Annotated in this window: 103 protein-coding genes and 6 pseudogenes (1 of these 109 only partly in view); 58 read left to right on the top strand and 51 right to left on the bottom strand. The window is 65.8% G+C overall.

The features are described 5' to 3' along the window. Positions 1-207, top strand: the end of a protein-coding gene (locus B4U45_RS04185; RefSeq protein WP_306770971.1) for a serine/threonine-protein kinase. Its footprint begins 1968 nt before the window's first position; only the last 207 of its 2175 coding nucleotides appear in the window; its start codon lies off the left edge, out of view; the stop codon is at positions 205-207. Positions 208-254: 47 nt separating this feature from the next. On the opposite strand, the gene B4U45_RS04180 is transcribed toward B4U45_RS04185, so the two are convergent. Then, entirely contained in the window at positions 255-896 is a 642-nt protein-coding gene (locus B4U45_RS04180) for a TetR/AcrR family transcriptional regulator (protein ID WP_241780147.1), read from the bottom strand. 98 nt (positions 897-994) lie between these two features. After that, complete coding sequence (locus B4U45_RS04175; protein ID WP_075545500.1) at positions 995-2218, bottom strand: alkane 1-monooxygenase; 1224 nt, start codon at positions 2216-2218, stop codon at positions 995-997. A 310-nt stretch (positions 2219-2528) separates the two neighbouring features. Between B4U45_RS04175 and glgX the strand changes: the two genes are divergently transcribed. After that, entirely contained in the window at positions 2529-4715 is a 2187-nt protein-coding gene (glgX, locus tag B4U45_RS04170) for a glycogen debranching protein GlgX (RefSeq protein ID WP_075545501.1), read from the top strand. Between the two features lie 160 nt (positions 4716-4875). After that, positions 4876-5654, top strand: a pseudogene (locus B4U45_RS04165) (SDR family oxidoreductase). Positions 5655-5754: 100 nt separating this feature from the next. Here the strand turns inward: B4U45_RS04165 and B4U45_RS04160 are convergent. Genes B4U45_RS04160 through B4U45_RS04150 form a run of 3 tightly spaced genes read right to left on the bottom strand, consistent with a single transcriptional unit; the run spans position 5755 to position 8695 of the window. After that, entirely contained in the window at positions 5755-6783 is a 1029-nt protein-coding gene (locus tag B4U45_RS04160) for an acyl-CoA dehydrogenase family protein (RefSeq protein ID WP_075545442.1), read from the bottom strand. Then, entirely contained in the window at positions 6780-7919 is a 1140-nt protein-coding gene (locus B4U45_RS04155; RefSeq protein ID WP_075545502.1) for an acyl-CoA dehydrogenase family protein, read from the bottom strand. The genes B4U45_RS04160 and B4U45_RS04155 overlap by 4 nt, the downstream gene beginning before the upstream one ends. Then, on the bottom strand, positions 7919-8695 hold the full coding sequence (locus B4U45_RS04150; protein WP_075545443.1) for a crotonase/enoyl-CoA hydratase family protein: 777 nt from the start codon (positions 8693-8695) through the stop codon (positions 7919-7921). Before B4U45_RS04150 ends, B4U45_RS04155 begins: the two co-directional genes overlap by 1 nt. Before the next feature lie 111 nt (positions 8696-8806). On the opposite strand from B4U45_RS04150, the gene B4U45_RS04145 reads away from it, so the two are divergent. Continuing rightward, complete coding sequence (locus B4U45_RS04145; protein WP_075545444.1) at positions 8807-9625, top strand: SDR family NAD(P)-dependent oxidoreductase; 819 nt, start codon at positions 8807-8809, stop codon at positions 9623-9625. 5 nt (positions 9626-9630) lie between these two features. On the opposite strand, the gene B4U45_RS04140 is transcribed toward B4U45_RS04145, so the two are convergent. Further along, positions 9631-9948, bottom strand: a complete 318-nt coding sequence (locus tag B4U45_RS04140) for a hypothetical protein (protein ID WP_240316454.1) — start codon at positions 9946-9948, stop codon at positions 9631-9633. Positions 9949-9967: 19 nt separating this feature from the next. Here B4U45_RS04140 and B4U45_RS04135 point away from each other — a divergent pair, with 19 nt between their 5' ends. The 9 genes from B4U45_RS04135 (at position 9968) to B4U45_RS04095 (ending at position 19139) form a co-directional block, all read left to right on the top strand. Beyond that, entirely contained in the window at positions 9968-10195 is a 228-nt protein-coding gene (locus B4U45_RS04135; RefSeq protein WP_162877233.1) for a hypothetical protein, read from the top strand. Between the two features lie 222 nt (positions 10196-10417). After that, positions 10418-12799, top strand: a complete 2382-nt coding sequence (locus B4U45_RS04130; protein ID WP_083153455.1) for a heavy metal translocating P-type ATPase — start codon at positions 10418-10420, stop codon at positions 12797-12799. A gap of 150 nt (positions 12800-12949) precedes the next feature. After that, on the top strand, positions 12950-13951 hold the full coding sequence (locus B4U45_RS04125) for an Acg family FMN-binding oxidoreductase (protein WP_083153457.1): 1002 nt from the start codon (positions 12950-12952) through the stop codon (positions 13949-13951). Positions 13952-13994: 43 nt separating this feature from the next. After that, complete coding sequence (locus B4U45_RS04120; RefSeq protein WP_075545447.1) at positions 13995-14576, top strand: Rv1733c family protein; 582 nt, start codon at positions 13995-13997, stop codon at positions 14574-14576. A gap of 73 nt (positions 14577-14649) precedes the next feature. After that, positions 14650-15771, top strand: coding sequence for a 4Fe-4S dicluster domain-containing protein (locus B4U45_RS04115; RefSeq protein WP_075545504.1), 1122 nt, complete (start codon positions 14650-14652; stop codon positions 15769-15771). After that, positions 15764-16627 (top strand): FAD/NAD(P)-binding protein, encoded by an 864-nt coding sequence (locus B4U45_RS04110; protein WP_075545448.1) that lies wholly within the window; start codon positions 15764-15766, stop codon positions 16625-16627. The genes B4U45_RS04115 and B4U45_RS04110 overlap by 8 nt, the downstream gene beginning before the upstream one ends. Then, entirely contained in the window at positions 16628-17395 is a 768-nt protein-coding gene (locus tag B4U45_RS04105) for an NADH-quinone oxidoreductase subunit B family protein (RefSeq protein ID WP_075545449.1), read from the top strand. It abuts the gene before it with no gap. Further along, positions 17392-18684: a Ni/Fe hydrogenase subunit alpha gene (locus B4U45_RS04100; protein ID WP_075545450.1), complete on the top strand. Its 1293-nt coding sequence runs from the start codon at positions 17392-17394 to the stop codon at positions 18682-18684. Before B4U45_RS04105 ends, B4U45_RS04100 begins: the two co-directional genes overlap by 4 nt. Continuing rightward, positions 18681-19139 carry a hydrogenase maturation protease gene (locus B4U45_RS04095; RefSeq protein WP_075545451.1) on the top strand — a complete coding sequence of 153 codons (459 nt, stop codon included), beginning with the start codon at positions 18681-18683 and terminating at the stop codon, positions 19137-19139. The genes B4U45_RS04100 and B4U45_RS04095 overlap by 4 nt, the downstream gene beginning before the upstream one ends. 215 nt (positions 19140-19354) lie before the next feature. On the opposite strand, the gene B4U45_RS04090 is transcribed toward B4U45_RS04095, so the two are convergent. From B4U45_RS04090 to B4U45_RS04080, 3 genes are all read right to left on the bottom strand, one after another. Then, positions 19355-20074 carry a hypothetical protein gene (locus tag B4U45_RS04090; RefSeq protein ID WP_142995494.1) on the bottom strand — a complete coding sequence of 240 codons (720 nt, stop codon included), beginning with the start codon at positions 20072-20074 and terminating at the stop codon, positions 19355-19357. 416 nt (positions 20075-20490) lie between these two features. Next, positions 20491-21579 carry a glycoside hydrolase family 19 protein gene (locus B4U45_RS04085; protein WP_075545453.1) on the bottom strand — a complete coding sequence of 363 codons (1089 nt, stop codon included), beginning with the start codon at positions 21577-21579 and terminating at the stop codon, positions 20491-20493. Continuing rightward, complete coding sequence (locus B4U45_RS04080) at positions 21579-21812, bottom strand: RNA 2'-phosphotransferase (protein ID WP_131808248.1); 234 nt, start codon at positions 21810-21812, stop codon at positions 21579-21581. The genes B4U45_RS04085 and B4U45_RS04080 overlap by 1 nt, the downstream gene beginning before the upstream one ends. A 513-nt stretch (positions 21813-22325) precedes the next feature. Here B4U45_RS04080 and B4U45_RS04075 point away from each other — a divergent pair. Further along, a complete protein-coding gene (locus B4U45_RS04075) occupies positions 22326-22490 on the top strand; it encodes a hypothetical protein (protein ID WP_158006296.1) in 165 nt (54 codons plus the stop codon). A gap of 130 nt (positions 22491-22620) precedes the next feature. On the opposite strand, the gene B4U45_RS04070 is transcribed toward B4U45_RS04075, so the two are convergent. Further along, entirely contained in the window at positions 22621-23052 is a 432-nt protein-coding gene (locus B4U45_RS04070; protein ID WP_075545454.1) for a pyridoxamine 5'-phosphate oxidase family protein, read from the bottom strand. 525 nt (positions 23053-23577) lie between these two features. Here B4U45_RS04070 and B4U45_RS04065 point away from each other — a divergent pair. Both B4U45_RS04065 and B4U45_RS04060 read left to right on the top strand, forming a co-directional pair. Further along, a complete protein-coding gene (locus B4U45_RS04065) occupies positions 23578-24441 on the top strand; it encodes an ABC-2 transporter permease (protein ID WP_075545455.1) in 864 nt (287 codons plus the stop codon). A 222-nt stretch (positions 24442-24663) separates the two neighbouring features. After that, complete coding sequence (locus tag B4U45_RS04060) at positions 24664-26028, top strand: WS/DGAT/MGAT family O-acyltransferase (RefSeq protein ID WP_075545456.1); 1365 nt, start codon at positions 24664-24666, stop codon at positions 26026-26028. A 225-nt stretch (positions 26029-26253) separates the two neighbouring features. Here the strand turns inward: B4U45_RS04060 and B4U45_RS04055 are convergent, their stop codons facing one another. The 5 genes from B4U45_RS04055 to acsA are packed head-to-tail and all read right to left on the bottom strand — an operon-like array spanning position 26254 to position 31513. Then, the gene (locus B4U45_RS04055; protein ID WP_075545457.1) at positions 26254-26511 is read right to left on the bottom strand and encodes an acyl carrier protein; all 258 of its coding nucleotides are present in this window, start codon (positions 26509-26511) and stop codon (positions 26254-26256) included. A gap of 7 nt (positions 26512-26518) precedes the next feature. Then, on the bottom strand, positions 26519-27730 hold the full coding sequence (locus tag B4U45_RS04050; protein ID WP_075545458.1) for a dihydrolipoamide acetyltransferase family protein: 1212 nt from the start codon (positions 27728-27730) through the stop codon (positions 26519-26521). Further along, positions 27727-28704 carry an alpha-ketoacid dehydrogenase subunit beta gene (locus tag B4U45_RS04045; RefSeq protein ID WP_075545459.1) on the bottom strand — a complete coding sequence of 326 codons (978 nt, stop codon included), beginning with the start codon at positions 28702-28704 and terminating at the stop codon, positions 27727-27729. Before B4U45_RS04045 ends, B4U45_RS04050 begins: the two co-directional genes overlap by 4 nt. Beyond that, positions 28701-29708, bottom strand: a complete 1008-nt coding sequence (gene pdhA, locus B4U45_RS04040) for a pyruvate dehydrogenase (acetyl-transferring) E1 component subunit alpha (protein ID WP_075545460.1) — start codon at positions 29706-29708, stop codon at positions 28701-28703. Before pdhA ends, B4U45_RS04045 begins: the two co-directional genes overlap by 4 nt. After that, positions 29705-31513: an acetate--CoA ligase gene (gene acsA / locus B4U45_RS04035; RefSeq protein ID WP_075545461.1), complete on the bottom strand. Its 1809-nt coding sequence runs from the start codon at positions 31511-31513 to the stop codon at positions 29705-29707. Before acsA ends, pdhA begins: the two co-directional genes overlap by 4 nt. Before the next feature lie 269 nt (positions 31514-31782). On the opposite strand from acsA, the gene B4U45_RS04030 reads away from it, so the two are divergent. The 8 genes from B4U45_RS04030 (at position 31783) to B4U45_RS03995 (ending at position 40531) form a co-directional block, all read left to right on the top strand. Beyond that, positions 31783-32763 carry an Acg family FMN-binding oxidoreductase gene (locus B4U45_RS04030; RefSeq protein WP_075545462.1) on the top strand — a complete coding sequence of 327 codons (981 nt, stop codon included), beginning with the start codon at positions 31783-31785 and terminating at the stop codon, positions 32761-32763. A gap of 157 nt (positions 32764-32920) precedes the next feature. After that, positions 32921-33235: a hypothetical protein gene (locus B4U45_RS04025; protein WP_240316453.1), complete on the top strand. Its 315-nt coding sequence runs from the start codon at positions 32921-32923 to the stop codon at positions 33233-33235. 52 nt (positions 33236-33287) lie between these two features. After that, positions 33288-33719, top strand: a complete 432-nt coding sequence (locus tag B4U45_RS04020; protein WP_075545463.1) for an Hsp20/alpha crystallin family protein — start codon at positions 33288-33290, stop codon at positions 33717-33719. A 16-nt stretch (positions 33720-33735) separates the two neighbouring features. Continuing rightward, positions 33736-35778 (top strand): erythromycin esterase family protein, encoded by a 2043-nt coding sequence (locus tag B4U45_RS04015; RefSeq protein ID WP_075545464.1) that lies wholly within the window; start codon positions 33736-33738, stop codon positions 35776-35778. A 27-nt stretch (positions 35779-35805) separates the two neighbouring features. Next, on the top strand, positions 35806-36807 hold the full coding sequence (locus B4U45_RS04010; RefSeq protein ID WP_075545465.1) for a 1-phosphofructokinase family hexose kinase: 1002 nt from the start codon (positions 35806-35808) through the stop codon (positions 36805-36807). Positions 36808-36948: 141 nt separating this feature from the next. Next, on the top strand, positions 36949-37719 hold the full coding sequence (locus B4U45_RS04005) for a universal stress protein (protein ID WP_075545466.1): 771 nt from the start codon (positions 36949-36951) through the stop codon (positions 37717-37719). 270 nt (positions 37720-37989) lie between these two features. After that, entirely contained in the window at positions 37990-38646 is a 657-nt protein-coding gene (locus B4U45_RS04000; protein WP_075545467.1) for a response regulator, read from the top strand. A gap of 235 nt (positions 38647-38881) precedes the next feature. Further along, positions 38882-40531: a sensor histidine kinase gene (locus B4U45_RS03995; RefSeq protein ID WP_176357503.1), complete on the top strand. Its 1650-nt coding sequence runs from the start codon at positions 38882-38884 to the stop codon at positions 40529-40531. Positions 40532-40594: 63 nt separating this feature from the next. On the opposite strand, the gene B4U45_RS03990 is transcribed toward B4U45_RS03995, so the two are convergent. Beyond that, positions 40595-41404: a universal stress protein gene (locus tag B4U45_RS03990; RefSeq protein ID WP_075545468.1), complete on the bottom strand. Its 810-nt coding sequence runs from the start codon at positions 41402-41404 to the stop codon at positions 40595-40597. Positions 41405-41661: 257 nt separating this feature from the next. Here B4U45_RS03990 and B4U45_RS03985 point away from each other — a divergent pair, with 257 nt between their 5' ends. From B4U45_RS03985 to B4U45_RS03955, 8 genes and pseudogenes are all read left to right on the top strand, one after another. Beyond that, positions 41662-42564: a universal stress protein gene (locus B4U45_RS03985; protein ID WP_075545469.1), complete on the top strand. Its 903-nt coding sequence runs from the start codon at positions 41662-41664 to the stop codon at positions 42562-42564. A 62-nt stretch (positions 42565-42626) separates the two neighbouring features. Further along, positions 42627-44144: a bifunctional aminoglycoside phosphotransferase/ATP-binding protein gene (locus B4U45_RS03980; RefSeq protein WP_241780149.1), complete on the top strand. Its 1518-nt coding sequence runs from the start codon at positions 42627-42629 to the stop codon at positions 44142-44144. A 135-nt stretch (positions 44145-44279) separates the two neighbouring features. Beyond that, positions 44280-45278 (top strand): Acg family FMN-binding oxidoreductase, encoded by a 999-nt coding sequence (locus B4U45_RS03975; protein ID WP_075545508.1) that lies wholly within the window; start codon positions 44280-44282, stop codon positions 45276-45278. A gap of 29 nt (positions 45279-45307) precedes the next feature. Further along, a complete protein-coding gene (locus B4U45_RS03970) occupies positions 45308-46408 on the top strand; it encodes a 3-oxoacyl-ACP synthase III family protein (RefSeq protein ID WP_075545470.1) in 1101 nt (366 codons plus the stop codon). Continuing rightward, a complete protein-coding gene (locus tag B4U45_RS03965) occupies positions 46392-47285 on the top strand; it encodes a 3-oxoacyl-[acyl-carrier-protein] synthase III C-terminal domain-containing protein (RefSeq protein ID WP_075545471.1) in 894 nt (297 codons plus the stop codon). Before B4U45_RS03970 ends, B4U45_RS03965 begins: the two co-directional genes overlap by 17 nt. A 41-nt stretch (positions 47286-47326) precedes the next feature. Next, positions 47327-47464, top strand: a pseudogene (locus B4U45_RS30280) (zinc-ribbon domain-containing protein); the annotation flags it as partial. Positions 47465-47466: 2 nt separating this feature from the next. Next, positions 47467-48033: an adenylate/guanylate cyclase domain-containing protein gene (locus tag B4U45_RS03960; RefSeq protein ID WP_371687239.1), complete on the top strand. Its 567-nt coding sequence runs from the start codon at positions 47467-47469 to the stop codon at positions 48031-48033. A gap of 48 nt (positions 48034-48081) precedes the next feature. Further along, the gene (locus B4U45_RS03955; RefSeq protein ID WP_075545473.1) at positions 48082-48642 is read left to right on the top strand and encodes a hypothetical protein; all 561 of its coding nucleotides are present in this window, start codon (positions 48082-48084) and stop codon (positions 48640-48642) included. Here the strand turns inward: B4U45_RS03955 and B4U45_RS03950 are convergent. Beyond that, complete coding sequence (locus B4U45_RS03950; protein WP_371687238.1) at positions 48626-49048, bottom strand: DoxX family protein; 423 nt, start codon at positions 49046-49048, stop codon at positions 48626-48628. The genes B4U45_RS03955 and B4U45_RS03950 overlap by 17 nt on opposite strands. Continuing rightward, the gene (locus tag B4U45_RS03945; protein ID WP_075545475.1) at positions 49045-49950 is read right to left on the bottom strand and encodes a haloalkane dehalogenase; all 906 of its coding nucleotides are present in this window, start codon (positions 49948-49950) and stop codon (positions 49045-49047) included. Before B4U45_RS03945 ends, B4U45_RS03950 begins: the two co-directional genes overlap by 4 nt. Before the next feature lie 220 nt (positions 49951-50170). Here B4U45_RS03945 and B4U45_RS03940 point away from each other — a divergent pair, with 220 nt between their 5' ends. From B4U45_RS03940 to B4U45_RS03925, 4 genes are all read left to right on the top strand, one after another. Further along, positions 50171-50605 carry an SRPBCC family protein gene (locus tag B4U45_RS03940; RefSeq protein WP_075545476.1) on the top strand — a complete coding sequence of 145 codons (435 nt, stop codon included), beginning with the start codon at positions 50171-50173 and terminating at the stop codon, positions 50603-50605. 57 nt (positions 50606-50662) lie between these two features. Next, a complete protein-coding gene (locus B4U45_RS03935) occupies positions 50663-51454 on the top strand; it encodes an SDR family NAD(P)-dependent oxidoreductase (RefSeq protein ID WP_075545477.1) in 792 nt (263 codons plus the stop codon). Between the two features lie 20 nt (positions 51455-51474). After that, entirely contained in the window at positions 51475-52659 is a 1185-nt protein-coding gene (locus tag B4U45_RS03930) for an acyl-CoA dehydrogenase family protein (RefSeq protein WP_219859324.1), read from the top strand. Between the two features lie 114 nt (positions 52660-52773). Continuing rightward, the gene (locus B4U45_RS03925; RefSeq protein WP_219859323.1) at positions 52774-53550 is read left to right on the top strand and encodes a 3'(2'),5'-bisphosphate nucleotidase CysQ; all 777 of its coding nucleotides are present in this window, start codon (positions 52774-52776) and stop codon (positions 53548-53550) included. 92 nt (positions 53551-53642) lie between these two features. Here B4U45_RS03925 and B4U45_RS03920 read toward each other — a convergent pair whose 3' ends face one another. Further along, entirely contained in the window at positions 53643-54515 is an 873-nt protein-coding gene (locus B4U45_RS03920; protein WP_122526483.1) for a DUF3159 domain-containing protein, read from the bottom strand. A 95-nt stretch (positions 54516-54610) separates the two neighbouring features. On the opposite strand from B4U45_RS03920, the gene B4U45_RS03915 reads away from it, so the two are divergent. Together B4U45_RS03915 and B4U45_RS03910 are read left to right on the top strand one after the other, a co-directional pair. Continuing rightward, positions 54611-55141 carry a PadR family transcriptional regulator gene (locus B4U45_RS03915; RefSeq protein ID WP_075545481.1) on the top strand — a complete coding sequence of 177 codons (531 nt, stop codon included), beginning with the start codon at positions 54611-54613 and terminating at the stop codon, positions 55139-55141. Positions 55142-55431: 290 nt separating this feature from the next. Continuing rightward, positions 55432-56787: pseudogene (locus B4U45_RS03910) on the top strand (HNH endonuclease signature motif containing protein). Between the two features lie 20 nt (positions 56788-56807). Here the strand turns inward: B4U45_RS03910 and B4U45_RS03905 are convergent. The 3 genes from B4U45_RS03905 to B4U45_RS03895 all read right to left on the bottom strand — a co-directional run bounded on the left by B4U45_RS03905 (position 56808) and on the right by B4U45_RS03895 (position 60460). Beyond that, the gene (locus B4U45_RS03905; RefSeq protein ID WP_075545509.1) at positions 56808-57950 is read right to left on the bottom strand and encodes a MalY/PatB family protein; all 1143 of its coding nucleotides are present in this window, start codon (positions 57948-57950) and stop codon (positions 56808-56810) included. A gap of 178 nt (positions 57951-58128) precedes the next feature. Then, on the bottom strand, positions 58129-59115 hold the full coding sequence (locus tag B4U45_RS03900) for an alpha/beta fold hydrolase (protein ID WP_075545482.1): 987 nt from the start codon (positions 59113-59115) through the stop codon (positions 58129-58131). A 22-nt stretch (positions 59116-59137) separates the two neighbouring features. Continuing rightward, positions 59138-60460 (bottom strand): M23 family metallopeptidase, encoded by a 1323-nt coding sequence (locus tag B4U45_RS03895; RefSeq protein WP_075545483.1) that lies wholly within the window; start codon positions 60458-60460, stop codon positions 59138-59140. Between the two features lie 96 nt (positions 60461-60556). On the opposite strand from B4U45_RS03895, the gene B4U45_RS03890 reads away from it, so the two are divergent. The 3 genes from B4U45_RS03890 to B4U45_RS03880 all read left to right on the top strand — a co-directional run bounded on the left by B4U45_RS03890 (position 60557) and on the right by B4U45_RS03880 (position 62765). Further along, the gene (locus B4U45_RS03890) at positions 60557-60964 is read left to right on the top strand and encodes a hypothetical protein (RefSeq protein ID WP_244899344.1); all 408 of its coding nucleotides are present in this window, start codon (positions 60557-60559) and stop codon (positions 60962-60964) included. 35 nt (positions 60965-60999) lie between these two features. Continuing rightward, a complete protein-coding gene (locus B4U45_RS03885) occupies positions 61000-61554 on the top strand; it encodes a hypothetical protein (protein ID WP_241780148.1) in 555 nt (184 codons plus the stop codon). Between the two features lie 197 nt (positions 61555-61751). After that, positions 61752-62765, top strand: coding sequence for a 5'-methylthioadenosine/S-adenosylhomocysteine nucleosidase family protein (locus B4U45_RS03880; protein ID WP_240316447.1), 1014 nt, complete (start codon positions 61752-61754; stop codon positions 62763-62765). A 9-nt stretch (positions 62766-62774) separates the two neighbouring features. Here B4U45_RS03880 and B4U45_RS03875 read toward each other — a convergent pair whose 3' ends face one another. Then, complete coding sequence (locus B4U45_RS03875) at positions 62775-63629, bottom strand: sulfurtransferase (RefSeq protein ID WP_075545485.1); 855 nt, start codon at positions 63627-63629, stop codon at positions 62775-62777. 260 nt (positions 63630-63889) lie between these two features. Here B4U45_RS03875 and B4U45_RS03870 point away from each other — a divergent pair, with 260 nt between their 5' ends. After that, on the top strand, positions 63890-64228 hold the full coding sequence (locus B4U45_RS03870; protein WP_075545512.1) for a hypothetical protein: 339 nt from the start codon (positions 63890-63892) through the stop codon (positions 64226-64228). A gap of 269 nt (positions 64229-64497) precedes the next feature. Continuing rightward, positions 64498-65565 (top strand): annotated as a pseudogene (locus B4U45_RS03865) (alpha/beta hydrolase fold domain-containing protein); the annotation flags it as partial. Positions 65566-66137: 572 nt separating this feature from the next. Here B4U45_RS03865 and B4U45_RS03860 read toward each other — a convergent pair. Continuing rightward, complete coding sequence (locus B4U45_RS03860) at positions 66138-67061, bottom strand: TIGR03619 family F420-dependent LLM class oxidoreductase (RefSeq protein ID WP_083153490.1); 924 nt, start codon at positions 67059-67061, stop codon at positions 66138-66140. A 59-nt stretch (positions 67062-67120) separates the two neighbouring features. Here B4U45_RS03860 and B4U45_RS03855 point away from each other — a divergent pair, with 59 nt between their 5' ends. After that, on the top strand, positions 67121-67669 hold the full coding sequence (locus B4U45_RS03855) for a TetR/AcrR family transcriptional regulator (protein ID WP_075545487.1): 549 nt from the start codon (positions 67121-67123) through the stop codon (positions 67667-67669). After that, a complete protein-coding gene (locus B4U45_RS03850; RefSeq protein WP_075545488.1) occupies positions 67666-68928 on the top strand; it encodes a cytochrome P450 in 1263 nt (420 codons plus the stop codon). Before B4U45_RS03855 ends, B4U45_RS03850 begins: the two co-directional genes overlap by 4 nt. Positions 68929-68977: 49 nt before the next feature. On the opposite strand, the gene B4U45_RS03845 is transcribed toward B4U45_RS03850, so the two are convergent. Then, positions 68978-70570: a Na+/H+ antiporter gene (locus tag B4U45_RS03845; RefSeq protein WP_075545489.1), complete on the bottom strand. Its 1593-nt coding sequence runs from the start codon at positions 70568-70570 to the stop codon at positions 68978-68980. Positions 70571-70621: 51 nt separating this feature from the next. Continuing rightward, positions 70622-71722, bottom strand: a complete 1101-nt coding sequence (locus B4U45_RS03840) for a DUF5685 family protein (RefSeq protein WP_219859322.1) — start codon at positions 71720-71722, stop codon at positions 70622-70624. Between the two features lie 183 nt (positions 71723-71905). Here B4U45_RS03840 and B4U45_RS03835 point away from each other — a divergent pair, with 183 nt between their 5' ends. After that, the gene (locus B4U45_RS03835; RefSeq protein ID WP_075545513.1) at positions 71906-72346 is read left to right on the top strand and encodes a protease inhibitor I42 family protein; all 441 of its coding nucleotides are present in this window, start codon (positions 71906-71908) and stop codon (positions 72344-72346) included. Positions 72347-72382: 36 nt separating this feature from the next. On the opposite strand, the gene B4U45_RS03830 is transcribed toward B4U45_RS03835, so the two are convergent. The 3 genes from B4U45_RS03830 to B4U45_RS03820 all read right to left on the bottom strand — a co-directional run bounded on the left by B4U45_RS03830 (position 72383) and on the right by B4U45_RS03820 (position 75116). Beyond that, the gene (locus tag B4U45_RS03830) at positions 72383-73219 is read right to left on the bottom strand and encodes a hypothetical protein (RefSeq protein WP_183155018.1); all 837 of its coding nucleotides are present in this window, start codon (positions 73217-73219) and stop codon (positions 72383-72385) included. Next, positions 73216-74523 (bottom strand): ISL3 family transposase, encoded by a 1308-nt coding sequence (locus tag B4U45_RS03825; protein WP_099225836.1) that lies wholly within the window; start codon positions 74521-74523, stop codon positions 73216-73218. Before B4U45_RS03825 ends, B4U45_RS03830 begins: the two co-directional genes overlap by 4 nt. Positions 74524-74609: 86 nt before the next feature. Next, on the bottom strand, positions 74610-75116 hold the full coding sequence (locus B4U45_RS03820) for a hypothetical protein (protein ID WP_131808322.1): 507 nt from the start codon (positions 75114-75116) through the stop codon (positions 74610-74612). Positions 75117-75299: 183 nt separating this feature from the next. Between B4U45_RS03820 and B4U45_RS03815 the strand changes: the two genes are divergently transcribed. After that, positions 75300-75992, top strand: coding sequence for a mycothiol-dependent nitroreductase Rv2466c family protein (locus B4U45_RS03815; protein ID WP_075547999.1), 693 nt, complete (start codon positions 75300-75302; stop codon positions 75990-75992). Positions 75993-76001: 9 nt separating this feature from the next. Here B4U45_RS03815 and B4U45_RS03810 read toward each other — a convergent pair whose 3' ends face one another. The 3 genes from B4U45_RS03810 to B4U45_RS03800 are packed head-to-tail and all read right to left on the bottom strand — an operon-like array spanning position 76002 to position 79467. Continuing rightward, a complete protein-coding gene (locus B4U45_RS03810; RefSeq protein WP_075548000.1) occupies positions 76002-77150 on the bottom strand; it encodes an acyl-CoA dehydrogenase family protein in 1149 nt (382 codons plus the stop codon). 53 nt (positions 77151-77203) lie between these two features. Continuing rightward, entirely contained in the window at positions 77204-78208 is a 1005-nt protein-coding gene (locus tag B4U45_RS03805; RefSeq protein WP_075548001.1) for a tocopherol cyclase family protein, read from the bottom strand. Beyond that, on the bottom strand, positions 78205-79467 hold the full coding sequence (locus tag B4U45_RS03800; protein ID WP_075548002.1) for an alpha/beta hydrolase: 1263 nt from the start codon (positions 79465-79467) through the stop codon (positions 78205-78207). Before B4U45_RS03800 ends, B4U45_RS03805 begins: the two co-directional genes overlap by 4 nt. A gap of 164 nt (positions 79468-79631) precedes the next feature. Here B4U45_RS03800 and B4U45_RS03795 point away from each other — a divergent pair, with 164 nt between their 5' ends. Continuing rightward, positions 79632-80450 (top strand): 1-acyl-sn-glycerol-3-phosphate acyltransferase, encoded by an 819-nt coding sequence (locus B4U45_RS03795; RefSeq protein WP_075548003.1) that lies wholly within the window; start codon positions 79632-79634, stop codon positions 80448-80450. Between the two features lie 50 nt (positions 80451-80500). Here the strand turns inward: B4U45_RS03795 and B4U45_RS03790 are convergent, their stop codons facing one another. From B4U45_RS03790 to B4U45_RS03780, 3 genes are all read right to left on the bottom strand, one after another. Continuing rightward, the gene (locus B4U45_RS03790) at positions 80501-81721 is read right to left on the bottom strand and encodes an alpha/beta hydrolase family protein (protein ID WP_075548004.1); all 1221 of its coding nucleotides are present in this window, start codon (positions 81719-81721) and stop codon (positions 80501-80503) included. 111 nt (positions 81722-81832) lie between these two features. Further along, a complete protein-coding gene (gene fdxA, locus B4U45_RS03785; protein ID WP_075548031.1) occupies positions 81833-82159 on the bottom strand; it encodes a ferredoxin in 327 nt (108 codons plus the stop codon). 2 nt (positions 82160-82161) lie between these two features. Continuing rightward, the gene (locus tag B4U45_RS03780) at positions 82162-83538 is read right to left on the bottom strand and encodes an FAD-dependent oxidoreductase (RefSeq protein WP_240316445.1); all 1377 of its coding nucleotides are present in this window, start codon (positions 83536-83538) and stop codon (positions 82162-82164) included. Positions 83539-83638: 100 nt separating this feature from the next. Here B4U45_RS03780 and B4U45_RS03775 point away from each other — a divergent pair, with 100 nt between their 5' ends. Next, positions 83639-84571 (top strand): LysR family transcriptional regulator, encoded by a 933-nt coding sequence (locus B4U45_RS03775; RefSeq protein ID WP_075548006.1) that lies wholly within the window; start codon positions 83639-83641, stop codon positions 84569-84571. Positions 84572-84579: 8 nt separating this feature from the next. Here B4U45_RS03775 and B4U45_RS03770 read toward each other — a convergent pair whose 3' ends face one another. Genes B4U45_RS03770 through B4U45_RS03760 form a run of 3 tightly spaced genes read right to left on the bottom strand, consistent with a single transcriptional unit; the run spans position 84580 to position 87722 of the window. Further along, a complete protein-coding gene (locus B4U45_RS03770) occupies positions 84580-85296 on the bottom strand; it encodes a sirohydrochlorin chelatase (RefSeq protein ID WP_075548007.1) in 717 nt (238 codons plus the stop codon). After that, positions 85293-86021: a phosphoadenylyl-sulfate reductase gene (locus B4U45_RS03765; RefSeq protein ID WP_075548008.1), complete on the bottom strand. Its 729-nt coding sequence runs from the start codon at positions 86019-86021 to the stop codon at positions 85293-85295. Before B4U45_RS03765 ends, B4U45_RS03770 begins: the two co-directional genes overlap by 4 nt. Positions 86022-86051: 30 nt before the next feature. After that, entirely contained in the window at positions 86052-87722 is a 1671-nt protein-coding gene (locus B4U45_RS03760) for a nitrite/sulfite reductase (protein ID WP_075548009.1), read from the bottom strand. A gap of 460 nt (positions 87723-88182) precedes the next feature. On the opposite strand from B4U45_RS03760, the gene B4U45_RS03755 reads away from it, so the two are divergent. Beyond that, positions 88183-89160 (top strand): SCO6745 family protein, encoded by a 978-nt coding sequence (locus tag B4U45_RS03755; RefSeq protein WP_371687236.1) that lies wholly within the window; start codon positions 88183-88185, stop codon positions 89158-89160. A 468-nt stretch (positions 89161-89628) separates the two neighbouring features. On the opposite strand, the gene B4U45_RS28885 is transcribed toward B4U45_RS03755, so the two are convergent. Then, the gene (locus B4U45_RS28885) at positions 89629-89895 is read right to left on the bottom strand and encodes a WXG100 family type VII secretion target (protein ID WP_258174413.1); all 267 of its coding nucleotides are present in this window, start codon (positions 89893-89895) and stop codon (positions 89629-89631) included. 226 nt (positions 89896-90121) lie between these two features. Here B4U45_RS28885 and B4U45_RS03745 point away from each other — a divergent pair. From B4U45_RS03745 to B4U45_RS03740, 3 genes and pseudogenes are all read left to right on the top strand, one after another. Then, positions 90122-90536, top strand: a pseudogene (locus B4U45_RS03745) (hypothetical protein). Between the two features lie 53 nt (positions 90537-90589). After that, positions 90590-90820, top strand: a complete 231-nt coding sequence (locus tag B4U45_RS30275) for a FitA-like ribbon-helix-helix domain-containing protein (RefSeq protein ID WP_075510669.1) — start codon at positions 90590-90592, stop codon at positions 90818-90820. Continuing rightward, positions 90789-91214: a type II toxin-antitoxin system VapC family toxin gene (locus B4U45_RS03740; RefSeq protein WP_158006362.1), complete on the top strand. Its 426-nt coding sequence runs from the start codon at positions 90789-90791 to the stop codon at positions 91212-91214. Before B4U45_RS30275 ends, B4U45_RS03740 begins: the two co-directional genes overlap by 32 nt. A gap of 622 nt (positions 91215-91836) precedes the next feature. On the opposite strand, the gene B4U45_RS03735 is transcribed toward B4U45_RS03740, so the two are convergent. From B4U45_RS03735 to B4U45_RS03725, 3 genes are all read right to left on the bottom strand, one after another. Then, the gene (locus tag B4U45_RS03735; protein ID WP_075548011.1) at positions 91837-92268 is read right to left on the bottom strand and encodes a MaoC family dehydratase; all 432 of its coding nucleotides are present in this window, start codon (positions 92266-92268) and stop codon (positions 91837-91839) included. A gap of 70 nt (positions 92269-92338) precedes the next feature. Beyond that, positions 92339-92707, bottom strand: coding sequence for an OsmC family protein (locus B4U45_RS03730; protein WP_075548012.1), 369 nt, complete (start codon positions 92705-92707; stop codon positions 92339-92341). 340 nt (positions 92708-93047) lie between these two features. Further along, positions 93048-93629 (bottom strand): TetR/AcrR family transcriptional regulator, encoded by a 582-nt coding sequence (locus tag B4U45_RS03725; RefSeq protein WP_075548013.1) that lies wholly within the window; start codon positions 93627-93629, stop codon positions 93048-93050. An 83-nt stretch (positions 93630-93712) separates the two neighbouring features. On the opposite strand from B4U45_RS03725, the gene B4U45_RS03720 reads away from it, so the two are divergent. Both B4U45_RS03720 and B4U45_RS03715 read left to right on the top strand, forming a co-directional pair. After that, positions 93713-94114, top strand: coding sequence for a nitroreductase family deazaflavin-dependent oxidoreductase (locus tag B4U45_RS03720; protein ID WP_075548014.1), 402 nt, complete (start codon positions 93713-93715; stop codon positions 94112-94114). A gap of 45 nt (positions 94115-94159) precedes the next feature. After that, complete coding sequence (locus B4U45_RS03715; protein WP_075548015.1) at positions 94160-94819, top strand: carboxymuconolactone decarboxylase family protein; 660 nt, start codon at positions 94160-94162, stop codon at positions 94817-94819. 118 nt (positions 94820-94937) lie between these two features. Here the strand turns inward: B4U45_RS03715 and B4U45_RS03710 are convergent, their stop codons facing one another. Then, a complete protein-coding gene (locus B4U45_RS03710; RefSeq protein WP_075548016.1) occupies positions 94938-95591 on the bottom strand; it encodes a class I SAM-dependent methyltransferase in 654 nt (217 codons plus the stop codon). A gap of 257 nt (positions 95592-95848) precedes the next feature. Between B4U45_RS03710 and B4U45_RS03705 the strand changes: the two genes are divergently transcribed. Continuing rightward, positions 95849-97456, top strand: a complete 1608-nt coding sequence (locus B4U45_RS03705; protein ID WP_075548017.1) for a WS/DGAT domain-containing protein — start codon at positions 95849-95851, stop codon at positions 97454-97456. A gap of 18 nt (positions 97457-97474) precedes the next feature. On the opposite strand, the gene B4U45_RS03700 is transcribed toward B4U45_RS03705, so the two are convergent. From B4U45_RS03700 to B4U45_RS03690, 3 genes are all read right to left on the bottom strand, one after another. Then, complete coding sequence (locus B4U45_RS03700; protein ID WP_075548018.1) at positions 97475-98467, bottom strand: NAD-dependent epimerase/dehydratase family protein; 993 nt, start codon at positions 98465-98467, stop codon at positions 97475-97477. 719 nt (positions 98468-99186) lie between these two features. Then, positions 99187-100908: an aldehyde dehydrogenase family protein gene (locus B4U45_RS03695; protein WP_075548019.1), complete on the bottom strand. Its 1722-nt coding sequence runs from the start codon at positions 100906-100908 to the stop codon at positions 99187-99189. 189 nt (positions 100909-101097) lie between these two features. Then, a complete protein-coding gene (locus B4U45_RS03690) occupies positions 101098-104958 on the bottom strand; it encodes an NAD(P)-dependent oxidoreductase (protein WP_075548020.1) in 3861 nt (1286 codons plus the stop codon). Positions 104959-105407: 449 nt separating this feature from the next. Here B4U45_RS03690 and B4U45_RS03685 point away from each other — a divergent pair, with 449 nt between their 5' ends. Further along, entirely contained in the window at positions 105408-106118 is a 711-nt protein-coding gene (locus B4U45_RS03685; RefSeq protein WP_075548021.1) for a hypothetical protein, read from the top strand. A gap of 147 nt (positions 106119-106265) precedes the next feature. Here B4U45_RS03685 and B4U45_RS30270 read toward each other — a convergent pair whose 3' ends face one another. The 5 genes and pseudogenes from B4U45_RS30270 to B4U45_RS03660 form a co-directional block, all read right to left on the bottom strand. Further along, positions 106266-106370, bottom strand: coding sequence for an excalibur calcium-binding domain-containing protein (locus B4U45_RS30270; RefSeq protein ID WP_225722907.1), 105 nt, complete (start codon positions 106368-106370; stop codon positions 106266-106268). A 591-nt stretch (positions 106371-106961) separates the two neighbouring features. Continuing rightward, the gene (locus B4U45_RS03675; RefSeq protein WP_122526481.1) at positions 106962-108815 is read right to left on the bottom strand and encodes an AMP-dependent synthetase/ligase; all 1854 of its coding nucleotides are present in this window, start codon (positions 108813-108815) and stop codon (positions 106962-106964) included. 165 nt (positions 108816-108980) lie between these two features. Next, positions 108981-110201, bottom strand: coding sequence for a threonine ammonia-lyase (gene ilvA, locus B4U45_RS03670; RefSeq protein ID WP_089025261.1), 1221 nt, complete (start codon positions 110199-110201; stop codon positions 108981-108983). Positions 110202-110419: 218 nt separating this feature from the next. Continuing rightward, positions 110420-112502: pseudogene (locus B4U45_RS03665) on the bottom strand (GH92 family glycosyl hydrolase); the annotation flags it as partial. Between the two features lie 72 nt (positions 112503-112574). After that, entirely contained in the window at positions 112575-113960 is a 1386-nt protein-coding gene (locus B4U45_RS03660) for an FAD-binding oxidoreductase (RefSeq protein ID WP_075548023.1), read from the bottom strand. Positions 113961-114228: 268 nt separating this feature from the next. On the opposite strand from B4U45_RS03660, the gene B4U45_RS03655 reads away from it, so the two are divergent. Further along, positions 114229-114504: hypothetical protein (locus B4U45_RS03655; protein ID WP_219859321.1), on the top strand; the 276-nt coding region annotated here is incomplete at its 3' end.

Here is a 114504-nt window from a genome sequence, read left to right as displayed (position 1 = left end):
ACGATTGTCACCCCAGGCGGTTCGGGGGTGGTGCACTGGAACGGAACCAGCTACCAGGGAACGTTGCACGTTTCGTGCGGTTCACTGGCGTTCGTGGGCACGCCCACCGTGGTCGTCAAGGGGATCGTGCAGGAATTAGCAGTCAATATCGTCGCCACCGGATGCCATCCGGTAACAAGCCGGTTGATGATCCGCGTCGGAGATTGAACGGGTAACGCCTGCCTGACAACGTGTTTCGGTCCCGGGTGCAATGGTCAATGCCGGTCGGTTTCAGACATGCGCTGGCCACCGATCGCTTCGACGAACGGCGTGAGCAGGCGCGCCATGCCCCGCGCGGCTTCGTCGGCGTCGGCCGGGGGCAGCGCGAGAAAGCTCAGGGCGGCCCGGACCACGGCCTGGCCCATCACCGTCGCGTCGTATTCGTCGGCGTTGACCCAGCTGTGCTGGAAGGTCTGCGACAGCTGGCCCGAGGCATGGTCGACCAGGAACTGGCTCTCGACCGTGATCAATCGGAGAATGTCGTTGGGTGCGTCTTCGGTTCGCAATACTTGGACAAGGGGATCATGGTCGACGCGGTCGAAGAAGTCGCGAAAGACCGTCCGCATGGCGCCGTAGCCGTCGCCGTGGTGTTCGTCTATAGCCGTTCGCATTCCGGTGACGATGGTGTCCGTCAGCCGAAGGGCATAGCTACGCGCCAGGCCGCGTCGTGACTGGAACTCGTTGTAGATGGTTCCCCTGCTGACGCCGGCCGCCGATGCCACGTCGGCCATCGTGATCGACGACCACTTCCGTTGGAGCAGTAGGCCGTGCAGCGCGTCGAGCACCCCGTTGTGCATCAGGCTCAACGCGGTGCTCTGATACGGGTTGCGGTTTCGCGATGGCTCGGTCTCGACCATGAGGCTGAGATTAGTGCGCATCGACCGTGCTTTGGGCGTCGTGCCCGCGGGGCCGGGTTCGGTACCCGCGGGCCGAGCCCGCGCATGGACGGCGGCCATCACCGGATTCCGTAGCGGGCCAGGACTTTGTCACGCTTGCGCGGATCGATGTTCACCTTGGTGATGTCACCGCCGTAGTGCTCGATTACGCGGTGGTCCATCACCTTTCGCCACAGCGGTGGGAGGTAGGTCAGGGTGATCAGGGTGGCGTACCCGCTGGGCAGGTTGGGGGCGCCGGCCATGCTGCGCAGCGTCTGATAGCGGCGCAGGGGATTGGCGTGATGATCGCTGTGCCGCTGCAGGTGGTAGAGGAAGATGTTGGTGACGATGTGGTCGGAGTTCCAGCTGTGCACCGGCGCGCACCGTTCGTAGCGCCCGGAAGCGGTTCGTTGCCGTAGCAGACCGTAGTGTTCGAGGTAGTTGACCGATTCCAGCAGCGACGCGCCGTAGAACGCCTGGATGATCAGGAACGGCAGCACCTGCCACCCGAATACGGCGGTCAGCCCGCCGAACAGGACGATCGACATGACCCAGGCGTTGAGCACGTCGTTGCGCAGGCTCCAGCTGGGCTGGTTGATCCGCTGCATGCGGGTCTTTTCCAGTTCCCAGGCCGACTTCAGTGAGCCGAACATGCTGCGCGGCAAGAACATCCAGAAGCTTTCCGCGAATCGCGCGCTGGCCGGGTCCTCCGGGGTGGCCACCCGCACGTGATGGCCGCGGTTGTGCTCGATGTAGAAGTGTCCGTACACCGTCTGGGCGAGGGTGATCTTGGACAGCCATCGCTCGAGGTTCTCGCGCTTGTGCCCCAACTCGTGGGCGGTGTTGATGCCCACCCCGCCGACGACGCCGATGGTCAGCGTCAGGCCGATCTTGGAGATCAGGCCGAGGCCGCCGCTGATGCCGAGCCAGCTCAGGTCGTCGGCCGTCCACAGGTAGCACGCCAGCACCAGGCTGACCATCTGGAACGGAATGAACGCGTAGGTGCAGTAGCGGTAGTACTTGTCGTTCTCGAGTCGCTCCATCACCTCGTCGGGCGGGTTTTGGCCATCGGGGCCGAAGAACAGGTCCAGGATGGGCAACAGGACGTAGAGCAGCAGTGGCCCTACCCACCACAACACCGGAGTGGCGGCGTTCCAGCCGAGTTTGCCGAATGCCCAGGCAACCGCGACGCTCACCGGCAACGCCGTGGGCAGGACGAGTCCCACCAGCCACAGGTGTCGCTTACGGTCTCGCCATCGTTCGACCGGAGACGCTATTACTGCTCCCATTGCGGTGGTCCCCATGATGTTTCCCTTCTGGACTAGGTCGCCGCCGGGGCGGCGGGTCTGGACTAGGTCGCCACCGGGGCGGTGGGTCGACCTGATGAACATATCAGAGAATTTGTGCAATGGGTAGATAAATCTCTAGATTTGTTCAACCTCGGTGACCGCCGACTACGGGCGCCGCAGTGCGCGCCGCCAGCCGAGTCAGCTCGGTGCTCCGCGAAATCGCTTCCCCCGCAAGGCGTTTCGTATCCGGCTGACGTCGACCGAAGCCGACGGGGATAACCTGGGCCGGGTTTGGCCGCGGCACCGACGGGGTATCAACTGCGCCATGACCAGCGCTCCCGTCGTCGCCCCCACGCCCACTCTCGAGGTTTGGCCCGGCCGGGCCTACCCGCTGGGCGCGACGTACGACGGCGCCGGCACGAATTTCGCGCTGTTCAGCGAGGTCGCCCAGCGGGTCGAGCTGTGCCTGTTCGACGCCGACGGCACCGAGACCCGGATCACCCTGCCCGAGGTCGACGCCTTTGTCTGGCACGCCTACCTGCCGACCATCGAACCCGGCCAGCGCTATGGGTATCGGGTCCACGGTCCCTACAACCCCCGCGCCGGGCACCGGTGCAATCCGAGTAAGTTGCTGCTGGACCCGTATTCGAAGGCCATCGACGGCATTTTCGACTGGAACCAGTCGCTGTTCGGTTACACCTTCGGCGACCCGGAGAGCCGCAATGAGGACGACTCGGCGGCCAGTATGCCCAAAGCCGTGGTGATCAACCCCTACTTCGACTGGGGCACCGACCGCCCGCCGAATCACCACTACGCCGACACCGTCATCTACGAGGCTCACGTCAAAGGCCTGACGCAAACGCACCCGGACATCCCGGAGCACCTACGCGGCACCTACGCCGCGGTGGCCCACCCGGCGATCGTCGAGCACCTCACCAGCATCGGTGTCACCGCGATCGAGCTGATGCCGGTGCACCACTTCGCCAACGACTCCACCCTGGTCGAGAAGGGGCTCTCGAATTACTGGGGCTACAACACCATTTCGTTCTTTGCGCCCGACCCGAAGTATTCCAGCGCCACGTCGGCAGGTGGGCAGGTGCAGGAGTTCAAGGCGATGGTGCGCACCCTGCACGAGGCGGGCATCGAGGTGATCCTCGATGTGGTCTACAACCACACCGCCGAGGGCAACCACCTGGGCCCGACGCTGTCGATGCGCGGAATCGACAACGCCGCCTACTACCGGCTGGTCGACGACGACAAGCGCTACTACCTCGACCACACCGGCACCGGCAACAGCCTCAACGTCGGTCATCCGCACTCGCTGCAGCTGATCATGGATTCGTTGCGCTACTGGGTGACCGAGATGCACGTCGACGGCTTCCGGTTCGACCTGGCCGCGACGCTGGCCCGGGAGTTCTACGAAGTCGACCGGCTGGCAACGTTTTTCGAACTCGTCCAACAGGATCCGACGGTGAGCCAGGTCAAACTCATCGCCGAGCCCTGGGATGTCGGACCCGGCGGCTACCAGGTGGGCAATTTCCCGCCGCAGTGGACGGAGTGGAACGGAAAATTCCGCGACACCGTCCGCGACTTTTGGCGCGGTGAGCCCGCCACCCTCGACGAGTTCGCTTACCGACTGTCCGGATCTGCCGATCTCTACGAGCACACCGCGCGCCGGCCGGTGGCCTCGATCAACTTCGTCACCGCCCACGACGGGTTCACGCTGCGCGACCTGGTCTCCTACAACGACAAGCACAACGAGGCCAACGGCGAGGACAACAACGACGGCGAGAGCTACAACCGCTCGTGGAACTGCGGCGTGGAGGGACCGACCGACGATCCCGGCGTCAACGAGCTGCGAAGCCGCCAGCAGCGCAACTTCCTCACCACCTTGCTGCTGTCCCAGGGCGTGCCGATGATCTGCCACGGCGACGAACTCGGACGCACCCAGAACGGGAACAACAACGGCTACTGCCAGGACAACGAAATCACCTGGGTCAATTGGGCCGAGGCCGACACCGGCCTGCTGGATTTCACCCGCGCGGTGTCGGCGCTGCGGGCCAACCATCCGGTATTTCGCAGGCGCCGGTTTTTTTCCGGCAAGCCGGTGGGCCGTCGCGGCGAGGACGGTGTGCCCGACATCGCCTGGTTCGCCGCCGACGGATCGGAGATGACCGAGGAGGACTGGGGCGCGAGCTACGCGAAATCCATCGCGGTGTTCCTCAACGGCCACGGCATCCCCGACCGCGACCTACGGGGTCAGCGGGTGCTCGACGACTCGTTCGTCCTGTGCTTCAACGCCCACCACGAGCCGATCGAATTCACCTTGCCACCAGCCAAATTCGGCGAGAGGTGGCGCACGGTGATCTACACCGGTGCCCGGCGGCTGGCGCCCTGCGACGAATTGCCCGCCGCGGCAACGCTCACCGTCGATGCGCGCAGCGCGGTGGTGCTGCAAGCCGCGAACGAATTGCCGAGCCAGTCCGCTGTCGCCGGCATTGCCGGGCAGTAGCGTTTCGGATCGGCTGCCCGACCAGCCGTCTCGCCGAGCCTGTAATTTCGCAGGCCCGTACTCGCACTTTGTCTGCAATAACACAGTTTCGGCGACCCGATACGCTGTGGCTTTGGCGGGACTCGTCGCACATGGTCAACGCTTGGGGTAGGAGGCGGCTATGTCGAAAACGGTGGTCATCGGCGCCTCGATTCGAGCGGCCTGGGGCGCTGTATCGGCATCGGACTTGCGCAGCGCGGCGACGACGTCGCGCTGCTCGCGCGGCGGCTCGAGCGAACCCAGGCCGCTGCCAACGAAGCCGGCCCCGGTGCCATTGCCCTGGAATGCGACGTCACCGACGAGGCGTCGTGCCGATCGGCTATCGCCGCGGCCGCCGAGGCGCTCGGCGGCATCGACAACCTCGTCTACGCCCCGGCCATCAGTCCACTGGTCCGCCTGGTCGATACCGATGCCGACACCTGGCGGCAAGTCTTCGACACCAACGTCATTGGTGCGGCGGTGGCGACCGCGGCAGCGGTGCCACACTTGGCCGCCGCCTCGGGCAAGGCGGTCTACTTGTCATCCGACACGGGTGGTTACACACCGCCGTGGCCCGGGCTCGGCGCGTACGGGGTCAGCAAGGCGGCTCTTCAACGGCTCGTCGAGGCATGGCGAGCCGAGCACCCCGGTATCGGGTTCACCTGCCTCATCGTGGGCGAGTGCGCCGGCGGCGAGGGCGATGCACGGACCGGAATGAACATCGGCTGGGACGGCGATCTTGCCAGGAAGGCCTATCCATTGTGGCTGTCCGCCGGCACTATGCCGGGCAAGTTAATGCCGGTCGAGGATCTGGTCAATGTGGTGCACACCATCCTGCGCACCGACGCCGCAACGTCGATGCCGATCGTGGTCGCCAGGGGGGCATCGGCTGCCGGCGGACCGGTTCTCGACGCCGGTTAGGGGGAGCCGGCCTGACGCGCAGCGTGAGCGTAACGCCAGAGCGATATCGAGCAGCGCGATTTTTCGCCGTGGCGTTACGCCCGGCGAAAAGCGCCTGGCGTCACCCGGTTATCAGGCTCCAGAGGCCGGCCGACCCCGCTTTCAGTGCCGCGCGGGTGACCTGCTCGTCCCAGTAGTGGACCGAACCGAACTCCGAGCGCCACGCCAGTGCCGCGCGGGTGTACTCGTGCAGGCGGTGTTCGTGCGTGGTACCCATCGCGCCATGGACCTGGTGAGCATTGCGCACCACGACCGAGCAGGCCTGACCCGCACACGAACGCGCAACGGCGACAAGGAAATCCAGGTTCGGCGCGGACCACTCGCTGCGAACCGCGGCGGTGAGCGCGGACTTCGTCGCGGCCCGGGCGAGGGCGGCCTCGGCGGCGATGTCGGCGATCAGGTGCTGGATCGCCTGAAATTTCGACAGCGGCCGGCCGAACTGGACCCGTGAAGTCGCATGCTCGATGGACAGCTGCACAATCCGGTCCAGTGCCGCACACACCTGGATCGCCCGCACCAGCGCAGACCTGCGCGACAGCGTCGCCACCACCGGCATGGCAACCGGAACCCCGCGCAGCACGGCGGGATCCGCCGATACCGTGTCGCGCGGTTCACCGATCAGGTTGGTACCAGCGGTGATAACGAGCGATTCTGCCGCAACGTCGGCCAGCTGGTATCCGGAGCCGGTGTGCCAGACCACCACGATCCGGTCTGCGCCGCTGGCCCAGGGCACGTCTTCGGCAATGCCCCGGTCGTCGAGCAGACACACCGTCCGCACCGCGCTGTCGGCGGGCATCCGGTTGGCCTGCAGCAGCCAGCACGCCAACAAATCGTGCTCGGCCAACGGAATTCGCACCGCATGGCGAACCGCCGCGGCAAGCAGCTCGGCCGCTTCGTACCAGCCGGCACCGCTGCCGCCGGACTCTTCGGACCCAGTGAGCCGCACCAGGCCGAGATCATCGAGGCGTCCCCACAGTGCCGCGTCACGCGCCACGCCCCCAGGATGGGTTTCGCGATAACCCGCGAAGACGGCGTCCATCATCTCGGCCAGGGCGGGGTCGACCGGGCCGGTTGGATCGACGGTCGTCATCGCAGCCCCAGCCCCCGCGCGATGACACCCCGCAACACCTCGTTGGTGCCGCCGCGCAGCGTGAACCCCGGACGCTGGTCGATCGCCCGCGACACCAGATCGGCGTAGTGCGAATCACCGCCTGCGTGGCGGTCGGCGAAGTCGGCGATGTCGCCTTCGGCGGTGGTGCCGAGCACCTTGACCACCGCCGCGGCGACGTCGGCCCGTTCATGGCGTTGCAGCGCACCCGCCACCGCGGCCGACATCTGATGCAGCCCGGCAACCCGCGCCACCAGCCGCCCCAGATTGACATCATACGAAAGCCGTTGCAGGGCCATGTTTTCGGCGGCCGAAGCCAGCAGTACGAAGGTCGACAGGAAGCGTTCGGGCCCGCTGCGCTCGAAACTCAGCTCCGATGTCACCTGCTGCCAACCGTCGCCGATTTCGCCGAACACCATGCCGTCGGGCACGAACGCTTTGTCGAGGATGACCTCGTTGAAATGGTGGTCGCCGTTCATCGAGATGATAGGACGGATCTCGACGCCGGCCGAGCGCAGATCGACGATGAACTGACTGAGCCCGGCGTGGCGATCGGCTCGATCCACCGGTGCGGTGCGGGCGAGCACGATGAATGCGTGTGCGCGATGGGCGCCCGACGTCCAGACCTTGGTGCCCGACAGCGACCAGCCGCCGGCGACGCGCTCGGCCCGGGTGCGCACACTGGCCAGGTCGGAGCCGGAATCGGGTTCGCTCATGCCGATGCCGAAAAAGCACTCGCCACGCACAATCCGCGGCAGGAAATGCGACTTCTGTTGATCGGTACCGTATTTGAGCAGCGACGGCACGATTTGGCGGTCCGCGACCCAATGCGCGGCCACCGGAGCACCGGCTGCCAGCAGTTCTTCGGTGACGACGAACCGCTCCACAAATGAGCGTCCGTGGCCGCCGTATTCGACGGGCACGGTCATGCCCAGCCAGCCGCGTGCCGCCAGCGCCGCGGTGAACTGCTCGTCCCACTGCGTCAGCCAGGCATCGACGGACGGGGTGAATGCTCCGGCGTCCAATTGCTCGGCGAGAAACGCGCGAACCTCGGCCCGCAACGCGTCGGTGCCCGAGGGGTCGACGACGGCGGGCGGCACCAACCTGGGCGGTGCCATCAACGGGTCTTCCACTTGGCGATGCGGTGCTGGTGCTCGGGGTCGCGATGGGCCAGCGGTTGCATAGCCGCGGCCATCCCCAGCGTCGACTCCAGGGATCCGGTCCGTGACTCCTGCAGCAGCCGCTTGGCCATCCGCAATGCGTGGGCGGGGTTGTTGCTGATGCGGTCGGCCAGCGCCTGTGCTTCGGCCAGCAGTTCCTCGTGTGGTACCACGCGGCTCACCATGCCCCACTGCAGGGCGGTCGGGGCGTCCACCCGGTCGCCGGTGAACGTCATCTCTGCGGCGCGTTCGTAGCCGACGATCCGCTGCAGAAACCAGGTGCCGCCGTCGCCGGGGATCAGCCCGAGCTGCACGAAGCTCTCGGCGAACCAGGCGCGTTCCGACGCGACCCGAACGTCGCACATCATCGCCAGGTCGCAGCCGGCGCCGATGGCCGGCCCGTTGATCGCGCCGATCAACGGAACCTCGAGCCGGGTCAAAGCCCGCGGGATCCGCTGGATCCCGTCGATATAGGCGTGCCGCTGATCGATCGCGTCCAGCCCGAACATCCCGTCGCGGTCGGCCATCTCCTTGACGTTGCCGCCGGCGGAGAAGATCTTGCCGGTTCCGGTCAAAATGACCGCGCAGAGGCTGGTGTCGGCGTTAGCGTCGTCGACGGCGGTTTCGAATGCGGCGATGAAATCCTTGCCGGTGATCGCGTTGCCGACATCGGGCAGGTTGATCGTCCAGACCCGGGTCGGTCCGTTGCTGGCGATGTCCAAGACGGTGCTCATGACGGAAACTGTAAGGACTCGGTCTTGCGCTAACCCGATCGCGGTGCCCGAATAGAACTGGTGGCTTTCGCCGATGCCACGTGGTGCTGGCTTCAGCGCGGAGGAGGAACCATGCCCGACGTCGCGAAGTACGGCCCGTGGGCGGTGATCGCCGGTGGTTCGGAGGGCGTAGGCGCGGAATTCGCCACGCAGTTGGCCGGTGCCGGGCTGAACCTGGTGCTGATCGCGCGCAAGCCGGGACCGCTGGCCGACACCGCGGACAGGTGCCGGGAGATCGGTGTGCAGGTGCATACGATTGCCGTGGATCTTCTTGATACTGAATCGATTTGGCGGATCAGCGCGGAAACGGCCGACCTGGAGGTCGGCCTGCTGATCTACAACGCCGGCGCCAACACCTGCCGGCAGAAGTTCCTCGACGCCGATCTGACCGACATCGCTCGAGTCGTCGACCTCAACGTGACCCGGATGCTCGAACTGGTACATCACTTCGGCCGGCCGATGCGCGCCCGCCGTCGCGGCGGCATCCTGCTGATCGGTTCGAGCGCAGCGACATACGGCTCGATGCGGCAGTCGGTGTATGCCGGCGTCAAGGCGTTCAGTCGGCTGTTCGCCGAGAGCCTGTGGCTGGAGCTGCGCGACTGCGGGGTTGACGTTCTCGAGTTGGTGCTGGGGGTGACCCGCACGCCGGCCATGGAGCGAGCCGGCCTGAACTTCGACGTGCCCGGGATCTCGGTGGCCGAACCCGCCGACGCAGCGCGCGAGGGTTTGCAGAACTTGGCATCCGGCCCGGTGTTCATCACCGGAGACAACGCCGCCGCGGTGCACCGCGGCAGTGGACCCGATCGTGCCGCGATAGTCCTCGGCGGGCACCGGCTGATGCAGAAACTCATCGGCGCCTCGCGGCGCGATGTGTCAGGAGAACGACACTGAGATCGTCAGCTGCCCGGCCCGATGACGAAGCACCGGCCGGCGCTGCTGTCGAAAAACACCTCTGCGACCGCAGATTGGTTGATGGTCGCAAACTCGAAGCGGTGTACTTGTTGCCCCGCTTCGATATCGGCTTCCTGGGACTCGATGGTGCCGTCCTTCTTGCGCACTACCGCGGTCACTTTGTCGGGCTTTGCCATGTTCTGCGGCTCATGGAAATACCACACCTCGATGCCGGCCCCGGACGACGTCGCCTGCCAGCCGTCGGAATAGAAACACGCGGGATTGCCCTCGGCGTCCGGCGGCGGCGGTGGACAGATCGACAACCCCACACACGGTGCGGTGGTGGTGGGAGCTGACGGTGACGCAGTGGTACCGGGTTGGCTGGTGCTCGCAGTGGTCGTGTTGACCGTCGTCGAGGTGGAACTCGAAGCCGACGGGCGTGGCGCCGGCTTTTGCGGCGACCCGCATGCCACGATCCCCGGCCAACTGAGCGCGAAGACGACGACCAGCAACCTGACTATCGGCATCGGATTCCTTCGGTGCTCGTCCCGCGGCCGGGTATACGGCTAGACCTATCGGCGCGTGATTGTACGCAGCACCCGGCTCGTGAATCACGAAATGCGTCGACGTCGGCCCGGCCAGGCCCGGAGTCCAAGGACCCGGGGGAGCTGGGCATTACGGCCCTAGCAGGGCCAACGTCGAGCTGGTGAACTCGATTGCGGATTCGTTGCGCTGTATCGGGCCCGGCTGTGGTGGACGTCGAAAGTATCGGCAAGCGATAGGATTTTCGAGGTGGTTGGCGATACCGCAACTTCGGGCGACCGGTGGCTATCGCGAGTTCGCCGATTGATCGAACCGGCACTGGTGGTGTCGACCGTAGGTCTATTGGCCGCCGGCGGGATCGCCTGGTTGCTTGGCGAGCGCCGCCTGGCCGACGGCTGTTGGATCGCGGGTACCGCACTGGCCGTCGTGCCGGCCTCGGTCTGGGTCATGGCCGCGTTGCGCCGGGGCCGCATCGGCGTCGACGTCATCGCGGTGTTGTCACTGATCGGCACCCTGCTGGTGGGCGAATACGTGGCCGGCGCATTGATCGCGGTGATGCTGGCAAGTGGTCGTGCCCTCGATGCGGCCGCCGAACGCCGCGCGTCGCGCGACCTGCGGTCGCTGCTCGAGCGTGCGCCGCGGTTTGCAAGGCGACGTGCCGGCACCCAGGTCAGTCTTGTCCCGTTGGCGGACGTGGTCGTCGACGACATTGTCGTTGTCGGCCCGGGTGAGGTGGTCCCCGTGGACGGGCGCATCGTCGACGTGGTAGCCGTCCTTGACGAGTCCGCGCTGACCGGCGAGCCGCTGCAGGTGGAACGTGCGGTCGGCGAACCGGTCCGCAGCGGTGTGGTCAACGCCGGCAGCGCTTTTGAGCTGCGCGCCACCAAAACCGCCGACCAGAGCACCTACGCCGGCATTGTCCGAATGGCGCAGCAGGCGGGTGCGGAGACCGCACCGATCGTGCGGTTGGCCGACCGCTACGCGGCATGGTTCCTGCCGCTGTCGCTGCTGCTGGCCGCGGCTGCCTGGCTGGCGAGCGGGTCGGCCGTCCGCGCCGTGGCGGTTCTGGTGGTGGCAACCCCGTGTCCGCTGCTGCTGGCCGCGCCGGTGGCGATCGTCTCCGGGCTGTCTCGGGCGTCCCGGGCCGGGGTGGTGATCCGCAGCGGAGTCGCGTTGGAAAACCTCGGGCACGCAACGACTTTGGTGATGGATAAGACCGGCACGCTGACGATGGGGCGTCCTGTTGTGGTCGACGTGGTGGCTGCCCCCGGCCGGGACGCCACCGAGACGCTGCGGCTGGCCGCCTCGGTGGACCAGCTTTCCCCGCACGTCCTGGCCGAGGCCATCGTCACCGAAGCGCTCAGCCGGGGTCTGCGCTTGTCGCTCCCGGCTGAAGTCGCCGAAGAGCCGGGCCGCGGTGTCACCGCCAACATCGACGGGCATCGGATCACGGTCGGCAAGTCGGCCGCCGACGCCCTGACCGGCGCCTGGGTGCGAGCCGCGATCAACCGGGCCCGGTTGGACAGCGCGGCGATCGCCTGGGTCTGCGTCGACGGCGACCCGGCCGGGGCGGTGTTACTGCGCGACCCATTGCGCCGGCACGCGCCGCGCACCGTGCGCCGATTGCGCGAGGCCGGGCTGAACCGGCTGATCCTGCTCACCGGCGACCGGGCCGAACCGACGCGGGAGGTCGCCACGATTCTGGGCCTGGACGAGGTCTACGCCGACCAGAGCCCGGCCGACAAGTTCGCCGCGGTGCGCGCCGAATCCGAACGCGCGGTGACGGTGATGGTCGGTGACGGCGTCAACGACGCCCCCGCGCTGGCGGCGGCCACCGTCGGGGTGGCGATGGGCGCCCGGGGAGCCACCGCGTCCTCGGAGGCCGCCGACATCGTGTTGACCACCGATCGGCTCGATCGGCTGGCCGATGCGATGGACATCGCGCGCTGGTCGCGGCGGATCGCGGTGCAGAGCGCGGTCGTCGGCATGAGCCTGTCGCTGCTGGCCATGGCGATCGCGGCGCTGGGCTGGCTGCCGCCTGCGGCCGGTGCATTGTTGCAAGAGGGTATCGATATCGCGGTGATCGGCAACGCGCTTCGGGCGTTACGCGGTAACCCAGACACCGAGTTGCGCTTGGCCGCGGGTACCGAGCAGTTGCTGCACCGCTTCGCGGACGAACACGACCAGCTGCGTGACACCATCGGGCTGCTGCGCACCGCCGCCGATCGGGTGGCTGCCGGGCCTGATGCCGCGGCGCTGGCGTCGTTGACCGCGGCGCATACCCTGCTGACCGAGCGGATCCTGCCGCACGAACAGGCGGAGGAGGCCCAGCTTTACCCGGCGCTGGCGCGTCCGCTGGGCAGCGGTGAAGCCACCGCCACCATGAGCCGCACCCATGCCGAAATCCAGCGGCTATCCGATCGGATCGCGACCCACCTGGCGCTGGCGCAGTCGGCCGGGGCAATTCGGCATGACCAAGTCGACGACCTGCTGGCCTGCCTGTACGGCCTGTATGCGCTGTTGCGGTTGCACTTTGTGCAGGAAGAGGAAAGCTACTTCACCCTCGCCGAAGACGACGCCGCGACCGGGCCGCCGCCGCGGCCCGCCAGCGCGCAAGCACCCAACTCCTGAATCCCTTCGCCGGCGTGGCGCCGAGAGGACGTTCGCCGATTCGGCAATGGCACAAAGTCCTTCGCTGCAAGGACGCCGTGCCCTCGTCCCGCCGATGTGATTGCGCAATCGTTGATACGACGACTCCGCCGACCGAAAGGAGTAACGACCATGACTGCGCATTTTCCGGATGCCGGCACAGTCCGCACGGTCCTGACGCTGGCCTCTCGGGCGCCGTCTGTGCACAACACGCAGCCGTGGCGGTGGCGGGTGGGGGAAGCGTCCCTGCATCTCTACGCCGACACCGGCCTGCAGTTGCCCACCACCGACCCGGAAGGGCGTGACCTGATCCTGAGTTGCGGTGCGGCACTGAACCACTGCATCATCGCCCTGGCCGCGACGGGTTGGCAAGCCAAAGTGTGTAGGGTGCCCAATCCTGCGGACCCGAGTCATCTTGCCTCCATCGAAGTGTCTCGTCAGAACGCCGATCAGTTGGACATCATGCTGGCCGCGGCGATACCGCGGCGGCGAACCGATCGGCGGCACTACAGTTTCTGGCCGGTGCCGGTCAGCGACATAGCGTTGATGGCTGCGCGAGCGGCCCGCAATGGGGTGACGCTACATCAGGTCGACGCCATGGACAAGCTGAATGCCGTTGTGGCGAAATCGGTTTGGGACCACGCATCCGATGCCGACTATCTCGCCGAGCTTACCGCGTGGAGTGGCCGGCACGCCTCGGCGGTCGGTGTTCCCGCCCGCAATACGCCCATACCCGACCCTGCGGCGCCGATACCCAGCCGGCGTTTCGCCGGCCCGGAGCTGGCCATGCCGCCGGATGTCTCGCCCGCCGACGACAATGCGGTGATGCTGGCATTGGGAACGCGCACCGACGATCGGCTGGCTCAGCTACGCGCCGGTGAGGCAACCAGCGTCGTGCTGTTGACCGCGACGGCGATGGGCCTGGCCAGCTGCCCGGTCACCGAACCGCTGGAAATCGCCGAAACACGTGCGGCGGTTCGTGCCGATGTCTTCGGCGATAGCCAGTATCCGCAGATGCTGCTGCGGGTGGGCTGGGCGCCCATCAATGCCGACCCATTGCCGTCGACGCCGCGACGTGACCTCTCCGAGATCGTCGAGTGGATTGCCGACGGCGAGAAATCCGTCACTGAATAGCCGTCCGATTCCCAAGGCCCGCAAGAAGTTTCAGGAAGTTGCGATGGAGACGTTCACCATAGACCCGCGCTGTTGGCGGCTCGCCCGCTTGGTCGGTCGCAATCCGCTGCTTCGGCGCACCGACCGTCTGGAAGCCCTGCTGCTGCTGGTCGTGCTGGTCGCGTCGCTTTTGCTGATACCTGCCGCCGCTATCGTAGGCGCTGAGGTCCTCGACGCCCGGGACCACCAATACGCCGCGCAGGCACAGGTACGGCACCCGGTGACGGCCACGGTCACCGGTGCCACCCACGACCCGAACTCCGAAGGCATTGTCGTACACGTGCGCTGGGCGGCGGCGGCCGGCGAGCGCACCGGCTCGTTCCGGCACAGTGCTCCGCTCAATGTGGGGCAGCGCGTCGAAATCTGGGTGGACCGGGACGGCAACCTGGTCCGGCCACCGACACCGAGGTGGCATGCGGGCGTGGACGCGGTCGTCACCTCGGTGCTGATCGTGCTGACCTGCGGGGCCGCGATGTCATTAGTGGTCGGCTCGGTCCGCTCCCGGCTCGACCGGGCACGCGATGCCGCATGGGAGCGCGACCTCAGTTGCCTGCAGGACGACGGTGGCCGGAGGAATCGGTATTGAACACCTGTGCCGGGACAAGATTCAGATGCCGCAGCATTCGCCAGCGTTTGTGAAATAGGCTGATGACGTGTCGATGACCAGACATGGGGAAGACTCCAAGGCTGTATTGCTGGACACCGTCGGGTTGCACCGCCTGGTCGAGGTGCTGATCCAGCGGGGCTATCGTGTCATTGGTCCGACGTTGCGCGACAACGCGATTGTGCTCGCCGAACTCGACTCGGCCGACGATCTTCCGCGTGGTTGGGGCGTCGACGTGGCGCCGGGGCACTATCGGGTGCGCCGGCGCGACGACGACGCGGCGTTCGGGCATTCGGCCGGGCCGCAGTCGTGGAAACAGTTCCTGCACCCGCCGCGGCAGCGGTTGTGGGCTGGCACCCGGGACGGGTTCGGCGCCACCGAATCCGAGGATGTTCCGCGGTATGCCTTCCTCGGCGTGCGCGGCTGCGATCTGGCCGCGATCGCGACGCTCGACCGGGTGCTGGGTAGTGCGGCATACGCCGACAGCACCTTCGTCGGCCGCCGGCGTCAGGCTTTCGTGGTCGCGGTGAATTGCACCGAACCGGGCGGGCTGTGTTTCTGCGCCTCGATGGGCACCGGACCGGCAGTCGGACCCGGTTACGACTTGGCGTTGACCGAGCGCGTCGGCGCCGAGGGGATGACCTACCTGGTGGACGTCGGTAGCCAAGACGGCGCCGACGTGCTCGCGGCGCTGCCGCACCGGCCGGCTGGCGGCGACGAAATCGATTGCGCGCGCGCCGATGTCGAGGCCGCATCGCATCGGATGGGACGGCAGATGCCGGACACTGATCTACGTGAGCTACTTGTCCGGTCACGCGAGTCGCCGCAGTGGGAAGAGGTGGCCAGTCGCTGCCTTACCTGCGGCAATTGCACGATGGTGTGCCCGACCTGCTATTGCACCAGCACCGAAGACGTCACCGACCTGACCGGTGAGCACGCCGAACGCTGGCAGCATTGGGCGTCCTGCTACGAATTCGACTTCACCTATGTCCACGGCGGCGGCAGTGTGCGCCGGTCCGGCGCGTCGCGGTACCGGCACTGGCTCACCCACAAGCTGGGTACTTGGCATGACCAGTTCGACATGTCGGGCTGCGTCGGCTGTGGGCGTTGCATTGCCTGGTGCCCCACCGGCATCGACATCACCGAGGAAATGAACAAGATGGCCCGCGATGACTGAGGGAGGCGTCCCGGTGACCAGCGCCTTGCCGCCGTCCGCGATGGCGCCGGTCCCGTATCGGGTACGCAGCCGGGTGGTGGAAAGCCCGGATGCGGCGACGTTGTGTCTGGAGCCGCTCGATGCGGTACTTCCCGCGCCGCAACCCGGTGAATTCATGATGCTCTACGCATTCGGCGTCGGCGAAGCGGCGATATCCATCAGCGGGGATCCCACCGTCACCGACGGCTCGATTACCCACACCATCCGCGCGGTCGGGGCGGTCAGCCGCGCCCTGCACGGTGCCAGGCCGGGCAGCCTGATCGGGGTGCGCGGGCCGTTCGGCACCACCTGGGGACTCGACGAGGCGGCCGGACGGGATTTGGTGATGGTGGCCGGCGGGGTGGGACTGTGCCCGCTGCGTCCGGCAATCCTTGGCGCGTTGGCGAACCGCACCCGCTACGGCAGGCTGATGCTGGTCGTGGGGGCCCGCTCCAAGACCGACTTTCTGTTCGCCGCACAACTGGAAAAGTGGGCGGAGGACCCGCACATCGAACTCCACCTGACCGTCGACGTGCCCGTCCAGGACTGGCGCGGTGAAGTCGGTCTGGTGACCGAACCGCTGCGCCGGCTCACGCTGCGGCCCGACCGCACCACCGCGTTCCTGTGCGGGCCCGAGCCCATGCTCCGGTTCGGGGCAGACGCCCTGCTCGCCAAAGGCGTTGCGGCGCGAGATATTCGGGTATCGCTGGAGCGGAACATGCAGTGCGGTGTCGGTTGGTGCGGCCACTGCCAGCTGGGCCCATTACTGGTGTGCCGGGACGGACCGGTCGTCGGGTACGACGTCGCCGGCCCGCTACTACGGGTCAAGGAGCTGTAGATGAGTCCCAGTCTGGCGGTGTGGAAATTTGCCTCGTGTGACGGTTGCCAGCTGACCCTGCTCGACTGCGAGGACGAGCTGCTCACTCTTGCCGACCAGGTGCGGATCGCCACGTTCGCCGAGGCCTCCAGCGCGATGGTCGGCGGGCCGTACGACATATCACTGGTCGAGGGATCCGTCACCACCCACCACGACGAGCAGCGCATCCGCGAGATCCGGGACCAGTCGAAGATACTGGTCACCATCGGCGCGTGCGCGACCGCCGGCGGGGTGCAAGCGCTACGCAACTTCGCCGACGTCGGCGAGTTCACCTCGCTGGTCTATGCGAATCCGGAATACATTGACACCTTGGCGACTTCGACGCCCGCGGCCGCACACGTCAAGGTCGACTACCAGCTGCACGGCTGTCCGATCGACCGCGGACAGCTGCTGGACACCCTGGCCGCGCTGCTGGTCGGGCGCAAACCGCGGCTGCCGGCCAAGACGGTGTGCACCGAATGCAAACTGCGTGGTACGACGTGTATCGTTGTCGCCGAAGGCATTCCGTGCCTGGGGCCGGTCACCCATGCCGGCTGCGGCGCCTTGTGTCCCAGCCATCATCGTGGCTGCTACGGCTGCTTCGGTCCGTCCGCGGCACCGCAAACCGCCACGCTGATACCGCTGCTGCGCCGCGACGGGATGTCCGACGGGGATGTCGACCGGGTGTTTTCGACGTTCAACGTCACCGCGTTCGCCGCTGAACGAGCCGATGCGCGGAGCGACCGATGACCCCGCAAGACCGGACGCTCAGCGTCGGCACCCTGACCCGCGTCGAAGGGGAAGGGGCGCTGCATGTCACGCTGAAGGACGGCGCGCTGGACAGCGTGCAGCTCAACATCTACGAGCCGCCAAGGTTTTTCGAAGCATTCCTGCGGGGGCGGGCTTACACCGAGCCACCGGACCTGACCGCGCGGATCTGCGGCATCTGCCCGGTCGCCTATCAGGTCAGTGCCTGCAACGCGATCGAACAGGCCTGCGGAGTCGAGATGGATCCCGAGCTCGTGGCGCTGCGCCGGCTGTTGTACTGCGGCGAATGGATCCACAGCCACGTCCTGCATGTCTACCTGCTGCACGCGCCGGACTTCCTCGGCTGTCCAGACGTGATCGCCCTGGCCCGCGACCAGCGTGCGGCGGTCGAGCGCGGGCTGCGGCTGAAGAAGGCCGGCAACAAGCTGATGGACTTCCTCGGCGGACGGTCGATACATCCCATCAACGTGCGTCTGGGCGGGTTCTACTCGGTGCCCCACCGGTCGCAGTTGGCGCCGCTGGCCGAGCTGTTGCGCCGGGCGCTCGACGACGCGTTGGCGACGGTGGAGTGGGTGTCCGGGTTCGACTTTCCCGACCTCGAGCTCGACCACGAGATGCTGGCGTTGAGCCAGCCGGGTCAGTATGCGATCGAGAACGGCGCCATCGCGCGCAGCGCCGGCCCGTCGTTCCCGGTGGCCGAGTTCACCGGCCACGTGCACGAGTCGCAGGTGCCGCATTCGACCGCGCTGCATGCCACCCTTGACGGTGGCCGCTACCTGACTGGGCCGATGGCGCGGTATTGCCTCAATTCGTCGGCGCTGTCGCCGGTCGCCGCCGAGGCCGCCGCAGCCGCTGGACTGTCGAGTGAATGCCGAAATCCTTTCCGCAGCATTGTTATTCGTGCCGTCGAGGTGGTCTACGCACTCGAGGAGGCGCTGCGCATCATTGACGGATACCAGCGGCCGTCACGCCCATTCGTGGAGGTGCCGGTCCGTGCGGGCGTCGGTCACGGCGTCAGTGAGGCGCCCCGCGGCCTGCTGTACCACCGATACGAAATCGACGACGCCGGGCTGATTTTGGCGGCGACGATCATCCCGCCCACTTCTCAGAACCAGGCGGCCATCGAGGACGACCTGGCTCGCGTGGTTTCGGCGAACCTCGCGCTCGATGATGCCGAGTTGACCACCCTGTGCGAGAAGGTGATCCGCAACTACGACCCGTGCATCTCCTGCTCCGCGCATTTCCTGACGCTGACGGTGCAACGCGGATGACCGCGGGCCCGGTTGTCGTCGTCGGGCTGGGCAATCGCTACCGCCGCGACGACGGCGTGGGCGTTGTCGCCGCCGCCGCACTCGACGAACTGGGGTTGCCCGATATCCGGGTGGTGACCGACATTGTGGAGCCCATGGGCCTGCTGGAGGCGTGGTCGGGTGCTGGGCTAGCCATCGTGATCGATGCCGCCGTCGCCACGCCGCCCCTGCCGGGCCGGGTAACCCGTTGTGCGCTCAGCGATCTGGTGTCACCCGAGGCCATCAGTTCGCATCGCGTCGACGTCGCCGCCGCATACGCATTGGGGCAGGCCCTTGACCGGGTGCCTGACGCGCTGGTGGTGGTCTCCGTCGAAGCGGCCGATACCGGCCCCGGCGTCGGTTTGACACCGCAGGTGGCAGCCGCGGTGCCGGCGGTGGTGCGCATGGCTGTCGATGAAATCGATCGAGCGCGCTGAGCCGTTATGCGGCTGACAACTGCTGCTGAGAAGGAAACCTTCGGCAAATACCAATCGCACGGGGGATCCAAAGCAGATTCCCCTCGAGATCTCACCGTTGTCAATAATCCCCTCACAATGGAGCAGATGCCGGACGAATTTCCGGTGACACTCCCATAACGATGCAACCGTGGCCGGGCTTTGGTTGTTGAAAGTCGGGGTTCCCCTCCCACGGATTAGACATGAGGAGGCTGAGCGCCAATGTGTGCGATGTCACTAACCTGAGCGTGGATCATGGTCCGCTTTCCGTTGATCTCGATGACGAGTGTTCCAGATGCTTGGGGCTGCGCGGATTGTTCAGGGATAATGATTGCGCGCTCATGCGGCGACAGGTTGAGGATTTCCAGTGCCCGATCCGGGCTCTGCTGAACCAAGTGGTCTCCAGCTAATTGCCAGACGGTCTGCGGAACGGTGGTGCTCATATCGGAGCAGTTCCAACTGGAATAGCTCAGCGTGGCGGGCCCGCCTGCCGGCCACCACATTTTGGAGATTTGAGATCCGACTGCTTCGCTTGGTGGCTGGTTGAGTTCTATGGTCTGTTGCGACCGATCGGCCAGCTTGACCAGCGTGACCGCCCCCTGGCCACACGCGTTGCTCGATCGTCGGTAAAGGCCGAAGGCGTAGTTGTCGCCGTCCGGGCTGACAGCGCCGACTGACACCGGAGTGTTGGTATCAGCTTTACTTAATGGGACGGTCGAACCCGACCGGATTGCGAAAAGAGTATCGGGGCCGCCGAAGGGAGAGGGCTCTGATTCCACCCGCGCGAGAATCACCGTGCCGTTGCGGGCGGCAACCAGCATGGGGTCGCGCGGTATCAAAGAGTTGGCTAAAGGAGGTAGGTCGACAATCTGGCGTACGGTGGCGCCGTGCGACGGCTTCGTGAGATCTAGCTGCATGACTTGTTGATGCCCATCAAGCCACACAATCGTGCTGCCACCACCGGTGCCAAGTCGTTGGGCGGTCGGTATTGGCACTGTATTGACTCGACGATTCTGAACGTCAATCGTGGTTAGTGTGGCGGGTGATGAGCGAGCGAATATGAAATGCCCATCGTCAGTGATCAGTGGCGTGCCAGAAGGTTCGGTATACGTTCCACTGGCCTTGGCGATAACCGTGGTTCCTTGGATTAGACCCATCTCATCCGCAGCTCGGTAGGCTACGAGGCTCTCCCGCGTTGTATTCGAATCATCGGCCGGAGGTTTCGTCTGTCCCTGGCAGCCGGCAAGCAGCGCCGCACAAATTTGAATGGTTGCGGCTATTCGACATGATGTCCGAAGCATGCGATCAATTACCTTGCTCTGTCGCCTCAATATTAATGTGCTCCAAGAACTCTCAATGCTGTAGCGTAATACTGGTCTCGGTCGGCTTTATTGGTTAGGCCGCCGTTAATTGCGCGAGTGATGTCATCAAAGCTGGCGGGACCGCCATCGGCGAGGGTATTGAGGTTGTGGGTGGTCCAATACCACTGCGCAATACGAAAGCCGATGTCGGGGCGTGCAGCCAGGTCTGGGTTATTGGCCAAATCAACGCCAAGCGCCTGTCCGGCTCGGGTGTAATTCGAGCGACCAGTGATCTGAATTGGGCCTCTTCCTTTGAATCGGGGTCCGTCACCCAGCTGGATATTACCGAGGTCAGTTCGGCCTTCGTATGCCGAGCCATCCGCGAACTCTTCGAACCACTTTAGCTCGCCACTCTCATGCGCAAGTTGAGCAAGGAATGCGGCACGGCGCAGTGGCGTGTTTATTTGCCCTTCCGCCATCGCTTTGTTCAACATGGGCAGATATTGCGCGGTCTTTTCCGGCGATAGCGTTGGCATTATCTGGCGCAACTGTTCGGCCGTAACGCCCTCGGGCGAACTGTCAACTGCAGGAGAAGGTGTCGGCTGTCGAGTTTGGTCGAGCGGGGCCTCGCCAACCGCCGCCCGCAGGGCGGTGGCCAGTTCGTGGTCGGCGGCGTGGGCGCGCATCCTGACTTCGCCGAGGTCTGCCTGAAGTAGCTGTAAGGTGGTGATGAATTGCAGGTCGTGTCCGCGCCCGATGCCGGTGTTGCCGATGTCGATCTGCCAGTCAGGGGTGATGGTCCAGTGGTTCGCCCGGGCAAGCTCATCGACCTTATTGAGCATGGATTTGCATTGTCGGATGTCTTCCTCGGCGCGCTGCACCACGGCACCCACCCGCGCAGATTCTTGCCCATCGGCTTCAATGTCGGTGCGATTCTTGTCTAGGCTGGAATGAAATGCCTCTCCGCCTTCGCCGTGCCACTGCGAAAGTATGTCCTTAACTTCTTGGAGGTTGGCTCCCAGGCGCTGCAACGTTGTGGCCCGGTCGGTTGCGACCTTGAACACCTGCTGGATAGCCGACAAATCCCAGCGCCTGACGTCGTCAGGGGTCAGCGGCTCCATCAAGCACCCGGTGCTCTCACAACCGACGTCATTGCCTGGACCGATGCGTCCTCGTTTTCGAGGTAGCCGGCCACCCCTGCTCCCATGCCCATGCCAAGCTCCGTCCCTGACCACAGGTGATCGCGGTGTCGGATCCACCAACGGGTCGAAACCTCGTTCAGCGCTCGTTGTGAGGCGCCTATCCAGCCCGGTGTCGCTTCGGCCAGGTTGTTGTCATGGTCGAAAAATTCCACAGCGGCCTCCTCGAAGGCGCTGAGCACCTGCTTCGACCCATGGTGAAGTGTGACCGGATCAACCCTAATCTCCTGCGGCGCCATGCCGATTCTCTATTAGTGTCCGTTGACGTGCGCGGCACAGCATAACTTGCCCCATGCTGGTGGGTGTAGCAAGCGGTAAGCATCACGAGAAATGCCCGCGAAACACCCTCTGTGTATCACGTAGAGATGATTACGAAAGGGTGATGCTCGCCCGGGCGTGAGAAGTGGGTTTTCGAAGTTGTCTTGTGGCGAGATCACTGCGAAGTTCGCCACGGCGTACATGAAGGCGTCCAAGACGGACAAGGAAAATCCTGGACCAGGCGGTGGGGGTCACCGGCTGGTCGAAGGACAATGCGCGGCACCGGTTGACGTCCGCAGCCCCGCCCCGGAGCGCGGGTCGACAGGTCGCGAAACAGCTTCGCTAGTCTATGCGCCGTTCCGGCGTCCGGACGCTCTCAACGTGGGGTTGACGAGCGGCTCAGCATTGACATGCCTGCCACCGCGAAAGAGCTTGATGCGCTGCGGCTTTCGTTGGGATTCGCGCCGCTTCCGGAAATCTTCGACGGCACACGCAGGGGTCTGCCGCACCGCATCGCCTATCGGCTGATCCACTTATTGGACCCACTGATCAAGCCGGAATCTCTTTGCAGCTAACTACGTATGTTTCATGTGCTGAGCGGGCGACGCCACGCAGTGTCGTGCACCCACCACCTCCCCGGCGCGCCGGTGGTGCTGGTCGCTGGAACTCATGCCCCGCGCAGCGCGCGACGGCATGGTGCCGAGCTCACTGAACCGGCTCTGAGGGGCTCGGTCGATCGAACCGGAAACGACGGCCGGTCACCAGGTCGGGAAGTATCCGCACATAGTGCTTTTTCTCGGTTGCGATCCAGGTCAAGAGCTGGGCGCGGTCGGCCTCCTCGATCTCCTCGTCGCTACGAAGTGAGCGTGCCCTGCCCTGGATGATCACGCTCCAGCCCTCGACGGCAGTGTGATCGTCGACTTCGAACAGCACCTGGTTGTTCATCGCGGCGCTGACCAGCTTGGTGCCTTCCGCGGTGCGGAACAGGATGGTGCGGCGCTGGACAGCGAAGTTCACCGGGAAGATCTGCGGACGTCCGTCCACGCTGGTGACCAGCCGCCCCAAGGTCACGCTTTTCAGCAGTTCCCAGCATTCGCTCACGGGGAGGATGGTGATCACTTCTCCGGTTCCCGACATCAGCCAACCCCTCTCATCTGATACCTCACAGGCATGATGCTATTGGAGTCGGTTACTTTTCCGCGCCCGCCGGCCTCCCCGGTACTAGGACTGGGCGTGGCAGACGCGACGCCCGGGGCAGTTCAATCCACGGCAGCCCTGTACGGAATTGCGCTGATTCGCGGTAAATCACCAACTCGATAGCCCTGGCAGGGCGCGGCGGGCTGCTGCCTGTACATATGACTCGTAAACAATACTATCCTATAGCACCATGGACACGCTCTTCCCCATTAGATGTCCCGGCCCGAGAGCCCTCGACCATGAAACCAAGGTCAAACCGGAACGGTTCATCACCGACGGCGCCGCCAAACGGCGGATGTATCGGCAGCATCACCGGCGGCAAGATGCGCCGCGGAAGGATCTCGATCCGCATGTCGCAGCGCTCGGATCACAGTCGCCGCAACAAGTCAACGCCGCTCTGAGACTCCGGTTGCCGGATCCCGGCGAGCCCTGCAGGGCGCACCATCTCACGAAGTGGGCTCTGCGATGAGTTCCCGCGTTATCGATCCGCCCCGGCACGCAACCTGGTGGAGGCTGAGTACGAATGTGAAGACGCCACGCCTGCTGACGCTTCGCCAAGGGTGGGTGCTCTTTGGCCGCTTTATCTCGCCGAGTCTGAGCGTCGGAGAGAAACTCACCACGGTCGGGGCGCCGGTGGTGTTCATGGTGGGCTTTTACCTACCGTTCGCTAAACCGTGGAACCAGTTCGTCGGCGGCTCAGGAGTAGCCAGCAGCATCGGGCAATACATCACGCCGTTGGTCGCATTGCAAGCCATCGCTTTTGCGGCAATCGGGACGGGTTTCCGAGCGGCCACCGATGCCTTGCGAGGCATCAATCGACGGTTCGCCACTATGCCAATTGCCCCGTTGACACCGGTGCTTGCTCGCGTGTCCGTCGCTCTATACCGATGCTGCTGGGGACTGTCGGTATCGCTGATTAGTGGTTACGTGGTCGGGTTCCGGTTTCATCGCGGACCGCTTTATATCGTTGGCTTTTGCGTATTGGTGCTCGTCATCGGGGTTGTGCTGGCGCTAGCCGCTGATTTGCTGGGCACCGCTACCAAGAACCCCGACGCGATGGTGCCTCTCCTGTCCCTGCCGATCTTGATCTTCGGACTGTTGTCAGTCGGTCTCATGCCAATCCGGCTGTTTCCTCGATGGATTCACCCGTTCGTGCGTAATCAACCCATCTCTCAGTTTGTCGAGGCGTTGCGCGCTCTGGCGGGCGATACCACTAAGAAAGTCTTACCGGTGACATGGTCGGTCATGGCGCCGACGTTGGCGTGGATTCTTGGCTGTCTGGTGGTTTTGGTGCCGATCGGCGTCATTGTCTTATCCAGACGGCGATGATCGCGATGGCGACCCAGCTATTCTCTTGGCCCGGCATTGGACGGGCAATGAGTGGTGTTATTGCGTCGAGGGCAGCGTCATGTTACCGATGGGTTCAGGCCACGTCGGCGCCATTCATGGAGTGGTGCCATGCCGGCGCGCTGGGCATCGACCGAAAGATTTTGGGTACTGGAAAGGGTCGTTTACTTGCGAGGCCTTCTGGTTTGTCAGCGAGGTTCGACATTGAAATGGCTTAACGGTACCGATGCGCTCATGCTCTATAGTGAGACCCCCAACGTCCATCTCCACACGCTCAAAGTCGCGATCATAAAATTGGACGAGGACTGTCGAAATTTCGATATCGAGGCGTTTCGCAGGGCGATCCGCAATCGTCTCTACAAGCTTGAGCCGTTGTGCTACCAGCTGGTCAACGTACCGTTCAAGTTGCACCACCCGATGTGGCGCGAGCACTGCGATGTCGACCTCGACTACCACATCCGGCCTTGGCACCTGCCCAGCCCAGCTGGTCGGCGCGAGCTACACGAGGCGATCGGAGAAATCGCCGGTGCCCCCCTTGACCGCCGACGTCCACTGTGGGAAATGTACGTCCTCAGCGGCATGTCCGACGGCCGCATCGCGGTGGTCGCCAAGATCCACCATGCACTTGTCGACGGAGTGGGCGCCGCGAACCTGCTTGCCCGCAGCATGGACCTGCAGCCCGGACCGGTTGCCGGCCAGTATCTGCCCGACCCCGCTCCCCGGAAGTGGCAGCTGATGAAGTTGGCGTGCGCGGACCACCTGCATCAGGCCGGTCGACTTCCTGGCACAATCCGCCAGACAGCGCAGAGTCTGGCCCGGACGCGCCGCAGCTCGCGCAGGCTTTTGGTGGCGCCACCGCGGACCTTCATCAACCACCTCCTGGCCCGCCCGGAGCGCAGGTTCGCCAGCGTCAGCCTGGCATTGGCCGACGTCAAACGGACCGCCCGGCATCTCGGGGTTACCATCAACGACCTGGTGTTAGCGATGTCGGCCGGTGCACTACGCTCTTTGCTCTTGCGCTACGACGGAAAGGCCGACCCGCTACTGGCGCTCATTCCGGTGAGCTGGAATTTATCCGCGGATCGGATTTCTGGGAATTGCGCTGACGCGTTATCCATTGTGCTGCCCGTTGACCTTCACAACGCCTTGGAGCGGGTGCAACGCTGCCACGAAAACGCCATTTTGAGTAAGGAGCGGCACCGGCTGAGGGGGCCCGGGCTCCTCAGCCGCTGGTTGGACTGTGCGTTGCCCGTGGCCGTGGAATCTGGTCTACGGTTGGCGTCCAGCCGCAAAGCGGTAGCCAAAATGCCCAATGTGACTATCGCCAATGTTCATGGGGCCTTCCAGCGGTATGGCCGGGTTGGCGGCGCGGTGGTCACCGAAATATATTCAGTGGGGCATTTGCCGCCGTGGAGCGGGCTCAACGTGACCGTGTGGAGTTATGTCGATCAGCTCAATATCGCGGTACTAACCGACGGTGCAACTGTTGACGACCCACATGAGGTGACGGCGGCCATGGACGCAGAGTTCACCGAAATCTGCCGGAATGCGGGCCTTGGGAGCCGTTGATGGTGGCTTCACCATTATCGCGAGCCATTTTCGTACGCCATTGTGGTGCCGATCCGATCAGCCGCTGAGCTGACTCCAGACGACACCGGCCAACGTCGAGGCCGACGACCCATCCGTCTGGTGTGACCGCATCCAAGACCAAGCCTGACGGCTGCCGGCGACACGACGGCGGACGTGTGGATCGGTTCGGCGGGCCTTGGTACTGCGCGGCCGGGCCACCACCATTCAAGCCGTTGTGGCCGCGTGCTTGTCGACGTAGTTCACCACGTCGGTGAGGGTGCGAAGAGACGCGTAGTCCGACTCGGGAATGTCGACGTGCATCCGTTTGTGGATCCCGAGAAGGAAGTTCAGCCAGTCCATGGAATCGAGGTCGACTTGATCGCGCAGCAGCACGTCGTCGCGGATGTCGTCGGCGTCGACTTCCGGCGCGATAGTGGTCAATACGGACAGCACCGCGTCACGGGTGTTCTGTTGGGTCGTCATGTGTGCATCACTTTTCCAAGAGGTCGGGCTGCTGCAGGAATTCATTGATGGCGCTCAGGAACAGGGCGCCGCGGTGGCCGTCGCTGGCCCGGTGGTCGGCGGCGAGGGTGCCCTGCACGGTGGTGACGACGCGAATGCCGCCGTCGATGACGCAGACCCGCTGGCTCGGCTTACCGAAGCCGACGATGGCGACCTGCGGTGGGTAGATCACCCCGAAGACCGTGTCGACGCCCTGGTCTCCGAGGTTGGTCACCGTGATGGTCGGGTCCGACATCTCCGAGCTCCGCAACGAAAAGGAACGTGCCCGCGCCACCAGATCGGTGAGGTCGCCCATCAACTCGTCGAGCTTCTTGTCGGGAACGTCATGGATGGCCGGCGCGACCAGCCCACCGCCGCGCAGCGAAATCCCCACGCCGACATGAACACCCGTCGCCGGCTCGAACCCGTCGTCGCGCCAGAAACCGTTGAACTCGCCGTACCGTTGGGCCGCGAGGCCAACAGCCTTCAACAGCAAAACGGCCGGCAGCACTCGCTCGGTGATGGATCGCTGGGCGTTTCGCGCGGTCAGCCAGGTCAGCGACTTTTCCATGATGATTTCGTCGGCAAGGTAATAGTGCGGAATCTCGCGCTTGGACCGGCTCATCGCCGCCGCAATGGATTTCCGCATCAGCGCGGCGCGGTCGGCCGCCGTCGGCTTGGTGGGAACCTTGGCGGCCGGCTTTTCGGCCGGTTTGGCCGCCGCCGCGTGCTCGACGTCGTTGATGGTGACCGCCCCTTGGGGACCGGTGCCGGTGACGGCGTCGAGCTCGACGTGCAGTGATTGGGCCAGGCGGCGGGCGGCGGGGGAGACCCAGCGGCGATGCGGCGGCGGCCCCGGCGGGGTCACCGGCGCCACCCCGGCGCCCGACGGTACCGACACCGGCGCCGGCGCGGCTGCGATCGACGGCCCGGCCCGCTTGCGCGGTTGTTTGGTCGGTCGCTCACCCGGTTCCAGCAACGTGGCCAACGGGGTTCCCACTTCGACGGTTTCGCCCACCGGCACCAGCAACTCGTTGACGGTCCCCTCCTGCCAGCACTCGATTTCCACTGCTGCCTTGGTGGTTTCGATGATCGCCACGATCTGTCCGCGGGTCACCTTGTCGCCGGGTTTGACCAGCCATTCATTCAGGGTGCCCTCGTCCATGTCGGAGCCGAGTGCGGGCATGGCGAACTCGATCATGATTGGTCACCGAACATGTCGTGCACCGCGGCGACGATCTTGGCGGGCTGCGGCAGCGCTGCCTCTTCCAAGTGCTTGGCATAGGGAATGGGAACTTCCGCGCTGCACACCCGGGCAACCGGTGCATCGAGGTCGTAGAACGCCCCCTCCACGATTTGCGCCGAGATTTCTCCGGCCAGGCTGCCGCTGCGCCAGGCTTCGTCGATCACCACCGCGCGATGCGTCTTGCGCACCGATTCCAGGATGGTGTCGGTGTCCAGCGGTCGCAGCACCCGCAGATCGATGACCTCGCAGTCGATTCCGGCCAGCGACAATTCGTTCGCCGCGTCGAGCGCCTTGGGGAGGCAGCCGCCGTAGGCGATCAGCGTCACGTCGGCGCCGTTGCGGCGCACCGCCGCCCGACAGATATCGGTCGGCTTGAGCACATCGACATCTGCCGAAGTGTTGTAGAGCTGGACGTGCTCGAAAATGATCACCGGGTCGGGGTCGGCCAAGGCGGGGGCGAGCATGCCGTAGGCGTCCTCGATGGTTGCCGGAGCCACCACCTTGATGCCCGGAATGTGGGCGTACCAAGGCTCGAGGCTGTGTGAGTGTTGCGCGGCGAGCTGACGTCCGGCCCCGGTCGCCATCCGGACGACGATCGGCACCGAGAACTGCCCACCGGACATGTGTCGCAGCGCCGCAGCGGTATTGACGATCTGGTCCAGCGCCAGCAGGCTGAAGTTCACCGTCATGACTTCGACTATCGGGCGTAATCCGTTGAGGGCCGCACCGATCCCGATACCGACGAAACCCAGCTCGGACAGTGGGGTGTCACGTACCCGCTCCGGGCCGAATTCCTCCAGCAGGCCCTTGGAGGCGGCGTACGTTCCGCCGTAGCGTCCGACGTCCTCACCCATCAGCACGACATGCGGGTCGTTGCTCAGGGCGTCGCGAATGCCGTCGTGAACCGCGGTTCGATAGCTGGTCTTCATCGTGTTGGCTCCCAAGTCGATTCGTCGGTTGCGGTGCCGTCTCCGACCGGCGTCAGCACATCCCGCGCGAGGTCGGCCGGGTCTTCCCAGGTCCCGGCTTCGGCGTAGGCCACCGCGGCCTCGATCTCGCCGGCGGCCGCATCTTCGATCTCCCGGACGTCGTCGTCGGTGATGGTGCCGTTGTCCAGGCACTGTTGGGTGAACAGCCGGATCGGGTCACGCTCGCGCCACCTCTGGACTTCGGCCTTGTCCCGGTACAGTTCCGGGTCGAACATCGAATGCGCGCGGAACCGGTAGGTACGGAACTCGATGAAGAACGGGCCACCGGTGTTGCGGACGTGGTCGACACCCCGTTGGGTGGCGTTGAGGCACGCCTCGACGTCCATCCCGTCCGCGGCCAGCGTCGGAACCCGGTACGACGCCGCCTTGACGGTGAGGTCGGTCTGCGATTGCGCCCGGTCCAACGCGGTTCCCATGGCGTAAAGGTTGTTCTCGCACAAGAACAACACCGGCAGATTCCACAGGGCCGCCATGTTCAACGACTCGTGAAAGGCGCCCTCGGCGACCGCGCCGTCGCCGAAGTAGCAGGCGGTGACCCGGTTGCGCTTGAGCATCGCGTCGGCGAGCGCGACACCCACCGCCAGCGGCAGGCCGCCGGCCACGATCGCGTTGCCACCGTAGAACCGCCTGGACTTGTCGAACAGGTGCATCGACCCGCCGCGGCCGCGCGAGCAGCCCTCCTGCTTGCCGAACATCTCGGCCATGATCGAGGTCATCGGGATGCCGCGCAGCAGCGCATGCGCGTGCTCGCGGTAGGTGGCCACCACCGCGTCGTCCTCAGCCAGGGCGCGCAGCGAGCCGGCGGCCACGGCCTCCTCGCCGACGTAGAGGTGCAGGAATCCCCGAATCTTGGCTGCGCTGTAGAGCTCTGCGCACTTTTCTTCCATCCGACGCACCCGGACCATATCGGCCAGGAGTTCCTGCGCCAGCTTCGTATCGGTCACTGCGACACCTCCTGCGGCTCCTGGGGCCGTTGAGCGGTCAAGTTCTCCACGGTGGACGTATCGCCTTCGGGCAGCCCGAGTTCGCGAGCCTTCAGCAGCCGCCGCATGATCTTGCCGCTGCTAGTGTGCGGCAACGAATCGACGAACTGAATCTCCTTGGGCGCCACGGCAGCTCCAAGCCGCTTGCGGGCATGGCCTAGCAACTGCAGCCGCAGGTCGTCGTCGCCGACGAAACCGTCCTTGAGGGTGACAAAGGCTTTGATCACTGCCCCGACGGTCGGATCCGGCTTGCCGATGACGGCCGCCTCGGCCACCGCCGGATGATCGGTCAGCGCGCTTTCCACCTCGAACGGCCCGATCAGGTGGCCGGCGGATTTGATCACGTCGTCTTTGCGGCCGACGAACCAGAAGTAGCCGTCGGCATCCTTTTTGGCCAGATCGCCGGTGAGATAAAGCCCGTCGCTGAAGCACTTTCGATAGCGATCCTCGGCGTGCAGATAACCGCGGAACATCGATGGCCAGCCCGGCTTGAGGGCCAACTCACCCTCCACGTCGGGCTCCTCGATCACCGACGTGCTGCCGTCGTCGTTCTGGCGCACGATATAGGCGTCCACGCCGGGCAACGGCCGGCCCATCGAGCCGGGCTTGATGTCGAACGCCGGGGTGTTGGCGATCATGATCCCGCCGGTCTCGGTCTGCCACCAGTTGTCGTGAATTGGCAAGCCCAGCACACGTTTTCCCCACCAGACCGCCTCGGGATTGAGTGGTTCGCCCACGCTGGCGATGAAACGCAGCTGCGGGAACCGGTATTGCGCAGGCAGTTCGGGCCCCGCCTTGATCAACATCCGAATCCCGGTCGGTGCGGTGTACCAGACCGACACACTTTGGTCCTGCAGGATCCGGTACCACCGTTCGGCGTCGAACTCCGCTTCGTCGACGACGGAAGTCACCCCGTGCAGCAGGGGGCTGATGATGCCGTACGACGTTCCGGTAACCCACCCGGGATCGGCTGTGCACCAATAGATGTCGTCGGGATGCAGATCGAGTGCGTACCGGCCGGTGACATAGTGCATCGCGACGGCGCCGTGGACGTGGATGGCGCCCTTGGGGGTGCCGGTGGTACCGCTGGTGAAGTGCAGCAGCGCCGGGTCCTCGGCGGTGGTGGGTTCGACCGGCGTGTTCTCCTCGGCTGCGTTCATCCAGTCCCAGAAGTTGAGCGTTCCCGGTAGCTGTTCGCCCGTTTTGTCGTCGTCCACGACGAGCACGTGTCGTACCGAGGTCAGCCGGTCGCGGATCTTGGCGATCTTGCGCTGGTAGATCGCCTTCGTGGTGACCAGTACGTCGGCCTCCCCGATGGCGACTCGGGTGGCGATGGGCTCCGGCCCGAAAGCCGAGAACAACGGCGAAACGATGCTGCCGTTGCGAAGCGCGCCCAGCATGGTGATGTAGAGCTCGGGGACGCGGCCCATGATCGTGAACACCCGGTTGCCCTTATTCATGCCGAGCGCGCGTAACACTCCGGTGAACCGCGCCGCGAGCCGGATCAGCTCCGCGTAGCTCACATCCCGCGTGGAGATCGCGCCGTCCCAGCTCTTGTCGGTGACGAATCGCAGTGCGGTGTGTGTCGCGGTCGGGCCGGCGGCGTGTCTGTCCAGGGCGGCGTAGCCGATGTTGCATCTGCCCTCGCCCATGCCCTCGCACAGCGCCGGCACATCCGACCAGCGAAACTGGGCACGGGCCCGTTCGTAGTCGGTGAGATTGGGCGCGACGCGGTAGTCGTGGGGCGTTTTGTGAATGACATCCATCAATCGTCCTAACGATTCGACACGGCTCAAGCCCAGCGCGAAGCCGGCCTCTGCATCGTTTTCATCGTTTTCCCGGGGCCGGCTACCCGATAGAGAAGAAAGTCATCAAGTCCTACTGCCGGTTGTCCTTGGACTCGAACTCCGCGGGCAGGAAAGGGCGGTGACGGCCCTTCAAGGCCCAATGCCCGCCGTGCCGGGGACCAAGGACTCTGGCGTCGGCTCCCAGCCTCGACGAAAGTCGAAGTCAGATCACAAGGCAGGTGAATGCGATGACCCAAGCGACGGTCGACACCGAGGTAATCACCAAGGCCGTGGAGTTGGCGTGCCATGCTCCCTCACTGCACAACAGCCAGCCGTGGCGGTGGTTGGCGGGCAGCACGGCCGTCGATTTGTTCCTCGATCCGCACCGATTGGTGACCTCGGCAGACAGTTCGGGTCGCGAAGCGGTGATCAGTTGCGGTGCGTTGCTCGATCACTTTCAGGTCGCCATGGCCGCCGCCGGGTGGAACGCGGCCGTCGACCTTTTTCCCAACCCCAATGATCTGGACCACCTGGCCTCGATCGACTTCGCCTCGATGGACTATGTCACCCAACCCCGGCGTGACCGGGCCGAGGCGATATTGCGTCGTCGAACCGACCGGCGTCCGTTCCGGGCGCCCAGCGACTGGGCGTCAGTGGAATCCGTGCTGCGCAGTTCCTTCGAAAACGACGGGATCGAGCTGGCGGTATTGACCGACGAGGCGCGGCCCCGGCTCGCCGAGGCGTCGCGGCTCACCGAGGCGCTGCGCCGCTACGACGACTCGTACCATCATGAATTGGCTTGGTGGACAGCGCCTTCCAGGGAATCGGAAGGGATACCCGAAAGCGCGCTGGCGTCCGGATCGGCGGCTCGGGCGGTGGCTGTGAATCGCCGGTTTCCCGCTGACTGGCACAGCGAGCGCAGTTCGGCCAGCAGGGCCGATCAAGCCAGAATCGTGGTGCTGTCGACGCCCGGCGACACGCGCGCCGACGCCCTCGATTGCGGTCGGGCGCTGTCGGCCGTATTGCTGGAGTGCACCCTTGCCGGATTGGCGACCTGTCCGGTCACCCATCTCACCGAGATCGCAGCCAGTCGCGCCATCGTCGGCGATCTCACCAGCAGCCCGGCGGTACCTCAGGTGTTGATCCGGGTCGGTGTGGCCCCTGCCGGCGAGGTTCCGCCGCCCACACCGCGGCGACCGTTGCGCGACGTGCTGGAGTTTCGCCGCTGAATCATGGCGATGGCCCGGCAGGTCAGTCCGCACCGGTTACCGATCACAGGTGACTTCCGGCCCTATGCCCCGGCCGCAAAGCACCGAATCATTGGGCCAACCCGGCGAATCGACGAAAGCCGCGTGCACGCACAAAGAAAATACAAAGGATATTGGTATGGGTTCTCCGCTGGGAAACGCTCCGCTATTGACAGATTCCGATCTCGATGCGCTGGCGGTGCAGTTCCTCAACTCGGCATATGCCGACCACAACAAATATTCCGAGTGGCCGCTGGATCGGCGGATCGAGGGTTTTCTGCTTCGCCGGGGACTTGTCCGTCTCGCCGAAGACGGCGACGCATATGACCTGATCCTGGACCGCGTCATGGCCTACCTGGGGGCAGCGCACCGCCGAGGTCCCGGCACCGGCGGCAGAGCGGACGAACGGCCCCGCCGGCCCGGGACTTCGGTCCCTATCGGCGGCCCGGATTGACTGGTCGGATAGAAATCGCCACCACGACGAGTCGAAAACAAAGGAGATAATCATGACTTCTTTCTCCGTGCAGCGCCGGCCCAGGTCACTGTTCCCGGACTTTTCCGAACTGCTCGCCGGCTTTCCGTCGTTTGCCGGCCCGCGTTTGGCCGCCGAAAGCCGGCTGATGCCGCTCGAGGACGAATTGAAGGACGGCCGCTATGAGGTGCGCGCCGAAATCCCGGGTGTCGACCCGGCAACGGACATCGACATCACCGTGCACGACGGGCGGCTGACCATCAAGGCCGAACGAACCGAGAAGAAAGAATTCGACGGCCGGTCGGAATTCTCCTACGGCTCATTCGTTCGGACCGTCGCGTTGCCGGCCGGCGCCGACGAAGACACCATTGAGGCCAGCTACGACAAAGGCATCCTCACCGTCTCCGTTGCCGTGTCAGACGCCAAGCCCGCCGAGCGCCGGATTCCGATCCAGCGCGCGAACTGACTGAGCGCCAACCGCCATGACCAGCTCAGCAAAGACCACCCGGCACGCGCCGCGGCGGGTATTCCGCGATCGCGGGGAGGCCGGCCGGGTGCTGGCAAGTCTGTTGAGTGCCTACCGCGACCACGGGGACGTGATCGTGCTGGGCCTGGCGCGGGGCGGCATACCCGTCGCCTGGGAGGTGGCGGCGGCGCTGCACGCTCCGCTGGACGCCTTCATCGTCCGTAAGCTCGGCGTTCCCGGCCACGAAGAGTTTGCCCTGGGCGCACTGGCAAGCGGTGGCCGTGTCGTCGTCAACGACGATGTGGTGCGGGGGTTGCGGATCACGCCGCAGCAACTGCGCGACATCGCCGAGCGCGAAGGCCGCGAGTTGGTCCGCCGCGAGGCCATTTATCGCGCGGGCCGCCCGCCGCTCGACGTCGCCGGCAAGACGGTGATCCTGGTCGACGATGGGTTGGCCACCGGCGCAAGCATGTTCGCGGCGGTGCAGGCGCTGCGCGAAGCCGAGCCCGAGCAGATCGTGATTGCGGTGCCGGCCGCCCCGGAATCCACCTGCCGGGAGTTCGCCGGCATCGTCGACGACGTCGTGTGCGCCTCCATGCCCACCCCGTTTCTGGCGGTCGGTGAGTCATTCTGGGACTTTCGCCAGGTCACCGACGAGGAGGTCCGCCGACTGTTGGCCACCCCGACCTCGGGCATCTCGGTGATCAAACCCGCGGCGCCGACAGCCGCCGAAGTGATCAACAGCGTGGCCATCGACGCTCCCGGCGGGGTGCCACCATCCGAAACGCTGGAAGAGCTGATCGGCGACGCCCGGATCGTGTTGATCGGCGAAAGCTCGCACGGCACCCACGAGTTCTACGCGGCCCGGGCCGCCATCACGAAATGGCTGATCGAGGAGAAGGGCTTCTGCGCCGTTGCCGCGGAGGCGGACTGGCCCGACGCCTACCGGGTGAATCGGTATGTGCGCGGTCTGGGCGAGGACCGCAGCGCCGCAGCAGCGTTGAGCGGCTTCGAGCGCTTTCCGGCCTGGATGTGGCGCAACGTCGTGGTCCGCGACTTTGTCGACTGGCTGCGCGCGCGCAACCAGCGGCACCAATCGAATGGTCGACGGCAAGCCGGTTTCTACGGCCTGGACCTGTACAGCCTGCACCGTTCGACGCACGAAGTGATCCGCTTCCTCGACAAGGTGGACCCCACCGCGGCGGCTCGGGCACGCGCCCGTTACGCCTGCTTTGACCACACCTCCGCCGACGACGGTCAGGCTTACGGGTACGCGGCGGCATTCGGCGCCGGCCCGTCGTGCGAACGTCAAGCCATCGAGCAATTGGTCGATCTGCAGCGCCACCTGCTCAGCTATGCGCGCCGGGACGGGCTGCTCGCCGAAGACGAAGCGTTCTACGCCAAACAGAATGCGCAGACGGTACGCAACGCGGAGGTGTACTACCGCGCGATGTTCAGCGGGCGGGTCACCTCATGGAATTTGCGCGATCAGCACATGGCCCAGACCCTGGACGCGCTGCTGAAACACCTCGACCGCCACGACGATGTCCCGCCGGCCCGGATCGTGGTGTGGGCACACAATTCTCACGTCGGGGACGCCCGGGCCACCGAAGTATGGGCCGACGGGCAGCTCACCCTCGGTCAACTTGTTCGGCAGCGATACGGTGACGAGTCGCGTCTGATCGGGCTGTGCACCTACTCCGGCACGGTGACCGCTGCCAGCGAATGGGGCGGCATCGCCGAACGCAAGGTGGTCCGACCCGCACTCAACGGAAGCGTCGAGCAACTACTTCACGAGACCGGGCGCAATGCCTTCCTGGTGTCACCGCAGATAACCCCGGAAGCCGCGGACCCGCTCAGCGTCGTGCGGCTGGGACGTGCCATCGGGGTGATCTACCTGCCTGCAACCGAACGGCAAAGCCACTACTTCCACGTCCGCCCCGCCGATCAGTTCGACGCGATGATCCACATCGACAAGACCCGTGCGCTCGAACCTCTCGAGACCACCAGTTTGTGGATCGCCGGCGAGACACCGGAAACCTACCCGAGTGGCCTGTAGCCGCCGGTCCGAGCCGAGTCAACGGACATGACGAAGGCGGCCGAGCCGGCCCAGCCAGTGGCAACCGGACCGCGAATCGTCACGTTGACCATGAATCCGGCGCTCGACATCACCACCAGCGTCGACGTCGTCCGGCCGACCGAGAAACTGCGCTGTTCGGCAACCCGTTACGACCCGGGCGGCGGCGGGATCAACGTCGCCCGGATCGCGCAGGTCCTCGGCGGGTCGGTGTTTGCGGTGTTTCCCGCGGGCGGGTCGCATGGTGGGCTTCTGGTGCGGCTGCTCAGCGACGAGAGGTTGCCCTGTGCGCACATCCCGATCGCCGCGTCGACGCGGGAAAGCTTCACCGTCAACGAGATCACCACCGGCCGGCAGTACCGGTTCGTGCTTCCGGGACCCCAACTGACATCGGCGGACCAGCAGCGATGTCTTCAGGAATTGCGGTTTGCCGCGCGTTCCGCCGAATTCGTGGTGGCTAGCGGCAGTCTGCCGCCGGGGGTACCCGCTGATTACTACCAGCGGGTTGCCGATGTCTGCCGTCAGCTCGATGCCAGGTTCGTGCTGGACACCTCCGGTGGCGGCCTGCGGCACATCTGTCACGGAGTCTTCCTGCTTAAGGCAAGCGTGCGAGAACTCCAGGAGTGCGCCGGTCGGGAGCTGGTCACCGAGTCCGCGCAATTGGGTGCAGCCCGTGAGCTGATCGACCGCGGTCTTGCGCAAGCCGTGGTGGTGTCGCTGGGATCGCACGGCGCGCTGCTGACCACACGCGACACCAGTGAGCGGTTTTCGGCGGTTCCGATGGGACACGGAAGCGGCGTCGGGGCTGGCGACGCCATGGTTGCCGCGATCACGGTGGGCCTATGCCGCGGCTGGTCGCTGGCCGAGGCGGTTCGGTTGGGGATTGCGGCGGGCGCGGCAATGCTGCTGACACCGGGTACGGCGGCCTGTGAGCGGGCGGATGTGGAGAGGTTGTTCGAGCAGGTTGGCCAACCTTCGGAAGTCAGCGACGCGGCCGCCGGCGCGATGTGATCGTGAGTGTTCGACGTGGAATTCTCGGCGGAAATCGCCCGGGACGAACGGCATACCAAGCTAAGGCCGAACGGCCCCTGCCCACAGAGCCGATTCCGCAATAGCCTGATAGTGAGCGGGTCGAAATAGTCAGGAGCCGACATGTCGCAGCCGGACCCGAAGTCGGTGGTCGTGGCCGTCAACGGCTCACCAGCCGCGGTCAACGCCGCCAAGTGGGCGATCGCAGAGGCAAGGGGCCGGCAGCTGCCGCTTCGCCTGGTTTATGTCATTCCCGCCCATGATGCGCCGGGCGGGTCGGCGCAGAACTGCGAGTGGGAGCTCGAACGCGCCGAGCGGGCGCTGTACCAGGCGGACGGGGCCATCCAGGGCGAAGGCCGACCGGTCGAGACCGAAACCGCTATCCTGTCCGGCGATCCGGCGCAGGTGTTGATCGGTGAATCCCGCGGCGCCGCCTTGATCTGCGTCGGCACCGCGCGTCGGGGCAGGGCTGCCGACGGCTTGCTGGGCCCGACCGCCGCGGCGTTGGTGACGGGCGCACACTGCCCGGTCGCGATAGTCCGGACCAATCCTGACGGCTCGCCCACCAAGCTGGGTGTGATCGCCGTCGTCCTCAACGACGAAGCCGACAACGACGAAGTCGTGCACCAGGCGATGGAAGAGGGGCGGCGCCGGCACGCCACGGTGCGCCAGATAGATCGCCGGCTCAACAGCTGGGTCCGCCGCTATCCGGACGTGCCCGTCCAGATCGTTGCCGCGGGCACCGGCGCGAAGGCCGCCGAGCGCCACGGCAGCTCGATCGACCTGGCCGTTGTCGGCGAGACCGACGCCGAACAGCTCCCGGAACTGGCTACTCCCAATTGCCATCCGATTCTGGGTTATCCCGATTGCTCGATCCTGGTAGTGCGGCACTGAAATCCGATCGGGTGCCCGCCGCGCCCCGAATTTCCTTCTGTGCCAACCGGTTTGTCGCTTGCCCCGGGAAGTGGACACCCGTCGGCCACGTCGTCTTCGGCGGCGGCAGGTAGCGCTGCGACACCGGGGTTACGGTTACGCGCCGATCGGTCCGGGTCGGCGCAAAGCACACGAACCAGATGCCAACCGACATCGCCGTCCAATATCGGCAATAGTGGCAAAAGTGGGGAATAGTTGGAAAATAGTGCGGTCAGGGTGAAAGGACTCGCAATGGTTAAGGTTTTCTTGGTCGATGACCATGAAGTAGTCCGTCGCGGACTGACCGATCTGCTCGCTTCCGACCCTGACCTCGAGATCGTCGGCGAAGCGGGTTCCGTCTCCGAAGCGATGGCGAAGATCCCGGCGTTGAAGCCGGATGTCGCCGTGCTCGACGTGCGCCTGCCCGACGGCAACGGCATCGAATTGTGTCGTGACCTGCTGTCGGATCAGCCCGAATTGCGGTGTCTGATGCTGACGTCGTTCACCTCCGATGAAGCGATGCTGGAGGCGATCCTGGCCGGCGCCAGCGGCTTCGTCGTCAAAGACATCAAGGGTATGGAGCTGGCCCGGGCGATCAAAGACGTCGGAGCCGGCAAATCGCTGCTGGACAACCGGGCGGCTGCAGCGCTGATGGCAAAGCTGCGGGGCGGGGCGGAGCATCACGACCCGTTGTCCGGATTGACCGAGCAGGAGCGCACGCTGCTCGGGCATCTCAGCGAGGGATTGACCAACCGGCAGATCGCCGCCCGGATGTTTCTGGCCGAGAAAACAGTGAAGAACTACGTGTCGCGCCTGCTGGCCAAACTCGGCATGGAGCGGCGAACCCAGGCAGCGGTGTTCGCCTCGAGGCTGGGTCAAGGGTCGGCGCCGCCAGCGCCCGGCAACTGACGCGTCCTGCCGACACCCAGCCGCAATCATTTGCCGGTCACCGCCGGCGAACCGCGGGCTCACAGATCAATGGCCGCCCGACCGCGTTTTGGTTAAGCTGGTCAGCGACATCCGAGTGTCGCCCGTATTGCGCCGGCTGTCGTAAGCCGGGGGCGTGGAAGGTTTCAGTCAGGTGGCCAGTGACCACAGCGGCTCACCATTTGCGGGGTTGGGTCAGCCTGGACTAGTGGACAGGATGCACGCGCAGCTCGACGAGTTGCTGGCGGCCCGCGACCAAATGGCGCAATTGCTGCAGGTGATCGTCGAGATCGGCTCGGATCTCGACCTCGACGGAACGCTGCGGCGGATCGTCTCCGCGGCCAGGGAATTGACCGCCGCCCCCTACGGCGCCCTGGCCGTCCGCGATCCCGAAGGAACGTTGCTCTCGTTTATCCACGAGGGGATAGACGCCGAGACAGCGCGACGGATCGGGCATCTGCCGGTCGGCAAGGGAGTGCTGGGTGTCTCGCTCGTCGAAACGCCGGCGTTGCGCCTGGATGACCTGACCGCGCACCCGGCCGCCTGCGGGTTCCCCGAGCACCATCCCCCGATGCGGGCGTTTCTCGGCGTGCCGATCATGATCCGCGGAACGGTGTTCGGCCACCTCTACCTCACCCATGTCGGCCCCGGGCGGGTCTTCTCCGAATCCGACGAGTTCGCGGCTCGCGCGCTGGCGTTCGCGGCCGGGGTCGCCATCGACAACGCGCAGGTTCTCGAGCGCGAGCGCACGGCGGTGAAGTGGATGGAGGCCAGCCGCGAGATCACGACCGCACTGTTGACCAGCGCCGAGCCGCAGCGGCGTCCGTTGCGGTTGATCGCGGAAAAGGCATGCGCACTCACCGATGCCGAACAGGCGATTGTGCTGATACCGCTCGATGTCGACCAGCCGCCCGAGGAGATCGACACGCTGGTTGTTTCCGCCGCGGTGGGGCGGAATGCCACTGAGGTCGTCGGCCAGCGGGTTCCGGTGGACGGCTCGACCACCGGCACCGTTTTCCGGTCCGGCCAGCCGCTGATCACCGAGGCGTTCAACCACAGGATTCCCGCGTTCACCGACGTCGCACAGCGCTCCGCGATTCTGATGCCGCTTCGCGCCCACGACCACGTCGCCGGGGTGATCGCCATTGCCCGCGGCGCCGACAAGCCGCCCTTCGACGCCAGTTATGTGGATTTGGTGCGCGATTTCGCCACCCACGCCACGATCGCACTGATGCTCGCGTCCGGCCGTGAGGATGCGCGCCAGCTGACCATCCTGGCCGAACGCGAGCGCATCGCTCACGACCTGCACGACCACGTCATCCAGCGGCTGTTCGCAACCGGGATGGATCTACAGGGCACCCTTGCCCGGGCGCGGTCACCGGAAGTGATCGGCCGGCTCGGCCGCACGCTTGATGATCTGCAGACCATCATCGAGGAGATCCGCACCGCCATTTTCCAGCTGAAGGCTCCGCTGGAGCGCGACGGTGGCTTCCGGCACCGCATTCAGGCGGTGGTCGCCGACCTGACCGAGCATCGCGACATCGTCACTACCGTGCACATCGACGGCCCGATGGCCGTCGTCGGCGGCGAACTGGCCGACCACGCCGAAGCGGTCACCACCGAGGCCGTCAGCAACGCCCTGCGCCACTCGGGCGCTACCCAGCTGACCATCGAGGTCGGCGTCGCCGACATGTTCAGCCTTGACATCGTCGACAACGGGTGTGGCCTGCCCGCCGACATTTCGCGCCGCAGCGGTCTGGCCAACATGAAGCACCGGGCCGAACAACTCGGCGGCAGCTGCGAGGTCAGCAGTGCACCCGACGGCGGCACCCGGGTCCACTGGACGGCTCCGCTGGGCGATTGCTGACGACGGCTGGTCGGCGGGTGGCGTTGTCACCGGCGCGGTCGGCCTGCCGCGGTGGCGGGGCCGTCAGTTCGGCACCACGAGCACCGAATGCCCATCGCGGCGTGGCACGTGGAATGTCACCGGGCCGACCATCCGCGCGACGTCGCCGGCATCGTCGCTGCCCACCACCGCCAATTGGATCGGTTCCTCGGTCCTGCCGAGAAATTCGGCGACCCCATGCCGAGCGGCTGCCGGTTGGACGTGCAGGTCGCGATACTGACCGACCCAGCGGTCGAGCCGACGATTCAGTTGCTCGTAGCGAATCTCACCCAGACCCCAGCGCCAGACGCCCATCGCCAGAATCGGCGCCCCGCGAAGGCGCGCCTCCCGGAAGCCTTGTTCGAGCACCGCGTCGTTGGCCGGCGAATCCTCGACGACAACAGCGATCCACGCCGAATCCGGCCCGACGTCGTTATGTCCGGTGCGGATGACCGCGATCGGGCACCGGGCCTTTCGCGCCACCGCCTCGGCGGTCGAGCCCAGCAGCTTGCGAGCGACCCGTCCTATCCCCACCGACCCCACGCAAACCATTGCCGCCGAACGCGATTCGTCGATCAGGGTGCCGCCGGGTGATCCGTATACGATCTCGGTCTCGACTTTGACGGCCTCGTCCATGGCGTGCAGCGCGGACGCGGCGCCGTGGAGGGCCATTTCGGCATATTCGACGTCCAGACTGTCGTCGCCGGCGGGCGCATCGGCGCCGCGGGGGATCGCATGGATCAACCGGAGCGGGATGTCGCGGCTGATCGCCTCGGTAATTGCCCACTTGGCGGCGTTGATCGCGGCGTCCGACCCGTCGATGCCCACAACTATTCGTGATTGCGGATGATTCATCGCATCCTCCCGATCAGACGGCCCGCCCGCAGAGACCCCGAACCCGTCACTTCGCGAGGTTATTGCGCATCGCCGGTTGGTGGCAGGGTCGTTTGACCCCGGCTCGCGAGGCTGTTGGTCCCCAATGGGTCCTCTCTGGGTCCGTCGGTGTGCCAGATGGCGCGGCGAAGGTCTCACGGCCACCCGGTTGGGGACTTAAGCCTCACGACCGACGACGCTCGCGGGCATTAGCGTTTTGATGGCTGAGGGAGAAGGGAATGTCTGCAACCATGAAACGTCTTGGCATCGTCGTCGGCGTCGACGGATCGGCCGCGTCGAATGCGGCGGTGTCGTGGGCAGCACAGGACGCCACGTTGCGCCATCTGCCACTGACCTTGGTGCACATGGTGAATGCGGCCGTGCCGATGTGGCCCGAGATGCCGATGTCGATGGGCATGGCCGCGTGGCAGGAAGAAGACGGCCACCAGGTCCTAGAACAGGCGATCAAGATCGCTGAGCAGGCCGTGCAGGCCCATCGGGAGATCACCATCCACACCGAGCTGAGATGGTCGCCGCCGGTGCCCACGCTGGTAGAACTGTCCGCCGAAGCAGATTTGGCGGTGGTGGGCAGCTACGGGCGTGGAGCGGTCGCCCGGGCGGTCCTGGGCTCGGTCGGTTCGGCGCTGCTGCGCCGCGCGACCTGTCCGGTCGCGGTCATCCGTGAGGCGGACCCGGCCGCCGCTCCCGCGCATCGTGCTCAGCTGCAGCAAGCGCCGGTCGTGCTAGGAATCGATGGCTCGCCGGTCTCGGAGTTGGCGACGGCCATAGCCTTCGACGAGGCGTCGCGCCGCGGTGTGGAGTTGAAGGCGGTGCACGCCTGGAGCGATCTGGAAGTGGTTGACCTGCCGGGTTTGGACTGGGCGACCGTCAAGTCGGAAGCGGAGCAGACCGTGGCCGAACGCCTGGCCGGCTGGCAGGAGCGGTATCCCGACGTCACGGTCCATCGGCTCGTCGTGTGCGACCGTCCGGCCCGCGAGCTGATCGACCAAGCGCAAACCGCCCAACTCGTCGTGCTGGGCAGCCACGGACGAGGGGGATTCACCGGCATGCTGCTGGGTTCGGTCAGCAATGCGGTGGTTCACTCGGTTCGGACACCGGTGATCGTGGCTCGTCGGTCCTGAGCGGTCCTGGCCACAGCGCCGAGGTGTCCGTAGCAATCGGAACGAGCGCATGGGAGGCCGTGATCAACGCCGACAGAGGTACTGCTGATGCAGCGACGACCGCTGGGGTGCCCTACGTCGATGTGCACGAAACCCACACCGGCGTCGTGGTGCTCGCCGGCGACCGGGCCTACAAGGCGAAGAAGCCGGTGTTGACCGACTTCCTGGATTTCCGGACACCTGAGCAACGCGAACGCGCGTGCCTGCGCGAAGTCGAGCTGAACAGCCGGTTGTCGCCCGACAGTTATCTCGGCATCGCACATCTCTCCGACCCCGCCGGAGGACCGGCCGAACCGGTCGTGGTGATGCGGCGCTACCGCGACAGCGACCGGTTGGCGTGGCTGGCCGAGCACGGCGGGTCCGAGACGTCGGTTCGGGAGCTACTGGACACCATCGCCGCAGTGCTGGCCCGCTTTCACGAGCATGCCGAGCGAAGTCCACTGATCGACGCCCAGGGCGAGGCCGGCGCGATCGATCGACGCTGGACTGATAACCTGACCGAACTTCACCGCTATGCGGGTACGGTGTTCTCCGACGAGTCGATCGGGCGGATCGAGCAGCTGGTTGCCGAATTCGTCTGCGGCCGTGACGTTCTGTTCAACCGACGGATCGAGGAAGGCTGCATTGTCGACGGCCACGGCGATCTGCTTGCCGACGACATCTTCTGCGTCGCCGACGGACCGGCCCTGCTCGATTGCCTCGAGTTCGACGACCAACTTCGCTACGTCGACCGTATCGACGATGCAGCCTTCCTGGCCATGGATCTGGAGTTCTTGGGCCGCAACGACCTTGGCGAATACTTTCTCGAACGCTACCTGGCCCATTCCGGCGATACCGCGCCGAAGCCGCTGCATGACTTCTACATTGCCTATCGCGCGGTAGTGCGGGCCAAGGTCGACTGCGTCCGGCTGTCGCAGGGCAACTCGGCGTCCGCCGCCGACGCCGCCCGGCACCTGGCCATAGCGACCCGGCATCTGCGCCACGGCGCGGTTCGGCTGGCGCTTGTCGGCGGCAACCCGGGCACCGGAAAATCCACGGTGGCCCGGGCGCTGGCGGAACGCGTTGGGGCTCAGGTTATCTCCACCGACGACGTGCGCCGGCAGCTGCGTGAGTGGGGCGCCATCGCCGGAGAGTCCGGCGTGTTGGATGCCGGGCTGTACAGCCCGCGAAACGTCACCGCCGTCTACGGGGTAGCCCTGCGCCGAGCGCGTCTGAGCCTGGCGAACGGGCGGCCGGTGATCCTCGACGGGACCTGGCGCGATCCGCAGCTGCGCGCCCAAGCGCATCGCCTTGCCGCCGAAGCACATTCGCCGCTGGTGGAACTGCTGTGTACGGCGCCGGTCGACACGGCGGCCGACCGGGTCAGGACCCGGCAACCGGGCAATTCCGATGCGACGCCGCAGATCGCGGCGACCCTGGCCGCTCGGCACAACGGCTGGGACACCGCGCACCTGGTCGACACCTCTCGGCCGCTCGAGTTCTCGGTGCGGGAAGCCCACGATGTGTGGCTCAGTGCCACCGGCGCAGGCGCGCCGCAGTAACGCCGCGGTCGTCGTCGCAATCCGCTCCCGGCGGCAACGAGCCGAGCCCAAGGCCCCTCTCGTCGAGGACCAACGGCCCTGTCCGCGCGCGGCGCAAGTTCATAGCGTTGACCTCACAGGCGAAAGGTGATGCTCATGACGGCGGCGGCGGTACCCGATGTACCCGGTGCGGTGGTGATCCGCGAAGCGGTGATGCTGGCCTGTCATGCCCCGTCGTTGCACAACAGCCAGCCATGGCGATGGATTGCGGAGGCTCCCACATTGCAGCTGTGGGCCGACACCAGCCGGTCGATGCCGGCTACCGACCACACCGGCCGGGAACTGTTGTTGAGCTGTGGCGCGGTGCTGGATCACCTGCGTGTCGCCATGTCGGTTGCCGGCTGGGACACGACCACCGAACGGTTTCCCGACCCGGCAAGCCAGGACCGGCTGGCGACACTGCGATTTCGTCGCGCCGAAACCATCACGGCAGAGCAGCAGCGCCGGGTGCAGGCAATCCTGCGGCGCCGCACCGACCGATTGCCGTTCGACCCGCCCGCCCGGTGGACGGCCGCGGAGTCCGTGCTGCGCCGCGTGGTCGCACCCTATGACGTCCTACTGGATGTGGTGGCCGACGAGCAGCGTCCGGCCCTGGCCGAGGCGTCCCGGCTCACCGAGACGTTGCGCCGTTATGACACCACCTACCTATCCGAATTGCGTTGGTGGACATCGCCGTTCACAACAGACCCGAGTCATGCGCCGGAAGGCGCCCTGGTGTCCACCGCGGAAGCGTCCCGGGTCGACATCGCGCGGGCGTTTCCGCCTGCCGGCGGCGGGCGCCGTCGCCCAGGCATCGATCATGACCAGTCCAAGATCGTGGTGTTGTCCACCGACAGCGATGACCCGTTGGACGTGTTGCGCTGCGGCGAGGCGATGTCGGCCGTGCTGCTCGAATGCACCATGGCGGGCATGGCCACGTGCACGCTGACGCATATGACCGAAATCGCGATGAGTCGCAACATCATCGCCCAGATCACCGGTACCGCGGGCCGGCCGCAGTTGCTCATCCGACTCGGCCGATCACCGGCCAACGACCAGCACGTGGAGCGCACCGCGCGGCGGCCCGTGACGGAAGTACTCGAATTTCGGCGTTGACCTGCGCCAGCGGGAAGGAGGTTCAGCCCATGACGCGGCACTGGCTGGTAATGGAGACGGCGAACGGACCGCAGGCGCCGTTCGTCACTCGGGTAGTCGCCGCCGGCCGGCATCTGCCCCAAACCCATCTCACCACAGACGAATTGATGTCGACCACTCGTCATCACACCCACATCGACCTGGAACGGCTGACCGGAATCCACGAGCGCCGGGTCTCGGTGGGTGATGAGGATTCCTACTCGCTGGCCACCTCCGCGGCGCTGAACGCTCTGGCGGTCGCGCGGCAGGACCCGGCGGCGCTGGACGTGGTGATCAACTGCAGCATCACCAAGTTCCGCGGCGGCCTGACCCAATGGCTGGAGCCGACTATGAGCAGCGCCATTGCCCGCGCCATCGGGGCGCGCCGGGCGATGACGTTCGACATATCCAACGCGTGTGCCGGAATGCTCACCGGTGTAACGATTTTGAACAACTGGATCCGCCAGGGCGTGGTCGAGCGCGGACTGGTCGTCAGTGGCGAGTACATCTCACAGCTCAGCCATAACGCGGCGCGTCATATCCGCAACATCCTCAGCAAAGAGTTGGCCTCATTGACCCTCGGCGACGCCGGCGCGGCCCTGCTGCTGGAGCGGGCACCCGTCGGCTCGGCGGGAATCGCCCTGGCCGGGTTCACCACCGTCGCCGACTACAGCCGGCTGTGTCTGGCCTACCCGCGGGGACACGACCCGGGCGCGCGGATGTTCACCAACGCCCGCGCCATCCATCAGGCCGCAATGGCAAACACGCCGCTGCTGTTACAGGAAGTCCTTGATACGGCAGGCATTTCAATTCATGACATCGACCACGTGATCACTCATCAGACCTCGGCGCGGGCAATCCGCAAGGGTATGGCCCGAATGTCGCAGTCGTTCGGCGACAAGCCCCGCCATGACGCGGTGATCACCGTGGACCGGTACGGCAACACGGCGTCGACCACCCACACGGTGGCTCTCGTCGAGGAACTCGAGGCCGGACACGTCGCGCCCGGGGAACGGATCGCGCTGATCGCTCTGGCTTCGGGGCTCGAAATTGGGATCGTCTTACTGACCCTGGATGAGGACATGGTGAGCCGGTATGGGCACAGTCATTGATCGAGTCGACCTCACACACCCGGGCCTGCTGCATCGGCATAGCGCGCTGCACCTGGCCGTCGCCGCGGCCAAGGATTGCCTGCAGCGAGCGGGATGCGAGCCCGGTGAGCTGGATCTCGTGGTCAACGCGGGGATTTATCGTGACCGGAATCTGGGCGAACCCGCGCTGGCAGCGCTGATCCAGGACGACATCGGGGCCAACCCCGAGGATCCGCATGCCGGTGGTCACGGCACGTTCTCGTTCGACATTGCCAACGGCGCCTGCGGCGTGTTGACCGCGTTGCAGATCGTCGATGGTTTTCTGCGGACCCACAGCATCAACCGCGCGCTGATCGTGGCCAGCGACGCCGATCCGGGACACGGGATGAGCGAGCACTTTCCCTTCTCGGCCGCCGGAGCCGCGTTGTTGTGCGGCTGGACCAACGAGGATTACGGTCTGAGCCGCGTCTCGTGGGCGAACCTGGACGACGGGGCAACCGACGAGACATTCCGTGCCACCGTCGGTTTCGCCGACGCCCGCAATGTTCTTCGGTTCAGCGAGTCGGCCGACATCGACGATCAGTTCGCCGCCGCCGCAGCCCAGGCGGTGGCGGCCTGCCTGACCGCGCATTCCGTGCGCCTTTCGGCCATCGACATGATCGTCGCCGCCCCGGCACGGCAGGGGTTCCGTGCGGCGCTGGGCAACCGGCTCGGGGTGCCGGCCGACCTGATTCGCGTGGCGGATGACGAGCACATGCATACGGCGGCGCTGGCCGCAGCCCTCGAGGGGCAGGTGCAGAGCCTGCCCGCGGGCACCCAGGTGCTGTTCGTCGCCGCGGGTGCCGGCGTCACGGCCGGCGCGGCGCTCTATCGTCAGCCGCCCCGCGTCGTCGGGTGAATCTGTAGACCCGACGTCTCGGGCAGTGTCACGATACCGAGGTGGACGTCAGTCGAACCGTCGCAGCGGACGCGTCCTGCCGATCGTGTGGCAGCGCGGTGGCCGCCACCGCGAAGTTCTGCAGCGAATGCGGTGAGCCACTGACCCGCAGCGCCCGGTCGGCGGAGTACGCATCATGGCGGTGTTCGGGGCGCCGGCCGCACTCGAAGATCACGCGCTGCGGGCGTGTCTGGCGGCGGTGGCCATTCAGCGCGAAATCCAGCCGTTTGCCGGCGATATCGAACGCGATGACGGGGTGGCTTTGCGGTTGCGGGTCGGGCTCAATGCGGGCCAGGTGATTGCCGGTGAAATCAATTCCGGCCCAGCGGGTTACACAGCAATCGGCGAACCGGTGGTGATGGCGCAGCGGATGGAATCCGCCGCCCCGCCCGGCGGTGTGATGATCAGCGAATCGACCGGACGCCTGCTCGAAAATGCCGCTGTCCTAGGGGATTACGAGCTGGGGCAGATCAAGGGCACTGACGTGCCGGTGCCGGCGCACCGGCTGCTGGCCGTGGGCGGGGTGCTACGCAAAACTAGAGGCCGGCGAGGTCCGGGAGGTCTGACGCATGGCGCAGCGAGCCGTCGATCTGGCCGCCGGAGATCCGACGAAAGGCGGTCTCATCTTCGGTTCACGGCTGGCAATGGCAACGGGCCTCAAGGGTTTTGCCGGAATCTGCCTGGGAATGGCGGGCTGGCAAGCCAATAGCGACGCGGCCATCGCGATGGCGGCCCGATCGATCCCACGATCCACGTCATGAACATCATGTGGAAACACGTCGTGGCAATTCCGTTCGGCGCCTTGGCTGCCGACACGACCGCCTTGGCTCACACCGCCGAGGCACTACGTATTGCCGAGCAGACCCGCGACGAACTGGTTCTGGGGTTCGCCCGACTTGCACACGGCTTGATGCAAATCCACCATGGCGGCGCCCACCACGACGACGGCCTCGCGCTGCCGGTCATGGCGCGGCAGTCAGCGGCGAGACAGCGTTTCGTCAGCTTGGCGATCGCCGTCATCGAGCCCGAGATCGCCAGACACAAAGTGCGACAAGGAGATCTCGACGGTGCCATCGAACTGGCCCGTTCGGCCGTCGACGACAGCTTCGCCCCTGGTGAGATGATATGGCACTGGCTGGCCGTCACCGTTATGCCCTGGCGCGCGGCGACGCGGCCGGTCATGACGAATTCATGGCGCGTCTTCGCGCCAGGGCCGAAGCGCTGGGCTTTGAACCTCTGGCTACCGCAAGCACTTCGGTTCATTCCTGAAGCGCCGGCTGACACGGCCGCTGGTGTGGGAGTTAACTGGTGCGGCTGACTTTGAGTGCCGTGGTGATCATCGGAAGCTGCAATGGCAGCCGCGCCAGCGCGATGATCCGCATCGGCCAGGGCTTGTCCCACCACAGCCGGACCATGTTGAGATTGCCCGGAAAGACCGCCACGAAAAGCCCCGCGGCCGCCAGCGCGGCCAATCGCCGGGTGCGTCGCGGCAGCAACAGCGCCCCGATGACCAACTCGGCGACACCCGATACGTAGGTGTAGAGCCGCGGGTTTCCGGGCAGTTCCGCGGGGATGATGTCGTCGAAAGGTTTGGGCGCCACGAAGTGGATGGTGCACACGCCGATCAGCAGCGCGGCGATCCGATACGCCGCGATCTCGTTGCGGTCACGCCGGGCACCGGCAGGCTCGGTCACCGATGACGACGAATTCTGTCGGGGGCTCATCGCGCGGCCTGCTGCCAGGAAATGATGCGTTCGGCCAGCTCCGGTCCGCTGTCCTCCTGGATGAAGTGGTTGGCGTTGATGCGGGCATGCGGCTGGCCCGCCGCGCCCGGGATGTGGTTGATCAACGGACGGTCGGCTCGTCCCAGGATCGGGTCCCGTTTCCCGAAGATGGCAAGGAATGGCTTCTCCCATCGGCCCAGCGCGTCCCAGGCGGCCCGGTTGGCCGCAATCGCGGGGTCGCCGGCCGAGGTTGGCACCAACTGGGGAAAGGCCCGAGCGCCCGCTTGGTACCGCTTGTCGGGGAACGGAGCGTCGTAGCCGGCCCGTACCTCGGCCGGGACCTTGTGCACGGTGCCGGTGTCGACGATGCGGCCCGCGGGCAGCACGGGGGAGTAGCGGGCGAAAGCCCGCCAGAGGTAGAAGGCGGGCGGGGTGCGCTGCTGCGCGGTGGGAAGGAAGCCGTTGGCCACCACCAGAGCCGCTACCCGGGCATCCTGTTCCGCGGCGATGCGCAGACCGATCAATGATCCCCAGTCTTGCACGAAGAGCGTCACGTCGTGCAGATCGAGATTCTCGAACCATGACGTCACCCATTCCACATGACGCAGGTAGGTGTAATCCGCAATGCGCGTTGGCTTGTCGGAGCGGCCGAAGCCGATCAGGTCGGGTGCCAGCACCCGGTTGCCGGCCTTGGCGAGCGGCGGGATCATCGTCCGGTACAGGTAGCTCCAGGTGGGCTCGCCATGCAGCAGCACGATCGGCGGCCCGTCGGTTGGACCCTCGTCGAGGTAGTGCATGCGCAACGCCTGGGTGTCGGTTGCCGCCACATCGACGTAGTGCGGTGCGAACGGGTAGCCGAGGAGATTTTCGAACCGGGCATCCGGTGTTCTCAGGACATCCATCAGTCAGCTCCTTCGGGGCGGCACGGTGAGCTCGTCTGCTACGGCAAGCCTGCCATGCCGCTGCGCCGGGCAGCTGGGCCGGCCGACAGCTGCGTGGGCGCGGCGGGATGCGACGTTCATCCGACCTCGGTGCCGGTGGTTCGCGGGCGCTTGCCGGGCGGAATTTCTGCTGCGTCTAGCATGTGCGGGAGTACGCGGCTGCGGCCAGACAGGAGATCTCATGGTCGAGATTCACGTGCAGCGGACCATCGCAGCGCCGGTGGAAAAGGTGTTCGACTGGCTGGCCGACCCGCACGCGTTGACCGCCGCCCCGTTGGTGCTCCGGGCCGGTTACACCAAGGACTCGGCCCCGCCGGGGCCGGGTGCGGTGCGTGACGTGGTGGCACTCGGCACCTGGTTTCGGGAGCAGATCACCGCCTTTGATCGGCCGCACAGCTACACCTACCTCATCCTGCGCTCGTTTCCGCCGTTCAATCACGAGGGCGGGACGTTGACGTTCACTCCCGCGGGCGACGGTACCCATGTCGATTGGCTGACCACCTACACCCATCCGGCTCGGGCCGGCGGCAACCTGCTGGCCGCGGTCACCCGCCCGCTGTTGCGGTCGAACTTTCTGGCGATTCTGGCCGCCTGCGCGAAGACGCTCGAAAGCTAGCGGTGCCGAGGAACCGGCTCGCTGTCGCGGGCCACCGACGTCCGGAGAGGACCGGCCGTGGCCCACGGTGAACGTGCCCGTGCGAGCACATTCGTCGTGACCGGTGCGGCCTCGGGCATCGGTTTGGCGACCGCGCGCCGGCTGCTGGACGAAGGTGGCTCGGTCGTCGGCGCCGATCTCGTTGCCCCCCAGGAGGACCTCGGCGGGCGATTCACCTTCGTTTCGGCCGACGTGACCGACGAGGCCGCCGTCGCCGCCGTCATGGACGCGGTGCCGGGCCGCCTGGACGGGGTCGTTCACTGCGCCGGGGTCGCCGGCGGCGGCCCGGTCCACCTGCTCTCGCGCACCGAGTGGGACCGGGTCATCGGAACCAACCTCACCGCGACCTTTCTGGTGGCCAAGGCCGCGCTGGCCAGGATGATCGAGCAACCCCGTGTCGACGGCGAGCGCGGCTCCATCGTCACCCTGGCCAGCATCGAAGGTCTGGAAGGGACCGCCGGCGGTAGCTCCTACAACGCCGCCAAGGGCGGTGTGGTGTTGTTGACCAAGAACATTGCGCTCGACTACGGGCCGAGCGGTATCCGCGCCAACGCCATCTGCCCGGGCTTCATCGCCACGCCGATGACCGACAGCGTCTTCGGTATGCCGGGTATGGAGGGCCCGCAGGCCTCGATCGTCGCCGAGCATGCCCTGCGGCGGCTGGGCCGCCCGGAGGAGGTCGCGGCCATGGCCGCCTTTCTGGTGTCGCCGGAGGCATCCTTCGTCACCGGTCAGGCCATTGCCGTCGACGGCGGCTACACGGCCGGACGCGACCACGGCGTCGTCCGGCTCTTCGGCTTTCCCGAGTGAGACGAGTGACAGGAACCCCCATGACGTCGACAGCTGAAGCGAGCGGGCGGGTCGTCGCATTGGCCCGCGGGATGCGGGATCTGGTGCGAGCCGAGGCCGCCGAATCCGAGCGCAAGCGCACGCTGACCGATCCGATCGTCGATGCGATGTGGGCTACCGGGCTGATGTCGGCGCTCAGTCCCGTCGCCGCCGGCGGGGTCGAGCCGCCGTTGGCCGACATGATCGAGATGTGGATCGAAATGGCTTGGCAGGATGGGTCTTTCGGCTGGATCGGGATTGCGAACCTGCCGTCGCGGTTCGCCGCCGCGACCTATCTGCCCGACGACGGCTTCGCCGAGGTGTTCAGCGCGCACGACAACCATGTCACGATGGGCGGCCAATTCTTCCCCAATGGGCAGGGGACCGTCGTCGACGGCGGCTACCGGTTGAGCGGGTCGTGGAGCTTCGGCTCGGGCATTGGCCATTCGCAGTACATCGCCGCCGGGTTTTTCCCGATGGACAACGGCGAGATGCGCTGGATCAGCGAAGGCATCCCCGACATGCAGGTGGCCGTGGTCCCACGCGACGACATCCAGTTCAACGACGGCTGGTATGTGCAGGGGCTCAAGGGAACCGGGTCTTATGACTACAGCGCCCAGGATGTGTTCGTGCCGCACGGCCGGACGTTTCCGCTGTTCCCCCGCGAGCCGTACCGGGGGAGCTCGCCGGCCACCCGCATGGGCCTGATGCCCGTCACCGCCGCCGGTCACGCGTCGTGGGCACTCGGGGTCGCCAAGAGCATGCTCGACGACGTCGTCGACCTCGCGGCCACCAAGTACCGGATGAGCGACATGGCGCCATTGGCCAGCCGCCAAACCTTCCAGAAGGGGCTCGCACATCACGTCGCGGCGTGGCGGGCCGCCCGCCTGCTGGTACTCGACGCGGTCACCACCGCCGAAGCCGCCGTCGCCGCCGGTGACGACCTGACGCCGATGTTGCGGGCCGACTTGCGCGCGGCCGCGGTCTTCGCCACCGATACGGCACGAAGCTGCGCGGAGTGGGCGCACCTGGTCGCCGGAACGAGCTCGATCCGCGAAGGCAGTCGTCTCGAGCGCGCGTTCCGTGACATGTACACCGGGACCCAGCACGCCTTCATCAGCGAGAAGGTGGCCATCGATTGCGCCCAGGTGTGGCTGGGCATCATCGAGGACCAGTTCGGCCTCTGAGTCCGCTTTGCGTCCACTTTGCCATGACGATCCGGCCCGCCCGGACGGCGATGAGCCGACCCGCGGTGCGGTAATTTGGCACAGATTGCCAACCCATCCGGAAAACGGTTCGCCATGGATGATCACGCTCTTGCCGCGCGGCTGGCCACCGAGGCCGGGCAGCTTCTGCTCCACATCCGGCAGGAATTTGCCGACGCCGCGGCGAGCGAGCGAAAGTCGGCGGGGGACAAGCGATCTCCCCACTTTCTGATGCAAGCACTGGCCCTACAGCGTCCCGCCGATGCGGTGCTGTCCGAGGAGGGCGCCGACGACCCGGTGCGGTTGCGCTCGGCGCGGGTGTGGATCATCGACCCGCTCGACGGTACCCGCGAGTTCTCCGAACTCGGACGTGAGGACTGGGCGGTTCACGTCGCGCTGTGGCAGACCGATGAGCTCGTTGCCGGTGCCGTGGCGCTGCCGGCGCAGGGCATCACCCTGGCGACACCGCACGTTCAGCCGCCGCCCACCGCATCCGGACGACCACGCATCGTGGTGTCGCGCACCCGAGCGCCCGCAATCGCGCTGGCCGTCCGCGACGCGTTACACGGCACGCTGGTCGAAATGGGCTCGGCCGGCGCCAAAGTCGCAGCGGTGGTGCAAGGGTCGGCCGATGTCTACGTGCACGCCGGAGGCCAGTACGAATGGGATTCCGCCGCGCCGGTGGCGGTCGCCCGGTCCGCCGGTTTGCATGCCTCCCGCATCGACGGATCGGCGTTGGCGTACAACCGGGCGGACCCGAAGCTTCCGGACCTGGTGGTGTGCCGCTCGGAACTGGCTGAGGCCGTACTGGCCGCCACCGGCGGCGCGGACCGGTGGCCCGGTAGCGGTGATATGGAAAGCCGAATGGCCTAGCGTCGAGAAGTTCTCATCAGTCGCTTGCGGATCAAGCGGTGGCGCGCAGCCCGGGCCCTGGTTCCGTTGTGGACCAACGGCATCGGCTCGCGTCAGGGCTTCTTGTCCGCGGCGAAGAGTTTCACCATGAGACCGGATGCCACGCTGCCGATCACGATCAGCGCCATACCCACCGCGAAATCCACCGAGTCGGTGACCAGGCCCGCGATCCCGGTGACCACGACGAACGTGGGCAGCCACTCGACGAGCCCGATGGTCGACGGCAGCCGGGCCGGTTCTCCGTTGGCCAGGTCGAATTTGGCCGAGGCGTAATCCGGGTAGAACTCGGTGACCGCCGCCGCAAAGAAGATGGCCGCCAGCTGCAGGATCCATCCCGTCCAGAAGTTGCTGGGGTCGTGGAAGACATAGTCGCCGACAAAGCCGACCGCCGCGGCGAACGTGAACGCGCCTGCCCACACGGCGGTGATCACGGCATTGATCCGCTCGAACAGCGGGCTGTCCCAATACTCTTGTGGCGTCGTGTCTTTGGCGTAGGCCATGGTGAACGGTTTGCGGATCAGCAGCGTCAGCCAGGCGAAACCGGCCAGGGAAATGTTGGTCAGCTCGCCGGACCACAGTTCCAGCCAACGGATCACGTTGTCGGTCGCGACCAATCCGACGACGGCCAGCGCCGCGAAGAACAGCGCACCGAAGACCTCCAGCGTGTGAACCTTGATGCCCCGGATGACACCGGCAACCATGACGAGCAACGAGAACCCCAGGGCGGCGACCACCGCTTCCTCGAAGCGGCCCGGTCCGGACAGGATTGACAACAGCGCCCACGGTGCGATTCCGGCGAAGGGCGACTTCAGAAACGAGTCGATCACGCCTGCCCGGCGGTGTGCCTCCGGCCGGCCCTTCGACGGCTGAGCGTCGTTGTCGTTATCGGAAGGGGCCGGCAGGTGAGGGCGGGGGGTGTGACTCATCTGGAACTCCTCGCGTTATCGACCATCCAATTATGACATGTGAATAGTGGCATCTCACTAGTGACATGTCAATGATGGATGGTTAAGATGGTCTGGTGAGCTTGCGACATGCCGCGTTGGGGTTGCTTTCCCAGGAGCCAGGTAGTGGCTATGACCTGCTGAAACGGTTCAAGTTGTCGATGGACAACGTCTGGCCGGCTACCCAGAGTCAGCTCTACGGCGAGCTCAACAAGCTCGCTGCCGCCGGGCTGATAAGGGTGTCCGACACGGGGCCGCGGGGGCGCAAAGAGTACGTGATCACCGATGCGGGCCGGGCGGAGCTCAATCGCTGGATCACTTCTCCGCAGGAGGATCCGCCCATTCGCAACGCTGCGTTGTTGCGGGTGTTTCTACTCGGCCAGCTGCCTCCCGGCCAGGCGCGTAAGTATGTGGAATCACTGTTGTCGCTGGCCGAGCAGGAGCATGCGCACTACCAGCAGATCCGCGAAGCCTACGACTGGTCCGACGATGACGACAGCTTCTTTGCCCGCGCGGTTCTCGAGCAGGGATTACGGTGGACTCGCCACGAGATCGACTGGGCCACTTGGGTCATCGAGGGCCTGGATCGGCGCGGCGCCCGCGGTTAGGACTAACCGGATTTCTCATGCACCTTGCTGCACCGCGGGCGTGCTCGACACACCTCGCCCGCGCCGCCCGTCTACTGAAATATCTGCGTAGAGCCTGCACTGCACGGCAAAACCGTTGTGCGCCGTGGGATGTTGCGCATAAGGTAGCCGCAGCCCAAGCGCGGCCTTGTCGCACCGTTAGCCGCGCGACGGGAAGCGCTGCTGTTCGCTCTGAGCGAAGCGTGAAATCGATTGTTCGGCAGTCGTTTTTTGCCCGAGTCTTGTCGGTGCCCGCCGATAGGTTAGGTGCTATGGATTGGCAGGCGGTCACGGCGGCCTTCGACAGGTTGGATGCGGCGCTGGATGTGGTGGCGGGCCTGAACTTTGACGCGTTGAGCGCCGCGCAATGGTTGACGCTGCTGCAGCGCTGCGAACAGGTGCGCCGACGCATCCCGGTGCCCCAGCATCAGCCGATCAACCATTTGGCCCGCCAAGCCAGCGCCGCAGAGTTAGGCGGCAAACTCTCGCATGCGATCGCCGAGTGGACGTTGATCAGCCGTGCCGAGGCCACCCGGCGCATTAATGTGGCTGCCGATCTCGGGCCGCGGCGCGGGTTGTCCGGTCGGCCGATCGCCCCGGCGCTGGCCGCCACCGCCACCGCCCAACGCGACGCCAAACTCGGCGCCGAGCACATCACGGTGATCCGCCGGTTTTGCCGGCAGCTTCCCGGCTGGGTCGACCACGCCACCCGCGAGCGCGCCGAAGCCCAGCTGGCCCGCCAAGCCAGCCAGTTTCGCCCCGAACAGCTCGCCGAGCTGGCCGCCACCCTCGCCGATTGCCTCAACCCCGATGGCACCTACCGCGATGAGGATCGGGCGCGCCGACGCGGACTGATGTTGGGCAGCCAGCAAGCCGATGGCATGTCGGCGCTGCGCGGGCTGATCACCCCCGAACTGCGCGCCACCCTGGAAGCGGTGCTGGCCAAACTGGCCGCCCCGGGCATGTGCAACCCCGACGACGAGCAGCCGGCGGTCGATGGCGCGCCCTCGGAAGAGGCGATTCAGCATGACACTCGCTCGGCCGCCCAACGCCACCACGACGGGCTCACCGCCGGGCTGCGCGCCCTGCTGGCCTCCGGAGACCTGGGCCAACACAACGGGGCTGCCGGCCAGCATCATCGTGTCCACCACGCTCAAGGATTTGGCGGCGGCCGCCGGCAATGCGCTGACCGGCGGCGGCACCATCCTGCCGATGTCGGATGTGGTCCGTCTGGCCCGCCACGCCCACCATTACCCCGCCATCTTCGATCAAGGCAAAGCCGTGGCGCTCTATCACCGCAAGCGGCTGGCCTCACCCGGACGCGAATCGTCTTGTACGCCGAGGAGCGTGGCTGCTCAGCCCCGGGCTGCGACGTCAAAGGCTACTACGGTGAAGTCCACCACGTGATTCCGTTCGCCGAGTCGCCCACCACCGACATCAACCAACTCACCTTCGCCTGCGGACCCCACCACAAACTGCTCGACAACGGCTGGACCACCCGCAAAAACACCCACGGCGACACCGAATGGCTCCCGCCACCCCACCTGGACCGCGGCCAACCCCGCACCACCATGCATCATCCCGAGAAACTGCTCCGCGATGGAGGCGACGACGACGAAACGGAGTAGCTCCGTCAACCCAGAGCTGACTAATGTATGTCGGCCAGCGCCCGGCCCATTCGCGATACGGCTTCGGTCAGGATGGCTTGGCTGGTCGCGAAATTGATGCGCACGTGCCCGTCCCCGCCCGTTCCGAAGACGTGGCCGGAACTCAGCGCCACCCGGGCGTGGTCCAGGAACCAGCTGGCCGGACCCGACAGGTCCGACACCACGGCAAGGCCGTCGGCGGCCCGTTCGGCGAAACCGAGTGCGTGACAATCCAGCCAGGCCAGGTAAGTGCCTTGCGGCCAAAGGTATTTCACCCCGGGAAGGTGTTGCTCGACCAGATCACCCAATAACGTTCGGTTGGTATCCAGGCCCTGCAGCACGGCGTCGAGCCAATCGCCGCCGCTGCGAAATGCTTCGGTATGCGAGATGACACCGAGGTGGCTTGGTCCGTGACTGACTTCCTCGGGCATGCGGCGAAGATCGGTTGCTGCTTCGGCACCGGCGATGGCCACAGCGGCTTTGATCCCGCAGAGATTCCATGCTTTCGAGGCGGACATCAGGCTGAATGCGTTCTCGGCACCAGGCACGCTCAGGTACGGCGTGAATCGCGCCCCGCTCATGACGAGCGGAGCATGGATCTCGTCGGACACCACCCGGACGCCGAACCGGCGTGCGAGTCGGGCGATCTCGCTCAGTTCGTCGACGGTGTGCACGGCGCCGGTCGGGTTGTGGGGATTGCACAACAGGTAGGCGACGCTCCCGCCGGAGCCACCGGCGCGCGCGAAGGCCCGCTGCAACGTGTCCACATCGATCCGGCCGTCAACACCCAGCGGCGCTTCGATCACCCGCCGGCCGTCGTGAGACACGAACGCGTAGAACGGTGCGTAGACCGGCGAATTGACGATGACCGTGTCACCGCGCTCGGTGACCAGCCGTAGTAGCTCCACAACTCCGAGCATGACGTCGGGCACGATCGCGGTGCGGCCGACCTCCAGATCGTGCCAATCCCACCGTTGCGAGGCGAACTCGGCCACCGCTTCGGCATAGGCGGTGCCGTGGGGATATCCGGTGTCGCCGCGGTCGACGGCGCTGTGGATGGCGGCGGCCACCGTCGGCGCAAGATTGACATCCATCTCCGCGACCCACAGCGGCAGGACATCGGCCGGGTAAGCACGCCATTTCATGCTGGTGCGGCGCTGCAATTGCTCGAGCGATAGCTCCTCGAGTGGATTCGTCACTGTTGCAGATTACGGCCCTCGGATGCCGAGTCACCGATCGGCAAAGGCGTGCGTGGGGATGGTCGACGGCAGATCCACCGAACTGACGAAATCGCCGCAGTGTGGGTCGATGGCGTCTGCGACGCTAGTCGCTCTGGTCGACCAGAACCGCGCCTTCGGGCCGGTTCCCCAGTGTCTGCAGCCCGATGTCCTCCCCGCCGGCGGTGAGGCGCACGATCTCGGCCAATTCCGCGGGCGCGTCACATTGCAGATAGTGGTCGGCGCCGGGCATCACCCAGTAGCGGCTGCGCCCCGGCTGGTTTTTCAGATACGCCTGCCAGACATGGTTGGCGACGCGCAGCGGCGCCACGCTGTCATGCAGCCCCCAGACCAGCGCGGTGTTCAGAGACATGGTGGAAAGCCCTTCGAGCCAACGGGTTTCGTCGGCAGCCCGCTCATGCAGATACTGAATGGTGTCGGGCAGCACCGAGATCCCGTCGTTGTGGGCAAAACACTTCGCCAGCGCGGCGATCTCCGGGTCGTCCAGCGTCCGCCGCGGGATGAAGGTGCTGGCTCCCAGCCCGGCCGCCAGCAGCTCGGGCGTCGTCGCCGCGGCGGTGGCCCGCCCGGTCGCGGCGTCGAGCAGCGCCGTCTGGAACGCGGTGAGGTTGGACAGCGGCAGGTAGATGTTGGCGTTGGTGATGATCACGTCCAGCGGCAGTGCCGGTGGGTCCTCGGCGGCCAGCATGCCCAGCGCGATCATGCCCACGCTGCTGCGGCGGTCGTGGGTGAGCATCCGGAACTCGGTCAGCTGCCACACCCGCCTGATGGCGTGAACGAGCAGCCGGGCGTCGTCGTACAACGAATACACGTAGGGCGCCGACGGCTTGTCGGACAGCCCGTAGCCCGGGAAGTCGAGCACGAATATGTCGAACTCCGAGCCCAGCGCACCCGCCAACCCGAAGTAGTCGATGCTGGACGTGGGGAAGCCATGAACCAGCACCAGCGCCGGCGCCCCGGGTGTGCCGCAGCGGCGGCTGAACACCGACACTTCGGCGCCGTCGTTGGCGGCGGTGGTCGATCGCCAACGCAATTGTGTTCCGCCGCTGTGCCACTCGGTGAAGATGTCCACGGGCGGGGTCCTTTCGCCGGTCTTATGCAAAAGTCGTAATCGCCAGCAATAGCGGCAGCTGGTTGGAGCGAAGTTCGGGTGCCTGCAGTCGCTCTGGCCCGAAGAACGAGCCGCTGAGGTAGTTGTCGGCATTCCACACCGAGGTGGTGCTCACCTGGCCTTGGTAACTGAAGGCGTCCAGCACATAGGGCACGGCGTCGGCTTCGAGCAGCGACGGACCGCTCATCAGCTGGAAGTGCAGGTGCGGGGCGTTGGAGTTGCCGGTGTTGCCCAGTTTGGCGATCTGTTGGCCCTTTTTGACCTTGTCACCGGGTTTGACCAGCAACGAGCCCTTGATGAGGTGCGCGTAGAGCGCGTACACGCCGTCACCGAGGTCCATTACGATGTGGTTGCCGTCGATGGTGTTGATTGTCATCTTGGCGGCCAGGGCAGGATCGGAGGCCGGCAGGATGCCCGGTACGTTGGCCTCGACAGTGTCGAGTGTGGAGGCCACGGTGCCGTCGGCGACCGCGTAGACGGGAACTCCGTACGAGACGTAACTTTCGTTGCGGGTTCGGTCTCCGGTGTAGAAGTTGCCCTGGTCGTCCATGTGCATCCAGTCGATCGCAAACCGCTGGCTGTTGTTCAGCTTCATGTTGACCGGCATGATGGCGTCGCGGTGCGCCCAGCCCGGATTACAGCAGCCGTTGAAGGCGACCCAATTGTTGCCCCGCAGTGGCGGGCTGATCAGCCGCGGGGTGCCGGCCGAGATATCGAACGGAGCACCTAGGGTGTCCATCGGGCCGGGTTCGGTACTCACCGCCGGGTTGGTCACCCCGGTGCCACGCAGACGCAGCATGACTGCCTTCGGGAATTGCGCCAACGTGTCAAGCGTGAAGTCCAGCAACAGCGTCCGCGATGTCTGGGCCGCAATGCCGAAGTCGGGGGAGGGCTGTTGGGTGAGCTGTCGTAATCGGTTGCAGTTTCCATAGTTACAGGCGGGGTCGACCAACTGCGGGCCGGCGAACGTGGCGAGCACCTTGTTGGGATCCTGCGCATCGACCACATCGACGGCGGTGAGGCTGGCCGGCCCCCCGGTGGCATTGGTGATCTGCACGTCGAAGGCCAAGTGATACTTGCCGTCACTGCCGGGGAAGGGAAATGTCGGGCGGCTGATTGGCGCAACGGTCAGCGGGGTAAAGGCGTCGGGCACCGTCACACCGGCAAGCGGGTTGGTTCTGGCCGGGGTAGTCGACGAGGCGCCGCCGCCCGTCTGCGTACTCGACGAGCACGCGGCGACGAACAGGATCAACCAGAAGGTGGCCAACGGTTTCCAGAGCGGACGGCGTGCGGGGACAGCTGCCATCGGATGCGCCTCCTTGGTCGGCCGGGTCTCGTGAGCTTAGTCTTCGGCTCTGCTATTTGGGCCGAAGACATGCACGCCGGGCTTACCATGCTGGGCATGATCACTACCCGGGTAATCGGTGTTGCCGAATATCAGATCAGCTCCGAGGAAGCCGGCATCATCAATGCACGATATGTCTCTTCTGGTTCGGTCCGGTCGAGCGGCGGGATCGGTTCGGGACGGGCCAGGGGCGATACGTCCAATGGCTTCCCCGGCGATTACCGTGTGCAATACTTCGACGCCGCAGGCGAATTGACCGGGGATCTCGATTTGCGGATCCAGCGGGCCGGAGCGTCCTATCGGTTGACCTGGCGGCACCGCTCGCAGAACGTCAGCCTGCCGGCGGCGGTCGGCGAAGTGGTCTACGAAGGCATCGGTTTTGCGAACGGACAGCGATCTATGGCCATTGCCTATTGGATGGCGGAAAGAGTGTCAGCGGCAATTGCAGGCCGGCCGCTGCTCTGAAAAGAATCCACCCGGGAGGCATGTTGAGACACAGGTTGTTCTTCCTGGCCGTCGTTGTGGCGCTGGCCGTAACGGCCTGCGGCGCAGCATCTCACCCGCGCCTGTGGGGAGCGTTCACCGAACGCGGCTTGGCCAACGTCCCGATGAAGCCCGGCGTCAATGTTCGGGTCTTCAACGACGTGAACTTGGATGCGCATGGCTACATCAAGTACGACAAGTCGAACGGATACCTGACACTGCATCCGGGCACGTATCGCATCGATGGCTGGTCGCTGACCTCGTTTGGTTTCAAGCTGACGCCGGAGCAGCAGGCGGCCGCCTATTCGGCTCCGGGCTATGCGTTCTTCTGGAATGTCGACCAGAAGAAGATGGAGATCCTGGGTTCGCTTCAAGATCCGCGCTATTCGCAACAGAGCATCATCAACGGCGTGCTCACGATACGCAAGACGACGAATTACTTCGTCGGCCATCAGAACGGCGACAAGGTCGACGGGATAAGCCTGCAGCTCTACGATCCGAACATCAAAATGCCCGACGGACAGGTCTCGACCAACCACGCGTTCGCGCAGCTGGTCGTCGAGCGCTTGTAGCGCCGCCGACACGTTCGCTCACTCGGCGGCAGCTCCGACGCCAGCCCCGAATAACGACACGGAATCGTTGGCGAAAAACATCCATAACGAATGTCCGCCGCTACGTCAGGTAGCGCCAAAATCTAAGCCACACCACCCATGAGACAGCGTGTCCTGGCACCCGCGACCGACGAAGTTCCGCCGGGGATAGGGGGATCGTGCTCGAGCGGTTCCTGGCTGCGTGTGCGATGGTGGCCGCCTTGTTGCTGGGCGCCGCGGCGGTCTCGTCGAACACCAGGGCCGACACCGGAGGCTTCGCGACAGTGAGCCCATGTCAACAGCGCACGCTGATCCTGTCGGCCTTTCCCGCCGAAGCCGACGCGGTGTTGTCGCACACCATGCTTGACGCCAACCCGGTTGTCGTCGACCACCATCGGCGCTTCTACCTCGGGTCGATCGCCGGAAAGAGAGTGATAGTGGCGATGACCGGTATCGGGCTGGTCAACGCCACCCGCACCACCGAGATCGCCGTGGATCGCTTCACCTGCTCGTCCGGAATTGCCGTTGGCGCGGTGGTGTTTTCGGGTGTCGCCGGCGGCGCCGGACGCACCGCGATAGGAGACGTGGCCATCCCGGCGCGCTGGACCCTGGACAACGGCGCGACATTTCAGGCCGTCGATCCCGGCATGCTGGCCGCGGCGCAGACGTTGGCCGTCAGCCTGGGCAACGTCAACAATCTCGGCAATCCCGCCTGCCTGTGCAAGCACGTACCCACCGTGCCACTGGTCAACCTGGGGCGGCAGACACAACTCTTCGTCGGTGGCGACGGCTCCAGCAGCGACAACAACAACGGCCAGGCATTTCCCTGTATCCCCAACGGCGGCGACATTTTTGGTTGTCAGCCCTGCTCGGCGCCGGACCGCTCGCTGCTCTACACCGGTAACTTTCCGCACGCGGCGTTGCCGTTCCTGGCCCACGGCTTGCTCAGCAACCTGAAGATACCGGTACAGAAACCGGCCTTCGACGCTGTCGACCAGGAGACGGCGGCGGCGCAGGCGGTCGCCAACGCGCGTGGCATACCGTTTCTGGGCATCCGCGGCATGTCCGACGGCCCCGGTGATCCGCTCAACCTGCCCGGCTTTCCGTTCCAGTTCTTTCTTTACAAGCAGATCGCGGTCGAAAACGCCGCACTGGTTGCCCAGGCGTTTCTGCAGAACTGGACCGGCGCCTAGCGCGCCCGGCTATCCGGCGCCGCGAGCGACCGGACGGGTCGGATCCGAACTCCACTCGGACCACGATCCGGGATATAGCGCCGCCTCACGACCCATCGCGGCGAGCGCGGCGACGGTGACGGAAGCGGTGATACCGGATCCGCAGTAGGCGCCCACCGGGCCGTCGGGATCGATGCCGCGGCCGGACAACAGCCGGGTAAGCGCATCCTGGTCGAGAAACATTCCGTCGCAATCCAGTACGGCGGCACTGGGAAGGTTTGTCGCGCCGGGAATGTGACCGGCAACCGGGTCGACGGGCTCCACATCGCCGCGAAAGCGCTCCGGCGCCCGTGTGTCCAGCAGCGGCACCGCGCCTGACCCGCATTGCTGTGCGGTCAAGGTAGGCCGTCGCCCGGCAGCAAGATCATCATGGCGCACAAGCACATTCCCGGCGGGAGGCGTCACCGGTCCGGTCTCCAACGGTTCTTCAGCCGACCGCCACGCATCCAGGCCGCCGTCGAGGATGCGGACATTGTCAACCCCGGCCGCGGTGAGTACCCACCACGCTCGCGCCGAACCGGCCCGGTTCCAGTCGTCATACGCCACGACCAGGCCGTCCCGCTGAATTCCCCAGCGGCGCGCGGCCGCCTGAAGACTGCGCCCCGAGGGTAGTGGGTGACGGCCGTGGCCGACGACGGTGTGGTCGCTGAGTTCGTCTTCCAGCGAGACGTAGACCGCCCCGGGTAGGTGGCCCCGCAGATAAGCCGAATGCCCGTCCGGCTCGTCGAATCGCCACCGCACGTCCAGTAGGGTGACCGGCTCGGCGGACCGGATCCGGCCGGCCAGCTCGGCGACAGTGATCAATACCTGGTCCCTGGCGTTCACCGACTCACCTCCACTTGGTCCACGAGCCTACCGCCATCGGTTTCCCGGATTGGCCATGGCGAGGGCTCGATCGGCGATAGCCTCGGTGGCACAGGCGACAGTAGGCGGATCAGATGACGGCGCGGCGGTTTCTCGCACCACGGATGTCGACGGCGACGCTGATGGCCGTTGTGTCATTGGCTATCGCGATGTCGGCACCCGTTGGGGCAGTGCCTGATACGCAGTGCACGCTTGCGACACCGGTCCAGGAAGTGCAGTCAGTGTCCCAGCTGCCCGCGGAACTTCGTCAGATTCTGCCGCCGATCGCCGATATCGGCGCGCCCTTCAACAAGACCGACGCGGTCACCGATCCGACGTTGCCGTTTCGGCGTCTGATTCGGGCCGGCTCTCGCGACAATGACTGGTTTGTTTGGTACGAACACGGCGGCATCACCTATTTCTGGCAAGCGGTGGTACTGCGCGTCGTGCCAGGGGCGGAGACTAAGACGGTGGGGAACGCGGGGACTGTCTCAGATCTCTTGTGCGTCGCCACCGACGGAGCCTTCGCCGGCCAGGTTCCGCCCTATCCGCAAGGCAGCTGGGCCGAGTCTTTGTTCTAAGCCGAATTTTTCGGCGCAGCCCGCCCTGTGGGTGTTGATAACCGAATGTGCCTGTCCCGCAGTGCACTTTGCGGTGAAGGGGCGGTGGCGGCAAAAGCTTTGACCCGGCGCATCTATCACGAGGCGCCGGGCGAGCTCATCGGCAGGACGGGTGCGGCATGGTGTACCTGATCAAATATTGCCACAAGGAAGTCTTGCGCTATGCATCCATTGCAGAATACTATACACGCGTATTGTGATTTGACCATGCTGTAAAGGAAGCGTCGAGCTTGATTGCACCATTGACAACCCTGCCCGGGTTTCCGGCAAAGGCTCTTCGCGAACCTGCAAGGACGGCTGCACATCGATTGCAGCTCGACGAAGCCGCCGCTCTCAGCGACGAAGCCGCCGCCGAGATCGTCGAGACGGGTCCAAGTGCACCGGCCCGGTTGGTGTCATTGGCAGCGCGGTGTGCGATCCGGCCCGTTATCAGCGTGGTTAGCCATCTCCCCCATGCGCCGTGGCCGTTTGGCCTGGTCGACTTCGCGTGCCGGGTATTGCTCCCGACGCCGGGCACGGTCCGTGCTCGGGTGAAGCTACCCAACGCCAGCGCACTGCTGGTTCGCGCACCGGCAGTGCTGCCTGCGGATGGCACCCGGCGAGTAGTGCTCTACCTGCATGGCGGCGCATTCCTGACCTGTGGGGCAAACTCGCACAGCGGGGTGGTCAATGCCCTGTCGCACTCCGCCGACGCGCCGGTATTGGTGGTCAATTACCGGCTGATTCCCAAGCATTCGCTCAGCATGGCGCTCGATGACTGTTACGACGGATACCGATGGCTGCGTCGGCACGGGTACCAGCCCGACCAGATCGTGTTGGCCGGTGACTCAGCGGGTGGCTATTTGGCACTGGCATTGGCGCAGCGTTTGCAGCAGTTTGGCGAAAGGCCGGCAGCATTGGTTGCAATCTCACCGCTGCTGCAGCTGGCCAAGGAACCCAAGAAAGCACATCCCAACATCAGCACCGACGCGATGTTTCCCGCTACGGCTTTCGATGCGCTGACGGCCTGGGTTGCCAGCGCGGCTACCAAGCACTCGGTCGACGAGATGCCCGAAGAGATCTATGAGCCGTTGGATCACATCCGGCCCGGCCTGCCGCAAACGCTGATCCATGTATCCGGCTCCGAGGTGCTGCTACACGATGCGCGGTTGGCGGCGGCCAAGTTGGCGGCTGCTGGTGTGCCGGCCGAGGTCCGGATCTGGCCGGGCCAGATTCATGTCTTTCAGCTGGCCGCACCAGTGGTGCCCGAGGCCAGCCGCTCGCTGCGTCAAATCGGCGAATACATTCGTGAGGCCACCGGTGAGCCGACCAACCCGCATACCGTAGTCGCGCCCATTTCGCCGGCGAGTTCTGCTTCGCGGCGGCGCCCTAACCGATCGCGTCTTTGGCGAAGTGTGCTCATGGTCGGCTTGCGAAGTCAAAGAGCAGGCCGAGATTGCCACCGTTTCGGCACCGTGACGACTTGCCGCGCGCCCTCACCGGCGTCCGGCACGCGCGGGGCGCCCCGTTCGATCTGACCTGTGCAGAGCACGGGATCTTCGGGTGACTGTTGACCAGAAAATGGTGCCGCTGACTGAGGCCAGGACAAGATTTCTGCGCTCGTCGATGAGGCTGATACCAAACACGAAAGCATCCAGACAACCCGCTACGGCCGCGTCACCGCGGTCAGGATGTCGCCCGACGACCTGGAGTCGCTGAACGAAACCCTGCGCGCGCTACGTGCGCCTGGCTTGGTAGATGACTTTCGCCGGGCCGACCCGACTACGCCGCCGGCAACACGGTCACCGGGGAGGATCTGCGCCGGCGATACCGCCTACGGTGACCCGCCATGCGCCGTCCTGGTCGGTCCGCTAACGACATCACAGATTCGTCATGACGATGAAATGTCAACCCTTCGTGGGGAATAAGCGCGCGGAGCGGCTCGCCACTCCAGAGGGGCCAGTTCGGTAAGAGCCTGCAGGCTTTCTAGGTAGTGCTGCCGCGAGGTGTGCACGAAGGTGGCGCAGATGGTGGTGGCGCCGTGCGCGGCGGTCTCGGCGAGGACGTCGCGGGTCAACTGGGGTTCGCCGATCGGGTCCAGCGGCGCCGGGGGCGTCAGCACCACTTCGAATCCCGGATGAAGTTCGAAGCGGCTCAACCATTCTCGGACGTGCCCTAGGCTCACGTCGAACGGGGCCCACCCATCGGCCAGCGTCGCGGCTCGCCGCAGTGACCGCACGGTGCGTCCGCCGACCCAGATGGGGACGTGCGACTGGACCGCGCACGGGTCGACCACCATGCCGTCAAAGGAATAGAACTGGCCATGGTAGCTGGGCTCGGATACCGACAGCGCCGAGCGCAACGCTCGCAACGCGTCGTCGGCGCGGGCTCCACGATCGGCGAACGGAGCGCCGATGAGATGAAATTCGTCTTCGAGACTGCCGACACCCACACCGAGGATTAGCCTGCCGCCGCTGACAGCGTCCAAAGTGCCGTAACGCTTGGCGATTTCGAGCGGATGATGATAGCCGAGCACCAGCACGTTAGTGGCCAGCCGAATGCGCTGGGTGCGCGCGGCCAAGTAGCCCAAGGTGGCCAACGGATCCCAATAGCGGGTCCCGCGGCGCCGCTGCTCGGCTCTGGGCAAGGCAATGTGCTCGCTGCAGGTCAGGTGGTGGTAGCCGAGCCGGTCCGCGGCTTCGGCGATCTGAGCCAGGTCCTCTACCGAGGCGTGCCTTTCCCAGTCGGCGCTGACCCCCGGCAACATGGTCACCACCGGCGTGGCAATCGACAGCTTTGCGGCGACGGCGCTCATCGCGCTAGATTCTAACAGTGCTCGAATCATTTCGAACGCCGCTCGAATAGGCGGGTTCAATGACCTCCACGGAACGGCGGGCCTACGGCGAACTCGACCGCGCCCAGGTGGTGGCGTGCCTGCACAACCTGGCCAGGCGGATGGGCGTGCAGCAGGTGACGATGCGTGAGCTCGCCGCCGAACTCGGCGCCGCGGTCCCATCGGTGTACTACCACGTCCCGGGCAAGCAGGCCGCCCTGGACCTGCTCGCCGAATCCGTTCTGGCCGACATCCCCGAACCCGAAGCCGGCCCCTGGGACACCCGGCTCACCGAGCTTTACTGTGCCGCACGCGACGTGCTGCTCGACGTCCCCGGCGTCGCCGGCGTCCTGCAAACCAGTGGCGGCGGGGAACGCGCCCGCCGCCTCGACAAACTGAGCCGCGCCCTTCTCGCCGAAGCCGGACTAGTCGAAAGCGGTGTTGCCGCGGCACATTCGGTGTTGTACACCTATCTGCTCGGTTCGATCAGCCTGGAGGAGTCCCGCGGCAAGCGTCAGCCCGCATCGCGGTTCCGGGCCGGACTCGACGTCGTCATCGCCGGTATCAAGGCGCGCGCGGAGCACCGATGAGCATTCCGAAGCTGGGGTCGCTGATTGTCGAAAATCACGACAGCACTTCCGGTCGCGACGCCGCCGCCGTGCTAGACCCGGACACGTATCTCGCCGGTGCTCCGTTCGAGGCGCTGCGCAGGTTGCGGGCCCGCGCGCCAGTGCATCCGGTGTACCTGTCCGGACTGCCCAGAACGTGGTTGCTGACCCGACACGCCGATGTGCGACTGGTCAGTCGCGACACCGAGACGTTCACCAGCAGCAAGGGCAACACCCTGGTGGCGGTCGAGGCGGCGCCGACCTCGGCGATGCTGCCGGGAATCGACCCGCCGCGACACATTCACTACCGCAAGCTGATCAACCAGGGCTTCACCGCGCGCAATGTGCTGCGTCTGGAACCGCGGATGCGCCAAGTCGCCCGCGACATCGTCGCCAACATCGCCGACAAGGGCGAATTCGACGCCGTCACAGATGTTTCCGCGGAAATATCGCTGCAGGTGATCGCCGAGGTACTGGGTGTGCCCGCCGCGGACCGGATGGACGTCTTCCGCTGGAGCAACGCGATCGGAAGCCTGGGCATCGAGGACCCCGACTACGCTCCCACACCCGAGGCGCTCGGGCAGGCGGCCGCCGAAATGTTCGCCTATTGCGGCGAATTGGTCGAACACCGGCGAAAGCACGGCCTCACCGACGACATCCTGTCGGCTCTGCTCGCCGCCGAGGTCGACGGCGACCGGCTCAACCGCGACCAGCTCAACGAATTCTTCCTGCTGCTGGCCATCGCCGGCAACGAGACCACTCGAAACACCCTCAGCCACGGCATCCTGGCGCTGTCCGAGCACCCCGACCAACAGGCGCTGCTGGTCCGCGATCGTAAGGCGGCCAAGACCGCCGTCGAGGAACTGCTGCGCTGGGCCACCCCGGTGATGCACTTCCGCCGTACCGCCACTCGCGACGTGGAGATCCGCGGCCAGCACATCCGGGCCGGCGACTGGGTGCTGATGCACTACCTGTCGGCCAACCGCGACGAGGACATGTTCGAGCGGGCCGCCGAGTTCGACATCACCCGGGGGCGGTCTGGGCCGGGGCCCGACCATGTCGCGTTCGGCGGCGGGGGAGTGCACTTCTGCCTCGGCGCTCAGCTCGCCCGTCTGGAACTGCGGGTGATGCTGGAAGAGTTGTACCCACGCGTGCCCGGCCTCGTCGTCACCGGGCCGCCCGACCGGCTGCGGTCCTCGTTCTTCCACGGGATCAAACGGCTGCCGTGTGCGGTGGGTTGAGCAGCCGGTCGCTCGCCCTCCGCAGCAGTCGCCGCCACCGGGATCGACGTCAGTCGAGGTCGGCCGGGTCGAGCAGCTGCACCTCCTCGAGATCCATCTCCGCCTGCACCTCGCGTAGCACAATGTCGTCGATCAGGTTCTTGTTGCGCAGCGCGGTGACGGCCTGCCGCTGATATTGCAGAACGCCGAGCCGAACCTGACGGACCAGATCGCAGTGCGCCGCCAGATCGCTGGTCGCGGAGTCGGCGCCGTTGACCCCGACGAGTTCGGCGCGTTCTTCGTAATCGCGCTGCAGGCGTTTCACAATCTCGGTGCCGGCCCCAAGCGCGTCGGCGACCTCCGGCAAGGCTTCCAGGGCGGCTTCGGCGCTGCGAATTCGGGCCAACTGCAATTCGTCGGCACGGGTGACGTCGTCCGGCATCCGGGCCCAGCGGACCACCGCGGGCAGTGAGCTGCCCTGGACCAGCACCGTCACCAGAATCACGATCGACACGACAAAGATGATCAGGTTGCGGTCGGGGAACGGTGCGCCGCTTCGCGTGGTCATCGGGACCGCGAGCGCTGCCGCGAGCGAGACCGCGCCGCGGAATCCGGCCCAGCTGGTCACACAGCGCTGGCGAAAGCCGACGTAGCGGTGGGGTTTACGCAAGGACCGGTCGACCGCGCGTCCCAGCAGGGTGGTCACCTCGACCCACACGATTCGGGTTGCGACGACAACCCCCGCGACGACCAATGCCAGGACGGTGGCGCGACGCAGTCCGCCGCCGACGTCGGAGATGTGCTCGATCGCGCCTGGGATCTGGACCCCGACGAAGACCCACAAAGACCCGTTGATGAGGAACGTCGAGATATCCCAGAATGCGAACGACTGCAGACGGGAACGCGCCCGAATCACCCGCGGGCCGGTGTAGGCGAGCACCAGCGCTGACACCATGACCGCGACGACGCCGCTGCAATGTAGCGACTGGGCGAGCAGGAACGCCGCGAACGGCGTCATCATGCTCAGCGCTCCTTCCTCGAGCGGTGCGTCAATCCTGCGGCGCAGCATCGTCACCAGCCACCCGACCAACAGCCCCGCGGTGATCCCACCCAAATAGGAGACGACAAAACGGCCGACCAGGGCGGCAGGTCCGATCCCCGGCGCACCTTCGGCGACGGCCACGGTCACGGCGAAGAGGACCAGCGCCGTTCCGTCGTTGATGAGGCTCTCGCCTTTCAAGACGGTAAGTGTGCGCCGCGGCAATCGTTTGGCCAGGCCGGCCACCGCGGCGGCGTCGGTGGGCGAGAGCACCGCACCCAGCACCGCCGCGGCGTGTGACTCCATGCCGAATGCCCGTGCTGTCCATGACACGGCCACCGCGGTGGCAATCACCAGCCCCACACTGAACATGATGATCACGCGCAAGTTCCAGCGGATTTCGCGGAAGCTGGTGTTCAGACTTTCCCAGTAAAGGATCGCCGGAAGGAATAGCAGCAACACGATTTCGCCGTCGATCTCGACGCTTCCGAACCGGGGGATGAGACCCAGCAGCGCGCCAAGCAGGATGAGCAAGACCGGCGGTCCCACCCGGTAACGGCGACCCAGAACGGTTCCGGCAACCACGATGGCGACGAGCGTGACGATAACGACGAGGCCGAACACCAGCCCATCTTCGCCTACGGACTCATCGATCCCGCGACCACATGGCCCGAACTACGAGCAGTCGCAGCAGTCGCAGGAGTCGCAGCAGTCGCAGCAGCAGTCTTCGTCGCAGCAGCAGTCGCAGCAACACGCGTCGGTGCAGGTGTTCCAGCATCCCTGTTTGGGACTTTGCTCCGGATTGGGCGGTAGCTCATCCGGATCGCCCGGGTAGGGGCCGGCGCCGATCGCCTGGTCGCCGAAGTTGATCCCGTCCTGCTCGCCATGCGGCGTCCCGCCTCGCGCGCTGTCGCCGGCGCGGTTGAAGGTGCGCGATATCGCGCGGCGCCCCTCGCGGGTCAGCAACCGCCGCGCCAGTCGTCCGTCGGTGAAGTCGACGTCGGCCAGTGCCAGTTCGATGCCCAGCGCTGCGTCGTCGCACAGGGTGCGGGCCGCCGCGACGGGTGTTCCGGTGGCCGCCAACGGGTTCCACTTTCCGTGAGCTGCGTCGTCGCGGTAATCCTCGACCGCGTCGAGGACATGCGCGATTCGCCCGAACAGCCGCCCCACCTCATGCAGCGGCTCCTGGTTGGCCGGTCGGCCGGCCAACACCGCGGTATGTGCGAAGGCCGCGGCGACCGCGGTCTCGGTGGGCTCGGTCACCAGCAGTAGCGAGCTGCCCGGGCCCGCCCGACCGACCATCGCCTCGAGCTCGGTCTGCCGGTCGATCGCCGCGACCAGCACGCCGGTGTCGAATCCGAGGGAGTGTCCGGCATCGGTGCCCTGGCGCGTCCAGCGATCGGCGATGCGGCGCGCCGCCACCCGCACCGGGGCCGCACCGACCACGCCGTCACGGTCGTCGACGTGATCGCGCACCCGGGCGGCGGCCAGCGCCAGCGACACCACGGCGGCCAGTCGCACGCACTCACCGGTCGCCACGTCCGCACGTCGCATCCCGCGCAATGGACAGGGACCGGCGGTCCGTCGCGTTGGTCGCGCGTCGGACTGCGCCTCGACCAGCAGCGAGACCACCAAGCCGTCGTAGTTGGTGGCGATCCGCGCGGCCTGGCCGTAGTCGTCGCGAAGCGCCAGGCACAGTCCGCATAGCTGCGCTCGCCATACTGCCGTGAGTTCGCCACCGAGCCGGTGACGGCACGGCCGGATGATGCCAAACACGCGTCGAAGCTACCGGACTAGGGCCGGACATGCGCCCGGAAACGCCGCGCCGCCGAGCGCCGGGAACACGAGATCGGGAGTTCGCCGGGCGCCGGAACTCGCCGGGCAAGCAAACGTCCTTGCCGGCCAACGCGATCCCGTTCAGGCGACTATGCTGCAAACCCTGATTGAAGGGCGGTGTTGATGAAGATCAGACTCATGGTGACCGTCGTCATGGTTGTCTTGTCGGTGCTGTTGGGTTGCATCGGCTGTGCCAGCAAGGCCCGGCCGCCGGCGACCAAAACCATTGACGTGTCGATGGATGACGTGTTGAAGCAAAGCGCGATCGAACGCGATGTCACCATGTCGGTCGGGGACACGCTGCAGGTGACGCTCGGGTCGAATTACACCACCCCGTTCCGATGGGCGGAAGACATGAAGATCGGTGACGCCACGGTCCTGAAGCAGGTCGATCACCGGTATGTGCGGCCGGACACCGACATGATGGGCGCACCCGGCACCGAGGTGTGGACGTTCACGGCGCTCAAGCCCGGCGCCACCACGATCACCACCGGCTACGCCAGCTTCGTGGGCGGCGACAACGCGCCGACGTGTACCTTCACCGGGAAAGTGACTGTGCAATAGCGTGTGGCGCACGAGCCGAGTTGACTCGAAAGCCGCTCACGCGGGGTGTTCGGTCGTCGTCGGCGGCGTCGTCACCGGGGGGGTCGAGGGTTTGGTTGTCACCGGTGGTGTTGTCACCGGCGGGGTCGACGGTTTGGTTGTCACCGGTGGTGTTGTCACCGGCGGGGTCGACGGTTTGGTCGTCACCGGTGGTGTCGTCGGCTTGGTCGTTACCGGAGTGGTTGCGTTGGGGATGCAGCGTTCCGGATTGTGGCCGCAGTGATATCCGGGCGGACATTCGACGCAGACATAGGTGGGCGACGGCGGTGTCCCCCCACCGGGCAGGTCGTCACAGATACCGTCGCCGTTCAAGTCCACGCACGGGAGTTTCTTTTGACCCGACGGTACGAGCCAGTCTTTACCGACATACTGCACCCAGATCGGCTCGGTAACGCTGGAGCCGAAGATGGCGCTGGTCCTGGTGCTTTTCGTGGTATGCGGCGTGCCGTTGTACACCGAATATCTGATCCACGGCCCGGTATTGCCTGCCGCCGGCTGGGATTCCTTATCGAGGTAATCCGGTGCCGCAATTGCGATATGCCCGTATTCGGTGCGGCCCGGGATGCTATGCGATGACGCGACAACAAATTGACCTTGATTTGCCAGTTCCGTGACCTCGGATCCGGGATTGATTCCTACGCCGACGAGCTTCCAACCGCTTCTATCCGGATTCTTGACCGCCTGTGCGAGGAACTCATTCATCTTGTCGGCATTACGCAGCTTCTCGTCGTAGACGCCGTCATAGGCGCGATCTCTGAAATAGGGAATATCCAGAATCGCTCCAAGAGCGCCAAGATACCAATTGCAGGCTTGCAGGGAATAGGGGCTCTTCACAATCGAGGGTGTAGTTGGGGTCTGAATCCACCGGTTTCCAGTAGCGATCTGGCAATGTAGTTGGTGAGGTTGCGAAAGCCTAGGGCGGATCCGCGGAGGTGTTCAAGACGGCCGTTGATCGCTTCGGTGGGCCCGTTGGAGGTGCCGGGCCGGTCGAAGTAGGCCAGGACATCGGTGGCCCTCTTCTTGAGCGTGCGCCCGAGGGTGATGACCTCCTGCAAGGCTTGGGGAACGCCGGTGCTCAGCGTGGTGATCAGCGCGGCCATCATGGTGCGGCCGGTGGCGCGGTCGGGGTGGCGGTAGGCGGCCACGGTGCGCTGATACATCTGCCAGGTGGCTTCGACCTCGGCATGGACGTCGACGGCGAATAGGGCTGTCAGCCTGGCCCGTTGCTTGTCGGTAAGCAGATCAGCGCCAGTCTGCAAGGTCCGCCGGCACGCATAGAGCGGGTCGGTCTTGCGGCCCCGGTGCCCGCAGGTGTCCAGCTGGACACGGCGCCGGCATTCATCGAGGGCGTTGCCTGCCAATCGGACCACGTGGAAGGGATCCATCACCGTCGCTGCATCGGGAAGCTCTTCAACGGCCGCGGTCTTGAACCCGGAAAATCCGTCCATGGCAACGACTTCCACACCATCACGCCATTCCTTCGGCCGGTCGGCCAACCATTGCTGGAACGCCTTCTTCGACCGCCCTTCGACCATGTCGAGCAACCGCGCAGGACCAGCCTTGTCGCGCACCGGGGTCAAATCGATGATGACGGTGACGTACTTGTCGCCCCGGCGGGTGTGCCGCCAGACGTGCTCGTCGACGCCGATCACCGCCACCGAGTCGAAGCGGGCCGGATCGGCGATGAGCACCCGCTTGCCTTCGGCCAGGACCGCATTGTTGGCGGTGTTCCACGACACCGCCAGGGCTTCGGCGATCCGAGCCACGCTCAGGTGCTGGCACACAAGGGCTTCCAGCGCCCACTGCAACCCGCGGCGGGAGAGCTTGCCCCGCGACTCGGCGACCTTGCTGCTGTCTTGACGCCACACGTGCGCGCAGCCCGCGCATCGGTAGCGGCGGATCGTGACCAGCAAGGTTGTCGGCCGCAACCCGAATGGCTCGTGCGCAAGTTGACGGGTCACGGTGTCGCGCACCGCACCTTGCTCGCCGCAGCGCCGACACCACGAGTCGTCGCCGACGATCCGGCACGCCAGCACCGCCTGCTCGGGTCCCAGGCGTTGTCCAGTCACCTCCATCCCGAGCTCATCAAGGCGGCAGAACGTGGTCAGATCAGGGCAAGCGAAGGTAGCGTCAGGCATGTCGAGGTCTTCCAGATCAGGTGTGTAGGAACCCTCATCTTCGGAAGACCTCGACCCCTATCCCGGCAACGACGCGCCGACCACCTCTACACCCTCATCTGCGAAGAGCCGGAATAGGGAGCCCACGGCTTGTCGGAGGCGGCCGAAAGAGCGTCCACGAATCCTTGTCGCATCAACTTGTTGGCGAGGTCTATGGCTTCCTGATAAGGGATTTTCCGGTTCTGCTCCCACGACACCACGACATAACAGGCCGCCGGCGGGTGGGCGCTGTGCATATCGTCCTCGCACTGCCGGGCAGCATCTAGCAATCGACCCGCGTGCTTTCTATCCGCGGCCGGGCCCCGTTCCGCGTCCGGTGCGCCCTTCGTGGGCTCGCACGCGGCACCATTTCCGCAATTACTGGGCTGGCGGCTACAGGCTACCGGTATCACCGCGCCGAACATCATCAATGTCACGCCCACGAGCACCACGATCCAGCGCAGCTTCCCGCCATGATTCCGCAGAAAAGCGGCAAAGCCGTTTTGGGCGGCGCCGGTCAACCCCGGGTGCAGCCTCTTCATGTAAATCCCCCTGCCGCCGATCCGCGTCGGCATATCGCAACACTGCACCGCGCAACCCGGCACCTGCTAGGGGCTTTGGGCCTCGACGGCCGATTACCTAAGAAATCGTGGCCGTCGATGTCAGGTGATCGTGCAGGCACGGCTTTCGGTCCGGCGCGTGCGCGTAGGCTACGCGGCAACGCCAGCTCGCGAGGCGCCGTCGAAAGGTCAAGCGTGATGAGCACTGTCGTAGATTTCCACTTTGACCCCATGTGCCCGTTCGCCTACCAGACCTCGATCTGGATCCGTGACGTCCGTGCGCAGTTGGGCATCGCCGTCAATTGGCGGTTTTTCAGCCTCGAGGAGATCAACCGGGTAGCCGGCAAGAAGCACCCCTGGGAACGTGACTGGTCCTACGGCTGGTCTCTGATGCGCATCGGCGCGTTGCTGCGCCGCAGCGACATGTCGTTGCTCGACCGGTGGTACGCGGCGATCGGTAACGAACTGCACAGTCTCGGCGGCAAACCGCACGATCCCGCGGTGGCCCGCCGGCTGCTGGGCGAGATCGGTGTCGACGCGTCGATTCTCGATGCCGCGCTTGCGGATCCGAGCACCCACGACGAGGTCCGCGCGGAGCATCAGCGGGTTGTCGACGCCGGCGGATACGGGGTGCCGACGCTGTTCATCGAGGGGCAATGCCTGTTCGGGCCGGTGCTGGTGGACCCACCGACCGGGCCGGATGCGCTCAAGCTGTGGAACGTGGTCACCGGTATGGCCGAATTGCCGCATGTCTATGAGCTGCAGCGGCCGAAGTCACCCGCCGATGCCGACCTCATCGCCCAAAGTCTGCGGCCATATCTCGACGGCCGTGACTGGGTCAGCATCAACCGCGGCGAAGTGGTCGACATCGACAGGCTGGCCGGCCGCTGAAGCTCACCGTCAGACCATGGCGGTCGGCGCCACCTTCAGGCCAATTGCCAAGGCGCCGGCCAGTTCTCGGCTGACGTCGTAGTCGAAGACCACGTGGCCGCTGAGCACGTCGACATCGCGTTTGGCCCGTTGTAGCGGGCTGCTGAGAAAGTGTGCGCTGGCGCCGGACGCCTCCAGTAGGCCGGCGATCACCGCGCGTGATTCCCGCACGATGTGCGCGGCGGCCAGCCGGGCATCGGCGCGGACGGGGCGCGGCACACGGTCTCCGGCCGCCAAGGTCTGGTCGATTCGCCCGGCGGTGTCGGCCAGCAGACCGTCCAGGGCGCGTAGCCGGACCCGGGCTTCGGCCAGTCGGGCTTGAGCGGCCGGCTTGTCTTTCTGCGTGCCACCCTCGTAGGCCAGGACACGTTCGAAGAGTCGCTCGGCGAAGACTTCGGTGACGCGCTCGGCGGCGCCCAGCGCCGGCATTGCGGCGACCAGCGCCAGCGCGGGTATCAGCGGCCAGCGGTAGAGGTCCGCGTCGTGCAGCAGCGCACCAGGCGCGGTGCCGGCGTAGATATCGCTGACCTTGACCAGTCGGTGCGCGGGGACGAAGACGTCGTCGATGACGACGTCGTTGGAGCCGGTGGCACGCATCCCGTCGGTTTGCCAGACGTCGACAATCCCGATGTCGTCGGCGGGCACCAGCGCCAGTGCCGGGTAGGTCGCGTTGTCGGGACCGCAGAGCGCGCCGACGATCGTCCAGTTGCCGTCCATCACTCCGGTGGCCCACGACCAGCGACCGGACAGCCGAACGCCCCCGTCCACTGCGACACCGCGCCCGGTAGGCGCCAACGGTGACGAAGCGAGAAACGGTCGGGAAGCGAATCCCTCGCTTTGGGCGCGCTCGTCGAAAAGGGCCAGCATCCAGTTGTGCAGCGTGTAGAACGCCGCGGTCCAGGCGGTGGAGGCGCAGCCGTGCGCCATCCGGCGTACCGGGTCGAAGATCGCCGCGAATTCGGCCTGCTGCCCGCCATACCGCGTGGGCCGCAACAGATCGAAGAATCCCGACTCGATCAGTTCGGCGACCGTGGCGGCGGGCAACCGGCGAAGCTCCTCGGCCTGCTGTGCACGCTGACCCAGTCGCTCCACGAATGCGTCCGTGACACCGGCGGCCATGTGCAGACCATACTGTCTGGTGCGGGCGCGGTGTTCGATACGACCGAGCGCCGCTACCCGGCCGGCCGGCTGCCGATCTCCAGTCCCGTCAGCTCGGAGGTGCCGTCGAAGACCACGCGGCCGAACTTGCGGACCACGCAATGCAGCCGGCCGGCAAGATGCTCGAAGTCGGTGTCGACGTTGCGCCGCGCCGCGGGCAATGGCACCGGTAAGACGTGCGGATCGCGGCCGGCGGTGTCACCGTCCAGCCAGATCTGGTAAAGCGGGTTGAACGCCCGGATACGCCAGTGGCCGTCGCCGACCTGTGATCGCACCAGCGCCGGCGGCGTCATCCGGATCACCTCGTCACCGAGGCGCACCACCACTCCGGTGACGTCTTGACGGATCGGGCCGAGCTGAAGAAGACCGCCCGAAAACGCGACGGAGACGTCCGCGCCGTCGAAATCGTGCGCCTGGCCCCACCACCAGCGCTCGGGAAAGCCCGCGCCCCAGTTCCGTTCGGCATAGAGCCGGGCGTCGTCGAACGTCCAGGTACCGTCACTGAATTCGACTGTGCCGCTTGCCTTACCGCCCAGCCGATAGGGATGCCAGTATTGGTTCAGAAACGGGATCGAGGAGAACACCCCGCCGCCCCCGAAAACCTTGGGCCATTGGAACAGATCAGTGAATCGCAGATTGAGATGGATGTCGTCGAGGTCGATTCGTAGCCCGTCGGTGGCGGCTGCGAAACTGCCGGCCGGGTCGGTTCCGGCGTGGACCGTGAACGGCGAGGATTCCGCTTCGGCTTCGTCCAGCGCCGCCGACCGCACCATCCCGCCGGGATGCAGCGCGACTGCCACGGTGGCCCAGTCCCCGTCCGGGTGGCGGTTGACGCTGCACAGCCCGACCACGACGCGATCGGTGGCGCTGTCGGTGAGGCGCCAGAACCAGCCCTCCATTTCACAGCCATGAGAGGGCAACGGATCGCCAAAGGGCAGGTCGGCGCCGGTGCTGCGATAGGCATCGAGAAGTCGCTTGGCGATACCCTCGGCGGCCCAGCGCAGGTATGCGGCGGTCATCGGTGCCGCGTCGCGTAGATCTCGGCCAGGAACTGCTCGACGGCGATCGCCGCGTGCGCCGCCCGGGCCGACCCGAAGATGTCGAAAGCGTGCTGGGTAAGCGGCAGTTCGGCGTAGACCACGGGTTGAGTGCTGACGTCGCGAAGCGCGGTGACAAACGCGCGTGCCTGCTCGACGGGTACCAGCGAGTCGTTGCGGCCGTGCAGCACGAAGAACGGCGGGGCCTCGGCGGAAACATGGTTGACCGGTGACGCGGTGACAAACGGCTCCAAGTTGGTCGCGGGCCGCTGTTTGAGAACGGATTTGACGAGTAGCGCCGGCATCATCGGATGCATCGCGTCGTCGAAGCGGGTGAAGTCGTAGACGCCGTAGAACGGCACCGCCGCGTGGACGCGGGTATCGGCGTCTTCGAATCCCGGTTGAAATTGCGGATCGTTGGGTGTCAGTGCCGCCAGCGACGACAGGTGACCGCCGGCCGAGCCACCGGTGATGGCGATGAAGTCGGGGTCGCCGCCGTACTCGCCGATGTGTGCCTTGACCCAGGCGAGGGCGCGCTTGACGTCGACGATGTGATCGGGCCACGTGTTGCGCGGGCTGTGACGGTAGTTGATCGCCACGCAGACCCAGCCCAACTCGGCGAGGTGGCTCATCAAGGGATGGGCCTGTCCGCGTTTGTTTCCGGTCGTCCAGGCACCGCCGGGGATCTGAAACAGCACCGGTGCCTTGCCGGACCGATCGAGATCGGGACGTCGCCAGATATCGAGATGATTGGCCCGGCCGTATTCGCCGTAGCTGATGTCGCCGTCGTGGGCATAGTCGCGGTAGATCCGCAGCATGCGCAGCGGTCCGGGATTCTTGGCGGTGCCACCGCCGGACGCGCGGCGCCACAGGCCGTCCGAGTCGGTGCGGCGACCGTTGCCCAAGCCGCTGTCCAACGCAGCGGCCAGCGGGATATCGGCTCGATGACCCGAGCGACCGAAGTTGAGCAGACCGAATGCCGAGATGGCAGCGACTAGCCAGGAGAGCGCCCGCACCGGCCGGGTCAGCCGGCGGGCGGTCAACGCCAGTCCGCCTACCTGGCTGGCCAGTGTCGGCAACGGAAACTCGGTGACGACCAGACCGAAAATCCATGACCACAGCGACGCGAAACCGTTGCGCGCCAGGGGTTTATATGCGTTGAGTGTGGAGGTGGCAGTTACCGCCGTGACCACCAGAGCGCCGATCTGCCGGAGGATGTGGATGAACTGAGCTCTGCCCATGTGGGCCACCTTACTTAGCGTGCCTTCCCGACTGACCGATCAGGGTGCCGGAGCTTCGTCGCCGCGGCGGGACGCGGTCGAGAATCGGTGTGGCGCTTGGTGTCACGCGTCAATGGCGCTGCGGCGTACCATCGGCTCCAGCCGAGCACCTGTGAGGGCAAGACATGGGCGATACCCACAGCGACCCGACCGACATCGAAAAGTGGGACCGCGGCCTGACCGAGCACGTCATCACGCTGACGCGGCCGATCGTCAAGCGGTATTTCCGTTCCGAGGTGCGTGGTCTGGACAATATCCCGTCGGGCGCATGCCTGGTGGTCTCGAACCATTCCGGCGGCCTGGTTTCGGTGGACCTGTCGGTGTTCGCCGTGGGCTATTACGACAGATACGGCTATGACCGCCCGCTGTACGCGCTGGGTTTCGACACACTGTTCGCCGGGCCGGCCGGTGAGTTCTTCAAGCGCACCGGCGTGATCCGCGCAACGCGGGACAACGCCGCCAAGGCGTTGGCCGCCGGTGCGGTCGTGCTGGTATTCCCGGGCGGTGACTTCGACGTCTACCGGCCCACCCTGCGGGAGAACGTCATCGACTTCGGTGGCCGAACCGGCTATGTGACCACCGCCGTCGAAGCAAAAGTGCCGATCGTGCCCGCGGTCTCCATCGGCGGCCAGGAAGGCCAGTTCTTCCTGACCCGCGGCAGACGGCTGGCACGTGCTCTTGGGCTCACCAAGTTGGAGCGTAAGCTGTTCCGGACCAACATTCTGCCGGTGACCTTCGGCTTCCCGTTCGGGCTCAGCATCGTCGCGCCGGTCAACATGCCGCTGCCCACCAAGATCGTCGTCGAGGTGCTGCCGCCCGTCCGCGTCGCCGAGGAATTCGGCCACGCTCCTGACGTCAAGGACGTCGACGCGCACGTGCGCCGGGTGATGCAGAACGGCCTGGACAAGCTGGCCGCCCAGCGGCGCTTCCCGATCTTTGGGTGACACCTGCGATCACCACGCGGTCTACGACGCCACCGCGACGCCCGGCGGTCTCACCGTCGTGGCCGTAACCTCGCCGGGTCCACCATCCCGGACTGCGCCAGTGCGTCGTCGATGAACCGCTGTACCGGCCGGGAGCGGAAGAAACCGGTGTGACCGCCTTGATACCAATGGATCTCCGGCTTGCCCCAGTGCTCCCAGAGGCGGCTGACCTGGTCCCGGGGGTGTACCAACCGGTCGGCAACACCGGCATAGATGAAGCGGCCCGCCAAGGGAACACGGGGAGTCAGGGCCAGCGGCGAGATCATCCTGCCGATGGGCCGGGCCGACCTCATCGTCTGACGGAGGCGGCCGTGGCCGCTGAGGCCGGCGTGGCGGCCGACCAGCTCCACCAGATCCACGGCTGGAACACCCAGGATCGCGCATCCGAGTCCGTCGTCGAGGCTGGCGACCAACGAACTGATGAGGCCGCCCAGGGATATGCCGTTGAGCCCGATCATCGCGTCGGGCTGCTGGGCGCGGATCCAGGACAGCAGGCGCCGGATGTCCCACACCGCCTGAGCGGCGCCGTGGGCCGCGTCGAGCACATTCTCGCTGGGAAACGCGGCGCCGTAAGGCCGCCCGCGTGCCCGCGGCCCGTGCAGGGGCAGGACCGGAAGCACGACATTGAGGTCGAGGTTGCGGTACAGATACCACGCGTGAAACAGCATCAGGTCGAGCCCGGCCCGCCCCATCTCGGCACCGTGCACACACACCAGCCACGGCCGCGGGCGGCGGTGCCGCAACATCAACGCGTACTCGCGACGGTTTCCGGTGTAGCTCAGCCACCGCTCGCGGCCCGGTTCGCCCGGGTGGGGTTCGTAGCCGCTGTCGAAGGAGAGGCGCTGGTAGCTGCGCCCCATGCTGTCCACCCGCTTGACCGCCACCTCGGTCAGCGGCGGGGGTGCCGCGAAGAATCCCTCGGGATCGGCCAGCCAGCCGTTGTTCTGGTAAACGTCAAGTGCGGCAAGGACTTCGCGATCTATCCGCTCCAGTGAGGAGGCGCTGGGCGCCGACCTCAGCATCCCGAAGCCGGTCAGCAGGATTTCGTCGCGAAACGCTTGCGCGGCAAGCGCGATGGTGGGCCGAGCCACCGGCAGCTCGTCGGGCTGCCGGTCCAGATAAGCGCCCCAAGACCGGGCGTAGAAGCCGCCGGTGCGGGTGAATGGACCCAGCGCCTGCAGCAGCGCGTTGGCGCTGCCGCGGCGCCGGTCTGTTTGGTCGATGTCCGGCATCTCGTGTCACCCTGTTCGACGCGGTCTCGGCTTTTCGATCGGCCTTGGATCAGCCTTCGATCAGCTTAAGCCCAACGGGTATTTCGGATCCCCTCGCGCGCGAGGTCGGCTCTAGGTCGCCTCCGCCTTGCGAGGCAGCTCCACGACCGCGGCGGGGTCGTTCTCGGTCATCCCGATTTTCGACGCGCCCCCGGGTGAACCGAGTTCGGCAAAGAAGTCGGCGTTGATCTGCTGATACTCGCTCCACTCGCCGGGTAGATCGTCTTCGTAGTAGATCGACTCCACCGGACACACCGGTTCGCAAGCGCCGCAGTCGACACACTCGTCGGGGTGGATGTAGAGCATCCGGGCGCCCTCGTAGATGCAATCGACGGGGCATTCCTCGATGCAGGCCTTGTCCTTGATATCAACGCAGGGTTCGGCAATCACGTATGCCACAATCATTCTCCTTTCTGACAGCCCCCGATGCGAAGCAGTTCCGACCTGCTCGCCACCTTCACCCGCGGTCGGTTCTGCGCGGCGCCGGCCTCCCGCTCGAAACAGTCGATCGCCTGCCAGTGCGCGGCACTGACCAGCTGCGGTTGCCTGGACGCGAGCCACCGGGCGAGTTCGTCAGCGCGGTCCTCGGCGGGGGTGCCGTTGCCGGGCTGTGCGGCCAGGTCCGCGAGCAGGGTGTCGACGGTGTCCTGGGCGTCCTTCTTGTTGGTACCGATCACCCCGCTCGGACCGCGCTTGATCCAGCCGACGACGTATTCGTTGCGGCTGCCCGTGATCCGGCCGTCGGTGTGGGGGATGGTGGCGCTCTTGGAGTCGAACGGCAGCCCGGGTGTGGGTATACCGCGGTAGCCCACCGATCGCACCACTAGCTGCGCGGGCAGCTCTTCCCGGGCCCCGGTGTCCTTGGCCACTATTCGGCCGCCGGCGTCACTGACCAGCTCGTTGCTGCCGAGCACGATACTTTCCACCTTGTCGTTCCCGTTGATTTCGATGGGAGACGTCAAGAACCGCAACACGATCCGGCGGTGTCCGGACCGGGGTGCGCGGGCGGCGTAGTCGCGCAGCACCTTGATGTTCTGTTTGGCGACCTTGCCGGCGGAGGCCAGGTCGTCGTCGCTGATGCCCTCCAGCTGGGTCGGGTCGACGACAACGTCGACGCCCTCGAGTTCTCCGAGTTCGCGCAATTCCAGGGTGGTGAACGCGCTCTGCAAAGGGCCGCGCCGACCGATGATCACCACTTCCTCGATGTGGCAGGCGCGCAACGCCGTCAATGCATGGTCGGCGATGTCGGTGACCGCAAGCACGTCGGGATCGGTCACCAGGATCCGGGCGACGTCGACCGCGACGTTGCCGTTGCCCACCACGACGGCGCGGCGGCCCGATAGATCGGGGGACATCTGCTCGAAGTGTGGGTGCGCGTTGTACCAGCCGACAAAATCGACCGCGGCGACGCTGCCCGGCAGCTGTTCGCCGGGAATGCCCAGGGGCCGGTCGGATTGGGCGCCGACGGCGTAGATCACCGCGTCGTAGCGCTCGGCGAGTTCTGCGGCCTGGACATGCTGGCCGACCGTGACGTTGCCGAAGAACCGGAATCGGGGGTCTTGCGCGGTCTTCTCGAACTGCTGGCTGACCGATTTGATCTTGGGGTGATCAGGTGCCACCCCGGAGCGCACCAAACCCCATGGCGTGGGCAGCATTTCCAGCATGTCGACCGCGACCTCGAGCCCTTCGCCGGCGTCGGCGGCTTTCAGCAGCGACGCCGCGGCGAAGAATCCCGACGGACCGGAACCCACAATCGCTACGTGATACGGACGGGTCATGAATCTCATGGTTGCCGTCTGCGCCGGGCCGGGGTAGACGTGTCGATGTTGTGTTGTCACAAACAATGGTTGTGTCGGCGTTTTCGTGGTTTCATCAACCATGCCGCTCAGTTCCCGCATGCCCGAACTCGGCTCGTTCGAGATCTTTCTGGCGATCGCGCAGACCGGCAGCCTCGGCGGCGCCGCGCGCGAACTCGGCTTGACCCAACAAGCCGTGTCAAAACGGCTGGCGGCGATGGAAGCCCAGGTCGGTGTGACGCTGGCCGCCCGAACCACCCGCGGCTCACAACTCACCCCGGCCGGAGTGGTTGTCGCCGAGTGGGCTGCGCGCTTACTCGACGTCGCGAGCGAGGTCGATGCCGGTCTGGGCGCGTTGCGCAAGGAGGGGCGGGAGCGGATCAAAGTGGTGGCCAGCCAGACGATCGCCGAACAGCTGATGCCGCACTGGCTGCTGTCGTTACAGGACGCGGCCAGGCGGCGCGGTGACAGCGCCCCCCAGGTGATCTTGACGGCTACCAACAGCGAGCACGCCATCGCTGCGGTTCGCGGTGGCACCGCTGATCTTGGATTCGTCGAAAATCCCGGGCCGCCAAAAGGGTTGGGCAGCTGTGTGGTGGGCCATGACGAGCTGGTGATCGTGGTGCCGCCGGGCCACAAGTGGACTCGGCGAGCACACCCGGTGAGCGCCGGTGAACTCGCGCAAACACCGTTGGTTACTCGCGAACCCCGTTCGGGCATCCGCGATTCGCTGACGGTGGCGCTGCGTCAGGTGCTGGGCGACGATGTGCGCCAAGCGCCGCCGGTGCTCGAATTATCCTCCGCCGCGGCCATGCGGGCCGCGGTGCTGGCTGGTGCCGGGCCGGCGGCCATGAGCCGGCTGGCGGTGGCCGACGACCTCGCGGTCGGCCGACTGAGCGCCGTTCCGGTGCCCGAATTGGACCTGCGGCGCCAGTTTCGGGCCATCTGGGTTGGCGGGCGCACCCCGCCCGCTGGGGCCATCCGGGAGCTGCTCAGCCATATCCGCTTCGGCTAGGAATGCGGCTAAGCGGCGACGTGGTGGGCCAGCGCCTGGTCGTAGCGGTCGAGCAGCGTCTCGGCCACCAGCCGGTGCGCGCCTAGCGGTTGGGCCATCGGAATACCGTTGTCGCGCGCGTAGTTCCACACCTTGTCGGTGATGAGACCCGGCGCCAGGAACCACGGTGCGATGACAAGGCGGCGGGCGCCGCGGCGCCGCAACTGCGCGACCGCGTCGGCCACCGACGGTTGCGGCCGGGTGGCAAAGGCGATGGTGGCTCCGGCCCAGCGGGTGCCGGCGGCCAGCGCGGCGGCCACCTGCGCGGTACGGGCATTGGCCGCGGCGTTCGATGAGCCGATCGCGACCACTGCCACACCCAGGTCCCGGTCGAGCGGTGAAATGCCGAGTTCTGCCAGGCGTTCGCGCAATACCGATACCAAGCGATCGTCTTCACCGAGCACGTCGGCCTGGCGGACGCCGTGCGCGCCGGCACGCGCAATCTGGCTGGGAATGTCGCGACGTGCGTGGTAGGCGCTGGCCAGCAGCAGGGGCGCGACGACGGCCTGACGGCCGTTGGGCAAGCCGGCGACTACGTCGATGAATGCCGGCTCGGCCAGTTCCAGGAAGGCCGGCCGCACGTCGATTCCGGGCCGAATGCGGGTGAGCTCGGCTGCGACGGCTCGGGCGTTGGCCGCCGATCGCGGATCTCTGCTGCCGTGCGCGGTGAGGATCAAAGTGCTCATGAGGCGTGCAACCCGCATTCGGTCTTGGCCAGCCCTTGCCAGCGCCCACTGCGCGGGTCGGCGCCGGCGGCCGGTTTGGTTGTGCAGGGAGCGCAGCCGATCGACGGGTAGCCCTCGTCGACGAGCGGATTGACCAGCACGTTGTTCTGCTGGATGTAGGTCTCCACGTCCTCGTCGGTCCAGGTGGCCAGCGGGTTGACCTTCACTAGTCCGAACGCCTCGTCGAAGCTGATCAGCGGGGCGTTGGCGCGCGTGGGCGCCTCCACCCGGCGGATGCCGGTGACCCAGGCCGAATACCCGCGCAACGCCTTGGTCAGCGGGACGACCTTGCGCAGCCGGCAGCACTCGGTGGGGTTGCGGGCGAACAGGTCCTTGCCGAGCAGCTCGTCCTGTTCGGCCACCGTGTGTTCGGGGGCGACGTTGAGAACCCGGATGTCATAGACGGATTCGACCGCGTCCCGGGTGCCGAGGGTTTCGGCGAAGTGATAGCCGGTGTCGAGGAAGATCACCGGCACGCCCGGGCGCACTTTGGAGGCCAAGTCCACCAATACGGCTTCTTGCATGTTGGAGGCGACCACGTAGTTGCAGGTGGCCCAGCCCCGGGGGCCGTTGACGCCGCCGAAGTGGGCGTCGGTCCAACGCAACAGGTCGGTAGCGCTGGCTCCCTCCAGCTCGTCGGCGCCACGGGCAGCCAATTCACGTAGTTGCGGCTCGGTGTAACTCATCTCGTCGTCCTCCGCTCGTTTCGGGTGGACTTATCGAAGGTCTTCCTCCTCGGCCCGCAGTGCCCAGGTTGCGAACCGTTCGCCGTCGTGGCGCTGTGTGACGAAGTTGCGGACCACCCGATCGATGTAGTCGCCCAGTTCGGCGCTGGTGACCTTGTGCTGGCGCAGTTTCCGGCCGAATCCGCTGTCTTCGCCGAGGCCGCCGCCGAGGTGGACCTGGAACCCCTCGACCGGTTTGCCGTCTCCGTCGTCGACCATTTGGCCCTTGAAACCGATGTCGGCGACCTGAATTCGAGCGCAGGAGTTGGGGCATCCGTTGACGTTGATGGTGATCGGCACGTCCAGATTGGTATTGATGTCGGCCAGACGGCTTTCCAGTTCCGGAACCAAAGACTGTGCCCTGACCCGGGTTTCGGCGAACGACAGCTTGCAGAACTCGATGCCGGTGCAAGCCATCATGTTCTTGCGCCACGCCGACGGACGCGACGGCAGACCGATCGCATCCAGACCGGCCACCAGTTCGTCGACCTTGTCGTCGGCGACGTCGAGGATGACCAGTTTCTGGTAAGGGGTGAACCGGGCGCGTTCCGAGCCAGCCTTTTCCATGAGGTCGGCCACCTTGCACAGGATGGTTCCCGATACCCGGCCGGCGATGGGGGCGACCCCGACGGCGTTGAGCCCGTTCTTGAGCCGCTGCACCCCGACGTGGTCGATCGGGTGCTTGACCGGCTCCGGGGCCGGGCCGTCGATCAGCCGGCGGTCAAGGTACTCGGATTCCAGGACCTCGCGGAATTTCTCGATGCCCCAATCCTTCACTAGGAACTTCAGGCGGGCCTTGGCGCGCAGCCGGCGGTAGCCGTAGTCCCGGAACAGCTTGGTGACCGCTTCCCAGACGTCGGGCACCTCGTCGAGCGGGACCCACACACCGACCCGTTGGGCCAGCATCGGGTTGGTCGACAGGCCGCCGCCGACCCACAGGTCCATCCCCGGGCCGTGCTCGGGATGGTTGACGCCGATGAAGGCGACGTCGTGAGTTTCGTGAGAGACGTCCTGCAGGCCCGAGATCGCACTCTTGTACTTGCGCGGCAGATTGGCGTATTCGGGATTGTTCATGAAGCGCCGCAGGATTTCGTCGATCGCCGGTGAGGGGTCGAGGATTTCGTCGACCGAGTCGCCGGCCAGCGGAGAACCGTGGATGGCGCGCGGGCAGTCGCCGCAGGCCTCGGTGGTGGTCAGACCGACCGACGCCAGCCGATCCCAGATCTCGGGCACGTCTTCGATTCGGATCCAATGGAATTGGACGTTCTCCCGGTCGCCGATGTCGGCGGTGTCACGGGCGAAGTCAGTCGAGATTTGGCCCAGGGCACGCACCGTGGCGGCCGACATCGGCTTGCCGTCGGAGCGCACCCGCATCATGAAATACTTGGCCTCGATGGTGTCGGTGTTTTCCTCACCGGTCCAGGTGCCGTCGTAACCCTGTTCACGTTGCGTGTAGAGGCCCATCCAGCGGAAGCGGCCACGTAGGTCGGACTTTTCGATGCTGTCGAAACCTTGCTTGGCATAGACGTTCAGGATTCGGTCGCGGACATTCAGCGGTGCGTCCTCTTGCTTGAACTGTTCCGCGTCGTTGAGCGGCTCACGCTGTCCCAGCGCCCACTGGCCTTCGTTGCGAGTCTTGGCGGGACGGGCTGCTGTGGTCATGTGGCATACTCCTTCGCGAACGTTGGCGATCCGGATCGCCGTGGCGCGCAGCGCTTTGGCGGTTGTGTCCCTTCCGGCGGGAGTCGACGGTGGGCGGCCACCGGACCGGCCTGCGACATCAACGATGATGTTGGTCAGCGGCAGGTACCCGAAGGTACGTCACCGGACCCACGGGTCATGACATCGATGTTGCGCTGTTGTACGTTGCGCCGGTAGGGACCTTCATGTTGTGAGGTCACATCGTTTGGTTGTGAGTAACCTGGGCCTTGGCCGGGGTGCGCGGCTCGATCATGTTGTTTGCTAGTGTGATTCGCGCTCTGTCGTCGGAAACATAAGCAACGCAAGGTGTTGCGATCGGGAATTGGTGGCGCCAGTCGTAAGGTATTCCCCAGCAGATTGGCAGTGACTTGCCAGCGATATCCGCTATCACTGAACCGCGCCCGGGATATTCGGTTCAGAAATGGGTGCCTTAAGGGACGGGACGTCGATGGCGTCGAGTGAACTGCCGCTCTGGGTCCAGGTGAGTCCACCGGAGGGGCCTGACTGGCCCGCTATCACCGCGCGCAACGCTCGATCCGTGCAAACCGTAGTGGGCTGGATCTTCTGGGATCCGGGCGCTGTCGCACGGTATGAAGCGCTCGGATTGCCGGATTATCTGGCCGCCGGCTTGGGCTACCAAGCCGCCGGGTACCTGGCGGCACGCGCCGCGCCGCTCGCGCCCGCCGGGCCCGAGGCGGTGATTGCCGCCTTCGGCTCGATCTCGCCGCTGGCGCTGCGTGTGCTATTCCCGGCGGTTGCGCAGTCCGGTCGGTCGTTTGTGGATTTCTGGCGAGCCCGTGACGAGGCAGTTGTGGAAGGGCTTCACAGCTACGTCCCGGATATCATGGCGCCCCTGGAAGAGCTGGGTCCCAGGCTGTGGCCCGTGGTGGAAGCCTTGCCCCGAATGGGGCGGGCGTTCTTTGCGGCCCACCTGGATATGCCGCGTCCGGATGACCCCTTGCTGTCGGGCTGGCATGCGGTCAACTGCCTGCGGGAGTGGCGAGGTGACACTCACTGGGCGGTCCTCACGGCTGCTGGTCTGACCCACGCCGAGGCGTCGATTCTGCACAACGCGTGGCTAGGCTACGAAAAAGACTGGCTGGGTTTGTCGCGCGGCACGTCGGCCGACGACCTCTCCGCGGGCTGGGAACGCCTGCGTGCCAAGGGATTAGCGGCCGAAGACACGGTTCTACAGCCGGGCCTCGATCTCCGCGAAGCCGTTGAACGCAGAACCGACGAGTTGACCACCCAGCCGTGGCAGATGCTCGGAGAAGCCGCCGCGATTCTATTCGCCGAGCAGTTCGAGCCGCCGTGCGAACTGCTGCTGAAGCGAGTGGACGAGACCGCGGGCCCGAACTATCAGCCCGCCTCGCGGCAGCGTCGATATTGGAGTTCGTGAGCGACGGGTTTCTCGCCGGGAAATGGCAACCACGACAAGGGGTTGCGGTCGAGTGGAACGGCTCCAGGTTTCACCCGCGAGAATGAATCCGACCTTGCCAGGCAGATCGTCTTTAACGATAGCAAAGCTGTACAAACGGGTGTGACACAATATGACATAAAATACCCTCAAGTAATCTCAATCACGGGAGCGAATGGAAATGTTATTGACGTAACATTTGCATGGATACGCGGCAATGATGGAGTCGTGCGTTTGGTGACGGCGATTCCTGCCAGTAGATGAGAGAACGACAGACATGAAACCCAAAGAACACGATGTAGTCCAATTGCGGCGGCCGCTGTTGGTGCCGTGCAGCTCAGCTACGCATTGGTTCTACGGCCGTCGCAATCTGTTCGGCTTGCGAATTGAACTTGGCCAGCCGATCGGCGAAATGCAATAGCGCCTCTAAGTCGACCGTGTAGCGGTGGATCATAATGATGGGTCCGCTGCGGTCAGCGCCTCGAACGCTTTTGCCGCGATGGTCTCGTGGTCGAGCATGAGGTCCAGCGAACGTAGCAACCGCTGCGAGTGCTCAGACAAGATGGCCGCGACGGCTGTTGCACCCTGGTGCCACTCTTCCCAAGGCGGCTGGAAGGCCGATGCCGCAATACCACGCCAGGACGCTGACAATGCGCGCCAATCATCGGTGATACTGTCTAATTTCGCTTTCAGATCATCACTTTGATTCGCAAGAATTTACGCGGGTGATGCCATCGCTTCCAACCTCGTGGTCAGCTCACCAGTCACGAAACCCCCTATCGGTCACTTTGGCACCATCCGAGCGAAATCGGGCTCTTCATACAAGTCACCCATTCCTTCCAGGTGATGCCGGTATACGCTGCCGGCCTCGCGGCAGCGTCGATATTGGAGTTCGTGAGCGACGGGCCACTTGCCCCGGGCATTGCTCGTAGACTGCGGCGGTATGGCCGATGTGTCGTTGGACATACAGGAGCGCCTGGAACTTTGCGACCTTTTCGACGAACTGGGCCCCGCCGTTCCCACCTTGCTCGAGGGCTGGACCGCTCACGATCTGGCCGCCCACATCGTGTTGCGCGAGCGCGATCTGGCGGCCGGCGTTTGCATTGTGCTTGTGGCGGAACGTCCGCCGCGGCGCGCGGTATCTGAGTCGGCGGCTGCGCGGTTGCGGGCTGGAGGTCGAGTGGGCCGGTGCCGGCGAGGTGGTTCGGGTGCGCTCGGGCGATCCTGCCGCACGGCTCAGCGGCCCGCCGGGTGAGCTGCTGTTGTATGTCTTCGGGCGCGAAGCGGCGGCACACGTCGAAGTTTGCGGACCGCCGGAGGCCGTTGCGGCATTGCGGCGCACGCACTTCGGCATGTAAGTCGGACACCCGTCGTACTTGTGTTTTGGCGCTCATAGCGCCAAAATGGCGCCATGCCCAGTGTGCAGATCAAGGACGTTCCGGAGGACACTCACCGAGTTCTGCGGGAGCGAGCCGCACGCGCACATCAATCCCTACAGGAATACCTCCGAAGTCGGCTCATCGCCGACGCGAATCAACCCACGCTGGATGAGGTGTTCGACCGCATCACCACACGTCGCGGCGGCCGCGTGTCTTTCAGAGCCGCCGTCGATGACGTTCGGGCTGATCGTGATCGTCGTTGATGCGAGCGTACTGGCCGTAGCGCTGGGCGACGACGGGTCGGACGGCCGGCTCGCGCGGGAACGTTTGGCGCGCGAGACGTTGGTTGCTCCGGAACTCATCGACCTCGAGGTGGTCTCGGTGTGGCGCCGCGAGGTCGCGGCGAAACGGATGCCGGCTCGCAGGGCCGCGAGCGCGGTGGCGGACCTGACGGATCTGCCGCTGCGTCAGTCCTCACATCAGCCATTGCTCCACCGGGTATGGGAACTGCGGCATGTCCTGACGACCTACGATGCCGCCTACGTTGCGCTGGCCGAGGCTCTCGACGTCGTACTGGTTACCGCAGATGCACGCCTTTCCGGGGCTTTTGGCGCCTATTGCGAGATCGAGGTCGTCGGCGAAATCGGCGATTGCTGACAGCCGCCGCGGGATATCGCTGGTCTGCTTGAGACCAGACCCGCCACGGAAATGGACGATGATCCGGTTGCCGCGCTCACCGGAGTCCGGCTGAGCGGGTACTCGATTTGCCCGGCTCGCTCGGAAATTCATGGTGACCACGAATGCGGCTGGTCAACGATATCCTCTTGCGCAGCCTTAGATGCCTAGCGCCGTTTTCGGCACGCCGATAACGCACCTTCGCTCAAACCGGCTGTGGTGGAAGGCGTTCGGGGGATATCGCGCCTGCTCACCGAATCGGCTGTGCTGCCGCATTATCGAGTGTGCAGTGATGGCTTTGACTGTGCATGTAGGGCGGAAACCGGCATGATCGGCCGCCCTGACGGCGCACTCGACGCCGCCAACGCACACTTGACGCCGCCAACGCACACTCGGCGCCGTCAGCCATGCACCCGACCGCACCGGCATGCCGCCTGTGAGCGACAAACCTAGGTGCACAACGGAATTGTCGCTAACGGGCGGGCACAACGAATACCCCCGCCCCGAGTGGCTCGAGTGACTGATGTGACCAGACCGGCCGTCGCCCCAACAGCCAACGGCACATACATCAGCGCCGCCCTAGCGGATGACTGCGATGGAGTGACTATTCGTAACGGGTGTCCATCGTGTAGCAGAGCGCCGTGCCGTCGAGCACGACCGTGCCGTCGTCGCGGGTGACCGTCGTCTTGAGTTCGGTGATCGGCTTGTCGGTGCGAACCGAGGTGACCTCGACGCGGCCGGTGATGGTGTCGCCCGGGCGTACCGGTGCCTTGAAAGACCAGTTGACGTTGAGGAACACCGTTCCCGGTCCGGGCAGTTCTTCGGCCACGACGGCGTTGAGGATCGCGCTGGTGATGCCGCCCTGGACGACGATTTCGCCGAACCGGCAGGCTTTGGCGGCGGCCTCGTCGTAGTGCAGCGGATTGCGGTCGCCGCTGATCCGCGTGAACAGCGCGATGTCGTCGTCACCGATGGTGCGCGAGAGCTCGGCAGTCTGCCCGAGCACTGGCGTGCTGCGAATGGTGTTGGTAACCATGGGGATTCTCCTTAGTGCGATGATGGACACGTAATGCGGACATGCCGCCGCACCGATCGCCTCCGTGCCTTCAGGTGACGTCGACGGTGACGTCGGTCGGGTTGACGAGCATGTCGAAGACCGCCGAGCGCTTCTGTGACTGGGCCACCAGCGCTTTGATCTCGTCGGGGGTCGCGTCGGCATTGATCTGGTAGCTCACCCGAACGCCGCTGAATCCGTTGCGGACGTCGGGGTCGGCACCGAGAATTCCGTGCAGGTCGGGGTCGGCCTCGATGGTCGCCTGCACCGATCGGCTGTGGGTACCGTTGACGCAGTAAACCATTGTCCGCCAGTGGAACTGGGCGATCTCCGGTGTGTCGGGCAACGCGTTCCGGACGCCCAGGAGAGCGTCGACGTTGACGCCGTTGTCGACGGGGGTCTCGCTGGCTGTTGTGGTCATGGATATTTCCTTTCTGGCGTTTGTGGTGCAACGCATTTCAGTTCAAGGCCGCCGCTTCGCATCGGCCACTCAAAAAGGCCATGCGGAGATCATTGATCGAACGGGGATGGTGGCGCTTGAGGCATCCGCCTCAAAAGTTCGGGTTATGGTCCGTGGCGACGCCGGCGAGCTGCGAGCAGATCACCGGTTGCGGTATGTTCATGCCGGGAACGCTAGGGACATGATGCCCCTGGCCGCATTGGGGCTACTACCCACATTGCGGCAACAACGTGTCGGCGCACACGTAGCATGTTCGGGTGACCAGGCTGGTGTCGGCGGTGGTTGATCTTCGTCGCCGGTTTCACCTGATTTTGAGGTGGGCGTTGATAATTGGCGTGACCCGTGCAATGAGTTCGTCGGCTGGTGTAGACGCGATCGGCTCCACCTGCAGGACGTGGCGCAGGTAGGCGATCCCCAGTAGTTGGGCCATCGCCAGGTCGATCCGCAGTTGGGCATCCGACCCCTGCAACGGCTTGGCCAACTGCGGGTACAGCTGGCCCTGAATGAATTGCCGTACCAGGGCGGTGGATTCATCGTGGGTGGCCGCACCCCGCAGGATCGCCAGCAGCGGGGCGCGGGAATCCGGTTGCTCCCATGCCTCGAAGAACACCCGTGTCAGCCGCGCGCCGATGTTGCCGCGATCGCCACTGACGATGCGTGCGCTGATCGCGTCCGACTCGAACGGCCAGCCCACGGTGGACCTGAACAGCTCGGCCTTGCTGCCGAAATAGTGCCGGATCAGGGCCGGGTCAACGCCGGCGGCGGTAGCGACGTCGCGGACCGACGTCTTTTCGTATCCAGAGTCGGCGAACAACCGGCGAGCGGTCGTGACGATCGCGTTGCGGGTGTCGGGATTACCGGGGCGTCGTCCAATCGGGCGCATAGTTCCAGAATTCTACAGTCGTTGACTTCTGGGTCGGCGGGCGTTAGCCTGGACAGATAAATTCCACGAGTGAGGAGTTTAAAATGCCGGCACCACGATGGGTCGCCCAAGCCAACAAGTTGGGACTTAATCGAGTCACCAAGTACGTCGCCACCTGGGCGCCGGGATGGGGGGTCGTCATCCATCGCGGTCGCAAGTCTGGCCGCGTCTTCCGCACTCCGTTGTGGGTATTCCGTCGCGACGACGGATTTGTGATCGCGCTGACCTACGGCCCCGGCACCGACTGGGTGCGCAATGTGCTCGCCGCGGGCGGCTGTGAGCTGCAGACCCGGCGGCGGCATTACCAGCTCGGCGCCCCGACGCTATTTCGTGACGAGAAGGCGAACGGCATGCCGCCGTTCATCCGCTTCATGCTCCGCTGGGTGATCAAGGCGCCGGAATTCCTCAGGCTCGACGTGGTGCGCGAGCTGGTACCGGCAGGCTGATCCCGGCCGAATTCCGTTGTGGCGTCTAAGGTAAAGGGGAGCACAATGACGGTAAAGTTACCGAGCAGTCCGCTTGGTGAGGTGGATCCGCAGTTCGAGAGGCTCGCAGTGGACGTGGGTGCTGCTGCGTTCGGACTGGCCGGGACGAGCGTCCGGGAGAAGCTACTGCAGAACCTGGCCATGGACATCTGCCGTCCGACTCTGGGGCTGGCGTTCCGGATGCACGTCACCGCGGCGGCGATGCACGGTCTGGCCTATGCCGACCTGTTGGCCGCGATCCGGTTTATCGCCCCGTATTCGGGTTATCCGGCGGCCGCCGACGCACTTGCCCGGCTTCAGCAGGTCGCCGCCGAGATCGGTATGGAGACAAGCGATCTCGACGAGTCGTCGGCACCTGAGGCCGTGGCTGACGTGGTGGCGCACCTTGGCACCACCGACGAATGGACCACCGAATTCGTTGCTTGGCAGCTGTCGCGGGCATGGTCGGAGGACCGGCTCAGCATGCGCGAGCGGGCCATCATGGCGCTGACATCCGATGTCGCCCTGCAGACCCTGGACGAATCTTACCGCCGGCATGTCGAACTCGCGCTCGACGCCGGTCTCGGCAAGGACGGCGTTCGTGACGTCGTCCGCTTCTGCGCCGAGCACGGCATCGCGCGGGTCGCGGCGGCGCTGCGGACGCTCGACAATGTGCTGTCGACGTAGTTGGTCGGCGTTGGTTCGGCCGTCTACGCCTCGGCTTCAAAACGGTTTCAGCGGCTAGCGCTCGCCTGGGCATACCACCTGTTGCTATGCCGCCAGAAGCGCAGCCAAATGACCATCATCAGCGTGCGTCCGGAGTCGCGATGACGACATCCATGACAATTCCCAGGCGATGGACGCGTGACTGATGCTCCATTTTCCAGCCGTGCTCCAGCAGGGCGCTCACGCTGATCGGACGACACCCGCCCAGGACCTGCGGCGCGACGCGCCAGATGCCCGTCCAGGTTCGGCAGATGGCTCGCTCGAAAAACCGCTCTCCGTAACTCAGGCTGGCCAGGCAAATCCGGCCGTTGGGCGCAAGGATCCGCCGCAGATCTTCCAGAACCGCCACGGCGTAAGGTTCGTCGAGCAGATCGAACACGAACGTGGAGAACACACGGTCCGCGAATCCGTCATCGACGGGCAGCGGCAGCGAGCCGTCAACCAGCACAACCTTGGCCCGCTCGGCCCAGGCGGCGACCCGAGCGGTGGCCAAGCTGATCATCACCGGGCTGATGTCGACGCCGAGGTAGTTGACGCTGGGGGGCACCGCACGCAGCAAATGCGCGGCTAATCGGCCAGTACCACAACCGAATTCAAAGATCGTCTGGCCCTCGGCCAGCTCCGCATGGTCCACGAGCCGGTTTATCGTCGCGTCCTCATAGAACGCCTGCCAGTCCTGGACACGACCGATCCGGTCGTAGAGCGAACGGGCCTGGTTCAATGTAAGGGCCACGAGTCGTCCTCCTTGCTCGTCCGCAACCAGTCACTTGGGGTTGCGCCGGAATAGTAATGACTGCGCCAGGCCGGTATCCGAATCAGGTTGTCAATGTCCAGGCGGCAATCGGTGGCAATGTCTGCTACCGCGCCCTCGGTCCGCGCGGCGACCCCCTAGGCCACGAGGCTGGCCTGAGGGCATCAGCTGGGCGCATGATTCTCGGTACGAAGCGCGGACCCCCCGGGCGCGCGGTCGATCGGTCGTGGAGGTGCAAGATGGCAGAGCGACACCGGCTCGGCATCCAGGACGCTCTGTGGTTGGAGATGGACCGGCCGAACAACCTGATGGTCGTCGACACGGTGGTTTGGACGGCCGACCCGCTCGACTGGAGCCGGGTGCGCGAAGTTATCGAGGAGCGGCTCACCACCCGCTACCCCGTGTTCCGCAGCCTGGCGGTCAAGGACCGCGACGGCTCGTGGTGGTGGGAGGTCGACGACGAGTTCGACTTCGAGCGGCACGTCACGATTGTGGACCTGAACGATCCCGACGATCGCCGCGAACTGCAGGCGCTGGTAGCCAGCCACCGCACCGAAATGCTCGACCGCAACCGGCCACTCTGGCAAGGGATTTGGGTGAACCGCTACCGGCACGGCAGCGCGATCATCATGCGGACCCACCACGCCGTCGCCGACGGGATGCGCATGGTCGAATTGGCGATGAGCCTGTTCGATGCGTCCCCCTCGGGAGGTCTGGTCCGCGACCCCGGGGTCCTGCAGCACGCGGCACGCCCGCAGCCGCCGGGGCAGCCGATAAGAGACCGGCTGCGAACGGCAGCGGGCCGAGCGGCGGGCACCGCGCGGCGCGGCAGGTCGCTTCTCGAAGAGACGCTGAGCGACCCGACCGGACGGGCGACGGACGTGGCGGCCGGGGTCATCGGGGCCGCCGCCGAGCTTCCCCGAATCCTCGGCCGCGCCAACGAGTTTGGCCGCCTGGCCGTGCAGAACCCGGTGGGGGCCGGCCACACGATCACCACGTCCACCCGGGCGACGATGTCCGGCATCGCCGAGTCCGTACGCTCCGCCATGCGCGCCGCCGTGCCCGGCAGCGGCACACTGGTCGACGTGTTCTCCGCCGCGCCGGGTGACGTGGACACGCTGCGCAAACTGCTGATCGGCACCCGCAACGACTCGACAATCTGGACCGGTACCGCCGGCCAGGACAAAGGGGTGGCGTGGTCGGAGCCGGTGTCGCTGGCCACGGTGAAGGCCGTGGCAAAGGCGAACCGGTGCACGGTCAACGACATACTCGTGGCCAGTGTGGCCGGAGCGTTGCACGACTACCTGCAGGCCCACCATGCCCGTTGTTCCGCGGTGACTTTCATGATCCCGGTCAACCTCAAACCCGTCGACGTGACGCTGCCCGACCGTCTCGGCAACGAGTTCGCGTTGGTTCAACTCGAACTGCCGACCGATCAGCCCGACCCCCTGCGAGTCCTGGCCGTGGCCAAGCGGCGGATGAACCGGATCAAGCACGGCCACGAGGCGGCCGTGGCGTTTCGCCTGCAAGAGACCATCGCCGGGTTCAATCGGCAGCTCTACGAGGCATCGGTGGACTTGTTCACCAACCGCACGATCGGCACCCTCACGAATGTTCCCGGCCCGCCGATGCCGGTGTACCTGGCCGGTAGCAAGGTGGCGGGCATCGTCGGGTGGGCACCGGTATCGGGCAACCAGCCCATGAGTTTCACCATTTCCACCTACAACGGCAACGTCGTCGTGGGTATCGCCTGTGACAAGACCCTGGTGCCCGACCACGAAACGATAGTCGACGGGTTCGCCGGGGCCTTCGAGCGGCTGCGGGCCGCCAGCCCCGGGGTTAACTGACGGCGGGACGGCTGTCACTTATCTTTCTTCTTCGGTGCGGTGCGCGAACGTCGCGATGATCGCCTCGCGGGGCGAGTGCCAGGTCACCCCGAGCTCGGCCAGGGTGCGCGAGTCGTCGGTGGGTATCGCCGCGGTGAGCAGTTGTGCGGCTTCGAAACTGAATCCGGCTCCCAGCGGCAGTAGACCACCGACGACATCCGCGATCCTCCCCATGGTCCGAAATGCCCTGCCGGATAGCGGAATTCGCCTGATGTGGCGTCCGGAGCCGGCCTCGAAGGCAGCGATCATCTCCTCGAAGCTCAGCATCACGCCGCCGCACACGTAACGTTTGGGGCCCTGCCCTGGGCGCATCGCCGCAACATGCACCTCGGCGATGTCGCGCACGTCCACCATCATCATTCCGGCGTTGCGCAGTCGTGGCGCCACACCAGTCCGAAGTATCGGTGCCCAACCCTGTTCGGTGATACCGGGCGCCGTCGTGAAGGCCGGACCGACCACGCTCGACGGATAGGTGAGGACAATGGGTGCGCCCTCGTCTTGCAGCCGCCGGGCAACTCGATCGGCGTAGCCCTTTGTCTTGGCGTAGGCCGACCTACCCGCCGCAGTCGGAGTATCCGGCCCGATCACCGGTCCCGGCGGCGGGAAGAGGGCGCTGTAGCTGTTGATCGAGACGATCGGGTCCAGCCCGCGGTCATGCGCCTGACGCAATACCGCCTCGGTCGCATACGCATTGACCTGCCACATCAACTTCGCGCGCCGATTGTCCGTCCCGACGACGCCGGCGGCATGCAGCACGGCGTCACAGCCGTCCAGGAGCCGCGTCACCGTGTCGGAGTCGCGGACATCGCCCGCCAGCACGGTGATCGTGCCGAGCTTGGAAAGCCGTTGCAGCAGTTGGGGATTATTCCAGCCGAGCTCGGCAAGAAGCCGCACGTCATGCCCGGCGGTCAAGAGGCCACGAACGATGTGCGCGCCGAGATATCCGGTGCCGCCAGTCACTGCGATCTGCACGAATTCGTGACTCTACCGGTCGGCGGAAGACGGCAGGCGAGATTGGAGCGCGGTCATCGCAGTCCCCGCCGGTGAGCGCTAGCGGAGAATGTCACAACAGTCACACGAGTCTCTGTGGGATGGGGTGCGAGCCGTCGTGGGGCTGCGCCCCGGTATGCGGAGATGGAAATCGCATGCTGGTGCGGTTGGGTCGGCGGCTGATGGCGCCGAGCGTGTGCTGATGGCCCCGGCTGTGCCGTCAGGGCGGCCGATCGCAGGGGATTCCGCCCTCCGTACACCGTCAAAGCCGTCGTTGCACACTCGACACGGCGGCATCGCAGCCGATTGGGTTGAGACATCTCCCGAACGCTTGCCGCCACAAGAGGTTTGAGCGGACCCGACAGGTATCGGCGCGCCGAAAACAGAGCCAGGCAGTCAAGGCTGCGCAAGCGGACATCGTTGCCCAGCAGCATTCGTGATCACCATGAATCTCCGAGTGCGGTGAGCAAATTATATCGGCTCGGCCAGAGGCTCATGAAGACAGAGTGACTGCCGCTACTCAAGCCAGTGGTGGCGACGAAATCAGCGGTGTCGCAGCTATTTGGCTTGAGTGAACACGTTGATCAGCGGCGGCAGGTGCGGTCCCCGTCCACGCAGCGCGGCATCGGACCACACGCTCCCAGACCACCGCAGCGTCCCCCGGGTTTGGCCGCGCCACGATGGTCATGGGCGCACCAATGTCACCCACGCAGCGCCGACGCAAAGATCCCAGGCAGCGCAGTGGGCTTGCCATCCACCAGGAACTTGACCAATCGACGGATGGTCGTCTCCGCGGTCTTGTTCGTGACGAAGAAGACCGGCTTGGGCGATATCGTCAACTCGCCTCCGAGGATGGCGCGCGGTGACGGCCGGAACGGGATCTCGGCGATGGCCTTCTGCACGTGCTGCAACAGGAAAGCGTTGTGCACTACCCCGGTGCCGCTGCCGATATCCTGCGGGGTGTGCCCGGGGAATGCACCCCAGGGCGTGTAGCCCAGCAAGAAGTTCATCGCCGACCACACGTTGACGCCGATGTCGCCGTAGCGCAGCCCGGAAATAGCGTCATCGAAGGCCGCCGCGTTCGCCTTGCGTGTCTTGGGGTCGATGATGATCGTCGAACCTAGAGTGCCCGGCAGCACGTCGTTGGCGAAATCCACCGCATTGCGCATGAATTCGCGCGCCGTCTTGCCGGGAAGCCGCACGATTCCGAGGGCGCCCGCAAACACCTCGTCGCGCAGGATGCTCGCGCCGCTGTGCGGGTCGACATCGGAGATGAGCACGCGGCTCTGGTCGCCGCTGAGGAACTCCGTGTAGCGCATCCCCGCGCACGCCTGTTCGGTCTTCTCCTGCGAGCGCGGGTAGTACGTGCGGCGGGGCTCGACTTCGCGCATGACGGCGCGGATTTCGGCGATGAGCTGATCGGTCAACTCCCAATCTTCCGACACGAGCATGACCTGACTCGCGATACAGTTGTGGCCGGCGTTGTTGAGCTTGCTCGTTGCGATGTGTTCGGCCTGAAACCTCACGTCGGCGTTGCTCCACTCGCCCGGGACGACGATCACCGGGCTGAGCCCGCCCAGTTCCGCCGAGATCGGCTTGTCGAGCAACGGCGTGTTGTGGGCCTTACGAGTCGCGGCCTCGGCATCGCTGCCCCACACGATCGCGTCATAGGTCGCCGCCGAACCGGTCATGTGGATCGAGTCGACCTTCGGATGATGGGCCAGGTAGCCGCCGACGTCGGCGCCGCCGTAGACGAAGCGCAGCCAGCCGCGCGAGACGAAGTCATTGAAGATCTTCTCGTAGAACGGGCCGAGGTAGTCGTTGACCGGGTTCATCTTTACGACACAGACATTCCCCTGTGCGAGCAACTGGTCGAGGATGTCGAGCGTCGTAATGGTTCCCACGTTGCCGGCGCCGAGGACCAATGCGACGCCCGGGCGCTCGTAGCCGGCACCGCGGTACATGCGGCCGGCGTCCTGGCGCGTTTGCTCAGCGCTGACGCCCGGCTCGATCCAGACCTGCGCCTTATAGCCGTTGAGCAGCAACCGGTCGTAGACGTTGACCGGGAAGACGTCGACGACGACCTGGCCATCCGGCCGGGTGTGCACCGCGTCGGCCTTGATAGGCGCTTGTCCGGCGAGTAATCGCTTCAGCACCAGGGTGTGCGAGTTGACGCCCTGAATAAAGGCCCACACACCGGTCAGCCAGTCTTCAGCGACCCAATTGGAGGTCGACGCAATACCCTTCGCCCTGTCGGCCGCGGCCACCATCTCCGGGGCGAAATTGAGGATCTTCTTCGGCAACGCCTCCAGCAGCGCCACCCTGGCTTCGAGGGACAGGGCGACCCAGCTGGCCGCATTAGCATGAAGAACGTCAAGCGCCGTGTCGAGTGCCGTTGTATCGAGTGCTGTTTGTGTGGGCATGGGGCCGTCCTATCTTGCTGTGACGACGATGTGCGCCGCCCCGGGCGGCTGTCCGCATCGCTGCCTGTAGCGTGCGCCGTTTGCCACGCGGTCGAAAGGGGTCAAAGGTCCTGACATCGAGTCTCGAACCGGATGCGGTTCGGGCTGACGTTGGTGCCCGGGCGACGACGAGCCACCCCGGCCCGGACTTCACGCCATCAAATCGCCCATCTTCTGCAGCATTTCGACCACATCGCCGGGCAGCGTGGTCGGCTCTTTGCCGACGGCGTAGCAACCCAGGATGATCTCGGCCGAGCGGTCGATGATCTCGACCATGTCGGCGGCGCGGCGCAAACTGCGGCCGGCGACCAGTATCCCGTGGTTCTGCATGAGCACCGCCCAGCCATCCCGGATGGCCTCGGCCACTGCATGGGCCAGCTCGTCGGTCCCCGGCATGATGAACGGCACCCGCGGAATATCACCGAAGAACGCCGCCTCGGTCGACACCGGCAGAAACGGCAACCCGGTATTGACGAGCATGGTGGCGTGCGGTGCGTGGGCATGCACCACCGCCTGGGCGTCGGGACGGGCACGGTACACCAGGCAGTGCATCATTCGTTCGCTCGACGGCGAGGGCGCGCCGGGATCCAGTACGTGCCCGTCGAGGTCCAGGCGCACCAGGATTTCGGGCCGCAGATCCCCCTTGAACATTTGACTCGGCGTGATCCACAGCTGGTCGGTTCCGGGGATGCGCACGCTCACGTTGCCGCCAGTGGCGGTGATGAGCTCGGCGGTGTAGAGCTCGTGCACGGTCTGCAGCAGGGTGTCGCGAAGATCTCCCGCGGATCCGATTGGCGCCGGCGCGGTGGTGGTTGCCGCGGCGGCCGGCCCGGCTGCGGTGGCGTCGGGGATGGCGGCCAGATCGCCCGGATCACCGGCTTCCTCGCGGGCCTCCCGGTAGAGCCGGGCCAGATCGTCCTGCATGTTCTGCAATGTCATCGCCTTGGTCGTGTCACCGCTGAACGAGAGCCGCCCGCCCATGGCCGCCTGCATGGGATTGACGCGGCCGGTGAACATTCCGTCGAGAATCTCGGCGCGCATGCGTAATTCGACGTCGGCTGGCGCCGCGGGGTCTCCGAGGTCGGCGGTGATCGCCCCGCCCTGTAGTTGCAGGAAGAACGCCAGATCGACGTCGGTGAGCGTGAAACGCAGTGTGACGGATTTGCCTGCGGCAAAAGCGCCTAGCGCCTCATCGTGGGTGATGCGTTCGACGAAGCCCTTCAGGATACGCCGCATGCCGTCGCGCGTCTCGGGCGGCACTTCGATGCTCGGGGCCAATATCGTTGCGGGAGAAGCTGGTTCGGGCTGTGACGTGGTGGCCGCGCCGTGGTCGAGCTGCAGGTCCGAGACCGCGGGCCCGGGTTGGCGGGCTAACTGTTCGAGGACTCCAGTTTCCGGTGTCGGGCGGGGTGCGCTCCAGTCGAAGCTGCGCAGGGTTTCGGGGTTGAGGACATGCAGCGGCGCCTCGCCGACCAGCAGTCGGCGCAGGTCCGCGGCGATGATGCGCCCTTGGTGCGCCGCCACGTCGATGGTGTTGCCGCCTACGTGCGGCGTCGCGATCACATTGTCGAGGGCCAGCAGCGGGTGATCCGAGCCCGGGGGCTCGACGCTGAAGACGTCGAGCGCGGCGCCACCGAGGTGTCCGCTGCGCAGCGCGTCGACCAGGGCGGCCTCGTCGACGAGCGCCGCGCGCGCCGTGTTGACCAGGCAAGCGCCCGGCCGCATGCGGGCTAGCGCGGCGGCGCCGATCATCCCGCGTGACTGTTCGCTCACCGCGGCGTGCAGGCTGACGAACTCGCAGTTCTCCAGCAGCTCATCCAACGTCGCCGGCTCGGCATCGGCCAGCACGATCTGCTCGGCATCGACATACGGGTCGAACACCAGGACGCCGGCGCCGAAGGCGTGCAGGCGCTGGGTGACCGCACGGCCCACCGCGCCGAAACCGACGAGACCGATTGTCTTGTGCCACAGTTCGCGGCCCTGCAGGCTGGTGAACGCCTGACCCATCCGGCCCATGTCGCCGGCGGCGATCCCCGGCTGACGCAGGAACGTCGATGCCGTGGGCAGCCGGCGGGCCAGCATCAGCAGGAATGCGACGGTGAGGTCGGCGACGGCGTCGGCGTTGCGTCCGGGGGCGTGGAGGACCGGAATGCCGAACGCGGTGCACGCCGGAAGGTCGACGTTGACCGCGTTACCCCGGCATGCGGCGACGACCTTCAGGTCGGGCAGCTGCCGGATCGCGTCGGCGTCCACCACGTCCACTTCGGTGATGAACACCTGCGCCCCGGCCAGCGCCTTGACCAGGCTGGGACCGGTCAGCAGCCGCATCGCGGTGCGAAAGCTCGCGTATTCGGCGTCGCCGAGCGCGCGCAGCGCCGCCAGTCCGTCGTCGTCCATGTCCGCGGTGACCAGGATGCGCGGACGCAGCGCCGGTCGCGACCGCGCCGCCGTAGCGCTCATCGCCTTGAGCGCCGACGGCAGGATCAGTTGCGACGCAAGCGTTTCGGCGTCAGCTCCCGCGGCACGCAGCTGTTGCCAGCCGCCGTAGAGCGCGCCGTAGGCGTGGGTCCGCTCGCCGTCCGGCAGCACCGTGCGGGCCAGGCCGCGGAATCGCTGGGCGCCTTCGGCCAGATCGGCGAAGACGCCGACGGCGACGCCGGCGCACAGCGCCGCGCCGAGCGCGGTGGATTCCGGTGTGGCGCCGACTTCGACGGGCATGCCGAGGACGTCGCTGAGCAGCTGCGCGAACACCGCACTGCGCGACATGCCGCCGGCGAGGCTGAACGCGGCAGCGCTGGCTTGTGTTGCGGCGACGTCACTTAACTGCTCGAGGTTGGCGCGCACCGCATACGCCATGCCGTCGACCACGGCACGCTCCAGATGGCGCCGCCGTTGCGGATCGTGGGCCGTGCTCAGGTGCGACAGCGTGACAGTGCCGGTGGGTAGCCGCAACTCGCGTGCGTTCATCACGCCGGTGCCCAGGGTGGACAGGATGCCGGCCGCACCCGGCTCCGACAATCCCGCTTCGGCCAGGAAGTGGGCAACCGGATGCTCGGCGTCCGGGTGCAGGATGCGCGCGAACCAGTCCAGCGCTTCACCCATCGCTCCGGCGTTGCTCTCCAACACCCAGCGGTCCGCCAGCACGTGGCAACCGGTCCACAGCCGCTCGCCGGGGTCGACAACCGGCCGGTCGAGGACCAGTTGGACGGGCACCGTGGTGCCGCCAATCGCCCCTACCTGTCCCGGCGCTACCGCGCCGACGCCCAGCATGGCGCACTGGGTATCGGCGCCGGCGACCGCGACGGGAGTCCCCGCGCGCAGCCCGAACAACTCCGCCGCCGTGGGCGTGACCGTGCCCAGCCGGGTACCAGCGGGACGCAACGGCGGCAGCAGGCGACGCGGAATGCTCAATTCGTCGGCGAGGTCGGGCGCCCAAGCACGTTGCGCCACATCGAATAACAGGGTGGGGCTGGCTTGCGACGGCTCGCTGCCGGATTCGCCGCACAGCCGGTAGGCGATCCAATCGCTGAGCGTGAGCACCATCGTGGCACGGGCCCACGCGTCCGGGTCCGTCGTTGCCAACCAGCGCAGTCGGGCCACGGTGGCCAGCGGGCTCGGCCATTGTCCGGTGCGGGCATATAGCGCGCTGCCGTGCTCGCTTGCGAGCTGAAAGGCCTCGCCGGCAGCGCGGGCGTCGCGGTTGGGCGTGGCCAACAAGGCGTTGTCGTCTTCGTCGAGCACCACCGTGGTGTGTCGCATGCTCGTCGCCGCCACGCCCAACACCTGATCCGGTGTTGCGCCCGCCTTGGCCAGCGCCGCGCGGGCGGCTTCGGCGAGGGTTGCCCAAATCAGGTCTAAGTCGAGATCGGTTCCCAGCCCGCCGGTTTCGGGCGCCGCCGAGTGGCTCCATGGCCGAAAGATGCGGGTAAACGCGCCGCCTGCGACGTCAACGAGCAGGCAATGGCCGCCGCTGCCGCCGGCATCAAGCGCCATCAGATAGCTGGGGTTCATCCTGGCCTCACGGATCTTCGGGCGTCATCTGCTTGATTCGACCACCGCGCGCTCGATCACCAGTAGAGTCCGAAGTCCTTGCGTCGAACGGAGCCGGCGACCGAGTTCGCTCATCCGGGTGTTCACGTTTTCTGGCCATTGCGGCGATCGCTTCGCGGAACGCGAAGTCGCGCTTTGGGTGCGGCCGGATGGCCCATTGACAATGCACCGCGCTACGAGGACCCTCGAATGAAACCTTCGACGTTGCGCCTCAGAAGACGATTCGGGGGGGTGGTCGCCAATACAGATGAGGCGATGACGAGTGGGCGACGAGCACTCGCCACTGGGCGTGCCGACGCGGCCACTTCGCCTCCGGATTGAGGATCCATTTGCTGCGCCGAAGCAGTGTACCGGCGCAGTCAAAGTGTGGCTCACAACAATATAACCAAGTGAAAAGGAGTGCACCGAATATGACTAGCATGCTTATGCCCGGACATGCTGAAATTTACAATGCGCTTCCGAACGTCGAAGACGCCGACAAAGAACGGCAATCACGAACAGAGTTTGACAACTTCCTGGACGATTTCGCGGAGATATTGGTTGAGGCCGAGCTCTACAAAGTTGGGCTCGATGAGATAGCCGGCCCGCTACTGCTGCACAGTCATTTCGCGGTCAGCGGTGACACAGCAATTGTCGAGAGGCCAGCGGTGCTGGATGACGGTCGTCCCGCGCTCGTGGCACGGCCCGAAGCCGTAACCCCTGAGGCCGTTGCGGTTCGGTGGAAGTGGCAACCGGAAACGGCGCAATTCCATCCATTGGAATATTGCACCGACCCCGTAGCCGTTTCATCCGCCGAAAAACTCAGCCAGAACCCCGGTTTTCTTAGTGCGGTGGGTCAGCTACTTGAGTCATACGATCTTCACGACGTCATCGGTCTCACCGTATTGCCTCGAAGTCTCGAGGTCAAAGAAGCGGGTTTAGTCTATTTCGAGCGCTCAGCCGATGACCTGAGTGTCACAACGGTTGAGGCTTCGTCGTTGCCGGGGATCATAACGGCATGGGCCGCGACCATAACGAATGAGGGCGTAAGAATTCGGCCGCAAACCAGGTGCGATCTCACGACGAGATTCTGCGGGTCCTGCAAGTGCCTGCGGACTACCTGCGTATCCGATCCAGATTAGGGGTTGCGCTGGGTAACTTCGGAATCAACACCGGCTTCTTCACGAAGGCGGTCCGAAGTGCGCACCTAAGTGCGGCGTAACTCAGCTCTTCAATATGTTCGCCTGCGGCCGTACCGTGACGACCGCAGGCGTCGGTGGCCCGCCGGCTTATGACGTCGAAGGCCAGTCGGCTACAAATTCACACGCGATGCCGTTGTGGTTGAGGTCGAGATCGGCACGGTAGTGCGGGTCGCTCCGCGGGATATTGACCATACCCTGGCTGGCCACGCACTGTGACGAGTCAGACCCTGCATTAGCCAGCGGAGCTGCACCGATCCCGGCTGCCGCGATAGCCGCGCCGACCAGAAGTGTCCGTATCATAGGTCGTCCTAACTTTGAATGAGTCGAACTTGATTTCTTCATAACGCGATGGCAAGCGATTTTGTTCCGCTGGAAGGCAACGAGTGGGGCGGATTTGGTGGCAGTTCGCAGGGTCCGAGTTTTCGGCCCGCGAGATATTTCGTCGGATCGCGAAATCGTTGTCGGCTTGTTTCACAAATATGTTCGCCGATCCCGCAAACATGATTTCTTAACACCCGATCTCAAGTTCGACGGGGGCCGCGAATCTGTGAGCAGCGCATCGTCGCGTTCTTGTTGACCGGCGTCAGCCGATGATCGGAAAACGGCGCGTGGCGGCCAACTCGTCGAGTCCCGTTTGCATTACCTGCCGCACGTACGCGTCGACCTCCGCGGCGTCGGGATGCCCACCGAATTGCGTGGTGATATGGATCGGCGATGGTGTCGCGGGACCAGGGCATAACGCGCATCTTGGCCCCGGGGCCACGCCGAGAGGCTCGGCACGCCCTAGTCAGCCAAGTTGACGTCAGCCAAGTTGACGATGTCCGGTCCCGGCGTCTTCGCATACAGCTTGTCGATCTCGGCGGAATATTTCTCGGCGATCGGCCTGCGCTTGAGCTTCATGGTCGGGGTCAGTTCGTCCCCGCCCGGTTCCCACGGGGTGCCGACGATGACGAACCGCTTGATCTGCTCGACGCGGGAAAGTTTGGCGTTCCCCTCACGGACGGCGGCGGCAAGCATCTGGCCGGCCTCGGGGCGTTGCGCGAAGGCGGCGGCCGAGTGGTCGGCCATGCCGAGCGCGGCTGCCTGGGCGGCGGCAGCCTCGCTCTCGAGGACAATCAGCGCTGTCACGTAAGGCCGGGCATCACCGATTGCCACCACCTGGTCGATCAACGGAGACGTCTCCTGGATGGCCATCTCGATGTTGGTGGGGGAGAGGTTCTTTCCGGATTCGTTGACGATCAGCTCTTTCTTGCGATCGACGATCGTGACGAAGCCCTGTTCGTCGATGGTGCCGATGTCGCCGGTATGCAACCAGCCGTCGGCGTCGATCGCTTCGGCGGTCTTCTCGGGCTGCTTTCGGTAGCCGCGCATCACAATCGGCCCACGGATGAGCAGTTCGTCGTCGTCGGCCAGCGAGACTTCGACGTTGCGCAATGGCTTTCCGACCGAGCCGACCTTGTTCGCGTCGGGCCGGTTGGAGGTCGCGCCGCCCACACATTCCGACTCGCCCCACACCTCGTAGACGGGAATGCCCAGGCCCCAGAAGAATTCGATCGTTTCGACCGGGATGGCGGCGGCCCCGGTCACTCCCCAACGCAGGTGGTCCAGGCCGAGCGCGGCGCGCACCTTGGCCAGCACCAGACGGTCGGCGATCTTGTGGCGCAGGGCAAGTGACGGGGACACGGGTTTGCCGGCCAGCATCTGGCTGGCGGCGCGCACGCCGGTGTCGATGGCCCACAGCGCCAACCGCCGCTTGAGCCCGGTCGCCTCCGTGTCGAGCTTCGTCTCGATCCCGACCTTGATCTTGTGCCACACCCGCGGCACCCCGAGCCACACCGTGGGACGAGCATCCGGCAGGGCCTGCGCGATCGCCCTGGGGTCGGCGACGTCGGTCATCGGCACCCCCAGGACCATGTTGGCGTAGTGCCCGGTCACCCGGTCGGCGATGTGCGCATGCGGCAGGTACGAGGTGATCCGATCGTCTGGGCGCAGGTCGAGGAGGTCGACGATGGCCGCGAACTCGGCCATCACATTGGCGTGGGTAAGCTCGACCCCCTTGGGCGGGCCGGTGGTCCCCGAGGTGTAGATCAATGTTGCGACATCGTCGGGCAGTACCGACCGCCATGCCGAATCGAAATCGAAATCAGCTTTTTTCCCTAATGATTCGACATCTGCGAGGGTGTGGCAGCCGTCGATGTCGGCGTCGACGACCACCAGGTGCGCGAGATTGGCGCCGGCCGCCCTGATAGCGGGCAGAAAGTCTCTTTCGGTGAAGACGACCGCGTTCTCGGCATTGGTGAACAAGTACCGGATCTGGTCCGGCGCCGAGGTGTTGTAAATCGAGAACGGGATCGCGCCCAGGTGCATGGCGGCCGTGTCGGCCAAATGAAACTCCGGGCGGTTACGCAGCATGAGACCGACCGTGTGCCCATGTTGAACGCCGAGTGCGGCCAGTCCGGCGGCGATCTTCCGTACCCGATCGGCGTACTGGCGCCAGGTCAGGACCACGGCGTCGCCGGTCGTGCGGATGGCCACCGCGTCCGGCTTGAGGGCTGCGGTCTGCTGAAAGGCCTGTGGCAGCGTGGATACCAATGTCCCGCTTGGGTGCCGAACCACCGTTGGATCGCCATTGGTCATTTCTTGTCTGCTCCTTCGACCACGAGACTCACGGGAGTCGCCTCTCGCTTCCGGATACCCACCGGCGAATCTCCGGTTGCGTCGGTTATCACGGAGTCTTTCGCGTTTCTTGCGCCGGGAGTAGGGTCGTTTGTCCTCATCGCGGGCGCCCCGGGAGCACGCCCGCTAGGCGTCCTCGACGCAGACGACGAATCCGGCTCCGATCAGCGCCTCCAATACCTCCTCGCGGTGTGCTGCACCGCGGGTTTCGAGGGTAAGCCGCACCTCGACTTCATCCAGCGCCAGTTTGCGTGCGGTACGGACATGCACCACGTCAAGAACGCTGGCGCCGGTCGCGCTGACCACGGCGAGTAGCCTGCTGAGCCCACCGGGGCGGTCCGGGATGGTGACCTTGATCGCGAGGTAGCGGCCGGCTGCGCGCAGGCCGTGGGTGACCACGTGGGTCAACACCAGCGGGTCGATGTTGCCTCCGGACAAAACCGCGCACACTGGACCGTGCGCGTCGGGTTCGGGTGCCGATGTCATCACCGCTGCCACGGCTGCCGCGCCGGCCGGTTCGACGATGAGTTTCACCCGCTCTATACACAGCAACAGCGCGCGCGACAGTGCCTCTTCGCTGACCGTCTGAATGGAGTTGACGAATGCCCGGACATGGGCGAAAGGAATTGCCCCGGGTGAGGCGACGGCGATGCCGTCGGCCATCGTCGACATCGACTCCAAGCGCACCGGATGCCCGGCGGCCAGCGACGCCGGCCAGGCCGCCGCGTTCGCCGCCTGCACGCCGATGACCCGGACCTGTGGCGCCAGAAAGTGTGCCGCCGTGGCAATTCCGGCCACCAGGCCGCCGCCGCCGGTGGGCACCACGATGGTGGCGACATCGGGGATCTGCTGCAGGATCTCCAGCCCGACCGTGGCCTGGCCGGCGATGACGTCGGGGTGATCGAACGGGTGGATCAACACCGCGTCGTGCTGCTGCGCATATTCGCGCGCCGCCACCAGCGCGTCGTCAACCGTGTCGCCGACCAGGTGAACGTGCGCGCCATAGGCCTTGGTGGCCGCCAACTTCGGCAGCGCGACGGTGACCGGCATGAACACCGTCGACGCGATCCCGAGTTCGGTGGCGGCCCAGGCGACGCCCTGCGCATGGTTGCCGGCGCTGGCCGCCACCACACCACGAGCCCGGTCCTCGACGCTGAGATTGGTGATCCGGTTGTAGGCCCCACGGGCTTTGAACGACCCGGTGCGTTGCAGGTTCTCGCATTTGAGCCACACCTGCTGGCCCGTGCAGTCGGAGAGTATTCGCGACGCGACGACCGGCGTCGGCCGGACCACCGGCTTCAGCAGCTCCGCCGCCGCATTGATCTGGTCGAGAGTCAGCAGTTCCACGGCTGGACTCGCAGCTCGGCCAGCCGGCGCTGGATCGTGATGTCATCGGCATTCATCGGTGGCTCCGTCGTCGTCGGGACAGGCCAAGGCTAAACGTGTCGCTCGCGTTGTGACTTCGGGCGGGCGCAACCCGGCCGTGCGACCCCGTCCGGCGCTGTTGGGTTCGGGAACCGACCGCACGAACCTCACGATCTCTGCTGCGACGGCGGAGGCGCTCCGCCGAACGATGGTGGCGCGGCGGACTCCGCGGTGCCCCAGACCGTGTTGGGGGTGGCGGAGAGCGAGAACGTCACGTCGCTGCCGGTACGGATCAAGGACTCCGGAAGAAATGCCTGATCGGTGGCGCGGCTGTCGATGCTGAGGCCGTTGATGTACTTCAAGCCGTTGCGTCCGGACGCCCCCGGGGCGAAGATCCGGATGGTTTTGCCGCCCGGAATCGACAGCTGAGCGCGTTCGAACAGCGGTGTGTTCACGGTGAGGATGGGCGTTCCCGGGGTGCTGGGGAACAGCCCGAGCGCGGCCCAGACATACCAGCTGGACTGCGCGCCGAGGTCGTCGTTACCCGGCTCCCCGTCGGGTCTGGGGCCGAATAATTCGCTGCGCACCCGGTTGACCGTCTCCTGGGTTTTCCACGGTTGACCGACGTAGTTGTACAGCCAGGGCACCCCGAAGTTCGGCTCGTTGCCGGCCCACATATACGGCCTGTTGGGGCCGGCATTGAGTTCAGTCAGGAAGCGGTCGAGCCGGTCGGCCGCGGCCTGGCGGCCGCCGAGAGCGGTCACCAGGCAAGCGACATTCTGCGGCGCCAACCACAGGTATTGCTCGGCGTTGCCCTCGTCGTATCCGTCCTGGCCGAAGCCCCAGAGAGGCTCCACGAAGCCCGGCCCGAGGGGGAACGCGCCGTCGGCGTCGCGGGGCGAGAGGTAACCGGTGGCCGGATTGAACAGGTTCTGCCAGTACTGCGCCCGGTTCTGGAACTCGGCAGCGGTCACGGTGTCGCCGAGCGCGTCGGCGAACCGGGAGATGGTGAAGTCGTCGAGCGACCACTCCAGCGTGATCGAGGCGCCGACGATGTTGTGGTCGGCGCGGACTCGTCCGTCTGGGGTGCGTAGCCGCGCTCCAGGTAGGTGGCGATCCCGGGTCGCTATCGCTGGCCTGCGCCGGGAACAGCAGTGCCTGCAGGGCCGCCAAGCACCCATAGGTGTCCCAATCCGAGAAGTTGGCGTACTGGGTGTGCCCCTGGGCCACGGTGTGGATGGTGCCGTCGAATCCGATATAACGTCCGTCGGCGTCGTTGAAGGTGTTGGGGTGCAACAACGTTCGGTATAGCGAGGTATAGAAGGTTTGCAGGTCGCCGCTATCGGTGCCGGCCACCGTGATGCGGGCCAGCGCGGCGTTCCACTGCGCTAATGCGGCGGCGCGGACCTCGTCGAAACTGCGTTCGCCCTCGGCCGCGAGGTTGGCCCGCGCCCCATCGACACTGACGTAGGAAATCGCGGTGCGCGCCTCGAGCACCGAGCCCGCCGGGAACTCCACGTACCCGCCGCTGTAGATCGAATCCGCGCTGCGGGCACCGGGATAGACCGCGTCACCGTCCCAGGTGCCATACGAGGTGAACGGCCGGCTGAACTCCATGGCGAAGTACACCGTGTAGGTGTTGTTCTTGCCGCAGAATCCACCGGTGGTAGCCGATCCGGTGATCGTGGTGTGGTCCTGGCCGATCTGGATGGTCGCGGCGTCGTTGCCTCCGAGCGACGCGCCGGAACGCACGTGGAACAGCGCAGGCTGACCGTTGGCCGGGTAGCTGAACCTGCCGACGCCGGTGCGCGTGGTGGCGGTCAGTTCCGCGGTCACCCCGGTGGCGGGGAAGCGCACCGTGTAGTAGCCGGGCACGCCCACCTCGGTGCCGTCGTGGGCGATCTCCTCCCAATCGGTCCAGGGACGCGGGCCGATCGGGGTGGTGGTCGGCAGCATCGAAATATCGCCGAACGCCGCGCAGCCCACCGAGGCGTGGGTCATGCTGAATCCGGTGGAGCGCGCGTTGTCGTGGTCGTAGCCGGCATAGGTATCGGTGGTGTCCGGCGAGTACTGCACCATGCCGAACGGCACCCTAGCCCCGGGGAAGTTGTTGATTTCGCCCACCGTTTCGCCGCCGGTCCCGGTGCCGATGAGCGTGTCGACGTGGTTGATGGGGTTCACGACGAACGCGGGTTGATCGGCGTGGGCCGCCGGTGGCGCACCGCTCAGCATCACGCCGACAATCGCCGCGACCAGCGCGGCCAGCGGCCTACCTGAGCGCATCGCTGGCTACCGTCTCGACGTGATCGTCGATGAGTCTGTGCGCGGCCGCGAGCGCACCACGGTGTGGCCGCCTCACATCGTTTCGGCGGGGAAGAGAATATCGGGGTTGAGGATGCCCGCCGGGTCGAAGCTCTGCTTGATTCGGCGCATCAGCGCGATCTTGGCCGGGTCTTCAAGCTGCAGGAAGTACCGGGCCTTGGCGCGGCCCAGGCCGTGCTCGCCGGAGATCGCGCCGCCCAATTCCATTGCGAGCGCGAAGATGTCGGTCATCAGCTGCTTCTTCTTCGCCGGCTCCTTGCAGATGATGGCCAGGTGCACGTTGCCGTCGCCGGCGTGGCCGCAACCGATCGCGGCGCCGCCCGCGGCCGCCGCCAGCGCGCGTGCAGCACTGAGGAACGTCGGCATCGACGCGCGCGGTACCACGGTGTCGATGATGTCGTCGGCGCCCGCGGACTTTGCCGCCCAAAAAGCCTTCTCGCGCGCCTCGATCAGCTTGCGCGCCGAGCTTCCTTCCAGTACGTAGGCGTCGATGGCTCCCATTTCGGCCAGCATCTCGCCGGCCGTCTCGACATCCTCGAGTAGCCGATCTGCGCTGCGATTCTCCACTGCCACGAGAAGGTACGCTTGACAGCTGTCGCGTACCTGATCCGGAATGCCCAACTCGAGGTTCTGGGTGTGCACCAGCGCGGCCATTGTCAGGTTGTCGATGTATTCCAGGATGTAGGGCGCCAGCCCGCTGGCGACGATCCTGGGCACCGCCGCCATGACCTGATCGAAGTCGGCGAACGGGGCCAGCACGCTGGCGCTGTGGTCCAGGCGTGGATGCAGCTTGACGATCACCTCGGTGGCCAACGCCAGGGTGCCTTCCGAGCCGACGATGAGCTGCGTCAGGTCGTAGCCGGTGGACACCTTGGCGATCTTGCCGCCGGTTCGGATGATCTCGCCGGTCGGCAGCACTGCCTGCAACCCGAGCACGTTATGGCGAGCTATCCCGTACTTGACCGCGCGCATACCGCCGGCGTTCGTGCCGACATTGCCGCCGACACTCGACGACAGCTCACCTGGATGAACCATGTACCCCAGCCCGGAATCGACGGTCGCGGCGTCCAATTCGGTCAGCGTCACCCCGGGCTGGACGACGGCGACCTGGTTAGCGATGTCGACCTCCAGCACCCGATTCATTCGTTCGAACGAGATCACCAGGCCGTCCTCGTGCGGCCGCGCCGCCCCCGACAAGCCGCACCCGGATCCGCGTGCCGTCACCGGAACCCGGTGGTCGGAGGCGGTCAGCAGCAGTTGCGAAACCTCTTCTGCGGTAGCCGGTTTGACGACATAGGCGGGCCTCTGCGGCGGCTGCGTCAACTCCTCGTCGTGGGAATAGTCGTCGGGAATTGCGTCGCCGCTGAGCACATGAGCACTCCCGACGATGTCCACCAGCCGCGCTGTGATGTCACTCATGGAAGGCCTCGTGTTTCTGCCGTGCCGACAGCGACTCACTCTATAGCCGGCCGCGGCCGAAAATCTCAGTTGGTTCTCAGCCGCGCGGAGCAGTCTGAGCGACGTGCACCCCTTCGCAGGGCCTCGCGGGTCGGGCCCGCCGCCTGACGGTGCCACATGGGCGCCACCATCGGGGGCAGCAACCGCCCCGCCGCGACGGGACCGTCTGGTGAGCGGGTTGGTCGTGCTGCACAGTGTTGAGTTAGCCATGCTATTGCAGGCTGCGGGAATGGTCGGGCGTCTCGCGCGGGCGCAGCCGGGGCACGGGGCGGGGCTGGCCATGGTGCCGGTGCTGACAGCGGTGCTGATGGTGGGATGGCAGGCGGTGCGGCTGCTTCGCGGGCAGCGGTCGTTGAACCCGGCCGGATTGGCCGTGCAATCGGGGATATTGATGACCTCGATCGCGGTGGCCGCCCGCAACCTCGTCCCCGGGTTCATCGGGATCGCGCTGGCGTGCGCGGTATTGGCCGGCTGGGGTCGACTCGCCACCTCCCGCAGCGCCGGC

This window comes from Mycobacterium persicum, from assembly GCF_002086915.1.
In the GTDB taxonomy this organism is placed as follows: domain Bacteria; phylum Actinomycetota; class Actinomycetes; order Mycobacteriales; family Mycobacteriaceae; genus Mycobacterium; species Mycobacterium persicum.
This window is presented reverse-complemented; position numbering and strand designations above follow the sequence as displayed.

Excerpts from the sequence above, each read along its gene's own strand:
- B4U45_RS03925 (WP_219859323.1), top strand. The coding sequence starts at position 52,774 with ATGGATGATCACGCTCTTGCCGCGCGGCTGGCCACCGAGGCCGGGCAG.
- B4U45_RS03945 (WP_075545475.1), bottom strand. The coding sequence starts at position 49,950 with ATGGATGTCCTGAGAACACCGGATGCCCGGTTCGAAAATCTCCTCGGC.
- B4U45_RS03810 (WP_075548000.1), bottom strand. The coding sequence starts at position 77,150 with ATGGCCGCCGGTGTCACGGACGCATTCGTGGAGCGACTGGGTCAGCGT.
- B4U45_RS03895 (WP_075545483.1), bottom strand. The coding sequence starts at position 60,460 with ATGGCAGCTGTCCCCGCACGCCGTCCGCTCTGGAAACCGTTGGCCACC.
- B4U45_RS03780 (WP_240316445.1), bottom strand. The coding sequence starts at position 83,538 with ATGACCCGTCCGTATCACGTAGCGATTGTGGGTTCCGGTCCGTCGGGA.
- B4U45_RS04065 (WP_075545455.1), top strand. The coding sequence starts at position 23,578 with ATGAGTTCCCGCGTTATCGATCCGCCCCGGCACGCAACCTGGTGGAGG.
- B4U45_RS04125 (WP_083153457.1), top strand. The coding sequence starts at position 12,950 with ATGACTGCGCATTTTCCGGATGCCGGCACAGTCCGCACGGTCCTGACG.
- B4U45_RS03740 (WP_158006362.1), top strand. The coding sequence starts at position 90,789 with ATGACGTTCGGGCTGATCGTGATCGTCGTTGATGCGAGCGTACTGGCC.
- B4U45_RS03860 (WP_083153490.1), bottom strand. The coding sequence starts at position 67,061 with ATGAGCGCCGTCGCCGCAAAGCTGTCGATTGCCACGCCGGTGGTGACC.
- B4U45_RS03995 (WP_176357503.1), top strand. The coding sequence starts at position 38,882 with ATGCACGCGCAGCTCGACGAGTTGCTGGCGGCCCGCGACCAAATGGCG.
- B4U45_RS03805 (WP_075548001.1), bottom strand. The coding sequence starts at position 78,208 with ATGACCGCCGCATACCTGCGCTGGGCCGCCGAGGGTATCGCCAAGCGA.
- B4U45_RS04095 (WP_075545451.1), top strand. The coding sequence starts at position 18,681 with ATGACCGCGGGCCCGGTTGTCGTCGTCGGGCTGGGCAATCGCTACCGC.
- B4U45_RS04025 (WP_240316453.1), top strand. The coding sequence starts at position 32,921 with ATGGGTTCTCCGCTGGGAAACGCTCCGCTATTGACAGATTCCGATCTC.
- B4U45_RS03685 (WP_075548021.1), top strand. The coding sequence starts at position 105,408 with ATGACTAGCATGCTTATGCCCGGACATGCTGAAATTTACAATGCGCTT.
- B4U45_RS03775 (WP_075548006.1), top strand. The coding sequence starts at position 83,639 with ATGCCGCTCAGTTCCCGCATGCCCGAACTCGGCTCGTTCGAGATCTTT.
- B4U45_RS03930 (WP_219859324.1), top strand. The coding sequence starts at position 51,475 with ATGACGTCGACAGCTGAAGCGAGCGGGCGGGTCGTCGCATTGGCCCGC.
- B4U45_RS03725 (WP_075548013.1), bottom strand. The coding sequence starts at position 93,629 with ATGCGCCCGATTGGACGACGCCCCGGTAATCCCGACACCCGCAACGCG.
- B4U45_RS03795 (WP_075548003.1), top strand. The coding sequence starts at position 79,632 with ATGGGCGATACCCACAGCGACCCGACCGACATCGAAAAGTGGGACCGC.
- B4U45_RS03920 (WP_122526483.1), bottom strand. The coding sequence starts at position 54,515 with ATGAGTCACACCCCCCGCCCTCACCTGCCGGCCCCTTCCGATAACGAC.
- B4U45_RS03755 (WP_371687236.1), top strand. The coding sequence starts at position 88,183 with ATGGGTGCCTTAAGGGACGGGACGTCGATGGCGTCGAGTGAACTGCCG.
- B4U45_RS03695 (WP_075548019.1), bottom strand. The coding sequence starts at position 100,908 with ATGCCCACACAAACAGCACTCGATACAACGGCACTCGACACGGCGCTT.
- B4U45_RS04175 (WP_075545500.1), bottom strand. The coding sequence starts at position 2,218 with ATGGGGACCACCGCAATGGGAGCAGTAATAGCGTCTCCGGTCGAACGA.
- B4U45_RS04100 (WP_075545450.1), top strand. The coding sequence starts at position 17,392 with ATGACCCCGCAAGACCGGACGCTCAGCGTCGGCACCCTGACCCGCGTC.
- B4U45_RS04145 (WP_075545444.1), top strand. The coding sequence starts at position 8,807 with ATGCCCGACGTCGCGAAGTACGGCCCGTGGGCGGTGATCGCCGGTGGT.
- B4U45_RS03975 (WP_075545508.1), top strand. The coding sequence starts at position 44,280 with ATGACGGCGGCGGCGGTACCCGATGTACCCGGTGCGGTGGTGATCCGC.
- B4U45_RS04085 (WP_075545453.1), bottom strand. The coding sequence starts at position 21,579 with ATGGAGCCGCTGACCCCTGACGACGTCAGGCGCTGGGATTTGTCGGCT.
- B4U45_RS03675 (WP_122526481.1), bottom strand. The coding sequence starts at position 108,815 with ATGACCAATGGCGATCCAACGGTGGTTCGGCACCCAAGCGGGACATTG.
- B4U45_RS03705 (WP_075548017.1), top strand. The coding sequence starts at position 95,849 with ATGGCAGAGCGACACCGGCTCGGCATCCAGGACGCTCTGTGGTTGGAG.
- B4U45_RS04120 (WP_075545447.1), top strand. The coding sequence starts at position 13,995 with ATGGAGACGTTCACCATAGACCCGCGCTGTTGGCGGCTCGCCCGCTTG.
- B4U45_RS03735 (WP_075548011.1), bottom strand. The coding sequence starts at position 92,268 with ATGGTTACCAACACCATTCGCAGCACGCCAGTGCTCGGGCAGACTGCC.
- B4U45_RS04030 (WP_075545462.1), top strand. The coding sequence starts at position 31,783 with ATGACCCAAGCGACGGTCGACACCGAGGTAATCACCAAGGCCGTGGAG.
- B4U45_RS03850 (WP_075545488.1), top strand. The coding sequence starts at position 67,666 with ATGAGCATTCCGAAGCTGGGGTCGCTGATTGTCGAAAATCACGACAGC.
- B4U45_RS03720 (WP_075548014.1), top strand. The coding sequence starts at position 93,713 with ATGCCGGCACCACGATGGGTCGCCCAAGCCAACAAGTTGGGACTTAAT.
- B4U45_RS03715 (WP_075548015.1), top strand. The coding sequence starts at position 94,160 with ATGACGGTAAAGTTACCGAGCAGTCCGCTTGGTGAGGTGGATCCGCAG.
- B4U45_RS04000 (WP_075545467.1), top strand. The coding sequence starts at position 37,990 with ATGGTTAAGGTTTTCTTGGTCGATGACCATGAAGTAGTCCGTCGCGGA.
- B4U45_RS03730 (WP_075548012.1), bottom strand. The coding sequence starts at position 92,707 with ATGACCACAACAGCCAGCGAGACCCCCGTCGACAACGGCGTCAACGTC.
- B4U45_RS30275 (WP_075510669.1), top strand. The coding sequence starts at position 90,590 with ATGCCCAGTGTGCAGATCAAGGACGTTCCGGAGGACACTCACCGAGTT.
- B4U45_RS30270 (WP_225722907.1), bottom strand. The coding sequence starts at position 106,370 with ATGGTCAATATCCCGCGGAGCGACCCGCACTACCGTGCCGATCTCGAC.
- B4U45_RS03955 (WP_075545473.1), top strand. The coding sequence starts at position 48,082 with ATGAACATCATGTGGAAACACGTCGTGGCAATTCCGTTCGGCGCCTTG.
- B4U45_RS04110 (WP_075545448.1), top strand. The coding sequence starts at position 15,764 with ATGACTGAGGGAGGCGTCCCGGTGACCAGCGCCTTGCCGCCGTCCGCG.
- B4U45_RS04075 (WP_158006296.1), top strand. The coding sequence starts at position 22,326 with ATGCCTGCCACCGCGAAAGAGCTTGATGCGCTGCGGCTTTCGTTGGGA.
- B4U45_RS03970 (WP_075545470.1), top strand. The coding sequence starts at position 45,308 with ATGACGCGGCACTGGCTGGTAATGGAGACGGCGAACGGACCGCAGGCG.
- B4U45_RS04045 (WP_075545459.1), bottom strand. The coding sequence starts at position 28,704 with ATGAAGACCAGCTATCGAACCGCGGTTCACGACGGCATTCGCGACGCC.
- B4U45_RS04150 (WP_075545443.1), bottom strand. The coding sequence starts at position 8,695 with ATGAGCACCGTCTTGGACATCGCCAGCAACGGACCGACCCGGGTCTGG.
- B4U45_RS03660 (WP_075548023.1), bottom strand. The coding sequence starts at position 113,960 with ATGAGTGACATCACAGCGCGGCTGGTGGACATCGTCGGGAGTGCTCAT.
- B4U45_RS03800 (WP_075548002.1), bottom strand. The coding sequence starts at position 79,467 with ATGGGCAGAGCTCAGTTCATCCACATCCTCCGGCAGATCGGCGCTCTG.
- B4U45_RS04005 (WP_075545466.1), top strand. The coding sequence starts at position 36,949 with ATGTCGCAGCCGGACCCGAAGTCGGTGGTCGTGGCCGTCAACGGCTCA.
- B4U45_RS03985 (WP_075545469.1), top strand. The coding sequence starts at position 41,662 with ATGTCTGCAACCATGAAACGTCTTGGCATCGTCGTCGGCGTCGACGGA.
- B4U45_RS04105 (WP_075545449.1), top strand. The coding sequence starts at position 16,628 with ATGAGTCCCAGTCTGGCGGTGTGGAAATTTGCCTCGTGTGACGGTTGC.
- B4U45_RS03770 (WP_075548007.1), bottom strand. The coding sequence starts at position 85,296 with ATGAGCACTTTGATCCTCACCGCGCACGGCAGCAGAGATCCGCGATCG.
- B4U45_RS04070 (WP_075545454.1), bottom strand. The coding sequence starts at position 23,052 with ATGTCGGGAACCGGAGAAGTGATCACCATCCTCCCCGTGAGCGAATGC.
- B4U45_RS03990 (WP_075545468.1), bottom strand. The coding sequence starts at position 41,404 with ATGAATCATCCGCAATCACGAATAGTTGTGGGCATCGACGGGTCGGAC.
- B4U45_RS04055 (WP_075545457.1), bottom strand. The coding sequence starts at position 26,511 with ATGACGACCCAACAGAACACCCGTGACGCGGTGCTGTCCGTATTGACC.
- B4U45_RS03950 (WP_371687238.1), bottom strand. The coding sequence starts at position 49,048 with ATGAGCCCCCGACAGAATTCGTCGTCATCGGTGACCGAGCCTGCCGGT.
- B4U45_RS03815 (WP_075547999.1), top strand. The coding sequence starts at position 75,300 with ATGAGCACTGTCGTAGATTTCCACTTTGACCCCATGTGCCCGTTCGCC.
- B4U45_RS04050 (WP_075545458.1), bottom strand. The coding sequence starts at position 27,730 with ATGATCGAGTTCGCCATGCCCGCACTCGGCTCCGACATGGACGAGGGC.
- B4U45_RS03820 (WP_131808322.1), bottom strand. The coding sequence starts at position 75,116 with ATGCCGACGCGGATCGGCGGCAGGGGGATTTACATGAAGAGGCTGCAC.
- B4U45_RS03835 (WP_075545513.1), top strand. The coding sequence starts at position 71,906 with ATGAAGATCAGACTCATGGTGACCGTCGTCATGGTTGTCTTGTCGGTG.
- B4U45_RS03765 (WP_075548008.1), bottom strand. The coding sequence starts at position 86,021 with ATGAGTTACACCGAGCCGCAACTACGTGAATTGGCTGCCCGTGGCGCC.
- glgX (WP_075545501.1), top strand. The coding sequence starts at position 2,529 with ATGACCAGCGCTCCCGTCGTCGCCCCCACGCCCACTCTCGAGGTTTGG.
- B4U45_RS03890 (WP_244899344.1), top strand. The coding sequence starts at position 60,557 with ATGATCACTACCCGGGTAATCGGTGTTGCCGAATATCAGATCAGCTCC.
- B4U45_RS04010 (WP_075545465.1), top strand. The coding sequence starts at position 35,806 with ATGACGAAGGCGGCCGAGCCGGCCCAGCCAGTGGCAACCGGACCGCGA.
- B4U45_RS03855 (WP_075545487.1), top strand. The coding sequence starts at position 67,121 with ATGACCTCCACGGAACGGCGGGCCTACGGCGAACTCGACCGCGCCCAG.
- B4U45_RS03825 (WP_099225836.1), bottom strand. The coding sequence starts at position 74,523 with ATGCCTGACGCTACCTTCGCTTGCCCTGATCTGACCACGTTCTGCCGC.
- acsA (WP_075545461.1), bottom strand. The coding sequence starts at position 31,513 with ATGGATGTCATTCACAAAACGCCCCACGACTACCGCGTCGCGCCCAAT.
- B4U45_RS03940 (WP_075545476.1), top strand. The coding sequence starts at position 50,171 with ATGGTCGAGATTCACGTGCAGCGGACCATCGCAGCGCCGGTGGAAAAG.
- B4U45_RS04160 (WP_075545442.1), bottom strand. The coding sequence starts at position 6,783 with ATGACGACCGTCGATCCAACCGGCCCGGTCGACCCCGCCCTGGCCGAG.
- B4U45_RS04020 (WP_075545463.1), top strand. The coding sequence starts at position 33,288 with ATGACTTCTTTCTCCGTGCAGCGCCGGCCCAGGTCACTGTTCCCGGAC.
- B4U45_RS03790 (WP_075548004.1), bottom strand. The coding sequence starts at position 81,721 with ATGCCGGACATCGACCAAACAGACCGGCGCCGCGGCAGCGCCAACGCG.
- B4U45_RS03965 (WP_075545471.1), top strand. The coding sequence starts at position 46,392 with ATGGGCACAGTCATTGATCGAGTCGACCTCACACACCCGGGCCTGCTG.
- B4U45_RS04115 (WP_075545504.1), top strand. The coding sequence starts at position 14,650 with ATGACCAGACATGGGGAAGACTCCAAGGCTGTATTGCTGGACACCGTC.
- B4U45_RS04015 (WP_075545464.1), top strand. The coding sequence starts at position 33,736 with ATGACCAGCTCAGCAAAGACCACCCGGCACGCGCCGCGGCGGGTATTC.
- B4U45_RS04155 (WP_075545502.1), bottom strand. The coding sequence starts at position 7,919 with ATGGCACCGCCCAGGTTGGTGCCGCCCGCCGTCGTCGACCCCTCGGGC.
- B4U45_RS03690 (WP_075548020.1), bottom strand. The coding sequence starts at position 104,958 with ATGAACCCCAGCTATCTGATGGCGCTTGATGCCGGCGGCAGCGGCGGC.
- B4U45_RS03760 (WP_075548009.1), bottom strand. The coding sequence starts at position 87,722 with ATGACCACAGCAGCCCGTCCCGCCAAGACTCGCAACGAAGGCCAGTGG.
- B4U45_RS04090 (WP_142995494.1), bottom strand. The coding sequence starts at position 20,074 with ATGCAGCTAGATCTCACGAAGCCGTCGCACGGCGCCACCGTACGCCAG.
- B4U45_RS03905 (WP_075545509.1), bottom strand. The coding sequence starts at position 57,950 with ATGAAATGGCGTGCTTACCCGGCCGATGTCCTGCCGCTGTGGGTCGCG.
- B4U45_RS04180 (WP_241780147.1), bottom strand. The coding sequence starts at position 896 with ATGGTCGAGACCGAGCCATCGCGAAACCGCAACCCGTATCAGAGCACC.